Source organism: Caballeronia sp. LZ035 (assembly GCF_031451175.1).
Classification (GTDB): domain Bacteria; phylum Pseudomonadota; class Gammaproteobacteria; order Burkholderiales; family Burkholderiaceae; genus Caballeronia.
On sequence record NZ_JARUXS010000002.1, the window covers coordinates 1,367,955 to 1,481,249 of the forward strand.

The following is a 113,295-nucleotide window of genomic DNA, read 5'->3' on the forward strand; positions in this document are numbered from 1 at the left end:
TGCGGGTCACGAGGCCTGCTTCCTCGCAACGCGAGACCAGTGCGGCCGTGCCGTTCGGCGCCGCTTGCAGCCGCTCCGCCAGTTCGCCGACCGTGGCCCATTGCCGCTCGGGAAAACCGCGCACGTGCAAAAGCAGTTGATATTGAAGTGTCGTGATGCCCGCCGCGTTCGATATTTCCTCGGAGACCCGGAGGAACTTGCGCAACTCGTAGCGGAAAATCGACATCGCTTCCAGATCGTGCTTGTCCGGAAGCGCAGGCTTGGGTGTGCTGTTCGATGCCATCGGCGATCCTTGTCCGTAAGGGATTCGGGGATCATACCCAGCCGGGATCGCATCGTGCAAAGGGTGGTCGAGGATCGGAGCGCGCCCGATCCCCGTGTTTCGCCGCGTCCGCGTTACTGGGACATCGCGCCCGATGCCGGATGAGCCATGCCCATTGCGTCGTGCTTCTTCATCTTGCCGCCCTTGCCCATCGAGTCGTGCGACATGCTGTCCTTCTTCATGCCGTCCTTGGACATCGAGTCCTTCGACATCGAGTCCTTCGACATGGAATCCTTGGACATGGAATCCTTGGACATCGCATCGTTCGTCTGCGCGAACGCGGCGCTCGTGCCGATGGCCATGGCCGCTGCGATCACTACCGTCATCAATCGTTTCATCCTGCTTCTCCTTGGTCAGTCAAACATGGCATCCGGACCATCCGGAACCGGTGAATGGCGCGGGGCTCACGAGCCGCCGAACCAGTTGTATCCCTGATCGACCCAGTAACCGCCCGGGTACGTGTTCGTCACGAATATCTCGACGATATGCTTGGGATTCTTGTAGCCGAGCTTGGTCGGCATGCGCAGCTTCATCGGATAGCCGTACTTCGCGGGCAGACGCTCGCCGTCGTATTCGAAGGTCAGGAGCGTCTGCGGATGCAGCGCTGTCGGCATGTCGATGCTTTCGTAGTAATCGTCGGCGCAGCGGAAGCCGACGTACTTCGCACTCGTGTCCGCGCCCACGCGGCGCAGGAACTCGGAGAACGGCGTTCCGCCCCAGCGTCCGATCGCGCTCCAGCCTTCCACACAGACATGCCGCGTGATCTGCTCCGCGTGCGGCAGTGCATGGAGCTGCGGCAAGGTCCAGACGCGCTGCCCGGTAACGAGCCCACCCACCTTCAGCCGATAGTCGTCGCCATTCACGGCGGGGACATCGTCGATGCCATAGAACGCGTTGAACGGAAACGGACGCGTGAGTTGCGCCTCGGTGTACGTGGGCGCCAGACGCTGCGGATCGAACAGCAATGCCTGCGCGCGATCGTTGAGACGCGAGACCGCTTTAAGGAAGGTGTTCACGGAATCGTTGTCGGTGATCGAGCATCCGGTCAGCAGCGACAGGCCGCCGAGCGTCAGCATGCGCTTGCCGAACAGACGGCGCGACGGCATGTCCAGCTCGCGACGGGCATCCGCCAGCACGGCTGCACGGTCCACCTGGACGATGCGCTTCGGGTCGTTTGTCATGATCGGTTCCCGTCGCTCATTCATGACCGCGCAGCATCGTGAGCAGCGAGCGCGGCACGAGCGCGACCATCGCCACGTGTACGACGACGAACGCCGCCATGACCGCCATCCCGCAGAAATGCACGACGCGCGCGCGGTCATAGCCGCCCATCAGTTCGCGCAGCACCGGCAACTGCACCGACTTCCAGATGGCCAGTCCCGAGAGCACGAGCACGATCAGGTCGGCGATGACGACGAGGTAAGCAAGCTTCTGCACCGCGTTGTAGCGGCGCGGGTCGGCATGCGAAAGCTTGCCGCTCAACGCCGCACCCAGGTCGCGCAACACCGCGCGCGGCGACAGCGGAAAGAACTTCGACACGAAGCGACCGCTCGCGAGATTGAGCGCGAGATAGACGATGCCGTTGAAGACCAGCAGCCACATGGCCGCGAAGTGCCATTGCAACGCGCCGCCCAGCCAGCCGCCGAGCGTGATCGACGGCGGGATGACGATGCGTTCGAACACCGGCGACGCGTCGTAGATGCGCCAGCCCGAGAACATCATGATCAGCGCGGCGAACGCATTCAGCCAATGCGTGATGCGCAGCCAGACCGGGTGAACCGGTGTTCCATGCCGCCGTAATTCGCTTGGTGGCGCGTGCAGGGTGTTCATGCCGGTCCTCCTCCCGTTGGTTCGATGCCGGTTAGTTCGCCGCCCGGGCTGCGCTGGTTACAGCGCGAGGCGAATCAGCCGCTTCAGATCGTCAGTTCGTACGGCACGCGAAAAAAGTTACAGCGCCGTGTGTAACGTCCAGCAAGCCGCCGACGAACTGACAGGAAGAACAAGAACCCGGACATGACGTCCGATGTGGGTTAGTTCGCCGCCCGTGCCTCGCTGGTTACGGCGAAGGTCGAATCAGCCGCTTCAGATCGTGAGTTCGTACGGCACGCGAAAAAAGTTACAGCGCCGTGTGTAACGTCCAGCAAGCCGCTGACGAACTGACAGGAAGGAAAGGGGGAGGAGAACCCGGACATGATTCGGAACAACGCCATTGCGGCGCACCATGCCATCGGCTATTCTGAAACGCTCGATCCAAAACGCGGCGAAGCGCCGCCTGGATACTCGTCCAGCACCTTCCGTTCAACAGGCTCCATGGCGCACGATGCCGAAATCCGTCTGAAAGCATTGCTCACCGGCGGGCTCGAAGGCGACCAGGCCGCTTATCGCGATTTCCTGCAACTGCTCACGCGGCATTTGCGCGGCTATCTGCGCAAGCGCTTGCCGCATCGTCCCGATGACGTGGAAGACCTCGTGCAGGAAATCCTGCTCGCGGTGCACAACGCGCGGCATACCTATCGCCCGGACGAACCGTTGACCGCCTGGCTGCATGCCATCGCGCGCTACAAGCTGATGGATTTCTTCCGCGCCCACGCGCGCCGCGAGGCGCTGAACGTGCCGCTCGACGATCACGAGGAACTGCTCGCCGCCACCGACGACGAACCCGCCCGCGCGCGTCATGACATTGGCAAGCTGCTCGACCATCTGCCGGACAAGCAGCGCCTGCCGATCGTACATATGAAGCTCGAAGGCTTGTCGGTCACGGAGACGGCGCGCATCACGGGGCTGTCGGAATCGGCGGTGAAGGTGGGCGTGCATCGCGGCCTGAAGGCGCTCGCGGCTAAAATCCGGGGACTGCGATGAATACCGACGACCTCATCTCCCTTCTCTCCAATCAAGAGACACGCGTGGATCGCGCGGCTGTCGCGCGCCGCTTCGTGCAGGCGCTGCTGGTCGGCGCGCTGGGCTCGCTGATCCTGTTGAGTCTCGTGTTCGGCCTGCGTCACGACCTCGGCGAAGTGGCCCGCTCCGGCATCTTCTGGGCGAAGCTGGCATTTCCGCTGGCAGTGGGCATCGGCGCGCTGCTCACGCTGATGCGCATCGGCCGTCCGGGCGTGCGTGCCGGTCTGGCCTGGGCGCTCGTCGCGCTGCCCTTCGTCGCCGTGTGGGGCGCCGGCTGGATGGTCTTCGAGCACGCCGCGCCTGCCGCGCGCGCGGCGGTCGTCTTCGGTCACACGTGGCGCACTTGCCCTTTCAATATCCTGCTGCTGTCCGTGCCGACCTTCCCCGCCGCGATGTGGGCCATGCGCTCGCTCGCGCCTACCCGGTTGCGCGTGGCGGGCGCTGTCGCCGGCTTGCTGGCCAGCGCGACGGCAACCGTCGTGTATTGCCTGCATTGCCCGGAGATGAGCCCGGCGTTCTGGAGCGTGTGGTACGCGGCCGGCATGCTGCTGCCGGCCTTGATCGGCGCGTGGCTGGGGCCGCGGCTATTGCGCTGGTAGACGCAACCGCTACGCGAAGACGCGCGCCCAGAGCGCGCGAACGCGGCGCGCGCGGTCTTCGAAGACATAGGAGCCAAGCAGCGTCAGCACGCCCGAAGCGACGCCCGTGATCATGTGCTCGACGAAGGGCAGACGATAGTGGCTCGTGTGCGCATAGATATCGCCGATTGCCGTGAGCAAACCGACGAGCGCGGCATTGCCGAAGCGGTTCTCAAAGAGCCTTGCAGCCGGCGTGAAGGTCAGGAGGATCGCGAGGATTCCGGTGAACAGTCCGGTGCGCAGCGCGTTCGCCCAGTGCGCGCTGCTCGTGATGAACTGCCAGCTGCCCGGCATGCAGGTCATGCAGGCGCTCGTCGGCTGCCAGAACCGTTGCGCGAACAGTTTGACGCGGGCCTTCCAGTCCATTTTCATGTTCAGCGTCCTTGTTCAACCTCCACACGCGCACCAGCGATGTCCCGTTGCGCATGCAGAAAGCCCAGTTCTTTAGCTTCGACGTCAAGACGTTCGAGTTCGTTCAGCACAGCCTGCCCGCGCGCGCCCTTGCCAACCGCCGCGAGCGCACGCGCCCGCGCCACGAAGAACGCCGAGAAGCGCGACGGCTCACGGCAAGCATAGGCTTCAAGCGCGTCGGCGTGATGCAGGGCGGCGTCCCAGCGACGATGATCGATGCACGCGTCGATGGCGTCGCGCCGGAACAGGAAGTGATTGTGACTGACGGCGCCGGCCGCGAGCACGGCCTCGCCTTCGGCAAGCGCCTGATCGAGTATGCCGGTGTCGGCGGTGGTGCGGGCAAGCGTGCCGAGATAACTTGCGCCGAGATAGGCCATGCCGGTTTCCCGGCTGAACGCGAGCGCCGCCTCGATATTCTCCAGCGCCTCATTTCGGTTTCCCGCCACGCGCTGCAACTCGGCGCGCAGCGCGAGCGCCTCGCCTTCGAAACGCTTCGACTTGAGCTCACGCGCGCAGTGCAACGCGGGGTCGACATGCTCCCATGCGCGCGCCCATTCCGCGAGATCGTGCAGGCAGTGCCAGGCCGCGTGATGCGCGACGGCAAGCGCTCGCAGATGCCCCACCTTCTCCGCCGCGACGACGCTGGCCAGCGCGGCATCGAGTCCGCCGCGCGCGTCGCCGGTGAACCAGGCGGTGATGGCGCGCATCGGACGGTTCGCGACTTCGATCCGGCCGAATCCGTGGCGCTCGCACAGTTCGACGCAGCGGCTGAAGGCGTCGTGCGCGCTGATCAGGCGGCCGCGCAGGTATTCGCCGTCGCCGAGCCCGCCCAATGCGGCCGCTTCCTGTTCGGGGTCGGCGGCGGCACGGGCGAGCGCGAGACTCTGGCCGTGTTCACGCACGCAGCCGTCGCTGTCGCCGCGCGGGAAACACAGGTTGCCCCGCAGGAAATGAATGCGCGCGGCCTGCGGCAGCAAGCCTTGCGCATCCGCGACGAGGGCGGCGGCGTCCAGGTCGGCCCAGGCGCCTTCGAGATCGTCGATGACCCGCTTCACGGTGGCGCGTCCGATCAAGGCCTGGCAGCGCTCCGCGTCCGTTGTGGCGTCGGCGAGCGCGGCTTCGAACGAGGACAGCGCCGACGTCATGTCGCCGGCATCATGCAAGACCGAACCGCGCAAACAGGCGAGCGCCACGCGGTCGGCCGGGGCGTGCGCCTGCTGCAAGCCACGTTCGACGAGCCGCAACGCCAGTTCATAGCGGTACGCGGCCGCCTGTGCGCGCGCCGCGTCGCAATACGCGCGCGGCGCCTCGCTGTCCGCCGCGCGATCGAGATGCTCGGCCCGCAGGATCAGGTCATGCTCGCCGTACCACGCTGCCGCCCGGCGATGCCACTCGCGGCGCCGGCTCTTCAGCAGGCCGTCATAGACGGCATCGCGAATCAGCGCGTGATGGAAGAGGTAGCCCGTGCCTTCACGGCGCAGCAGAAGACACGCGGCGAGCGGTTCCAGCGCGGCCGATGCGCCATCGACGAGATGGTCCAGCACGTCGCGCTCGACGAGTTGGCCCAGCACCGACGCCGCCTGCAATGCGGTCCTGTCGGCGGGATCGAGCCGGTCAAGGCGCGCCTGCACGAGACTTCGCACCGTTCCGGGAACGCCGGTGGTGTCGTCATCCTGCGCGTTGCCGAGCAGTTGTTCCAGAAACAGCGGATTGCCCGCCGCCCGCGCCATGCAGCGCTCCGCGACATCCTTCGACGCCGCCGGGAACGAGCGCGCCATCCGCTCGGCTTCGTCCGCGCTGAGCGGCGCGAGATCCATCTGCAACACGCGCGCGCTGAACGCTTCGGGCCAGGATAGTTCGTGTGCGGGTCGCATCGTCATCGCCAGCATGACCGGACACGAGCACACGGCCTCCGACAGCCCAGCGAGATCGCGTCGCGTCGACGCATCCGACCAGTGAACGTCTTCGACGAAGATCAGCCGTGGACGCTCGCGGGCGGCGCGCCGCACGAGCCGGTGCAGTGCACTGGCGCGGCCACGCAGACGCATCGCGCTGTCCATGGCCTCGTAGACCGTGCGTTGCTCCAGCGTCATCGGCACGTCGAGCAGGTCCTTGATGAACGGCGCGTCCTCACCTTCGGTCACGCCGGACGTGCTGGCCTGCGCATCGCTTGCTTCGTCGAGTGCGAGCAAACCGCGCACGATCGATTGCAACGCACCGCGCCCCATGGCGGCGCCGAAGTCGAGCACCAGTCCGCCATGAACGGCGAATCCGGTTTCAGCGGCTTCGCGTTTCCACTCTTCCAGCAAGCGTGTCTTGCCAAGCCCGGCCTCGCCGCTGAGGATGACCGACTGCCCTTGTCCGCTCGCCCGGCACGCCGCGAGCATGTCGCGAAACTGCCGCAGCTCGTCGCTACGGCCGACGAACGGCCGCACGGAATGGCCGGCGTGCCGCAGGCCCGCAAGGCACCACGCCGCGACCGGCTCCACGAAGCCCTTCACGCTCAGCGCCTCGCGCGGAACGCAATCGAAATGCTCGCCCATTGCGCGCCGCACACCTTCCGAGATCAGGATTTCCCCGCGACCGGCCGCACCAGTGAGACGCGCGGCAAGGTTGACGGACTGGCCGGTCACTGTGTATGCGCTGCCCATCCCGCTCGCCACGACTTCGCCACCCGCAATGCCGATGTGCACCGCCAGCGGCGAAGCGGGCTCGCGGTCCAGCGCCGGCATCGCGTCCGCGATGGCAAGCGCCGCGCGCACCGCACGTTCGACATCGTTGCCATGCGAGACGGGCGCGCCAAACACGGCCATGCTCGAATCGCCGATATGTTTGTCGACGTGACCGCCATGCTGCTCGACGATCCGGTCCACCTGCTCGAAATAACGGTCGAGCACCGCGACGACTTCCTCTGCATCCACCGAGCGGCTCATTTCGGTGAAGCCGCACAGGTCTGCGAACAGCACCGTTACCTGACGCCGTTCTCCCGGCTTCGTGCATGAACCGTTTTCGTGGGCGCGCAGTTCAGCCAGCGCATCGAGCAGCTTGCGGCGATGTCCTACGGACAGCACGCCCAGATCCTTGAGATCATCCGCGGTCAGATGGCGCAGCACGTCGGCATCAATGGCATTCTCGCGGAACGCGGATGCGTAACGTTCCATGCCAAGGCTGTGCAGCCATAGCGCGATGTCCATGATCCCTCCCGCCAGGAAGGCATTCGCTTCCTTTCAACATAGCAGGTTCTGACTGGAGCGCCCTATCCGTCTGGCACGCTTGCAGCAGGCATCTTTTTTGCGACCCATGCGAGGCCCTCCCGCATGCGGGTTGATATGAGGATTCGCGCTTGCGCGCAGCTTCGATCCTCAAGGCAACGACGATGGAGACAACCATGGGCCGCGAAAGTCAGCACGCATTCCTGCAAGGCACCGACGTGCACCTGGCAACCGCGAACGAACACATTCGGCGGCACATCGATCTCGTCCAGAAGCTAATCAAGAGCGGGCACAACGCGACGTCCGCCATTCGACTGCTCAACGTGTTTCTCGGCTTGCGGCAGGAGATGATCGACTATCGAAACCTGAGCGCTGCAGTGCTCAAGGAAGCTGAGCGCCGCCGCATCTCGACGGACTCAAATCAGGCAGTGCGATAGCATCTACTGCGCATTGCATGCTGCAACATTATTGACAAATTCCTTTCGGCCAATGCGTTATCTTGATGCTCACCCTTGCATCAGCATGGGTGTGTCTTCTTCGCATTTGAATCGCGGATAAAACGTGCAACGGGTTTTGCACTTCTTGTCCGAATGAATTCATCTTCAATCAGGATATCCAAATGGCTCTTTCGCAGGTTCTGACGGCTTACGATTTACTGGATAGTGCGATTGTCACCGGCGCGGACGCCGTTGCCTTGTTCAACTCTTATGAAACGCTTGGCGTCGTCGCGACCAGCACGGCCGTGGCGGACGACCAGCCCGGCACGCAGCCCAGCTGGACCACGTATTTCGTCAAGGTGCTGATCCCCGGCACGACAGGCAAGACCCTGGGCGGGGCGTCCCGCACGCTGGGCATCAACGGCCGCAGCGGCTGCACGGGCGCGCGTCCGCAGCAGATCGGCATGGTCTCGGACGCGGATGGTCCCATCAGCGGGCTCGCGGCGGCCCTCAAGCTCGCCGACATGAAAGCCAGGGGCGACAACCTTCCGGGCGATGTGATCGTCACCTTCCATATCAGTCCGCAAGGCTACATCGACAATTCGAAAACCCCGCCCATGATGGCGCTGCCGGTGTCGAACGAGACCATGAACCAGTATGAAGTCGATGCCGACATGGACGCCATTCTCTCCGTGGACGCGTCGAAGGCGAATTACCTCAGCAAGCAGCGCGGCTTCGCCCTCTCGCCCACGGCGAAGAGCGGATACCTGCTGAAAATGAGCGCCGATCTCGTCGACATCATGGAATCCACCACGGGCCGCCACGCCTTCACCTTCCCGCTTGCCATCCAGGACATCACGCCGTACGACAACGGCATCAGCCACTTCAACAGCATCATGCAGCCGAGCGTCGCGACGGCCGCGCCGGTGGTCGGCGTCGCCATCACGGCGGAATCGCCGGTTTCCGGCGCGGCGCTCAACGCCAATCACGAAGCGGATCTGGCCGAGGCCGTGCAGTTCTGCATCGCGACCGCGAAGGCGTTCACGTCGGGAACCTGCCAATTCTACGACCCGAACGAATACAACGCGCTGGTGGAGCGCTATGGCTCGCTGAGCGTCTTCCAGACCGAAGGCAACGTGGCCTGAAGCTGCGGGCGGTGATCGTCGCTGACGTCCTTCTCAGGCCGAGAGCTTCTTCATTTCAGCCATGAGATCCGCCTTGCCTTCGAAGCCGATACCCGGCAAGTCCGGCATGGTCACAAAGCCATTCTCTACCTTCACGCCATCCGGAAAGCCACCATAAGGCTGGAACAGATCCGGATAAGATTCATTGCCGCCCAGGCCCAGGCCCGCGGCAATGTTCAGCGACATCTGGTGGCCGCCGTGAGGAATGCAGCGCGTGCGCGACCAGCCATGCTGATGCAGCATGTCCAGCGTGCGCAGATATTCAACGAGTCCATAGCTTAGCGCGCAGTCGAATTGCAGCCAGTCGCGATCCGCGCGCATGCCGCCGTATCGAATCAGGTTGCGTGCATCCTGCATCGAGAACAGGTTTTCTCCCGTTGCCATCGGCTTGTCGTAGTAGTTGCGCAGCGTGGCCTGCAATTCGAAGTCGAGCGGATCGCCGGCTTCCTCGTACCAGAACAGATCGTATTGCGAGAGTGCCTTCGCGTACCGCACGGCCGTGTCGAGGTCGAAGCGGCCGTTTGCATCGACGGCAAGTTTTTGCCCGTCCTGCAGCACGCTCAGGACCGAGTCGATACGCCGCAGATCCTCGTCGAGCGAACCGCCGCCAATCTTCTTCTTCACGACCGTATAGCCCCGGTCGAGATAGCTGCGCATCTCGTCCTTCAGCTTCCCATGATCCTGGCCCGGATAGTAGTAGCCTCCCGCGGCATACACGAACACCTTGCGATCCGGCAGGCCGTTGCCATAGCGCTCCGCGAGCAACTGGAACAAGGGCTTGCCTTCGATCTTCGCAACCGCGTCCCACACTGCCATGTCGATCGTGCCGATAGCCACCGACCGCTCGCCATGACCACCGGGCTTCTCGTTGGTGAACATGGTCGCCCAGATCTTGTGCGGGTCGAGGTTATCGCCCGCGTCGTTCACCAGCGCGGCGGGATCGGCTTCGAGAATGCGCGGAATGAAGCGCTCGCGCATCAGCTTGCCCTGACCATAGCGGCCATTCGAGTTGAAGCCATAGCCCACGACCGGCTTGCCGTCGCGCATCACGTCCGTGATGACCGCGACGAGACTCAGCGTCATCTTGCTGAAGTCGATGTAGGCGTTGCGGATGGGCGAACTGATCGGGACGGTTTTTTCGCGAATCTCTACGACTTTCATATGCGTGCTCCACGGCATTCGACGGGATGCCAGCATACCCCCGAAAACGGCTGTTAAAATTCACTTCTGTTCATTTCATTCTTCACATCGAGTGAATACCGAAACGCAATCCGCGAGTGATTTCGAGTTCTTCATTCTGCTGGCGAAACTGCGCAGCCTGTCGGGCGCGGCGCGCGCACTGGATCTGTCGCCGCCGGCTGCCACGAAGCGGCTCAGCGTCATCGAGCAGCGGCTGGGCGTGCGTCTCGTGAACCGGACCACGCGCAGTGTGAGCCTGACGCCGGAAGGCGAGACTTATCTGCGGCATGCGTTGCAGATCGTCGGGCAGATTCGGGAGATGGAAGAAGAAATTGCCGGAGCGACGCGCGACCCTCAGGGTCTGCTGCGCATCAACGCCACGCTGGGTTTCGGACGGACCGCGATTGCGCCGATCGTGTCCGAGTTCGCGAAGAAATTCCCGAGCGTCGAGGTTCAGTTCGAAGTCACCGACCGGCCTGTGGATCTGATAGAAGGCGCCTTCGACATGGCGATCCGCTTCGGCGAATTACCCGACAGCCGTCTGAGCGCGCGGCGCATCATGAGCAACCGCCGCTTTCTGTGTGCATCGCCGAAGTATCTGGACAAGCATGGAAGACCGGAGCGCGTTGAAGATCTGGCGAGTCATCGCTGCATCATTCACCGGCAAAACGACGATGCGTACGGTGTGTGGCGCTACATCGTGAACGATCACATCGAGGCGATCAAGGTCAAGGGCGCGCTGTCGAGCAATGATGGCGACATCGTGCTGCGCTGGGCGCTGGACGGCCACGGCATTCTGATCCGGTCCGAGTGGGACCTGGCGAAGTACCTTCAGAGCGGCCGGTTGCATCTCGTGCTGCCCAACACCGTTTTGCCTTCCGCCGATCTCTTCGTCTACTACGCGCGGCAGAGAAACCAGACGGCCCGGGCGCGGGCGTTCATCGATTTCCTGGTCAGCCGGTTTCAGGCGCCGTTCACGCCGGTGGATATCGGCGTGGATCAGCGCGAGCGCAAGCGGCGCAGTCCGCGCAGCGCTAAAGCCTGACGCGAACCGGCCGCCTGTGCACTTCTGCTTCTATTGCGATTGACCCGAGTTCACCTTCTTCTGGGCGTTCTGAAGATCCTGCGGATAGTTCGGGTCATTGGCCCGTCCGGGGCTGTAGCCCGCGTCTTCGAGCTTCTTCAGTTCGGCGTTCTTCTTCGCGCGCGCCTGTTTTCTCGCGGCCTTCTTCTCGGCCTTGGTGGCCGGCGCGGCCTGGGTCGCGCCGGTGGCGGCCGAACCATTGTCCTGACCGTAGGAGAGCGGAGCCGCCGATACCCCGACGACACCAATGACGAGTGACGCAACGACGCTTGCCAGGCTGGTTCTCACGTTTGATTCTCCGTTCGTTTGAGGTGAAGAAACCGTCGCGCCCAGTATAAGCGGGGAATGCGTCAATGTGCCCGATACCCCTTACTTCGCGATACGCGCCGGCACGGTGGCGAACAGCAGGTTCAATCCTTCGGTCAAGGTGGGATGAGCGATCGGCGCGTCGCGCAGCATGGTATAGGGCAGCTTGCCGAGCATCGCGATCTGCACGGTTGCGACCACTTCGCCTGCTTCGCTTCCCAACATCATGAAGCCGAGAATCTCGTCCGACTCCGCCGCGATCAGCGCCTTCATGAAGCCACGCGTATCCGAGTTAGTGCGGGCGCGCGGGACGGCTGCCATCGGCAGTTTCGCGATCCGGACCGCAATGCCTTTCTGGGCCGCTTCCGTTTCGTTCAAGCCGATGCGGCCCAACTCTGGCTCGATGAAAAGCGCATATGGAATCTCGCGGCCATGCGTCGTTCTGGCTTCGCCGCGCAGTTGCGCGCTCAGTACGCGATAGTCATCGAACGATGCATGCGTGAACATCGGCGTGCCGGCGACTTCACCGATTGCATACACGTTGGACGCCGTGGTCCGCAGTTGCTCATCCACCTTGATGAAACCACGATGGTCGAGTTCGACGCCCGCGAGTTCCAGACCGATATCCTTCGTGTTCGGAATGCGCCCCGTCGCGGCGAGAATGTGCGTGCCTTCCACGTGCTCGCCATTGGCGAGTTTCACGCGCACTGGATTGCGCGCATCGCCGGAACGCCCGGACACGGATTCGATCTCGACATTCAAGCGAACATCGATACCGTCTTCCTTCAGCGCGGCGGCAATCGCTTCGCTGACATCGGCGTCCTCGCGCATCGCCACGCGCGATTCCTTCTGCAAGACTGTCACGCGCGCGCCGAGCCGCAGGAACGCCTGCGCCATTTCAAGCCCGATATAACCGCCGCCGATCACAATCAGATGCGCCGGAATCTCGTCGATGCGAATGGCTTCGACGTGCGTGAGCGGATCTGCCTCGCGCAGTCCGGGCACGGAGGGAATAGCCGCATGCGTGCCGGTATTGATGAACACATGCTCGCCTTCCAGCACGCGGACGCCGCCATCGTTGAGATCGACGTGAATCCTGCGCGGCCCGACAAACCGGCCTTCACCCAGAAGCAGGTCGAAGCCTGCCTGGATGAAGCTGTTGAGATTGACATCGACGAGCGCGTCCACCACGCCCTTTACGCGGCTGCTGACGCGCTTCATGTCGATACGCGGCTCACCCACGTCGACGCCGAACGCCCCCGCATGCCTCACCGTGTGCGCGACCCGCGCGCTGCGGATCAGCGCCTTGGTCGGAATACAGGCCACGTTGATGCACGATCCGCCGATCATGCCACGCTCGACCACGGCAACGCGCTTTCCCGCCTTGGCCAGTTCCGTCGCGAGCGACTTGCCGCCCTTGCCGCCGCCGAGGAACAGATACTCGACCTGCTCGATGTTCTGCATGGTGAACTCCAGACAAGCATCGTTGATCCGGCGTCTTTCATGGCCGGGCTGAGATCCATGGTAAGGATGCTTGCCCGGCGCGACATGCTTCAGAGGCTCACAATCACTCGCGATCGTCTCAATCGGGCATGGCGGATGGCTTTACATCAGTCGAATGCGTCGAGTCGTCGCTCAGAATTCAAGCCTCGCATTCACCGATACGGTGCGCGGCTCGCCCGGCTGGATATAGTCTGCGTACTGGAATTCCCAATATCGGCGATTGGTCAGATTGTCGATAGCCGCACGCACGCCGACCGTATGGCCCGCGACCCGAGTGGTGTAAGTCGCGCCGAGACTGTAGAGCATATAGCCAGGCACCTTGATGTCGCCGGCGGGACGCAGGCTGGTATTGCCTGTGAACTTGGCGCCCGCGCCGAGCGTGAGACCCGGCACGACGGGCACCGCGTAATTGACATGCGCCGCCGCAACGAAGCCCGGTGCGCCCGCCACGCGATTGCCGTCGAAGTCCGAGCCCTTCTTGTACTTCGTCGCAATCCACATCACATCGCCGCCGATGGTCCAGTCACGACCAATACGCACGTCCGTGCCGGCTTCGATACCCTGGAACACCGACTCGCCATCTTCCACGAAGACGTTATCGCTGTTCGCATACTGTGCGCCCCGCTCGATGCGGAACAGCGCGGCCGTCGCGCTCCAGCGCTCGTTCTGCGTCTTCACGCCGACTTCATATTGCTTGCTGCGCAGCGGGATGAGCACCGCACCCGAATTGGCGTAGGTCGTGCCGACCACGTTGCCCGCCTCGAGCGATTCGACATAGCTCGCATAGAACGTCGTGCCGGGCGTGAGCTTGTACATCAGCGCGACGGACGGCGTCACCACGCCGTTCTTCGAATAGGTCGAGGTCGTGGAACCGTCGAGGCCATAGCCGTGCTGCTCGTAGTTCGTGAAGCGCACGCCGCCGAGCACCGACCAGCGCGACGTCAGCGCAATGGTGTCGCTGGCGAACAGCGCCTTCTGCACGATATCCGCGTTGCGATAGGTATAGAAGCCGGAGCTGTCATAGCGGTTGACGTTCGGCTGATAGAGATTGCCGGTGCCGATCTGATCGTAAAAGGCGTTCGCGGTGTTGTCGCTGGTCTGCTTCTGATAGGACGCGCCGAACACCAGCTGATGCGCGAACGGCCCGGTCTTCACGAGACCTTCCGCCATGACCTGCCACTGATTCAGCTGATGCCCTTCCTTGCCTTCGAAGCGCGTGTCGTTATAGTCGCCCGCCAGATCCGTCAGATAGAAAGTGCTTTCGTTACGATAGCGCGTGCTCTTGCTGAAGCTGTAGCTCGCGGTGACGGTCCAGTCCGGGTTGAGGTTGTAGCGCAGGCCCGCCGTGTAGATCTGCAAGTTGGTGTTCAGATGCTGATCCGGCGTGACCAGCGTGCTGCTGCCGCCGCTCAGCGGCACGGGCAGCGCATTGCCGACGCCCGTGAGTTGCGTCGTTGAAATCGCGGTGGTGATGCCCGACGCATGACGCTCCTGATACAACGCGCCGAAGGTGGCGGTGAGATCGCGGGTGAGGCGCGCATCGGCGGCGAACGAGAAGGAGTCGCGGCGGACGTTGCCGTCGTTATAGGTCTTGCCTTCCTCATGCGTCGCGTTGAAGCGATAGCCGAACATGTTGTCCGGCCCCACGCGGCCGCCGACGTCCAGATGTTCGCTCCACACATTGGTGGACGCATAACCGACGTCCACGCTCATGATCCGCCTGTCGCCGACGGGCGGCTTCTTGGTCACGTAGTTCACCACGCCGCCGGGCGCGCCGAAGCCGTACATGAAGCCCGACAGACCCTTGAGCAACTGCACGCTTTCGAGCTGCTCGTACGGCATCGTGATGCCATAGGCGTTGATCTGCTGACCGTCGATGCGATAGCCGTTCTGCCAGTCGAGCTGCATGCCGCGCACGGTGATGTAGCTCGCCCACGCGTTATACGGGTTGCTGTTGTCGGACACCGAGGCGTCCTGCGCGAAGACGTCGCCGAGTTTCTTGGCCTGGCGATCCGCAAGATCCTCGCCGGTGACGATGGTCGTCGAATACGGCGTGTCCAGCTGCGAGCGGCTGCCGAGCGCGCCGGCGGTGACTTCATCGTGCAGGTGCTGGCCTTGATCGCTGTCGGTCTTGGCCGTCACGGCGATGGCGGGAAGCGTTGCTTCGGCAGGCGCGGACGCCGCGTCCTGCTGCGCCAGCGCCGGCTGCATGCTCGCAAAAAGCAGAAGGACCGCACAAGTCGAAGGCCGCAAGGTCCAACTGCCGCGTTTCGCGGCATCGCGCGCTGCTGAAGTCATCTAATTCCCAGTTCTCGAGTTCATCAAATGCGAACCATTCGCATTTAAGAAGCGCGATTCTGACGAATTAGAAGGCGTTTGTAAACAACTGTGCCAAAGTTTGGCGCACTGACACGCGTGAGCTGCAATGCAAAAGAGCGAAGCCCGCCAGGACTTCGCTCTCCCTTGCTTCCCTGAACAAGCCTCAGTTACATGCCGGCGCCGCCTTCTTGCACGCGTCCGCAAGTTGCGACGGCGGATCCTTCTTGAACACCGTCTTGTACGATTCCAGCACGTTCGACTGCACCACCGGCAACGACTGCACGCCGATCCACGCAGGCGGTGTCTGGCCAATCAGCGCCTTCATCATCGCCATGGCTTCGGCCACGCCCTGATCGTACGGACGCTGCGAGCCGGTCGCCTTGAGCGGCCCGCCCTTCGCAATCTCGATGGCCGATTCCAGCCCGAGATCGACCGTCGTCACGGGCGTATTGATGCCCTGTGCGCGCATCGAGGTCAGCGTGTCGAGCGCGGGTTGATCCCACACCGCGAAGACGCCCTTCACATCCGGATTCGCGGTGAGAAAGTCGCCCGCGATCTGCCCGACCTTCGACGGATCCGTGAACGCCACCTGCTTGATCTTGATGTCCGGCCGGTTCTTCTTCAGCCAGTCGTTCACGGCCTTGGTGCGCTCCGTCGTGCTGAAATAGTCCACGCCGAAGTTCACCAGCCCGACCGTGCCGCCCTTCGGCACGCAGGACGCCAGCACCTTCGCCGCGATCTGGCCGTTGCCTTCGCTGTCGGCGGAAACCATCGCCGCGTATTCCTGCGGATGCTTCAGCCCCTTCGGCACGTTGTCCATGAACACGAGCTTGATGCCCGCCTGCGAGACCTTCTTGTAGGTCGCGGCCGTGGCCGTGCCGTCGACGGGAATCGAAATGATGCCGTCCGGATGACGCTGGATGGTGTTCTCGATGTCGGCGATCTGCTTGTCCACCTGATATTCCGCCGATGCCGTGCCAATCACTTCCACGCCGTATTTCTTGAGCGTGTCCGTGATGCCCGCCACTTGCAGCTGGGACCAGTCGAGGTTCATGGTCTGCATCGAAATGCCGACCTTGAACTTGCCGGCCTTGACCTTCGCGGCCTCGGCGTCTGTCAGCTTCACGGCATCGGACGATGCGGCCTTCTCGCCGTTCGGCCCCTGTCCGACGATGCCCGCAGGCCCGATGGATGCCACCGGCAGTTTCTCGCACGATTGCGCGAAGGCCTGCGCTGCACACAGTGCCAGGGTCGTCGCCGCTGCGACGCTTGCCAGCCTTGCCCCAGATCCACGACGATGTTTCATGACTTCCCTCCGTTGGTCGTCTTGTTACTGCGTCTCCTGCTTCTTATGGGATCGCGCGCGCTGCGCTCATGTGCGTTGATTCACGCTCATTTGCGCGTGAAGGCGACGGCCGCGACGATGATGATGCCCTTGATGACCAGTTGCAGCGACGAGCTCACGCCGAGCAGCACCAGTCCGTTGTTCAGCGTGCCGATGATGAGACTGCCCAGCAGCGTGCCGAGAATGAAGCCGCGTCCGCCGAACAGGCTGCATCCGCCGAGCGTGACCGAGGCGATCACGTCCAGCTCCATGCCTTGCACGACATCCGGCCGCGCGGCATGCGAACGCGCGGACAGCACGAGCGCGGCCAAGCCTGCGAGCGCGCCGGTCAGCACGAAGGCGAGCGTGGTCACGCGTCGGATGTTGATGCCCGAATACAGCGCGGCCGTGGGATTGCCGCCCGCGGCATAGATACGCCGGCCGAACACGCTGTAATGCAGCAACAGCACGCCGCCGATGACCGCGAGCAAGGTCCACAGGATCGGCACCGGGACGCCCATGACCGAGCCTTCGCCGAAGATCGAGATGAAGGTGTCGTTGGTGATGATTTCGGGGCGCGTCGTGGTGACCATCAGCGCGAGGCCGCGTGCCGCCGAGAGCGAGCCGAGCGTCACGAGGAACGACGGAATGTTGAGGCGCGTCGTCACGAGTCCGTTGATCGCGCCGACGATCGCCCCCGTGCCGATGCCGGCAATCGCGCCGATGATCCAGCTGTCGCCGACATGCGACATCGCCAGCGCCGCCGCCATGCCGGACAGCGCGAGCGACGAGCCCACCGAGAGATCGATCTGCCGCGCAATGATGACGAAGGTCATGCCGATCGCGATGATCGACACCAGCGCGGTCTGCCGGCCGATGTTGAGGAAGTTATCGATCGACAGGAACCACGGCGATGCAAAGCTGAACACCACCAGCAGCACGGTGAACGCGATGTACAGCATGTAGGGCCGGTCGCCCTGCACGAGCGTGCGCGCGATGCGCCACGCGCGCGAATGGCGCGATGCGGCCTGTTCTCCGGCGGGCAGCGGCGTGGGCGAGACGGAATCGTTCATGTTGCAGGCTCTTCGTGAGTGCGCAAGGTCTGGATGAGGTGATGCAGTTCTTCGGCGTGTCGAATGGCTCCGCGTTCGACGGTCTGCCGGATCGCGCCTTCCACGACAATCGACACGCGGTCGCAAAGCCGCAGCAATTCGTCGAGATCCGAGGACACCACGATCACGCCGGTGCCCGCGCGCGCCGCATCGTGCACGACGCCGTAGATCTCCTCGCGCGCCCCGACATCCACGCCGACGGTCGGTTCATCGAGCAGCAGCACCTGCGGGCGCGGGTTATTCCACTTCGCGAACACCACCTTCTGCTGATTGCCGCCGGAGAGAAACTTCACGCGCGTCGCGGCATCGGGTGCTTTCACTGAGAGTTGTTTCATCGCGGTCAAGGCCTGCTGCGCAGCGGCCTGCGCGCGCAGCCACCCGCCGCGCGAGAAATGCGGCAGGCGCGGCAAGGTCAGATTGCGTTCGATCGAATGGTCCAGCACGAGTCCCTGCACATGGCGATCTTCCGGCACGAGCGCGATGCCGCGCGCGATGGCATCGGCGGGACGGTGGGCGGCGAGCGGCTGGCCGTCGAGTTCGATGCTGCCGTCCTGAACCGGCAGCAAACCGAAGATGGTTTGCAGGATCTCGGTGCGGCCACTGCCGATCAAGCCCGCCAGACCATGCACCTCGCCTTTGTGGACCGTCAGGTTCACGTCGCGCAGACGGGCGTTGCTGACGTGCGAAAGCGTCAGCACGGGCGGGCTGGTCGACGGTTCGGTGCGGGACGGCGTGTGCGTCGGCGCGGTGCCGGCAGTGGTCTCCTGGCGCGCCTGCATCGCCGCATGACGCGGGCCGACGATGGCTGCGACGAGTTGCTTCATGTCGGTTTCGGCGGTGACGAAATGGCCGGCGTTCGCGCCGTCGCGGAAGATGGTCACGCGCTGCGAAATGCGGAACACCTCGTTCAGCCGGTGCGTCACGTAAATCACGCCGACGCCGCGCGCAGTCACGGTGCGGATGGCGTCGAAGAGAATTTGCTCCTCGCCGCCGGTGAGCGCGGACGTGGGTTCGTCGAGGATCAGCACGCGCACGTCGCCCATCAGCGCCTTGCAGATTTCCGTCATCTGCCGGTACGCGAACGGCAGGGAATCCACGGGAGCGCGGGGATCCAAAGGAATGTGGTGTTCGCGCAGGAAGGCGCTGACCTGCGCCATGAGTTCGCGCTGCCGGACGAGTCCGAAGCGCGTGCGCGGTTCGCGGCCGAGCATGAGATTGGCCCCGACGGAAAGCGATTCGACCAGACTCAAATCCTGATACACCACCGCCACGCCGGCTTCGCGCGACTTGGCCGGGGAATCGAAGGCGACCTTCTGCCCGACGATTTCGATCGAGCCTTCGTCGTAGCTATGGACGCCGCTCAGGATCTTGATGAGCGTGGACTTGCCCGCGCCGTTTTCGCCGAGCAGCGCATGCACTTCGCCTGGCAGCACTTCCAGATTCACGCCGCGCAGCGCCTGGACGCCGCCGAATTTCTTGGTGACGCCAGCGACGCGGATCAAGGGCGCACGGGCCGATGAAGCGGCCGCGACCGCAACCGGCTCACTCATCTGTTGTCTCCTTCGCCGCGCGGGCGAATTCTTATGGTTCGCGTCGTGATGCGCGATGTGGGTTGTGATCTTCGCATCACGCATTTGGTGCGTCAATCACATTTAACCCCTATCAGGACGGGTGTAAACGAGATGATCACAACAAACGCGCGTCGTTTTGTGATGATCCTATCGCTTTTGTGCGGGTCGCGTTCTTCGCTGGACTATTCTTTTGATTGACTTGAACGGAGGCCAGAACATGCAAATCAGCAGCGGAAATCTTTTCAGCGTGCAAACGCAGCGCAGCAGCATGGAAGAACAGGTCGATGCACTTGCGAACGCGCCCGGCGTCACGGTCGAACGGATCGTGTCGATGGGTCATGCCAGCCCGGAAGGTTTCTGGTACGACGACCCACGCGCCGAATGGGTCGTGCTGCTGTCGGGGGCGGCCGTGCTCGAATTCGAAGCCGATGCGAGCCGTCGCCACCTGCGTCCCGGCGATTACGTGCTGATCGAGCCGCATTGCCGGCATCGCGTGGCGTGGACGCATGAGTCGGAGCCCAGCGTCTGGCTTGCCGTCTATCACGAGCGCTGATCCGCTTCCTCAGCATGCTGTCGCGCGGGCTTGCGTCCGAAAGCGACCCTAAAAAGCTTCCAGCAGACCTTTCTTCTCGGGCAGAATTACGTTAAATCTTCGGCGAAGACCGAAAAAATGACTGAGAGAGCCGTCATGTCATTGACGGCGATGTGTTTGCCTTTCGAGGAGGCGCCATGTCTGCAACAACCCAGAGCGCGTCGTTCAGCGTAACCCTGCGCATGGACGGCAATGGCGCGTGGAGCATTGCCATGCCTCACGCGGAACGCCCGGACGACGTCTTCATCACGTTCGTCAAGGATCAGGAAGAAGGCACGTGGCTGGCCGAGCAAATGCGGCCCGGCTTCGACATCGTGCTGGACGTCGCGACCTGATTCGCTTCATCAAGCCAGCGCGCCGGAATCGCCGGAAGCGGACATCTCATACTTCGCGCGCGGACGCAGCAAAAAGGCCTGCGTCCGCTGCTCCATCACATGCGCGACCCATCCGGCCGTGCGGCTCACGATCCAGATGGCCGTTGCCGATCCGTCCGGCAAGCCGAGCGCGCGGGCCAGCGTCACGAGACCCAGCGCCACGCCAGGGTGCGCGTCCAGTTCGCGCCGCATGCGTTCGAGAAAGGCCAGCGTCAGCCCGGTGGCTTCGCGGGCAGCCGGCGGGCAGCCGGTGTGCGCCGCGACTTCGGCGGCCGCCTGAAGCATCAGGTCCGCGCGGGGATCGCCACCGGCATACAGCGGATGATTGAAGCCGAACAGGCTCGCGCCGTACTCACGCACGCGGTCCGCTCGCGACTCCAGCGCCGACAACGGTTCGCATAGCAGCAACGTCTCGACCTTCTCGGTGCCCGTTCCGGTGGAGAAGCCGATGTGCGAACCGATGGCCGCCGCGACGCAACTGAAGATGTCCGCATTCGTCGATGCCGCCACGCGCGCCGAGAAAGTGGCAGGCGCCAGTTCGTTGTCCGCAAGCACGACGAGCGCCGTGCCCAGCGCGCGCAGCGTCCCGGGCGTGACCGCCGCGCCCGCCGCGCGCAGGATCTGTCCGGCGATGCTTTCATCGGCCGCACGCGGACAAAACACGCGCGCAGGCCCGAGGAAGCCGACGCAGCCCGCCATGCTCTGCAACATCAGGCGCGCGGCCTGTACCGCGCCGCCATCGGCGATCTCGCGCGTGCCGCGTCCCTGCATGCCCAACGCGAAGGGCACCATGCCCAGCAGCGCGCCGATATCGCCGCTCGCCACCCCGCCTTCATGCACCGACAGCACGCGCAGCACGTCGGGCGGCGTCTCCATGGGCGCCCACACGGCGAGTCCGCTTTGCCACACGCCGGTCATCAGCAGATGGACGACCGATTCGAACGCGGCTCCTGAACTCGCGAGATCCACAGCCAGACGATTGCGATAGCGCGGCCCGTGCGGCGTAACTTGTGTGATGGCCGAATGCAGCACCGGATCGCCCAGACGCAGCGTGGATTCCGCCACCGCGCCGCTGGGTGCGCGGCCGCGTTTGCGCGCGGCGAGCCGTTCGATATCGCGCCGCAGATACAGCCGCTTGCGTCCGTCTTCGTGGGGCGTCGCGCGCACCAGTCCGCGGCTGACGTAGGCATAGAGCGTCGCGGCCTTGATGTTCAGTCGTGCCAGCGCTTCCTCGCAGCTCAACACGTCGTTCCAGTTTCCGTCACTCATGTTTCTGGATCCCCAACAGCTTCAATCTCTTTATATTGATTTTAAAACTCAATATTGATCGCCATAAAGGCTATCAGTAAAGTGAGCTCCGGAACATGAAAAAGGCCATCGCGAGTCATCCGGCTCGAACGAGAAGCCACCGATATCCGGAGACACCGCATGACCCTGGACACCACGCCGGCTCAGCGCAATCGGGTTGACCTGCGCGAGACGCTGCAGGCCGCGCCGCTCGGTGCTTATCACTTCCGCCTCGCGCTGATGCTGGCGCTGATCCTCTGGTACGACGGCTTCGATCTCTACAACGCGTCGTACATCGTTCATGACGTGACGCCGGCGTGGCATCTGTCGCCGAGCCAGATTGGCCTGCTGCTGTCGTGCGGGCTGGGCGGCTTCGCGATCGGCTCGGCGGTCTCGGGCCTGTTCGGCGACCGCTTCGGACGACGTCGCGTGATCCTGCCGGGCGTGTGGGTATCGAGCGCAATGAGCCTCGCGATCGCCCTCTTCGCTCACGACCTGTCCTCGTTCGTCGCGCTGCGCTTCGTCATGGGCCTCGCGCTCGGACTGCTGATGCCGATGTGCGTGACCTACATCAACGAGATCGCGCCGAAGCGTTCGAACAACGTCTTTACCATCGGCTTCTTTTCGCTCGGCTGGATTGGCGGGGCGACCTGCTCGGGTTTCATCGCCGCCTGGCTGATGCCGCGCTTCGGCTGGCAGAGCATGTACTACACCGGCGCGCTGGCGATGGCGCTCGCGGTCGTGCTGCAATTCGTGCTGCCGGAATCCATCGCGTTCCTCGGCAGCCGCAACCGCATGGACGAGGTGCGCACGCAACTGACGCGCTTCTGGCCCGCACGCGCGGCGGAGTTTCGCGCGGCCGAACTCGTCGTGCCCGCGCCTACGGTGAAAGCCGGCTCGTTCCGCGCGCTGTTCGCTGTGCGCTTTCGCCGCCAGACGCTGTGCTTCTGGGCGATGGGCGCGCTCTCGCTGTTCTCGTCGTATGGACTCTCCGGCTGGCTGCCGACCATCCTGCTCAAGCGCGGCGAGAATCTCTCACATAGCTTCGCGTATGGTTCGCTGCTCGTGTTTGCATCGGCGTTCGGCAGTCTGCTTTCAGGGTTCGTCGCGGATCGCACCGGCAACCGGCGCCTCACCATGTCCATTGCGTGGCTGCTCGGCGCGAGCGCCATCGGCATGCTTGCGCTCCTGGAGAACGCGCAGGTCTTCTGGATCATCGTGATTGCGGGGATGTTCGTGATCGGCACGCAGACGGTGCTCAACAATCTCGTCGCCGTCAGTTATCCCACCGAGATTCGCAGCACCGGCGTGGGCGTGTTCTTCGGCATCGCGCGCTTCGGTGCCATGTGCGGGCCGGCCATCTCCGGCGTGCTTCAGCAGGCAACCGGCGGTCCCGGCGCGATGTTCTCCGTGCTCGCGGCCTCGCTCGTTACGGCGGCCTTGCTGGTCTTTCTCGTCGAGCGGCCGGAACGCCTGCCCGATGCCACCGCCTTCGGACACTGACATGCCCAGGCTCACGCTATCGCTTGCTGTGAATGACTACGACCACGTGCGTGACCTGCTCGACGCGCGCGTGCAGGCTGAAGGGATCGACCTGATTCCGACGGTGTTGCCGGTCGAGGAGATCTTTTATCGCACGACGCATTTCCAGGAGTGGGACGTGTCCGAGATGTCGCTCGGCAAGTACGCCTCGCTGCGCTCGCAGGGCGATGAACGGCTGATCGGGTTGCCGGTGTTTCCGTCGCGCGTGTTTCGGCTCTCCTCGCTGTATGTGCGGCGCGGGGGCGGCATCGAGCGGCCGGGCGATCTGCGTGGGAAGCGCATCGGCGTGCCGGAGTGGGCGCAGACGGCGTCGGTGTATTCGCGCGGCTGGCTGGCGCACGATCAGCATGTGCCGCTCGAGGAAGTGGAATGGGTTCAGGCTGGTGTGAATCAGGCGGGGCGCCGCGAGAAGGTCGAGGTGCGCGTGCCCGAGGGCGTGCGGTATCGGCCGGTGCCGGAGCGGTCGCTGACGGCGATGCTGCTCGCGGGCGATATCGACGCCATTCTGAGCGCACGTCCGCCCGCGCCGCCGCCCGGCCGTGGAGATGACATCGTGCGCATGTTCGAACCGTTCGAGCCGGTGGAGCGCGCGTATTTCAGCGCGACGGGCATCTTTCCGATCATGCATTTGATCGTGCTGCGGCGCGAGGTGTTCGAGCGGCATCGATGGATTGCCGGGAATCTGTTGAAGGCGTTCACGCAGGCGAAGGAGAACAGTCTCCAGCGGCTTGCGGACATCACCTGCTCGCACTTTCCGCTGCCGTGGATGAACGCGCGCGCCGATGAGGCACGCCAGTTGTTCGGCGGCGATCCCTGGCCGTATGGCGTGGAGCCGAATCGCGTCACGCTCGATGCCTTCCTGCGGTATGCGCATGAACAGGGCGTGTGCCATCGACGGCTCGCGCCTGAAGATCTGTTTCCCATCGAGATGTCGGCCGCCGTGCGCGTCTGACTTTTTCTCTACCCGAAGAGTTTGAACATGACGCAGAACACAACTTACATCGCCGCTCCGGTCACGCATGACGCGCTCGATATGCCGCGCCTGCTCGACGACCTCGCCGCCGCCAATCACATCCTCGCACAGCATGAAGTGCTCGATGGCTTTGGTCACGTCAGCGTGCGTGATCCGCGTGACCCGCTGCGGTTTCTGATCGCGCAGTCCATGGCGCCGGAGCTTGTGCAGCCCGATGACATTCTCACCCTCGATTTCGATTGCCAGCCGGTGGACGGCGACACGCGCAAGCGTTATCTGGAGACGTGGATACATGCGGAGATCTATCGCGCAAGGCCCGACGTGCAGGCGGTGGTGCATAGCCATTCGCCTTCGGTGATTCCGTTCGCGGCTTCGTCGGTGCGGCTGCGGCCCATTTATCACATGGCGGGCTTTCTTGCGACGGGATCGCCGGTTTTTGATATTCGGCATTGCTTCGGCTGTACAGACATGCTGGTGCGCAACGGCGCGCAAGGGCGTGCGCTGGCGGAGACGTTGGGGGCGTCGGACGTGGCGTTGATGCGCGGGCATGGCTTCGTGGCGACAGGGCCTTCGTTGCCGGCGGCGGTTTATCGCGCTATCTATACCGAGCTGAATGCAGGGATGCAGCAGAAGGCGATTGCGCTGGGCGGGGAGGTGACTTATCTGGATGAAGGCGAGGGCCGCGCCAGCACCGAGACGAATCTCGGCGTGATGGAACGGCCGTGGACGTTGTGGAAACGGCAAGTGGAAGCGCTGCGGCGAAGCTGAGGCGCGCGCAGACCGCAGACGTCAGAACTTGTGCCGGACGCCCACGACTCCGGCCACCTGCGATTGCGTGCTCGAAGGCGCGCCCGTCAAGAACATCCAAGCATGAAGATTGTCGGAGGTTCTTTGATACAGCGCGCTGACATAAACGTTCGTGCGCTTGGACAGGAAGTATTCGAGTCCGAGGCTGGTTTGCCAATAGTTTCCCGAACCCTCGCCCTGGGTTGCATGGGTATAGGTTTCAGCCACACTGCCGACCAGAAACGGCGTGAAGAAATAGCGGACATTGCCTTCGATATTCTGAAACCTGACCGAGCCGGTCTCTCCACCGCTGCCCGTCGTGCCGGAAAAGAGCGATCCGGCAGACGGCCGTTCGAAGATGGCGCCCGTATAGATCAGGCCGATCGTCGCCGGTCCGAACACATACGCGCCACCTGCACCGAATTGCTGGACGACCTGCGCCGTCGCCAGAGCCGGCGTGACGGACAGGCTGTAGTAGTTATCGGAGGACGTGGCTCCGCTGCCATCGCGCACGAAGGCAGGCTGAGTCAGCCGGATATAGGCGGCCGCCAGCGTGAGCCCGCTCTGCTTGAAACTGGCGGCAAAGCTATAGGAGCGATTCGCCGCGAAACCTGGCGCATTCGAAAAGGCATACATCGCTTCAGCCTGAAAGCCGCCATAGACAGCGCTCTTGTACTTGACCGTATTGTTCTCGCGATAGGTATTGCTGGTGTTGTCGTTGTCGAGCGGATGGCCGCTGTACACCGACGAGTCCGTCGTGATCGCGGCCGTGAGCGGCGACAGCATGTCCTGCATCGGGTTGTACTGCCGCCCGAATGACAGCATGCCGAACGTCTGCGAGGACAGCCCCACAAAAGCCTGGCGACCAAACTCTCGCCCGCCTTGCAGTGCGTTGCCGTTCATGACGCTGAAGCCATTCTCCAGTTGCGCGATGGCGCTGAGACCACCGCCGAGATCTTCGACGACCCGCAAGCCCCAGCGCGACTGCTGCTGGTTGCCGCTGGCGGCCTGCCATGCCGAATGACCGCCCTGATTGTTGACATACAGCACACCGGCATCCGCGACGCCGTACAAGGTCACGCCGCTCTGTGCCTGTGCCTCGACGGATGCGGCGCACAGCAGCGAAAGGATGGCAAGCGACTTCTTTTTCATGACTCGATCTCCATTGAATTGTTATTGGCAGGCGGTTTGAATGAGCGCCTGTTCTGTTTCTTTTTTGCTTCCCGATCGCACCGTGCGCGCGCGACAAGACTCACCTCGACGCATGGCGCCGAAGTGCATGAACACAGGGTGAAGGGAAAGCGGGCTCGCGCCTTGAATCACGCGCGAGCGATGACATCGCCGGCCCCCGATGTCTGGGGCCGGCTGCCGCAGGTCAACGCGGCGTCACGGCCTCATACGCGCTTGTCGGGACTCAGATCGAGTCCATATACGCGGCTGGCCGTTCCGGAAAAGAGCGCTGTGCGTTCGTCGTCGCTGGCGTGTTGCGTGAGGCGCTTGAACGCGTTCCATAACGCCGCATAAGAGACGCCGACCTTCTCGACCGGGTAATTGCTCTCGAACATGCAGCGTTCTGCGCCGAACGCTTCGATGCACGGTTCGATCCACTGTCGCCACAAATCGGCCAGCGCGGTGGAATCGATCGGCCGCTCGGCATGCAGATAGTCGAACGCCGCCGAACGGTTCAGCACGCCATTGAGCTTGCACACCACGTTCGGATAGCGCGCGATGCGCTCCATGCCGCGTCGCCATCTGGCGTAGTTCTCTTCCTTGTTGGCCACGTAAGGGCCATAGCCCAGCGGGCCGCCGCAATGATTGAGGACGATCGTCAGACCAGGGAAATGTTCGGCGGCATCGGCCACGTCATCGAGCTGGGTGAAGAATGCATAACAGTCGAACACGAGATTCATCTCGGCCAGCACGCCCATTCCCTCGCGTACCGCGGCGTCCTTCAATAAGCCCGGACTGGCTGTTCTGCCGCTCCTGATCGCGCTGCTCGCATCCCAGTTGGCCTGGAGCCGGACGCCCTTGAAGAAGCCCTCCGCGACGTTGACATGCGCTTCGAGCACCTCGCGCACCGCGCGCCCGAGCCGCAGGTCCGCATGACCGAACATGCCCGCAGCGACTTGCGTCGGACCGTACTGTCCGCTCGCCGATTGCGCCCGCTGGCCGAGCACGAACTCCGTTTCGCCCACGGGCTTCATGGCTTCGGGGCCACTTGCGCGGTACATCGAGGAACAATCGGCATACACCGTTGCCACGACGTTGTGGCCGGTCGCCAGATCGGCCGCGAACTCGGGCAGCAAGTACGTATAGCCCGGACGATCCCAGAGATGATGATGAGGATCGACGATCGGCAGGTCTGGAAACAGGATCGTTTCGGGCACGGCCTTGTCGAGCCATTCGAGATCGGGGGCCGACAAGGCGCCGAACGTCGACTTCGGCGCACTCGCGTCCTGTTTGATGGGTGCTTCAGTCATTCATTTGTCTCCGGGGTTCGACGAAGTTCGATACAAAGGTTCGATCAGGACGTCAGGCATTCGATGTGCCATTCACGACACGCGCATCCCGCGCGGAAGGCGAGCGTGCGATCCCGATCAGCACGGCAAACGCGGCGGACACCATGAGCGCGCCGATCATGTAGATGCCGTTGTTCAGACTGCCGGTTGCCGTCTTGATCGTGCCGAGCGCGAACGGGCTCGTGACGCCTGCGAGGTCGGAGATGCTGACGATGACGGCAATGCCCGCGACGTTGGCACGCGCCGACAGCACGCCGGTTGCCATGGCCCAGAAGATCGGAATCGACGACGAGATGCATGACTTGGCGATGGCGAACAGCGCGATCGACAGTCCCAGGCTGTGACTGGTCAGTGAGGTGGCACACAACGCCGCTGCACCGACGATCATGCCAAGGCCGAAATGCCAGCGACGTTCCTTGCGGGCATCCGAATGCCGCCCGTAGAGGATCATCGCGCAGGCGGCGCAGATATCCGGGATGGTCGCGTACAGGCCGAGATGCTGGAGATTCTTCACGCCCAGTTCATGAATCATCGTGGGCAGCCAGAAGGCGAGCGTATAGGATCCGCACAACGCGCAGAACAACGCGAAGCTCAGCACATAGACCTTCGCTTCCATGAACGGCGAACGCGTGGCCGGGCCGTGAGTTTCCGCGTGAGCGACGCCGGCCTCCGCAATCTCGCGGGCGATGACGTCCTTTTCGGCGTCGTTCAGCCACCGCGCCTGCGCCGGCTTGTCGACGAGCAGCCAGTAGACCAGCAGACCGAACAGGCACGCGGGCAGCCCTTCGAGCAGGAACATCCATTGCCATGCCTGGAGGCCGAATGCGCCGCCCATGTTCTGCAGGATCCAGCCGGACACCACGCCGCCCGTGAAGCCCGCCGTGACGGTGGCCAGCATGAACATCGAGACGATCCGTGCGCGTCGTGCCGGCGGATACCAGTAGGTCAGATAGAGAATGATGCCCGGGAAGAACCCTGCCTCGAACATGCCGACCAGGAATCGCGCGATGTAGAACTGCATCGGCGTCTTGACGAGCATCGTGCCGGCCGATGCAAGGCCCCAGCAGAACATGATGCGCAGGATCGTCTTGCGCGCTCCGATACGCGGCAACATCAGGTTGCTCGGCAGCGTGAACGCCATATAGCCGACGAAATAGACCGCTGCGCCGAGCCCGTAGATGGCATCGCTGAAATGCAGGTCCTGCTTCATCTGTAACTGCGCATAGCCGATGTTCAGCCGGTCGAGATAATTGAGCACGTACGAGATGAACAGCAACGGCAGGATGCGCAGTGTGACCTTCCGGAACACGGCATCGGATGCCGTGTGCGCCGTGGCGGACGAAGAGTTTGAATACACGATGTCTCCAACTGTTTTTCTGATCGATGTGTGAACCTGAACGCCGGCCTTCCGCCGTGCTCAGGCCGGTTCCCGCACGGCCGCGCAATCCGCCGCCGCAGCGCGGCTCAGCACGGCGGCGTCGCTGATGACCGTGACCATGGAGAAACCCAGTTCAGCCATTTTCCTGGCATAGCCGGGACTGGCGCAGTAGATGCCAGCGGTCTTGCCCGCCCGCTTCGCCGCCCCGATGATCCGGCGGTAAGCGTCCAGCAACAGCGCTTCCTCCCGGTCCTGTCCCGGCTCGAGCCCCAGCGCCAGCGCAAGATCGCTCGGGCCGACGAACAGGCCCGTGATGCCGTCCACGGCTGCGATGTCATCGACGGCATCGAGCGCCTCGCGCGTCTCGATCATCGCCAGCACGTCGATGGCCTGTGCCGGACCCTTCTGATACGGCAGGCCCCCGGTGCGCAGCGCAGCGAGGACCGGACCGAACGAGCGCCTGCCCTTTGGCGGATACCAGCAGGCGTCCGCCAGTGCGCGCGCCTCGTCGGCGCTGTTGATCATCGGCGCGATGATGCCGTCGGCGCTCGCATCGAGCACCTTGCCGATGTAACCGGCCTCGTTGCGCGGCACCCGCACCAGACGCCGTGGCCTGGCGTCCGACAGCGCCTGTAGCGATGCGGCGATCGTCGCATGGTCGAATAGTCCGTGCTGCGCATCGAGCGTCACGCTGTCCCAGCCGCCCCGTGCAAACAGCCTGTTGGCGAACATGTCGGGGATGCTCATCCAGCCGTTGATCTGCAACATTGATCTGTCTCCTCGCGATGTGCGGAACGTCATGCCTGCGCGGCAGGCAGGCTGAACTTCTGCCGCAAGCCTTTCGCTTCCAGCTGCGGCAGCACGCCCTGCGTCAGACGCGTGATGCCGTCCGCGAAGTCCACGAAGCCGATCAGCAGACCGTCCACCCCGCAATCCGACAGCGCTTCGAGTTGTTCGGCGACCCGGTCTGCATCGCCGATGATCGGCGTGCCGCCCGCGCCGATCCCTGCACGCCGACGGCGGGCGTCGAGATCCGGACGGGAAAGCGCCTTGCTGTTGGCGTTTTGCATGTCGATCCACGCGTCGATGGATGCCTTGTCGGCGTGATCGATCGCGAAGTGCTTGACGTAGGCCTCCGCTTCCGCGTTGGTGTCGCGCTGCACGATATTGCCCATCACCCACACCTTGACGTCGCGGCCATACTTCTCGCGTGCGAGCTGTTTGTAGGAGTCGACATGCGCGCGACGTTCGGCCGGGTCGGTGGAAGCCAGTTGCACGAAGCACATGTCGGCGCTGCGCAAGGCGAACTCACGCCCCGTGCCCGAGCTGCCCGCGCTCATGATGGGCGGATGCGGACGTTGCACCGGCTTCGGCCGCGAGCCTCCGCGAACGATCTTGAAGTGCCCGCCCTCGAAGTCGAATTCCTCGTCTTCGCTCCACAGCCGCTTGACGATGTTCAGCCACTCTTCAAGATGGGCGTAGCGCTCCTCGTGTTCCTTGAGCGGGGCGCCGAACATCTCGAGTTCCGGGCGGTTCCAGCCGGCCACCACGTTCAGCCCGAAGCGTCCACCCGAGATGATGTCGATGGTCGCGCACATCTTCGCGGCGGTGACCGGATGAATGGTCGGCGCATGCGAGGTGGCGAACACGGCCGAATGACGCGTGGCCTGAGCGACGCCCGCTGCCCATGTGAAGGGATCGAGCACCACGCCCGACGGATGGTCGAGCTTGCCGAGTTCGTGGCCCTTCCAGCGCGAATAGGCAACGATGGCTTCGAGGCCCGCCGCATCCGCCATTTGCGCGGCGCGAATGATGGTCGGCCATTCCGGACGATGCGCTTCGGGCACGAGCGTGTTGGCCGTGCCCTTGCCATTCAGCCCGAAAATGCCGAGCTTGAGCTTGTTCGGTCCGAAGATCGGATTGGTGCTGCGAACCGCCGCGCTGCCGGTCTCGTCAAGGCTTCTTTCAAGCGTCTGCGTACTCATCATGCAATTCCTCTTCGGTCGATGAAAACACCGCGCGATGGCTGCGGCTGTTCAGTTGCGGCTCAATCCAGGAACGTGACGAAGGCGTCCAGTTCCTCGCGTTCGGTGACGAGCGTGTTGGTGGGTTCGTCGGGATCCGCATGACCCAGCGCCATGCCGCATATCACGAGTTCGCTGTCTTTCAGGCCCAGATGACGGCGCAGCACGTCCGGGTAATTGGCGAGCGCGGCTTGCGCACAGGTATCGAGACCATGCCCGCGCGCCACCACCATGACGTTCTGCAGGAACATCCCGACATCCAGCCATGCGCCGCGTCCGAGCGTTCTGTCGATCGTGAAGATCAGTCCGACCGGCGCGCCGAAGAACTGATAGTTGCGGGCACGTTGACGATGAGCGGCCTCATGGTCGCCTCTTGATACACCCGCGAGCTGATACAGCCCCCATCCCGCTTTCCTGCGGCGGTCCAGGTACGGGTCGTGCCATTCGTCGGCGTAGTAGCGGTACTCCGGCGCGGTCGGCGCATGGGCGACATGCAGCGCGGTCAGTTCGCTCTTCACGGCGTCCAGCGTGCTTCCGCTCAACGCGTACACCCGCCACGGCTGGATGTTGCTGCCGCTCGGCGCACGGCTCGCCACGGCCAGGATGTGCTGCAATTGCTGCTTCGATACCGGGCGCGGCAGGAAGCCGCGAATGCTTCGGCGTGAGGTCACGGCGTCATCGACGGGATTGGCCAGCGTGTCCGGACTCACCGCACCGCTCCTTCGCTGCGCAGCCGTTCGATCTCGTCGGCATCGAAACCGAAGTCGTCGAGCACTTCGTTGGTGTGCTCGCCCAGCAAGGGCGCGCGCGTGGTGTTTTGCAGGCTCGCGCCCAGACGCACCGCGGTGTTCATCGCGCGGTACTTGCCGACCACCGGATGCTCGTGCTCGACGACCAGATCTTCCGCGAGCACTTGCGGATGGTCGAACATGTCTTCGATGCCGCGCACGGCAATCGCAGGCACCTTGCCCAGCATCAGCGCTTCCCATTCCGTCGCGGGCCGCGCCAGCAGCGCCTGTTTGAGTTGCGGCATCAGCACGTCGGCGTGTTCATAGCGCTTCTTCAGCGTGTCGTAGCGCGGGTCATCGGCGAGTTCGGGGAGGCCGAGAATCGCGCAAAGCGCACGCCAGAACGCCGGCGTGCTCGACTGGAAATACAGATAACCTTCCTGCGTCGGGAACGCGCCTGTCACGCGGCCGGCCGACGATTCGCGCGGCACGTCCCGCTCTTCGTTCTCGGCCCAGATGAAACGCCCGACCTGCAAGGCCAGTGAAGAACGCAGCAGCGAAGCCTCCACGTGCTGCCCTTCTCCGGTACGCAAGCGATGCACCAATGCGGACGTGACGCCATACGCAATCAGGCTCGACGCAAAGAAGTCGACGATGGACCCGCGCAGCACCTGCGGCGAACCGCTTGCTTCACCCTGCGACTGGGCAATGCCCGTGAAGCATTGCAGCATCTGGTCGTATCCCGGATGACGACGCAGCGGGCCACGTTCACCATAGCCGGTCAGCGAGCAATAGATGAGGTCGGCGCGCAAGCCGCGCAGGGTCTCGTAGTCGATGGACAGCGATTCGGCCACGCCAGGCCGGAAGTTATGTACGAACACGTCGGCCTTCTTGACCAGCCGGTGCAGCGTTTCGCGGCCCGCCGCCGTCTTGAGATCGATCACGATCGAGCGCTTGTTCCGGTTCGCGCCCAGGAAAGCGCGGTTCTCGCCGTCGAGGGTGGACGGATACTGGCGCATGTTGTCGCCGCTGGGCGGCTCCACCTTGATGATGGTCGCGCCCACGTCGCCGAGCAGCGCGCATCCATAAGGGCCCGCAAGATAGCTGGTCAGATCCAGCACGATGATGTTGTCCAGCGCAGACGGCATGACAGGTCTCCGGTGAGTCAGGTTATCGGCGTTTGCGCTTATGCTTCGCGCGAGGCTTGTTCGATCACTTCGCGCGCCCGGACCACGATGGGATCGTCGATCATCTTTCCGTCGAGCAGAAACGCGCCTTCGCCGAGCGCGGTCTTTTCGGCGGCGGCTTCCACCACGCGGCGCGCCCACACGACCTCGCCGTCAGTGGGCCGGTAGACCGCCTTGATCACCGCGATCTGCTTCGGATGGATGGCCGACTTGCCGCCATAACCGAGACGCTTGCCTCGCAGCGCGCTTTCCCGCAGACCTTGTTCGTCGGCGACATCGACGAACACCGAGTCGCGCGGACGACCGAGTCCGGCGGCACGCGAGACGATCGGCACCCAGGCGCGCGGCACCGCGCATTCGGCTTCGTCGCGCGTCCATTCGATACCGATGTCCGTGGTGAAGTCGCCCATGCCGAAGGAGAGGCGCATGGGCCTCATGAGCCCTGCCCGCGCTATCTCCACCAGGTTGACCACGCCCAGTGCGGTCTCGATCGTGACGCCCAGCTCGATGCTTCCGGGCGCGACCGAAGCGGCCCGTTCCGCCGCGCGGATGGCCTCGTCGATGTGGCGGAGCGCGTCCGCCGTCTCGATCTTCGGCGCAATCAGCCCGCCGATGCCGCTGCTGACGACAGCGGCGAGATCCTCGGCGCCGCAATCGGAGCCGAAGCTTTTCGTCACCACCAGCGGATTGACGCGGACATGGCAACGTCCCGGAAGCAGCCGGATCAGTTCGACCGCGCCTGCGCGTGCCGCGGCTTTTTCCGTGCCGGGTACGGCGTCTTCGAGATCGATGAGCACGGTTTCGATATCGAGCTCGACGGCCTTCTCACGCAGGCGGCGCATGTGGCCTGGAACGAACAAGGGTGCAACGGACATTGGCATGGCTGTTCCTGAAGGATGCGAAGGCTTGTTGACGGGCGGGCTCACTCGATCCGATAAATGCGAGCCGCATTGCGATAGAGGAGGCGGTCCTGTTCATCGGTGCTGAAATCGCGCACGGTGTCGAGATAGCGCGCCCACAGCGTGCGGTAGGAACACGCAAGACGATCGATCGGAAAATTGCTTCCGAAGACACAACGATCCACACCAAAGACGTCGATCATCTCCAGCACGACAGGCCGTATGCTTTCAACGCTCCAGGCGAGATCGAAGATCATGAACGCGGAGAGCTTCATGTTGACGTTGGGCAAGGCCGCGAGCCGGCGGATGCCCTTGCGCCAGATCTCGAGCAAGCGTGCATCGTGGTAATTCACGAGCCCGGCGTGATCGATGACGAACATGGTGTCGGGATGCGCCGCGATCACGCCGCTCAGCGCGGCCAGCTGCACGGGATGAAGTTGCAGGTCGCATGACCAGCCGGTCGCTTCGAGCCGACGCAGAGCCGCGCGCCACGCGGGCAACGCGGAGATGTCCACATGATTCGCCGTGACGGCGCCGCTCAGGATCTGCCGGATGCCGCGCAGGTTGCGGTGAGTGCGGTACCAGTCGATATCCGCATCGAGCGTCGGGCTCAGCAAGTCGGCCTTGGGAACGATGGCGTGGGGGAAGCCCCTTGATTGCGCTGCGTCGTCGGCAATGGCCTGCAGCCACGCGGTTTCCTTGATCGGGTCGGTGGTTGCGCCGAGATGCACGGAACGCGTCACCGGAAGATCGCCGATGTCCTCGTGGAAATGCTGGATCAGATAGTCCCGGCAGATCGCGGAGTAGTCGCCGTACGGCTTCGGTTCGACGCGATCCGTCAGCACCGGGTAATAGAGCCTGGCGAGGTCCCAGAGATGATGATGCGTATCGATGATCCGCGTCACGCCGTCTTTCGTCGCCGGCGAACCTGAATGGTGCATGAAGCTGTCTCCCGCCGGCTTGGATACCGGTCGTTGATCTGGCATGAGTCGATTGTTCGCGATTACATGTATATGGACAATTTGTTAAACCCGATACACTGATAAGCGTGGTCAATCAGTGAGCAGAACATGCCCATCGCAACGAGAAACACGCTGCAACGTATCGACCTCGCCGAACTCGAGACTTTTATCGCCGTCGCTGAACTGGGTAGTTTTCGCGCCGCTGCTGCTCAACTGAATCTTTCCCAGCCCTCCGTTTCAGGCCGCATCCAGCGACTCGAAACCGCGCTGCATACCAAGCTGCTGATTCGCACGACACGTCATGTGGAGCCCACTGCGGACGGTGCGCTACTACTCGCCGAAGCAACGCGGGCGCTGGCTTCGCTGGGCGATCTGGTGGAGTCGTTCCTGCAACGCGCAGGACAGGCGCGCCAGCGCGTGAGCATTGCCGCCACGCCGCTGATTGCCGCGCTCTATATGCCTGCGCTCATTCGCGACTACTGCGCGCGTTATACCGACGTCGAGGTCCAGTTGCTGGACCTGCGTTACCCCGAGATCCTCAATGCGCTGGACTCGGGTGAAGCGGACATGGCCGTGGTGTCGTTCGATCGCGCCGACGACCGCTTCACCGCCTCGCCCATTGCGAGCGATGAAGTGGTGATGGTGGTGCCCGAAACCCATGCGTTGTTCGGCGCGGGACGTATCGGGCTGGAGAAGCTGGTTGGCGAGACCTTGATGTTGATCGACCAGTATCAGCCGATGCTCGAGATGATCAACACGGCCATGGAAGCGCGCCGCCTCAAGCCGCCGCGCACCACGACGGTCAGCGACGTGACGACCCTGACCGGCATGCTCGACGCCGGACTCGGCATCGCCCTGCTCTCGCACAATGTGACCAAGCGGCGGCGCGCGCCCGAGGGGACGGTGGTTCATCTGGACGGTCTGAATCTGCGACGTAACTACAGCCTGGTGGTATCGCGCAGGGCCGAGCACGGGACTGCGGCGCTCAGCTTCGGCGACTATGTTTGCAAGGCGCTGGCGGACAGGTGGCCGTTGCGGCCGGGTGAGTGAACATGTGCGGTATTGCGAATATCGGCAATTAAGTCGCGCGGTGGCGGGAATGACTCGCGGTACGTGCAGACGCTAGCATCGGCTCTTTGCACTTTTCCCTTTGTTTGCACGATGCCCATGCTTCTTCTTGATTCACGATTCCCGCGCTTTTTCACCGCACACATTGCGGCTGTCCTCGCCAGTTCAACGCTCGCCTGCACTGCGCACGCCGCCAGCTTCAGCGTGACCAGTCCCGCGTTCGAAGATGGCGGCACGATCGCCGCGCGCTATGCCGGTCCCGGCGTGTGCGGCGGTGAGAACGTCAGCCTGCCCGTTGCCTGGCATGATCTTCCGCCCGCCACACGCAGCGTCGTCGTCACGCTCACGGACCCGAACGGGCCCAAGGGCATCGGCGTGACGCACTGGATCGCTTATAACCTCGCGCCAGAACCTTCGAAGCTGGACGCGGGCGCACTTGTTTCAGCGCCGGCGTCGGTGGGATTGAACATGACGAAGGCCGCCGCATATCGCGGGCCTTGCCCGCCTGTGGGAGATACGCCGCATCACTATCTGTTGACTGTCACCGCGACGGATCTTGCACCCGGTGAGTTGCCGGCAGGGCTGGACTATGCAGCGCTGCAAGGGCGGCTCAACGGGCATACGCTCACGGGGTCTACGGTTATCGGGCGCTATGGCCGGTGAGACGCTGCCATGAACGGCCACTCGACAATGGCTTGATGTTTGTCGACAATCAAGCTCTCTAACGACGGAGTGGGCACGATGAGTGAAAACATAAGCATCCGTGTCCTGCATCCCGAGGAAGCTTCGTCATACATCGATGCCTTGGCCGACGTGCTCATCGACTGCGTAGAGGGAGGCGCTTCAGTCAGCTTCATGCTGCCGATCTCAAGGGCGACCGCCGTCCGCTTCTGGACGGACGTCGTGCATGGCGTCGCGCGCGGCGAACGGATTCTCCTGGTTGCCGAGGACGCAAGTGGCCGGGTTGTCGGTACGGTGCAATTGATCACCGCGCAGCCGGAAAACCAGCCGCACCGTGCAGACGTGGCGAAAATGCTGGTGCGCCGCGACGCGAGGCGTCGAGGCATCGCCGCGCGATTGATGGAGGCGCTCGATGATTCCGCTCGTCGGGCCGGCAAGTCTGTTCTCGTGCTGGATACCGTAACGGGCGGCGATGCGGAACGGCTTTACCTGCGCACAGGATGGCAATGCGTAGGCGGCGTTCCGAACTACGCGCTGATGCCTGACGGCGGCTTGTGCGGCACGACGTTTTTCCACAAGCAGTTGCGTTGACATGCTGCATGAAGATATCGATATCCCGGGGCCAGCCGGGCCGCTGAGGGGCACGCTATTGTCGCCTGCTGCAAGCAATGTTCCGGTGGTGTTGATCGTGCCGGGATCGGGTCCGACAGACAGGGACGGCAACAATCCATTCGGCGTTCAAGCGGCGACCTACCGGTTGCTTGCGGAAGGACTGTTCGATCAAAGTATCGCGTCGGTTCGAATCGACAAGCGCGGCATGTACGGCAGCGCGTCAGCGATACCGGATGCAGATGACGTCACCCTCGCTGACTATGCGAAAGACATTCAATCGTGGGTAACGACGATCCGAAAGCGGATCGATGCGACGTGCGTATGGGTGCTCGGACATAGCGAAGGGGGATTGGTCGCAATGTCCGCCGCACAGCAATGCGCTGATATGTGCGGTCTGATCCTGGTTGCCACGGCAGGGCGTCCTCTGGGACTCGTGTTGAGGCAACAACTGAGAGCGAACCCCGCAAATGCGGCTCTGCTGGGCAATGCGATGTCGATACTCGAAGCAATGGAGACGGGACAGACCGTAGATGCCAAGCAAATTGATCCGGCGCTCATGCCGCTGTTCAGGCCTCCGGTGCAGCGGTTTCTGATGAGCGAATTGACAGTTGAGCCTGCCGCCCTGCTGGCGAACATTACGAAGCCGGTACTCATCGTGCAGGGCACGCGCGATATCCAGATTGACCCGCAGGACGCGTTTCTTCTAAGGGACGCCAATCTGCGAACCGAACTGATGCTCGTCGCCAATGCCAATCATGTGCTGAAGACCGTCGATACAGACGCTATCGGCGAGAACCTTGCCGCGTATTCGAACCCAAGGCTTCCACTGGCAGAGGGTGTGATAGAGGGCATTTCCGCGTTCATACAGCAGTCGAGGTCGTGTCGACGCTGACCTTACGCGCAACGAATCGGGCCGACTCGCTTGCTCTGAAGGTCAAGGCGTTCGCGACACCCGCCCACGTTGCGCGCTCGCTGCGTTCGTAGGCCAACGGACGCGCCCTGGTGTCTCGACGTTCAACGAATGGACGTATCGAGCGCATAAGGTCCCTTGCGCAACCGCTTCATGATGAAATCGATGCAAGTGCGCAATTTCGGCGACGTGTTCAATTTGGCTGCGGTTACCGCGCAGACATTGGCTTCCTGCCGGTATTCGGGCAGAACCCGCACGAGCTTGCCCGACTTGAGCGCAGGCGCGACATCCCAGCCGGCGAGCAGAATGATTCCGTGCCCCGCGAGGGCCCAGTTGCTGACGATATCGCTGTGATTCGAGCCGATGGGTCCCGTGACCTTGACCGACTCCGGTCCCTGAGGACCTTGAAGCCGCCAGACGCCGAATGTCTGGTGTCGCTCGCGGTAGAGCAGGCAGTCGTGACCGGCGAGTTCGGCAACTGACTTCGGTGCGCCTCGTTTCGCAATGTATTGGGGAGCGGCACACAGCACCCGCGCATTCTCGACAACCAGATGGGTCACCAGGTGGGGTTCAGACACATCCCCCATCCGGATATCGATGTCGAAATCTTCCGCCAGCAGGTCGACCCGACGGTCCATCAATTCGAGCCATATTTCGAGTTCGGGATGCGCCACGTGCAATTCCGCCAGAACCGGAGACAGGTGATTGCGCCCGAGGCGCAAACTCGAACTGATCCGCAGCAGACCCGTTAATCGTCTGTCGGTACGCGAGACGCTGTCGTTCAACCCCTCTACCGCCTCCAGCACCTTGCGCGCCCACGCATACGTCGCTTCGCCAGAATCGCTGATTCGAACGCGCCGCGTGGTTCGGTGAAACAGGGTGACGCCCAGCGCTTTCTCCAGATCCGAAACACGCTTGCTGACATAGGCAGGGGAAATCCCGAGTTCGGTTGCGGCACTCACGAAACTCGAGCGCCGAGCCACGGCGCAAAAGACTTTCAGGTCGATGAGGTCCCAATCATTATTCACGATCTGGAATGATTGAAGTGAACGATGCACGCATTGTAATCGCATCGGTTGACTTTAATCTCTGCCTCACGACGAAGCCGCGCGTCGACACACGCGGTTCTTATAAGAGGAGACAGGCATGGATCGAAGCATGCATCCGACGCGTCAGACGCGACGGGCGGTTGCGAGCGGCTGGATAGGGTCGGCGCTCGAGTACTACGACTTCTTCATCTACGCGACAGCAGCGTCGCTCATCTTCCCTCAAATCTTTTTCCCGAAGGGCAACGCGACTGTCGCCATCGTGGCTTCGCTGGCCACGTATGGTGTGGGTTACGTCGCACGTCCGATTGGCGCATTCTTCCTGGGTCACCTGGGCGACACGCATGGGCGCAAGAAGGTACTCATCATCTGCATGTTCCTGATGGGTTTCTCCACGATGGCCGTGGGCCTGCTGCCGACGTATCAGCAAGTCGGTGTGCTCGCCCCCACGCTGCTCGTCATCATGCGCCTCATCCAGGGCTTCGCGGTTGCCGGCGAGATATCGGGCGCAGCGTCGATGATTCTGGAACATGCTCCATTCGGACGTCGCGGTTATTACGCGAGCTTCACGCTCCAGGGCGTGCAGGCCGGCCAGATTCTCGCTGCCGCAGTCTTCCTGCCGCTCGCCCATTACATGCCCGAGGATGCATTCAACGCCTGGGGTTGGCGCATCCCGTTCCTGCTGAGCTTCGTGGTCATTGTTGCCGGCTATGTCATCCGCCGCAACGTAGAAGAAACGCCGGCTTTCAAAGAGGAAGGGGCAAGGCACGAAGTACCGCGCTCCCCTATCGTCAATGCGTTCAGATATAGCTGGCGCGACATGCTTCGTGTGGTCGGCATTGCGCTGATGAACGTTATCCCCGTCGTGACCACGGTGTTCGGTGCCGCGTATGCGGTGCAACCCGGCTATGGCATCGGCTTCGCCAAGGACATCTACCTCTGGATACCGGTCCTGGGCAACATCGTTGCAGTGCTGGTCATTCCGATAGTCGGCAATCTCTCGGACAAGGTCGGACGCCGGCCCCTCGTCATCGTGGGCGCGCTTGTCTCCGGACTGCTCTCCTTTGGCTATCTGTACGCCATCAGTATCAAGAGCGTCCCGCTCGCCGTCGGCATGTCGTTGCTGATGTGGGGCGTGATTTATCAGGGATACAACGCCATCTTCCCGAGTTTGTATCCGGAACTCTTCCCGACGCGCACGCGAGTGACTGCGGTCGCGATCGCCCAGAACATCGGGACCGCCATTACCGCGCTGCTGCCTGCCTTGTTCGCCGCGATCGCTCCTCCCGGCGCCACCGGAATTCCAATGACCATCGGCGCCATCACACTGGCTATCACGATTGTGGCGGCCGTCGCAGCGTGGAGCGCTCGCGAGACCTATCGCATTCCCTTGAATCAATTGGGTGAGCCGGACGCGAACCCGATGGGAGAACCCGAGTACCAGGAGATGCGCGAGCAGGCTCTTGAGCAATCGCGCGCCTGAGCGCCATCTATTGAGGAGAGGAAGCATGAGCAAGACACGAATCGCCGTCGCCGGTGCGGGCTACATTGGACAGGCACATATCGGCGCCGCCGCTGCGAGCGACACCTCTACGCTGTCGGCCATCGTCGATCCGTCGCCCGCAGCGAAGGTCGTCGCAGAGAGGGAAAACGTGCCGCTGTACGCATCACTGGAGGAACTCTTCGAGAAGGACAAGCCGGATGGCGTGGTGATCGGAACGCCGAATCAGCTTCACGTCGCGCATGCCATGTTATCGCTTGAAGCGGGTGTTCCCATGCTGCTCGAGAAGCCGATTGCGCCGACCGTCGCCGAAGCCGAGGCACTGGTACGGGCGAGCGAGAAAGCCAATGGGCAGATCTTGATTGGTCATCACCGGGCGCACAGCCCGATCATGGCGAAGGCGCGTCAGGTCATCGACTCTGGCGTCCTCGGGCGCCTGGTGGCCGTGACCGGCAGCGCAATGTTCGTCAAGCCGGATCACTACTTCGCGGACGCGCCCTGGCGTCGTGAGATCGGCTCGGGTCCAATTTTGCTGAACATGATTCACGAGGTGCATAACCTGCGCATGCTGTGCGGAGACATCGTCGCGGTGCAAGCCTTCAAGTCGCATAGCACCCGCGATTTCCCGGTGGAAGACACGGTTGCAATCAATCTTCGTTTCGAAAGCGGCGCGCTCGGTACGTTCATGCTCTCCGACACGGCGGCCAGCGCGCGCAGCTGGGAACAAACGTCGCAGGAAAACAAGGCTTACCCCACCTACGACGACGAAGACTGTTACCTCGTCGCGGGCACGAACGGCAGCCTGGCCATTCCGACGATGCGCCTGAAAACCTACGCGCGTCAAGAAGACCGCTCCTGGTGGAAGCCATTTGAGGCAGGCGTTGTCGGCATGGTGCGCGATGACCCCATCAAGCATCAAATGGAGCACTTCGGCGCGGTAGCGCGCCGTGAAGTTGCGCCCCTCGTTTCAGCGCGCGACGGCCTCAAGAACTTGCGCATCACTGAAGCCATTGTGACTGCGGCAAGACAGGGCACCGTCGTCGAATTGCCGCGCGACTGAACTCACCATATTGAACGGAGATGGAAATGAACGTACTCATGCTTCACGGCGTCAATCACAACATGTTCGGCAAACGCGATCCGGCTCAGTACGGAACGATTACGCTCGCTGAAATCGACGACAAGCTCAAGGCGTTAGGCCGCGAATTGAACGTCGAAGTCGACAGTTTCCAGACGAACAGCGAAGGCGAGATGTGTGAGCGGATCCACAAGGCGTTCACCGACGGCGTAGACGCGGTGCTGATCAATGCCGGCGCGTGGACCCACTACAGCTACGGCATTCGCGACGCGCTTGCCATCCTGACGGCTCCTGTCGTCGAAGTCCATATGTCGAACATTCACGCTCGCGAAGCATTCCGACATCACTCGGTCTTCGCAGAAATCGTGAAGGGCCAAATCTGTGGCTTCGGTGTCGATAGCTATCTGCTCGCCTTGCGCGCAGCCGTCTCGGCGGTGAAATAACCTGAAGGCAGGGGCCAACGCGCGTTGTGAGCCTTCAACCACCACGAAGCTTTCGTTGTGGTTGAAGGCTCATGCTTCCCACCCCGAGGCCCGATCGCCGCTTTCAATAAGTATAAAAGCCCCGCCCGGTTTTCCTTCCCAGGTATCCGGCCGCCACCATTTCCTTCAGCAATGGCGCCGAACGATACTTCGAATCGTTGAACTCGCCGTACAGCACGTCCATGATGGCGAGCACCGTATCGAGTCCGATGAGGTCGGCCAGCGCCAGTGGCCCGATCGGATGGTTCGCGCCGAGCTTCATGCCCGCATCGATTTCTTCGGCGCTCGCGACGCCCTCGTGCAACACGAAGATCGCCTCGTTGATCATCGGCACCAGGATGCGATTGACGGCGAACCCCGACGAATTCCTGACATCAATGGCTGTCTTCCCGATGCGCCTCGCGAGCGCCACGGTCGCCTCGAAGGTCGCATCGCTGGTCTGAATGCCGCGAATCACCTCGACCAGTTCCATCACCGGGACCGGGTTGAAGAAGTGCATCCCGATGAAGCGCGCCGGATCGTCGAGCGTCGCGGCCAGCTTCGTAATCGAGACCGATGACGTGTTGGTTGCGATGATCGCGCCGGGTCGCAACACGGCGTCGAGTTGTCTCAGGATGGCCTGCTTGACCCGCACGTTTTCAGTTGCGCCTTCGATCACGAAGTCGCAGTCGGCGAGGCCGCCCGGCTCGACGCAGCGTTCGATGCGCATCAATGCCGCCGACGCCTCGGCCGCAGAAAGCTTGTCCTTCGACACCATCCGCTCCAGGCTCGCCGTCATGCGGTCGATGCCACGTTGCAAGGCTGCTTCGCTGACGTCATTCAGCGTGACGTCCAGACCGGCTAGCGCACACACTTGCGCAATGCCGCTGCCCATCTGCCCCGCGCCGACGATTCCAATTCTTTGCATTTCCATCGTGCCGTCACATGTTTGGATAATTCGGTCCGCCACCGCCTTCCGGCGTGACCCATACGATGTTCTGCGTCGGGTCCTTGATGTCGCAGGTCTTGCAGTGCACGCAGTTCTGCGCGTTGATGACAAGGCGGTCGCCGCCACCGTCATCCTTCACGAACTCGTACACGGCAGCGGGACAGAAGCGCGCTTCCGGGCCTGCGTAATTACGCAGGTTCACGTTCACCGGCACGCTGGCGTCCTTGAGCGTCAAATGCGCCGGCTGGTTCTCCTCGTGATTCGTGTTCGAGATGAACACCGACGAGAGCCGGTCGAAGGTCAGCGTGCCATCGGGCTTCGGATACTCGATCGGCTTGCACTGCGAGGCGGGTCTGAGCATCTCGTGATCCCGGTGTCGATGATGCAGCGTCCACGGTACCTTGCCGCCCAACAGCTTCTGCTCGATCCCCACCATCAGCGTGCCGAGATACAAGCCTTTGCTCATCCACTGCTTGAAGTTGCGTGCGCGATGGAGTTCGCCATGAAGCCACGACGATTTGAACGACTCGGGATAGGCCACAAGCTCGTCGCCCTGACGGCCTTCCTGTATGGCATCGAATGCTGCTTCGGCGGCCAGCATGCCAGTCTTGATCGCCGCATGACTGCCCTTGATGCGCGAGGCGTTCAGGAAGCCCGCGTCGTCGCCGACCAGTGCACCGCCCGGAAACACGAGCCGGGGCAGTGACATCAGGCCGCCTGCCGTGATCGCGCGTGCGCCGTACGAGACGCGCTTGCCGCCTTCCAGGAAGCGGCGGATTTCCGGGTGAGTCTTGTAGCGCTGAAATTCCTCGAACGGCGACAGATACGGATTCGTATAGCCCAGTCCGACGACGAAGCCCACCATCACCTGATGCTTGTCGATGTGATAGAGGAACGAGCCGCCGTACGTCCCGGTGTCGAGCGGCCAACCCGCGGTGTGAATCACGAGTCCGGGCTGGTGCTTCGCGGGATCGATCTCCCACAACTCCTTGATGCCGATGCCGTAAACCTGCGGATCGGCGTCCTTGTCGAGGCCGAACTTCTCGTTCAGTTGCCGGCCGAGGTGTCCGCGTGCGCCCTCGCAAAAGAGCGTGTACTTCGTGTGCAGCTCCATGCCCAACTGAAAGTTATCGGTCGGCGCGCCGTCTTTGCCGACGCCCATGTTGCCCGTGGCGACGCCTTTGACGGAACCGTTGTCGTGATACAGAACTTCGGCGGCGGGAAAGCCCGGGAAGATTTCGACGCCGAGCGCCTCCGCTTGCTGGCCCAGCCAGCGCGTGACGTTGGCGAGGCTGATCACATAATTGCCGTGATTCTTGAAGTTGTCCGGCAACGCCCAGTTCGGGGTCTTGACCGCGCCTTTCTCGGTGAGGAACAGGAACCTGTCTTCCGTCACTTCGACGTTCAGCGGTGCGCCCTTTTCTTTCCAGTCGGGAATCAGCTCGTCGAGCGCGCGCGGATCCATCACCGCACCCGAGAGGATATGCGCGCCGATCTCCGATCCTTTTTCGAGCACGCAGACGCCAATCTCGACGCCTCTCTCCGCAGCCAGTTGCTTGAGCCGGATCGCCGCTGAAAGCCCCGCAGGGCCGCCGCCGACGATCACCACGTCGTACTCCATCGACTCGCGACTCATGTTTTCACTTGCACACGTCATACGATTTTTTTCTGCTGCAGTTCGTCGATGTCCGCCGAAGTCATGTCGAGCCAGCCGCTCAGCACGTCCGCCGTATGTTCGCCGAGCGTCGGCGGAGCGCGCCGGTATTGCACCGGTGACTCGGACATCCGGATCGGGTTGGCGACCAGCGACACCTGTTCCGCCAGCGCATGCGGCATCTCGATGCGCATCTCGCGGGCTTGCACATGCGGATCGGCGAACACTTTGTCGAGGCTGTTGATCGGGCCGCACGGCACACCTGCGGCTTCCATCACGGAAACCCATTCATCGGTCTTGCGACCGACTGTGACACCGTGAATCAGCGCGATCAATTCGTCCCGGTGCTTCACGCGTTGAGGGTTCGTCGCAAAGCGCGCGTCTTCCGCCCATTCCGGCCTGCCCAGCGACTTGCAGAGTCTGGCGAACTGGCCATCGTTGCCGACCGCGATGATCATGTAGCCATCGGCCGTCGAGAAGTCCTGATAGGGCACGATGCTCGGATGCGCGTTGCCCATGCGTCGCGGCACCACGCCGCCCACGAGATAGTTCGCGGCCTGGTTGGCAAGGCAGGCAATCTGCACGTCGAGCAGCGCCAGATCGATATGCTGTCCCTCGCCCGAACGCTCGCGGCGCGCCAGGGCCGCGAGGACCGCCACCGTCGCATAGAGCCCCGTCATGACGTCCGTCAGCGCCACGCCCACCTTCAGCGGCCCCTCGCCCTCGGTGCCGTCCGCGCGCCCCGTCAGGCTCATCAATCCGCCCATGCCCTGAATCAGGAAGTCATAGCCCGCACGCGGCGCGTAGGGACCGGTCTGGCCGAATCCCGTGATCGAGCAATAGATGAGCCGCGGATTCGCTTCCTTGAGGCTCGCATAGTCAAGCCCGTATTGCGCCAGCCCGCCGACCTTGAAGTTCTCGAGCACGACGTCCGCCTTGCTCGCGAGTTCTCTCACGAGACGCTGACCTTCGGGTTCGCCGAGATCGATCGTGACCGAGCGCTTGTTGCGATTGGCACTCAGGAAGTAGGCAGACTCTCCGGTGGCCTGCCCGTCGGCATCGCTCAGCCAGGGTGGGCCCCAGGCGCGCGTATCGTCGCCCGCGCCGGGGCGCTCCACCTTCACGACGTCCGCACCGAGATCCGCAAGCAGTTGGCCCGACCACGGGCCGGCCAGCACGCGCGAGAGGTCCAGCACGCGCAAGCCCGTCAACGCGCCGTGTTGCAAGGTATCGTTCATGGCCGGCACGTCAGAAAGCGGCGATGCCGGTCATCGCGCGCCCGAGAATCAGCGCGTGAATGTCGTGCGTGCCTTCGTACGTGTTGACGACTTCGAGATTGACGAGATGGCGCGCCACGCCGAACTCGTCGCTGATGCCGTTGCCGCCGAGCATGTCGCGCGCGACGCGGGCGATATCGAGCGCCTTGCCGCACGAATTGCGCTTCATGATCGAGGTGATTTCGACCGCTGCGGTGCCTTCGTCCTTCATGTGACCCAGGCGCAGACAGCCTTGCAGACCGAGCGTGATTTCCGTCTGCATGTCGGCGAGCTTCTTCTGGATCAATTGATTGGCCGCCAAAGGCCTGCCGAACTGCTGGCGATCCAGCACGTACTGGCGCGCGCGATGCCAGCAATCCTCGGCCGCGCCCAATGCGCCCCACGCGATGCCGTAACGCGCGCTATTCAGGCACGTGAACGGTCCTTTCAGGCCGCGCACGTCGGGGAACGCGTTTTCCTCGGGGCAGAAGACTTCATCCATCACGATCTCGCCTGTGATCGATGCCCGAAGGCCGACCTTGCCGTGAATCGCGGGCGCCGACAGCCCCTTCCAGCCCTTCTCCAGTACGAAGCCACGGATCGCGCCTTCGTCGTCCTTCGCCCAGACGACGAACACGTCTGCAATCGGGCTATTGGTGATCCACATCTTGCTGCCCGAGAGCTGATAGCCGCCCGGCACCTTTCTCGCGCGCGTCGCCATGTTGCCGGGATCGGAGCCGTGATTCGGCTCGGTCAGCCCGAAGCAGCCGATCCATTCGCCGGCCGCGAGCTTCGGCAGATACTTCTGCCTGGTCGCCTCGTTGCCGAACGCCTCGATCGGCACCATCACGAGCGATGATTGCACGCTCATCATCGAGCGATAGCCCGAATCGACACGCTCCACTTCGCGCGCCACCAGACCGTAGCAAACATAGTTCAGCCCTGCGCCGCCGTAGGCTTCGGAGATCGTTGCACCCAGCAGTCCCAGTTCGCCCATCTCGCGAAAAATCTTCGGGTCGGTGCTTTCGTTGCGGAACGCTTCGAGCACGCGCGGCGCCAGACGCTCCTGGCAATACACCTGCGCAGACTCGCGGACCATGCGCTCGTCATCGGTCAACTGCTGGTCGAGGAGCAGCGGATCGCTCCATTGGAAGGTGGCCGACTTGTGTTGATTACTCATTTCATACTCGCAAGAGGTGGGTCGCGTGCGTAATTTATCGATGACACGTTGCTGTATCAAACGATTTGTTCGCATTGACCTGTGCGAAAATTGCACAGGTCAATCAACACCCCTCGTACACGGTCCTTCCATGCGCCGCAAGATTCCCTCCACTACCGCACTCGCCGCCTTCGAGGCCGCAGCGCGCCATCAAAGCTTCACCAAGGCAGCAGACGAGCTGGCTGTCACGCAGGGCGCAGTCTGCCGGCAGATCGGCGGGCTGGAAGATTTTCTGGGCCTCAAGCTGTTTCGACGCGACCGGCGCGGCGTAGCGCTGACCGAAGCGGGGCTCGCGTATAGCCGCAAGGTCGCTGCGCGCCTCAATGGCGTCGAGCAGGACACGCTCGAAATCATGGCGAAGGGGGGCCACGGCGGCACGCTCGAACTCGCCGTCGTGCCAACATTCGCAACCAAGTGGCTGCTGCCGAGATTGCCGCACTTCATTGCTGCGCACCCGGACATCACCGTCAATCTGACCGCGAACACACGGCCGTTTCTCTTCGGCGACACCGGGTTCGACGCGGCGATTCACGCAGGTGTCGCCGTCTGGCCGGGAACAGAGGGACGCTTCCTGATGAGCGAGACCTTGATCGCCGTATGCAATCCTTCGCTCATCGCGCCGCGCACGAAGCTCGGGCCCGCGGACTGGAAGCGCTATCCGCTTCTGCAGCAGAGCACGCGCCCGTACGCATGGCGCGACTGGTTCGCGTCACGCGGGCTTCAAGTGGAAGGGGCGATGTCGGGACCCAAGCTCGAGCTGTTCTCGATGCTTGCGGAAGCCGCCGTGTATGGCGTGGGCATTGCGCTCATTCCGCGCCTGCTCATCGAAGATGAACTGCGGCGCGGCGTGCTGGTGCCGGTGGTCAAGTACGAGCAGCTGAGCGACCGCACGTATTACTTTCTGTACCCGGAGCGCAAGTCAGAAAACGCGGCACTGACCGTGTTCCGCGACTGGCTGGAAAATCAGGCAGGCCAATATCGTGAATCGGCCGGGTTGAACTGACGTCCGCGAGCGTCGCCGCGACGCTTGCGGACGTCATGCCCGCTCAGACCGCGCCGACGAGTTGAGGGACGGCCGTGAACAGGTCGTCCACGAGGCCGTAGTCGGCCACGCTGAAGATCGGCGCTTCCGCGTCCTTGTTGATCACCACGATCACCTTTGAATCCTTCATGCCTGCAAGGTGCTGAATGGCGCCCGAGATGCCCACTGCGACGTAGAGCTGCGGTGCGACGATCTTGCCGGTCTGGCCAACCTGATAATCGTTCGGCGCGAAGCCCGCATCCACTGCCGCGCGCGAGGCCCCTAGCGCGGCGTTGAGCGTGTCGGCGAGCGGTTCGAGAACCTTCGTGTAGTTCTCGCCGCTGCCGAGGCCACGGCCACCCGAGACGATGATCTTCGCGCTCGTGAGTTCCGGACGGTCCAGCTTCGTGACCTCGCGGCTCACGAATTGCAAGAGCCCGCTGTCCGCTGCTGCATCAAGTGGTTCGATGGCGGCGTTGCCACCCACGGCCGCAACGGCGTCGAACGCGGTCGTGCGAACGGTGATGACCTTGACCGGGTCGGCGGACTGAACCGTGGCGATTGCATTGCCCGCGTAGATCGGGCGCTGGAACGTGTCCGGCGATTCGACCGACGTGATGTCGCTGATCTGCGCAACGTCGAGCTTCGCGGCAATGCGCGGCGCGACGTTCTTGCCCGCTGCCGTCGCGGGCGCCAGGATGTGCGAGTAGTGCTTCGCGATGGTCAGGACCGTGGCCTCGACGTTCTCGGCGAGACCTTGTTCGAGTTGCGGCGCGTCGGCGAGCAGCACCTTCGTGACGCCGGCAATCTTCGCCGCTGCATCGGCGGCGGCCTGCACGTGATGGCCCGCGACGAGCACATGCACGTCGCCGCCAATCTTCAGTGCTGCAGCGACCGTGTTCAGCGTCGCGGGCTTGATTGACTGATTGTCGTGTTCGGCAATAACCAGATTCGTCATCTTACGTTCCCGTCTTTATAGTACTTTCGCTTCGTTCCTGAGCTTCTCGACCAGCGCCGCGACGTCCGGCACCTTGATGCCGGCAGGACGCCTCGGCGGCTCCGCGACCTTCAGCGTCCTCATGCGCGGCGTCACGTCCACGCCGAGATCTTCCGGCTTCAGGGTTTCCAGCGGCTTCTTCTTCGCCTTCATGATGTTCGGCAGCGTCACATAGCGCGGCTCGTTCAGACGCAGATCCGTCGTCACCACGGCGGGCAGAGACAGCGACAGCGTTTCGGTTCCGCCATCGACTTCGCGAGAAACCGTGGCCTTCCCATTTGCGATCACGAGCTTCGAGGCAAAGGTGGCTTGCGGCAGATGCGCCAATGCGGCCAGCATCTGGCCCGTCTGATTCGCATCGTCGTCGATCGCCTGCTTGCCCAGGACGATCAACGCGGGCTGCTCCTTGTCCACGAGCGCCTTGAGCAGCTTTGCGACGGCCAGCGGCTGAAGCTCCGCGTCCGATGCAACATGAATGGCACGATCCGCGCCTATTGCCAGCGCGGTGCGCAAGGTTTCCTGTACTTGCGCGACACCGCACGACACGGCGACGACTTCCGTCGCCACGCCCGCCTCTTTCAGGCGCACGGCTTCCTCGACGGCGATCTCATCGAATGGATTCATCGACATCTTCACGTTCCCGGTATCGACACCGGATCCGTCCGACTTCACGCCGACTTTGACATTCGGATCGACAACCCGTTTTACTGCAACAAGGACTCTCATTTCGGCAAGTTCGTTTGATGGGTAAAGGCCGCGTTCTGCGCGGCCAGTGGGTGAGGTCGTTGACCTTCGACTTTTAGAAGCGGTGACGAATGGCGAGTCGGACGAGCACTTGCTTGTCGGTGGAGGAATCACCCAGATTGCTGATATTGGCGACAGCACTTCGTCCAAGCGAATTCGACCCGGAGGCGAGCTGGTAACCAATCGCTCCGTAAAGCTCGGTACGCTTCGACAGCACGTAGTTCGTCGCCCACGAGAACTGGTTGTAGTGCTGGTTGCCCGCGTCGCTATTACCTGCCTTTCCAACGGCCGTGGCCTTCAGGTAGTTGTAGTCCAGCCCCGACGAAAGGAACGGGGTGAACTTGTACGAGATGGCAAGATCGAAGTTATGAAATTTCGCTTCGCTCTTGAGAAAACTCGCGCCAAGATTTCCATATTCGGTGTTCGAGTACGAGCCTGCCACCGTCCACTTGTCAGTGAGCGCATAGCTGGCGGCGAACATCGCCACCTGGTATGACTGGGCAACCTGATAGCCCGAGTTGAGCGAACCACTCAGACTCGACGCGCCACTCTGGTTATCGGTGAAGAGGCCTCTGCCAGCCGTGGCCGTCGGGGTCTTGAAGAACTCGTAGGCTGCTGCAAGCTTGAGGCCACCCGTGGTATAGCCCGCGCCCAGCGAATAGCCGCTCTGCGACGTGAAATCGCCGGCCACACCGCCGAGGCTGTACAAACCGCCGAACGTGAAACCGTGAAACGACGGGCTCATGTAACGGATCGTGTTGTTCCAGCGGACGGAGTTTGCTGCGTTGTCCAGATCGCCCGGATGCACCGACGTCGGGCCACCCATCAGCGCATAGCCGGATATGAACTCGGGGAAGTAGAAGACCATGTCGTACTGACGGCCCACGGTCACGCTACCGTATTGCGCACTCTTGACGCCAACGAACACCTGGCGACCGAACATGGTTCCACCCTGCGCCGACTGCCCGTTGGGGATGTTGATGCCCGATTCAACGGTGAAGATAGCCTGAAGACCGCCGCCCAGATCTTCCGCGCCCGTGATACCCCAACGACTGCCGTACGGACCCGACAGCGAGTCCATCGACACCTTCTTTCCCCCACTCACGTTATTCTGATAATGCAGGCCTTCATCGAGAATACCGTACAGCGTCACCGAAGACTGGGCATGGGCAAGCAAGGGCATAACACCCAGAACGATCAAAGCTAACTTCTTCATCGTGAGTCTCCGTTTCCTTCTTTTTATTGAATTAGTATTACTACAAGTCAAATTCCATAAGAACCCATGCATGAGGAATGCATGAGTCGAGATCAAATGGATTTACACTTCGGAAGTGTTTCTTTCGACCTTCACCGGCACAGGTTTCAATCCCGGCCGGCAGAAACACGAGGCCCTTGTTGAGTCAGGCCGCGCCCTCGTACTTCTGGCCCATCGCCAATAGCTCCGGGGTGCCGATCATTTCATTGAGCGAGTCGAAATCGAGCATGCGGTTTTGCCAGGGCAACGTAGTGCGCTGTTGATGCAGGCTGCCGTAGTAATCGCGAAGCATGAATGCTGCCGCGCGCGCCGTGCCGCCCGGGAAGATCACGATCCGGAAGCCGATCGAGCTCAGTTCGTCGGCGCTCTTCACGGGCGTCTTTCCGCCCTCCACCATATTCGCGAGCAGCGGAATGCGGTGCGCAAAACGGTCGCATGCCGCCTTCATCTGCTCGGGCGTGCGCAGCGCTTCAATGAAGAGCGCATCGACACCACAATCGAGGTAGGCCTCGGCCCGTTCCAGCGCGTGATCGAAGCCTTCGACGGCCAGTGCGTCCGTGCGGGCGAGGATCAGGGTCTGCTCCGAATGGCGAGCGTCGAGCGCCGCATGCAGCTTGCCGCACATCTCGGCCGCCGGAATCACGCCCTTGCCGTTCAGATGACCGCAGCGCTTCGGGAAGGTCTGATCTTCCAGCTGAATCATCGCGGCGCCGGCGCGCTCGAAGGCGCGTACGGTGCGCTGCGTATTGAGCGCGTTGCCGAAGCCCGTATCCCCATCCACGATGACAGGCGTGTCGACGCGCTCGGTGATGCGCGCCAGCGTGTCGGCCACTTCCGTAGCGGTCGTCAGGCCCACGTCCGAGCGTCCCAGTCGCGTATAGGCAATCGATGCGCCTGACAGATACAGCGCGCCAAACCCCGCCTGCTCGGCAATCAACGCAGTGAACGCGTCATAGATGCCGGGCGCGAGCACCGCGTGATCTCCGCGCAGTTGGTCCTTCAAGTTCTTGTTTGTCATCTGCTTATCCCTGGATGTGTGCCGCAGCCGTCGCACCCGCTACCCAGCCGCCACCCACCGCGCTGAGCAGACCGTTGCCCGACAAATAGCCCCATACTTCATTGCCCGATACGCCGCGTGCGGCACCGCCGGCCGCCAACAAGTTCGGGAACGGCGAGCCATCGCCACGAAGCACGCGACAGTTCGCATCGATATCGAGGCCGCCCTGTGTATGGAACAGCGCGCCCGTTACTTTCACGGCATAGTAAGGGGCTTGAAGCGAGCGCTTGAATGTGCGGCCGAATGAATCGGTAGTGCCGTTGGCCATGCCATCGAGCGTGTTCTGCAGCGCTTCCACGTCGCAACCGATCAGCGCCGCCAGCGCGGGAACATCCTCGGCCATGCGTAGCGCTCCCGCTTTCTCGGCCTCGACGTAATCAGGGAAAGTGCGAGCGAGTGCCAGCACTGGTTCATCGAATACATTCCAGGCGATCGCTCCCGGCTGAGCGAGCACACCTGTCGCGGCCTCGGAATAGCCATTGTTCTCGTTATGAAAACGCTCGCCGCGTGCATTGATCTGCACACCGCCTTCCATCATCACGGCCCAGGTCATCAGGGCGCCCTGAGGCGTGATCCACGAGCCATGCCCCTGATAGCCACCCAGGTCCGCCATGCGCGCATCGAGCGCTGTTCCCCATGCGATCGCCGAGCCATCATTGCCGGTATGACCGCCGAACGTGGCATCGCTCATGGCCGGAAGCAGCTCACGCACCATGGCGACGTTACCGCCGAAACCGTTGCATGCCAGAATCAGGACGTCGCAAGCGACGTAGGCCATCGTGCCGTCTGGCGAGGCATAGCCGACACCCAGCACGCGATCGTTCTCGTCGAGCCAAAGCTCGCGCACGACCGATTCCACCAGCACGTCCGCCCCAGCGGCAGTGGCGGTCCGCTCCAGACACGCCATCAACGCCGCGCCCGTGCGCTCAGGCGTCGTATGCATACGCCGCGCGCGGTGGCCCGGATAGAGAAAGCCGTCGAGAATCTCAAGCTTGACGCCGAGCCGCTCGATAGCATCGATCGCGCCGGTTACGCCGCGCGTATAGGCCTGGACCAGATGAGCGGCCGCTTGTCCGTGGGTCTTCTCCGTCACGTCCTCTGCGAAAAGGCCTTGGGAATCCTCAATGCCCAGTTCGCGCTGAAGGCGTGTCTCGGCCGCCGGGATGAAGCCAGAGGACAGCGCGGTCGAGCCCGAAGGCACGGCATCGCGTTCGAGCAAGAGACAATCGATACCTGCCTCGCGCAGTCGAATGGCCGAAGTCAGGCCGCATGCGCCCGACCCGACGATAACCGCAGGAACGAAAGGCGTGTCTTCCTGCATCCCGGAAGCACGGACAATACGTGCAGGATGTTCAGCGAAATCGAATGTCATCTCAGAGTTCCTTGTGCGCTTTGCCGAACCGGCCTCGCAATTGATTGAGCAAACCGCCGGCAGCCACCATGTCGAGCAGAAATGGCGGAATGGGCTCGCATTCCAGCGTGTGGCCGTCTGCGCGCTGCACCACGGGACTCGTTCCTTCGAGGCTCAGACTCACGGATTCACCATCACGCAGAAGCTCGGCGTCCGCACAGGTGACGAGCAGCAGTCCGAGGTTGAAGGCATTGCGAAAGTACAGCCCGCTGAACGATGGCGCGATGACCGCTCTCACCCCCAGCCGCACGAGCGCACCCGCCGCCTGTTCGCGGGATGAACCGATGCCGAAGTTCGCACCCGCCGCGATGACGTCACCCGGGCGAACTTCCGCGGCGAATTCCGGACGGACCACTTCGAGGCAGTGAGGCGCAATGCCTTCCAGACCCAGTTTCATGTATGCGCCGGGAGCCAGCTGGTCCGTATCGATATCGGCGCCGACCGCCCATACACGCGCGTTGCGCAAGGTATTCATGCCAGCACCTCGCGAGGGTCCGTGATACGACCGCGCAAAGCGGAGGCAGCCACCGTATAGGGAGAAGCCAGATACACCTGCGCACTCGCCGATCCCATGCGCCCCTTGAAATTGCGCGCCGTGGTCGCGATGACGTTCGCATCGTCCGGGATGCTTCCGCCATAGCCGGAGCACGCACCACAAGCCGTGGGCAGCACTTCGGCGCCCGCTTGTCGCAGCACATCCATCACGCCTTCCGCTTCGGCCTGTTGCTGATCCTTCATGCTGGCAGGCGCGACCATCAGGCGTACGCCGGACGCCGCGCGCTGACCGGCCAATACTTTTGCCGCCGCACGCAGATCGTCGAGTTTGGCGCCGGTGCACGCCCCGATGTAGGCCGCCTGCACGGACACATCCTGATAGGCATCGACTGGACGGGTGTTGGCCGGGCTATGAGGCGCCGCCACCTGAGGCGGCAGTTCGGCGGCATTGAAGCGGTGCGTGGTCGCCTCGGCCCCTTCGTCGCTTTGCCACTGATCGACCTCGATCTCATCCACACCGACACCGCGCAGCCACTCGCGCGTGGTTTCGTCCGCTGCGATGAGTCCCACCTGAGAACCCATCTCCGCACTCATGTTCGACAGGGTCATGCGCTCCTGCATCGACAGCGCGCGCACGGCCTCGCCGCAGAACTCGATAGCTTGATACTTGCCGCCGTTCATGCCGAACCGGGCGATCATGTGCAAGGCCATATCCTTGGCCGTCACGCCGTCGGACAAGCGGCCGTCCCACTGCATGCGAATCGTCTCCGGGACGCGCACCCATATCTCTCCGGTGACGACGACCCCGAGCATTTCGGTACTGCCGACGCCAAACATATACGCGCCGAACGCACCGCCGGTAGGCGAATGCGAATCGCCGCCGACGCAGAACATGGAAGGCCGGATGTGCCCCTTCTGCGGAAGGACCACATGGCAGATGCCTTCGCTGTCGTAGACGTTGGGCAGTTGTTGCTCGGTCGCCCATTCGCGTGCGATGCGCACGATGCGACGCGAATCGTCATCCTGCGCAGGCACATAATGATCGAGGACAAGGACGATCTTCGACTTGTCCCATACTTGCGCGCCCAATTCTTCCAGCATGGGTTTCAGGCGACGCGGTCCGGAAGAATCGTGGAACATCGCAAGATCAACCTTGCAATTGACGATTTCTCCCGGCGTGACATGTGAACGGCCGCTGGCCCGGGCAATCAGCTTCTGGGCCAAGTTAGCAGGAAGAGTCATATGAATCGAAAACGTCTCTGATCGGTGGCGCTTCTCTCCGGCGCCTTGGTTGAGGCTGAGCTAGCTTGACATCGACTGGATCGACTGCTTCACGGCGAGATCTCGCCCTCCGAAACGCGCGCGTCGATATCGCCAAACTGGGTCAATTCCATTTGATATTCGTAACGATCCGGCCGGTACAAACCGTGCAGCAACTGCACGGGTCGATCATGACTGTCGTACACCAGCCGCCGGACCGATAACAGCGCCGCGCCAATGGCGACGTCCAGTTCCGCGGCAACCGTTGCATCCGCCTGACTCGCCGAGATCGTCTGGCGCACCCGCCCCCATTCCACGCCGGACTCTTCCAGCAGTTGAAGAACCGGCTTGCGCGCGACATCGGCACGTGTGAAGCCCGCGGCACGCTCGACAGGCAGATAGGTCGTGATGAAGGACACCGGACCGGCACTGCTGCTGCGCGCGCGCACGATCTTTCGCACCTGTTCGCCTTCCGCGATCTGCAGCGCTTGAGCCAGCGCAGGCGACGCCCGGATCACGCTCCACTCCAGCACCTTGATCGAGGTTTTCCGGCTGGCCTGGACGATGTTGTTCAGCAGGCCGCCCAATCTCAAGTTGACGTTGTCGCCCTGCGCGGCCGTCTCTTGCTCGGCACGCGGCGCCGGCCACGTACCACGGCCGGCTTCACGAACGATCAGGTTCTCGTTGACCAATTGCTCCAGCGCACGGCGCACGGTGACACGGCCTACGCTGAACTGTTGTGCCAGATCCTTCTCAGGCGGAACGCCATCGTTGTACAGGCCTTCATCCAGCTTCTGCCGAAGGACCAGGTAGATCTGATGGTATTTCGGAAGAGGCAGGGAACCCATGGCCGGTTTTGCCGCCGCGCCGGGCGACGTACGTGCCTGCGTGTTGCGTTTCACTTGGAATTCCCGGTAAGTCCGCGAACGCGGCAGTCGCATGTGAGACTGCGAACGCTTGCGAAATAGTTTATTGTTCCAACGATAGGACAGCTTTGCTAGACTGTCAAGCAGGGACAACGCAGATCGTCTTTGAACAGGAGGAGACACATGGAGTATCTCGATCGACTCGGCACGTTCGGTGCCGAGCTTCACTACGCGAGCCTTCCTCAAAAGGTACGCGAGCAGCTGGGATGGGTATTGGTTGACACGCTGGGCGCCATCGTCGGCGGCTCGGCGGAACCTGAACTGCGCGCGATGGCGCAACGCACGTCTCACGGCAATGGGGCGACCTTGATCGGCCTCGGTGCACAGGCCAGTCCGATGGAAGCCGCGCTGATCAACGGCACGGCCGGGACCTTCCTCGAAATGGATGAGGGAAACCGTTTCTCGCGGGGTCATCCGTCCATTCACGTGCTTCCGGCCGTGCTCGCACTGAGCGAGACTCAAGGCGCGGACGCGCATCGCTTTCTCGCAGCGCTCGCGGTCGGCTATGAAATTGGCTCGCGCTTCGGCGCTTCCGCGCAGTTGCGCGACGCCATGCATGTACACGGGACATGGGGCACGCTCGGCGCGGCAGCGGGCAGTGCGCGCGTGTTCGGTGCGGATGCCGGCGGCATGCGCGAGAGCGTCAACGTGGCATCGTCCATGACCATCGCCACGTCGAAGAAAACCATGTTGCAAGGCGGTCTGGTTCGCAATGTGTATGCAGGCCTTTCCAACAGCAACGGACTGCTGGCTGCACAACTCGTGCTGTGCGGCTTCCAGGGCGAGGCGGATGGTCCCGCCTCACTGTTCGGCGAGATCGTTTCCGAGCGTTACGATCAGGCCACGCTGCTTCGCGGACTCGGCGAAGAATGGCATCTCATGCAGAACTACTTCAAGCTGCATTCGTGCTGCCGCTATAACCACGCCACGCTGGATGCACTCGATCTTCTTGCAGAGCGCGGCGATCTTCCCGCAGCAGCCGATATTGCGTCGATCGACGTGACCACCTACAAGTACGCGGCCGAACTCACCGATCCTGCGCCGCGCAACACGCTGGGTGCGAAGTTCTCGGTGCCCTTCGCGGTGGCCACGCGCATCGTCAATGGCAGCAGCGGTCTGCCCAGTTTCACGTATGACGCGATACGCAACCCGGACGTGCTCGCGCTCGCGTCCAGGGTGTCGGTCATTCACGATCCTGCCATGACGGCCCGGTTGCCGCACGAACGTCCCGCGCGGGTTGGCGTGGTCGACAGGAACGGTCGGAGGCACGAGGCCGAAGTCAGCTTCAATCGCGGCGACGACATATCGCCCTACACGACGCAGGAACTCTCCGGCAAGTTCCTCGACCTGTGCGAGCGCGTCTGGCCGCGTGCACATGCCGATGCGCTGCTCAACAGCACGCTGACGCTGGGTGATGCGAAAGCAGGCGATACGGCAAGCATCCGCAACTGGCTGGAACTGCTGCGCCGCCCGGCCCCTCAATAACCCACCATGACGAGTCTGGCACTGCACGGCATTGCTCCAACGTTCGATAGAACATTGCGCAGGTTCGCACCGTCAAATGTTCTATTGACAGGATAATAAAGCACTCGCATCATGCCCGTAACGTATTCCTCGTGCGCTCTGTCCGCCTGACAGGCAGGCAATCTGCGTGATCTCTGAAGAACCTATCACTCAAGACTTTCGCATGCAAACTTCTGACAAGACCGCCCGCCAACTGTTCGAAGAGTTCAAGGCGAACCCCACGCGCAAGCGCTTCGGCTTTGGCCGGATGCCCGCTCTGATCAACGTCGATCCGCAGAAGGCCTACACGAGCGTCGGCGAATTCCCGACGGCCTACGAGACCGACCCGAAGCAGATGGAGTACACGAATCAGCTCGCCGCCGCGTTCCGCGCCAAGGGCTTCCCGGTCGTGTGGACGTATGTGGCCTACATGGACTCGGGCGAGGACTGCGGCATCTGGGGCACGCGCAGCAACACGCCGGACTCGCTGCAAAACATCAAGGTGGGTTCGGCGCGTTCCGAGTTCGATCCGCGTCTCGAGATCGACCCGAAGCGGGACATCATCGTCAACAAGCGCATGGCGTCGGCGTTCTTTGAAACGAACCTGTCTTCGGTCTTCACGTTCCACGGCGTGGATACCGTGATCGTCACCGGCGGCTCGACGTCGGGCTGCGTGCGCGCCACCGTGGTAGACAGCCTGCAACGCAGCTTCCGCACCATCGTTGCCGAGGAATGCGTGGCCGACAAACACGAAAGCCCGCACTTCGCGAACCTGTACGACATGGCAGTGAAATATGCCGATGTGTTGTCCGTTCACGAGATTCTCGAATCCGTCGCCAGGATTCCGGCCAAGGAAGCATGATGAAGCGCGATCCGAATTTCTACGACTACCTGCCGTACGATGCGCGGCCCAGGATCGAATGGCCGAACGGTGCCCGGGTGGCCTTCTGGGTTGCGCCGAACGTCGAATTCTACGAACTGAATCCGCCGCGCAATCCGTCGCGCGCCGCATGGTCGAGGCCTGCCCCGGACGTGCAGAACTACGCTTATCGCGACTATGGCAATCGCGTGGGCTTCTGGCGCATGCTCGATGTGATGAAACGCTGCGGCATGCGCGGGTCGGTGTCGCTCAACGTCGCCATGTGCGAGCATCATCCCGAAGTCATCGCGGCTTGCGCGGAGAACGGCTGGGAGTTCTATTCGCACGGCACGTATAACACGCGCTACCTGATGGGCATGGACGAGGCGCAGGAACGCGCGGTCATCCAGGATTCGATCGATACGATCAGGAAGCACACGGGCCAGAAACTCGACGGCTGGCTGGCTCCTGCGTTGACGTACACGGACCGCACGATGGACCTCGTGGCAGAAATGGGTCTGACCTACGTATGCGACCTGTTCCACGACGACCAGCCGGGTCCGGTGAAGACGGCGAATGGCAAGCTTGCCTCCATTCCCTATTCGCTCGAAATGAACGACACCATCGTTTATAACGTGAATCAGGTGTCGCCCCGCCGTTACGGCGACATCATCAAACGCCAGTTCGACCGCCTGTATCGCGAAGGCGAAAAGTCGGGCACGGTGATGTGCATTCCGCTACATCCCTACCTGATCGGCCAGCCGTATCGGCTCGCCGCCTTCGAAGAAGCGCTGCAGTACATCACGAGCCATGACAAGGTGTGGCTCGCTACCGGCCGCGAGATCGCCGAGCACTTCAACACCCACTACTACGACGCCTTCGCAAAGGCAGCGCACGCGGTCGGAGAAGCACGATGAGTCTGGACAAGGAATATCTGGAGTACCCGCTGCGCCGCTACGGCATGGACCACGAGCGTTATGACTGGTCGATGCTTCCGCAGCGTCCCGGCGTCAGCTGGGGTAATGGAAACCGTGTGGCGCTCTGGATCGTCCCGGCTCTCGAATGGTTCCCGCTGAACATGCAGGGCAAGCCGTTCAAGCCGATGGGCGCGATGCAGACCGCGTACCCCGACTTCCGCCACTACACGCTGCGTGACTATGGGAACCGCGTAGGCATCTTCCGCATCATGGAAGCGCTCGGGCAACATGGGCTCAAGGCAAGCGCCGCGATGAATGCGGCCGTGGCTACGCGTTATCCTGCCCTGGTGAAAGCCTGTGTCGATCGCGGCTGGGAGATCATCGCCAACGGCCTCGACATGGATCACATCCATCACGGCGGCATGAGCGAGGACGAGGAGCGTGCATTGATCACGACGTCGCTCGATATTTTGCGCAAGGCTTCGGGTCAGCCGGTTCGCGGCTGGCTGAGTCCCGCCAAATCGGAGTCGTGGCATACCCCGGATCTGCTCAGGGAAGCGGGCGTCGACTACTTGTGCGACTGGGTCAACGACGACATGCCGTATGCCATGAACACGCGCGCCGGCCAGATCCATGCGATGCCGCATCCGATCGACCTCGACGATGCGACCATTCTGGTTCAGAACCACCACACTGAAGACGACTTCCGCGATCAGCTGATCGACCAGTTCGACGTGCTCTACAAGGAGTCGAGCGCGGATGACGGGCGGGTGATGGCGATCTCCCTGCATCCATGGGTGATCGGTCAGCCGTATCGTATTCGTGCCCTCGAAGAAGCGCTGGCTCACATCACGCGTCATCGCGGTGTGTGGTCGGCAACGGGCAGCGACATCCTCGACGCCTGGAAGACCGGACAGCCCGCCTGATGAACCACGCCAGTGAGCAACGGCACTGGCGTTTCCCCCCATTTCCATGACCGAATCCAAAAACAGGGTACGCCGCGTTCTCGTGGTCGTACCGTTCGCCATGAGCCAGGAGAATCTGGCGCTGCGCGAATCGCAATTGCAAGGCCTGCAATTCGGCGACGACATTCGCTTCGAATACCGCGCGGTCAAGTCGGGCCCGGCGAACTACGCGAGTCATCACGACTTCGCGCTGGCCGACGTGGCGAATTTCGAAGCCGGTTGTCGAGCGCAGGAAGAAGGCTACGACGCGGTGTGTATCGACACGATGAGTGATTCGGGTGTCCACGCACTGCGTTCGGTTCTCGACATTCCGGTATTCGGCCCCGGCAAGGCCTCGATGCTTGCCGCGCTGATGCTGGGCGACAAGTTCTCGATCCTCACCATGGCGAGTCACTGGAAGCCCTTGTACAAGAAGGCGCTCGACGAACTCGGCATGCATCACAAGTGCGTGTCGGTGCGTGCAATCGAAGCCGCCACCAACAATCAAAGTCTGCTATCGGGTAAGGAAGACGAGGTGTATCCGCGCCTGCTCGAAGCGGCGATGAAGGCGGTCGAAGAAGATGGTGCCGAATGCCTGATTCTCGGTTCGACCACGATGCATCAGTCGCACGCATGGCTGCAACCGCGTCTGCCGGTGCCGATCATCAATCCGGGTCCGCTCTCGTACAAGATCGTGGCTTCGATGCTCGACCTGAAACTGAAGCACAGTGCGGTGGGTTATCCCCGTCCGCAAAACCCGCGTCTGGAGATGTTGAGCGCGATGCTCGATGCAGGCGCAAAGAGTCTGGCGGGCGGAACCTCATAGCCTCACTGCATTGATTATCCATTGCCTCGACGTTCTTTATCGCGCGCGAGTTTTTGCCGGGATGCCGGTCGCCGCGAGCGTTACCTGACGGATGCAGAGAAGGAGACAAACGATCGATTCATGCTGGCTGATCGCGTGTGAGAAGCGCGTATGGGCTGGAACGTCGATCGTTGGCTGCACCGTGTAGTACAGGTCTATCAAAATTCCAAGGAAGCTTTTATGAGCTATGTTGCAGAATCCCCGTCCGCACAGGGCACGAAACCCGTGAAGTGGATGGCGCTACAAATAACCGTCGTCATTCTTTGTACGGTCATGAACGCGCTCGATGGCATGGACTTGCTGATCGTGTCCTACATCGCTCCTGCCATGGCTTCGGATTGGCATATCAGTCTTGCGCAACTCGGCGTCGTGTTTTCAGCCGGCATGACCGGCATGGTGCTCGGCTGTATCGTCGTGGCGCCCTTTGCTGACTCGTGGGGACGTCGCCCCATCATTCTGCTGGCGCTCGTGTTGATGACCTTGGGCTCGCTGGGTTCGGGGCTGACCCACGATCTCACCATCTTCTCGGCAATGCGTGTCCTGACGGGTCTGGGGCTGGGTACGCTGCTCGCTTCCGTTGGCGCGCTGGTTGCCGAATATGCGCCGCCGGGCCGTCGCAGCCTTGCGGTCGGTCTCTTCCAGGCGGGTTATCCCATCGGCGCCGTGCTGACGGGTATCGCGGCGATTTTCGCCATACCGGCGTTTGGCTGGCAGGCCACGATGCTCGGCGCGGCGGTGATCACGCTGGTCCTGCTGCCCATCGTGTGGATCGCGTTGCCGGAGTCGGTCGCGTTTCTCGAAGCACGTCAACCGAAGGACGCGCTCCAACGCTCCAACGCCCTGCGTGCACGTCTGGGCATGCAGCCGATCAGCGCACTGCCCGCACGCAGTCAGAGCGGGAATCTGCCGAAGCCGCGCGATCTTTTCAGCGCGGAACTGTTCAAGGGAACGATTGCCCTGTGGATGGCGACCTTCCTGAGCTATGGCGTGCTGTACTTCCTGATGAGCTGGATTCCAAAGATTTCCGTGATGGCCGGCCTGAGTCAATCCGATGCGATCTGGGCAGGCGCCCTGACGAACCTCGGCGGTGTCTTCGGCGATGTCATCATTGGCTACCTTGCGATTCGTCGCGACATCGGCAAGCTGATCGCCCTGTTCTTCTTCGTCTGCTCGGGCATGATGATGCTGTTTGTTCAGCACATGCCCCTTGCCGCTACGCTTCTCACTGCGTTCGGCATGGGCTTCACGCTCATGGGCGGCTTCAGCGGCTTCTACTCCCTCGCGGCACTGATTTATCCTGCACGTCTCCGTAGCTCGGGGATCGGCTGGGCAGGGGGTTTTGGCCGCTTCGGCGCTATCCTGGGACCGATGGTCGGCGGCGCGCTGCTTGCAGCCAACACCCCGCTGTCAACGACGTTTGGCTACTTCGCGGTTCCGCTCGTCATCTCCGGCGGCTTCGCTATCCTGGCGACGTACTTCGGTCCGAAGGCTACGGACTGATTGCTGGATCAATCCTTGTAAGGGCGTCAGGGACGATGTTTCAAGGATGGCGGCGCGCAGGCGCCGCCACTCTCCGCCTTCGAGCCGTTTTCCAGTCATCAGACCGCGACTGCGCTCTCATGCCTGGCCACAACCTCCGCCTCATCCTTCAACGCTCTCTTCACCGAAGCCCGCGCTTCAATGCGTCCGATATACGCATTCAAATTGGCCAGATGATCGAGCTTCACGCCTGAGCGTTCATGCCACATCGTCGCCCAGACATAGGCATCGGCGACAGTGAACTGTTCGCCGGTGAGATAAGACCGCCCATCCCCGAGCATCGCATCCAGCTTCGCATAAGCCTTGAGCAGCTTGTTGACATTGAACGCGATCCCTTCCGGCGTCATCAGCTTGCGCATCAGCGGAATGTGTTTCTGCGCGATCTCCGTCGCGACGAAGGTCAAAAGCTGGTCCATGCGCGCGCGTTCGGGCGTACCGTGCTTCGGAATCAGCCCCGACTCCGGATGCTGATCGGCGATATATGACGCAATGATGATCGTCTCCGTAAGCGGCTCGTCCTCACCGTCCAGCACCAGCGCCGGAACATACAACAGCGGATTGATCCCGGCAAAATCCGACCCGTCCGACGTCGTCTTGCCAAACACATCAAAATGCACGAGCTCGGGCGCAAGATTCAATTCGTTGAAAACGGCTTGCACGGCGAGCGAACAGGTAGCACGGGCGATATAGAGCTTCATGGCAGATCTCGAATGAGTAAAGGGAGTTGGGTTAGCAAGCGTGGTTGTCTGCCGTCCCGTTGGAAACAAGTATCGCGAGATTCGAAGCCCGGATAAACGACGTCACAAGCGCCGCACCGTCGCTCGTGCGGAGACAATCACCGTCATCTCCGGCATGATGCAAAAGCTAGAATCACGCGTTTTTTCAGCAAAAGGACCGTGAAATGACCGAGCGCACGGATGCACCGATCAACGAGATAGCCGTCTTCGTCGCGGTCGCGCAGACCGGTAGCTTCACGCGCGCTGCCGAAGAACTGGGCAACAGCAAGTCCAACGTCGGCAAGGCCGTGCAACGACTGGAAGCCAGGCTCGGCACGCGTCTCTTCCAGCGCACGACGCGCGCGGTGCGTCTCACCGAAGACGGCGAGACCTATCTGCAGGCCGCGCGCGATGCCCTCGACGGACTGCGCGAAGCCGAACAACAGCTCGCAGCGCGCCGTTCGGAGCCGGTCGGGCGCGTGAAAATCGACGTGCCCGCGGGCTTCGGCCGCCTGCTTTTGCCGAGCTTCCTCGACCTGCGCGTCAAACATCCAAAAGTGACGCTCGAAGTAGCGCTGACCGATCGCATGTCCGATCCGATCGGCGAGGGATGGGACGTGGTGGTCCGCATCGGCGCTCTGCCGGAAGACAGCGAGCTGACCGTGCGCAAGCTGTGCGACCTGCGGCTCGGTCTGTATGCATCGCCGGACTATCTCGCACGCAAGGGCACGCCCACTGACCTCGATCAATTGAGCGACCACGACGCCGTCATCTTTCGCGGACCCATGGGCCGGTTGCGGCCCTGGACCTTGCGTCATGGCGCATCGACGAAAGAGTTAGCGCCGCCGGCGGTCCTGGTGCTGGCCGACGGACAGGCGCTCGTCGAAGCCACCGTGGAAGGTTTCGGCATCGCGCAGATCTTCGATCGCGTCGCCCTGCCGCATGTCCGCGCGGGCAGGCTCGTGCACGTTCTGCCCGAAGCCGATGTCGACGGCCCGCCCGTTCACGCCATCATTTCGCTGGGTCAGAAGATGGCGGCCAAAACGCGCGCCGTCGTCAACCACCTTGCCGAGACCTTGCAATACAGCGGCGAGTGAATAGCACGACCCTCTCCTCAATCCACCAACGCGGGTTCGCGTGCGGCTTCGGCAGCATGCGCAGGCACCGGCAACTGCGGACGACGTCCACGTCGATCGCGCAACGGCCTGGCGCCGGAGAGCTTGCGCAGGATCACGTAGAACACCGGCGTCAGCATGAGACCGAAGAAGGTCACGCCGAGCATGCCGAAGAAAACGGCGATACCCATCGCGCGACGCATCTCGGACCCCGCGCCAGTCGAGATTACGAGCGGCACGACACCCATGATGAAAGCGATCGACGTCATCAGGATGGGCCGCAGACGCAAGCGCGATGCCTCGATGGCCGCCTGCACGATCGAGCGTCCCTGCATCTCCAGTTCACGCGCGAATTCGACGATCAGGATCGCGTTTTTCGCCGACAATCCAACCAGCACCATCAAGCCGATCTGCGTAAAGATGTTGTTGTCGCCACGCGTGAGCCACACGCCGGCCAGCGCGGAGAGAATGCTCATCGGCACGATCAGCAGAATGGCGAGCGGCAGCGTGACGCTTTCGTACATCGCGGCGAGCACGAGGAACACGAGCAGCACGCTGATCGGGAAGACCCAGAACGCGGCATTGCCGGTCAGGATCTGCTGATAGGTGAGATCGGTCCATTCGAACTTGATGCCGCGCGGAAGCGTCTGGCTCGCGATGCGCTCGACCGCCGCCATCGCCTGCCCTGACGAATAACCCGGCGCCGGACCGCCGTTGATATCCGCAGCAAGAAAGCCGTTGTAGCGCACCACCATCTCCGGACCATAGGTCGGCGTCACCGTCACGAGTGAGGAAAGCGGCACCATCTCGCCGCGTTCGTTGCGCGTCTTCAGTTGCAGGATGCTGTCCGCGTTGGCGCGGAACGGCGCATCGGCCTGCGCGCGCACCTGATAGACGCGGCCGAACTTGTTGAAGTCGTTCACGTAGAGCGAGCCAAGATAGATCTGCATCGTGTCGAAGACATCGGTGACGGACACGCCCAGCTGCTTCGCCTTCTCACGGTCGAGCGCCACGTTCAGCTGCGGCACGTTGATCTGATAGCTCGAAAACGACGGACCCAGTTCCGGCGCCTTCGCCGCCGCCGCGAGAAACGCTTGCGTGGCCCGATTGAGCGCCTCGTAACCCAGCGCACCGCGATCCTGGATCTGCAGCTTGAATCCGCCGATTGTGCCCAGTCCCTGCACCGGCGGCGGCGGGAACGTCGCGATGGCCGCCTCCTTGATCTGACCATACTGCCGGTTCAGGCCGGCGACGATATCCGCGCCCTTCTCGCCCTGGCCGCGTTCCTTCGAAGGCTTCGCGACCGAGAACACCAGACCGCTGCTCGACGAGTTCATCAGCCCCGTTACCGACAAGCCCGGAAACTCCGGCGTGTGCAGAATCCCCGGTTGCTTGCGGGCGATCTCGCCCATCTGATCGACCACCTTCTCGGTCCTGTCAAGCGATGCGCCCGGCGGCAACTGCAGGATGCTGACGAAATAATCCTTGTCCTGCGCCGGCACGAAGCCGCCCGGCACGAGCTTGCCGACCAGGACGGTCGCGCCGAGCAGCACGCCATACACGACCATCATCGCGAACTTGCGCCCGATGATGCCGCCGACACCCTTGCCATAGCTTTCCGAGCCGCGCTGGAACACCTTGTTGAAGAGCCTGAAGAACGGCCCGAGGACGCGGTCCATCGCACGCGTGAGGGCGTCTTTCGGCGCGTGGTGATCCTTCAGCAAAAGCGCGGAAAGCGCCGGCGACAAGGTGAGCGAGTTGAACGCGGAGATCACCGTCGAGATGGCGATGGTCATCGCGAACTGCTTGTAGAATTGCCCCGTGAGACCCGACATGAACGCGAGCGGCACGAACACGGCCACCAGCGTCAGCGCAATGGCGATGATCGGTCCGCTGACCTCGCGCATCGCTTCATACGAGGCTTCGAGCGGCGAGAGTCCTGCCGCGATGTTGCGCTCGACGTTCTCCACCACGACGATCGCGTCATCCACGACGATGCCGATGGCGAGCACCATGCCGAACAGCGACAACGCGTTGATCGTGAAGCCGAACGCGAGCATCAGCGAGAACGTGCCGACGATCGACACCGGCACGGCCAGCAGCGGAATCAGCGACGCGCGCCACGTCTGCAAGAACACGATCACCACCAGCACGACGAGAATGATCGCCTCGAAGAGCGTATGCACCACGGCGTCGATGCTCTCGCGCACGAACTGCGTCGGGTCGTAGACGATTTCCGCTTTCACGCCGTCAGGCATGTCCTTCTGCATCTCGGCGGTGAGCTTGCGAATGTCGTCGGAGATTTGCAGCGAATTCGCGTTGGGCTGCTGGAACAGGATGATCTGCACCGCCTTCTTGCCGTCGATGCCCGCGCGCAGCGCGTATTCCGACGCGCCCAGCTCCACCCGCGCGACATCGCCGAGATGCGTCACCGCGCCATCGGGCGAAGTCTTCAGGATGATGCGGCGGAATTCGTCTTCGGTCTTGAGCCGTCCTTGCGCGTTCACGCTGAGTTGCAGCGGCACGTGGGTCGTCATCGGCGCGCCGCCCACGATACCCGCCGCGACCTGCACGTTCTGCTCGCGAATCGCCTTCACGACATCGGTGGCCGTGAGGTTCTGGCGCGCCACCTTGTTCGGGTCGAGCCATACGCGCATCGAGTAATCGCCCGAGCCCCACAGCACGACTTCACCGACACCGGGCACCTGCGCGAAGCGATCCTTGATGTTGATGAGCGCGTAGTTGCGCAGATAGGTGAGGTCGTAGCGATCGTTCGGCGACACGAGATTCACGCCCATCGTCAAGGTGGGCGATGACTTCACGGTCGTCACGCCGAGCCGCTGCACATCCTGCGGCAGACGCGGCAAGGCTTGCGACACGCGGTTCTGCACGAGCTGCTGCGCCTTGTCCGGATCGGTGCCGAGCTTGAACGTCACGGTCGTCGTCAGGTTGCCGTCGCTGTTCGCTTGCGACTGCATGTACAGCATGCTTTCGACGCCGTTGATCTGCTCCTCGATGGGCGCCGCCACCGTCTCGGCGATCACCTTCGGATTGGCGCCCGGATACTGCGCACGCACCACCACGGAAGGGGGCACGACTTCGGGATACTCGGCCGTCGGCAGCTTCGTGAGCGCGATGAGCCCGGCGAGCAGGATGACCACCGAGAGCACGGCCGCGAAGATCGGCCGGTCGATGAAAAATCGGGAAATGTTCATGAAGTGCCTCTGGATCCCTTTGCCTGTGCGAGTGCTGGTGATGGCCACGAGTATGGCGACGGCCCGAGCGCGGATAAACGCGCGATCGGGCGACGCTCTGGCGCTTCACACGAGACAATCGAGATCTGCTTCAAGCGGCTTGTTTCATGCGCTGAAGCACGGCAACGAGTTCCCCCGGGTCGGGGCGTTGCGTGTAGTCGGGGCTGACTTCGGCGTATGCAATCGTGCCGTCCCGGGCAATCACATAACGCGCGGGCATCGGCAGGGTCCAGCTCGGTTCGCCGTTGATGGCGGGCAGATCGACCTTGAAGCCCTTGTACGCATCGATCAGTTCGTCCTGCAGCCGGAAGCGGATACCGAAGGCATCGGCCGTCTTGCCGCCTTCATCCACGAGGATCGGATAGCTGAGCTTGTTCTGACGTTGCGACTTCAGGCTGTTGTCCGCGCTCTGCATCGAGAGCGACACGAGCGTCGCGCCGAGCGCGCGGATCTCGTCCGCCACTTCTTCGATAGCCTGCAAGTCGAGATTGCAGTACGGACACCAGACGCCGCGATAGAACGTGACGACGAGCGGCCCTTGTTCGAGCATGTCCGTCGACGAAACGCGCTCGCCCTCGGCCGTGGTGAGTGTAAAGGTCGGCGCAGGGTCGCCCACTTTGAGCGATCGTTCGGCCTGGCCGCTTGCCACCAGTTCGGCGGTGGTCCGGTGAAAGATGTCGACGACTTCGCGCGGTGCAACCTTGCTTTCGAAGTGCGATTTGAAGGCATCCAGTTTTGCTTGCAGTGTCATGTTCCGCTCCTGATTGACTCGCCGGTGCTGGCGTGAAGCAATAGTGATTCATTCGCACGATGGCCGGTAGAATGCGTATATGACTTTCACTTATTCGCCCAACAAATGAATGACAAGCTGTCGACGCTGCGACTTTTCGTGCGGGTGGCCCAGACATCGAGCTTCAGCCGGGCCGGACGCGAACTCGGTCTGAGCCAGCCGTCGGTATCGCGGCAGATCGCCGAACTGGAGGCGGACGTCGGCACGACGCTCTTTACTCGAAGCACGCGGGCCGTGAAGCTGACCGACGCCGGCGCCGACTATCTGACGCGCGTCGAAGCGATTCTCGAAGCGCTCGAAGAGGCCGATCACGTGGCGCGCGGCAGTTCGGAGTTGCGCGGGCAGCTGCGCGTGGCGCTGTCGACGAGCTTCGGCATTCGCGAAGTGATTCCGCGCATCGGCCGGTTCATGGCCTTGCATCCGGCGCTGCATGTCGAGCTGCTGATGGCGGACGATCGCCAGGACCTGATTGCCGAAGGTGCGGACGTCGCGATTCGTTTCGGCACGCTGCCGGATTCGAGCGCGCGATCGCGCTTGCTGGGGCGTTCCGCCCGCTTGCTGGTGGCCGCGCCGAGTTATCTGGCAAATGCAGGCCGCCCGCTCGAACCCGCCGATCTGAGCGATCACGCGTTCGTGCTTGGGCCGTCGAGCGTGGCGTCGCTGGGCTGGACGCTCAGGAAGGATGGACGCGAGGTTTCGTTTCGCGGCGAGGGGCGTTTTGCGACTTCCGTGAACGAAGGCGCGACGGCCGCGGCGGTTGCGGGGCTGGGAATACTGACGGTGGGTTATTGGGGATGCCGGAACGAAATCGCCGATGGACGGCTCGTGCAGGTTCTGGAGGACTGGGCGCTCGATCCTGTCGAGGTTCACGCGGTGTTTCCGCCGGGCCGGGGTTCACGGCCTGCCGCACGTGCGCTGGTCGATTACCTCGTGGAGGAAGTGGCGCCGATTTCTGTCGAGAGAGCTTAAGACCCGCGTCGTACGCTTGGCAGAAGACTTGCTATAAAGTCCGCCACATCAGATCCCTCATGGTCCATTCATGCCAAGACCGTCGTTCTCAACTCAGCTTCTCACGCTCTGGACGCTCATCGCCGTGCTCTGCGGCCTGCTGAGTGTCGCGGTATGGCTCATGTTGTCGTCGGCGCTGGGTGAGCGCGTCGTGACCGCGAAGCAGCAGGCGGCGGCCGCCTGCACAGCGGTTGCGTCGCGCTATGACCTGTCGATGCAACGCCCCGGCGAAACCAACGTCGACCTGATGCACGCCGTGCTCGATCTCGTGCTGATCCAGACCGAAGGTATCGAAGGCGGCTTCTGGACCAGTGAACCGCCGTCGACTGCGTCGAATGGCTTCATTGCGTATGCCTTTCCCACCTATGGCGGCAGCGGCGTCAAGCGCGACATTCCCGAAGCCGAGACGCCGCTTATTCTGCGCGCGCTGAAGAGCGCATCGAGTGCCGGACAGTTGCAGTCGGATATCGTATCGAGCGGTAGCGACGCCACGCTCGCCGTCGCCTGTCCGGTGCCGCGTCACGCAGACCTGCTCGCCTGGACGCTCACGCGCGCCCGCCCGCCGCTCGGACCTTATGGCGAGCGCGCCAGCGCCATCCTGGCGGGCGTGCTGGCCGTCATCGTCGTGCTGGCGCTGTTCCTGGCGCTGACGCTCAGGCGATGGAGACGCAACCTCACCCGGCTGGAACATGCGCTCGCACCCGATAGCGGCTTCGAGCAGGGCAAGCGGCTCGAGCGTTTCGGCGAGCGCGATCTTGACCCGATCGTCGATGCGCTCAACCGCTACGGCGAGCGCGCCGAGCGACTCAAGCGCGACGCCACGGCATTGAACCAGCAACTCGCACAGGCCGAGCGCTTCAGCACGCTGGGCAAGATGGCGGCGCAGATCGCGCATGAAATTCGCAACCCGGCGGGCGCGATGCGACTCAAGGCCGAGAACGCGCTGGCCGGCGATGCGGCACGTCGGGAAGCCGCGTTGAAGACGATCATCGAGCAGGTGGGACGCATCGAGTTGCAGGTGACGAGCCTGCTGGCCCTGACGCAATCGGTGACGGTCCACGCCCGTGAGGTCGATCTGCGCGCTTGGCTCGACGATATCGTTCATACGCACGAATCGCACGCTGAAAGCAGGCACGTGACGCTCAGCGCCGAAGTCGCGCCAGACCCGACGCAGCCGGTGTTCGATCCCGCGCAACTGGCGCGCGCGCTCGACAACCTGCTCGTGAACGCGCTCAGGCATACGCCCTCGGGATCGAACGTGATGGTTCGCGCGTACCGGACCGTGGCGGAAGGAAGTGAACGGCTCAGGCTCGAAGTCATCGATAATGGTCCCGGCGTCAGCCCCGCTGAACGAGAGCGGATCTTCGAGCCGTTCGTGACGGGCCGCCCCGACGGATCGGGCCTCGGTCTCGCCGTCGTGCGTGAGATTGCGTCGGCGCATGGCGGCCGCGCCTGGCTTGCGGAAGATTCGAACGTGACACGCTTTGTGATCGACTTGCCATGGCGACCATCCTGATCATCGACGACGACGACGCGTTCCGCGAAGGCCTCGCGGAAACCGTGCAGGACCTGGGCTACGCGGCGTCCGAAGCGCGTTCCGGCGACGACGCGTTCGCGCAATTGCGCCGCAGTCCCGCGCCCGACTGCATCTTTCTCGACTTCCGCTTGCCGGGCGCGGACGGTCTCGTCGTGCTGGAGAAGCTGCGCAACACACCGGGGCTACAGACCGTGCCGGTCGTGATGCTCACCGCGCACGCAACCAGCGACAACACCATCGGCGCGATGCGGCTCGGCGCGTTCGAACACCTGACCAAGCCGGTTGGACGCGACGAGATTGCCGCGCTGCTGAAACGCATTCTGTCGGCGCGGGTCGAGACGCCGGCCGCGAGCGTATTCGCCGACGAGGCGCGCTCCCATGAGCCGCAACTCCTCGGCGTGAGCGAGGCCATGCGTGAGGTGCAGAAGCGCCTCGGCCGCGCGGCCAGTGGCAATTCCACCGTATTGATCACCGGCGAAACGGGGACCGGCAAGGAGATCGCGGCGCGCGTGCTGCACCGTGCGTCGGCGCGGGCGAGCGGTCCGTTCGTCGCGGTGAACTGCGCGGCCATTCCCGACGACCTGCTCGAAAGCGAACTCTTCGGGCACGGCAAGGGCGCGTTCACGGGCGCACAGAGCGATCGGCGAGGACGGGTCGAAGAGGCGCATGGCGGTACCCTCTTTCTCGATGAAATCGGCGACATGCCGCTTTCCATGCAGGCCAAACTCCTGCGCGTGCTTCAGGAGCGGCAAGTCACGCCGCTGGGCACGAGCCGGATCGTGACGGTGGATGTGCGCGTGGTCGCCGCCACGCATCGCGATCTCGCTGCGATGGTCGAGACGGGCGCGTTCCGGCAGGACCTGCTGTTCCGGCTGAACGTGATTCCATTGCACATGCCGCCGCTGCGCGAACGCGTCGCCGATATCCTGCCGCTTGCCGAGCATTTCCTGGCGAGGGCATCGACCGATATCGCGCGCAAGCATCTTTCCGCCGATGCGCAGCGCCTGCTCGCCACGTTTGCGTGGCCGGGCAATGTGCGGGAGCTGGCCAATGCGATCGAACGAGCCAGCGCGCTTGCGCCCGGGCCGGTGCTGACGCGTGATGACTTCGCGTTTCTGATCGCGACGCGAGATGGAGTGGATGACGCAATTCCTGCTGCGCTGCTCGACCTTTCCCTGCCGCAAGCGGTGGCGCAACTGGAGCGCGCGCTGATCGTTCATGCGCTGTCGGCGTCCGGCGGCAATCGCGCCGAGGCGGCGCGGAGGCTCGGCATCAGCCGGCAGTCGCTCTATACGCGGATGGCGGCGCTGGGCATGTCCGAGGCTTCCGCGTGAAGCGTTCAAGCGTCAAGTAACCGGACAGGTGCTGTCGGGTTACTTGACACCTCCACACGGCTCGATCGCGTAACGCATTGAGCCAGCGGCGTTTTCCGAATGGCATGGCCCTTGCAAATGATTCCTCGCTACGCGAAAGGAGTGAATCATGCCATCGACCCTGTATCCCAATTTGCGAATCGCTGTGCTCTCGGCCTTGCTCGCGGCGAGCGCCGGCTGCGCAGCACAACCCGCTGCAACGCCGACTCCGCCGCCCGTCGGGCCGGATGCGCCTCCACCGCCCGTCGCCGGAGCGCCGATGCCGCCACCGCCCCCGCTCGCCGATGCGGCTTCCGTCGCGACCACGCAAGGCACGGTCGCGCGCTTCCTGACGAATCCGGATGGCGATGTCGATGGCTTCATGACCAACGACGGCACTCTCGTGCGCTTTCCTCCGCATATGAGCGCGCAGCTGACATCGGCGGTGCGTCGCGGCGATCTCGTGCAAGTGAGCGGGTGGCGCGAGGAAGGTGGCAGCTTCGCCGCTCAGCGCATCACTGACACGCAGACTGGCCGGCAAGTGATCGACGAACCGCCGATGCGCGGCGCCCCGCCGCTGCCACGCGCCGCGCGCGGAGCGGGACTCTCGCCTTTGAGCGCGCAAGGCCAGGTGGCACACATCACGACCGCGCCGCGCGGCGAACCCGACGGCGTGATCCTCTCCGACGGCACGGTCATCAAGCTCACGCCACCCGTGGCCCAGCAGTTCGCGGCACTGGTGCGGACGGGCGCGACGGTATCGGCGCAAGGGTATGGCACGAAGAATCAATACGGCACGGCGCTACAGGCAACCGCCTTCGGCTCGCCAGGCAAGCTGACTCCGCTCTACGACCGCAACACGCCGATGCCCTGAAGCAACGCAACCACAACATAAAGGACCATGAACATGCATTGGATCGACCCCACGAGCCTTCCGGAAACCCGCGGCAAGGTCACACGCTTTCTATTGAACCCGCACGGTGAAGTCGACGGTCTCGTCGTCGGCTCGCGTCAGGTTCACGTTCCTCCGCATCTGTCGAAGCAACTCGCGCGTCACGTCGCGCTCGGTGACTCCATCCGCGTGCGCGGTGTCAAGCCTCGCAATGCCGACATGATCGCCGCTGTTTCGCTGACCACGCAAAGCGGCGTCGTGATTCTCGACGAAGGCCCGCATCACGACGGCGAGCCGCATCACAAGCCGGACGTCGAACGCAAACCAATGGATGCATCCGGCGAAGTGGTGCTGTCCCTGTTCGGTCCGAAGGGCGAATTGCGCGGGGCGCTGCTGGACGACGGTACGTCCTTGCGCATGCCGCCCCATGCCGCCACGGAACTGGCCTCTTATCTGATGCCGGGCGCGCAGGTCCACGCTTGGGGACATGGCGTGAAGAACCGGCACGGGCGCACGATCGAGGTCGATGAAATCGCCGAACTCGTCGATGCACCGCAAGCGGACTGACCAGACCGCACCTCATTCAAGGAGCATGTGCGATGTTGAGCTGGGTGCATTTCGGCGACCTTCATGCGTCGAACGACGACCGCTATGAAAGCCTCGACCATCTGAAGTCGATGATCCAGCAGGTCAATCGACACCTGGCCGGCCGTGTCGACTTCGCCTTCCTGCCGGGCGACAACGCCAATAACGGAACGCCTGAGCAGTTTCATCGCATCTTCGCCGAAGTGTCGAAGCTGAAGCTGCCGCTCCATGCGATTCCCGGCGATCACGACTACGAGCCCGGCAACCTCGACGCGTTCAACGCTTTCGCCAATGCGTCGTTGCCGATGTCGCGCGTCGTGAACGGCCATCGATGCCTCTTCCTGGATGTCATCTCGGCGGGGCGAGGCGGTCCGGATTTCAGGCTTTCGGGCGCGGACTTTTTGTGGCTCGAAGCGGAACTCGCGTCGTCCGCGCAGGACCTCGAACCGCCTGTTGTGTTCATGCACGCCTATCCGGGCGATATCGCCGACGGGCACGCACTGGCATACGCGTTTGCACGCGCCAACGTCGCGATGGTCGATACCGGCCACACGCACTACAACGAGTTGCTCAACGACGGCTGGGTGGTCTACGCAGCGACCCGTTCCACCGGGCAGATCGAGGAAGACGCGGGTCGCCCGGGGTTTTCGGTGGCGGCGGTCGACGGCGGCGTCGTGAGCTGGAAGTTTCAACCGCTGGATGCCGCGTGGCCGTTCGTCATGATTACGCGTCCGTCCGACTGGCGGCTGCATCGCAGCCGCTCGGTGCCGCGCCCAACCGGCGAGCACTGTGTGCGCGTGCTGGTGTCGGATGACGACGTCGTGTCCGTTACCGGAAGTCTGGAAGGCATTCCCATCGAGTTTGCTCCGCGCGCCGATGAAGCCGGGATCTGGCAAGCGCATCTGCCTGCTGTCACCGCAAGCTACCGGCTGCCTTTGACGGTGACTGCCCGCACGGCTGACGGACGCAGCGGCGAAGATTCCATCGCGCTTCCGGCAGCGGGGCGCACGGATCAACACATCAGGCATCACTCGGCGCTCGGCACCGATGCGCACGCTGTCGAACCCTGGCCGGAACACGGCATTGTCGGCTCGCAGCTCGGGCCCAACAAGAACGGACGCCATTGGTGAGCCATGAATCCCCGCTACGCGCTCGAAGGACTGAATTTCTTCATGGCCGATGTGCAGGCGGGCATCGGACCGTTCCTTGGCGTCTTTCTTCAGGCGCACGGCTGGCTTCCCGAGGCGATCGGCACGGTCATGACGCTGGGCGGCATTGCAGGCATGCTCGCGACTTCTCCGGCGGGTGCACTGGTCGATGCCACGCATCACAAGCGCAGCATTATTGTCATCGCGGGCGTGATGACGACGCTTGCCTCGCTCGTGCTGTGGGTATCGCACAGCTACTGGATGGTGGCGGCGTCGCAGATCTTCACTGCCGTGACGGGCGCCGCGCTCGGTCCTGCGGTGGCCGGCGTGACGCTGGGCATCGTGCGCGAGAAAGGCTTCGACCGGCAGTTCGGTCGTAATCAAGTGGCGAATCATGCGGGCAATGTCGTTGGTGCTGGGCTGTCGGGCTGGCTAGGATGGCGATATGGATTCGGTGCGGTGTTCGGGCTGGCCGGTGTGTTTGCCGTTCTGATGGTCATCGCGACGCTGCTCATTCGCCGCGATGCAATCGATCACGACAGCGCGCGGGGGCTTGGAGGCTCGAAAGCATCGCATCCCGAGGATGAGCATGCGAGCGGCTTTCGCGTCTTGCTGACGTGCCGGCCCTTGCTGCTGCTCGCCGCATCGCTCGCGATGTTCCACCTCGGCAATGCGGCAATGCTGCCGCTGTATGGCCTCGCGGTCGTCGCGGCGCATCAGGGCGATCCGAGCGCCTTCACCGCGCAGACGATCGTCGTCGCGCAACTCGTGATGGTCGTCGCGGCGTGTTTCGCGAACCGCCTCATTCAGCGAATCGGCTACTGGGGCGTGATCCTGATCACGTTCTTCGCGCTGCCGTTGCGCGGGATGGTCGCCGCGATGTTCATCACCGCGTGGGGCGTGTGGCCGGTTCAGGCGCTCGATGGCATCGGCGCGGGTTTGCAGAGCGTCGCGGTGCCCGCGCTCGTGGTGCGACTGCTGCAAGGCACGGGACGGGTGAATGTCGGGCAGGGCGTGGTCATGACGGTGCAAGGCGCGGGCGCGGCGCTGAGTCCTGCGCTGGGCGGCATGCTCGCTCAACACTTCGGCTACGCGAGTGCGTTTCTCGTGCTCGGTGGTGTATCGACGGGATCGCTCGCGCTGTGGCTTCTCTTCGGCACGACGCTGAAAAAAGCGTGCGGTCTTGGCCGCGATGTCACTCAAGACGCTCCTCTGACAACATGAATCCGATTTTTCTCTCATGGGGCATCGCGTTTGCGGCGACTGCCGGTGTGATCCTGCGGCCGTTTCGCTGGCCCGAAGCGATCTGGGCCGTGGCCGGCGCAATCATGCTCGTCATGCTCGGGCTGCTTCCTGCGCAGCTTGCCTGGCAGGCCGTTGGCAAGGGTACGGACGTTTATCTGTTTCTGATCGGCATGATGCTGCTCTCGGAACTCGGTCGTCGTGAAGGCTTGTTCGACTGGGTGGCGGTGCATGCCGTCAATTACGCAAAGGGATCGCCGCGCAAGCTCTTCCTGCTGGTGTATCTCGTGGGCGTGGTGGTGACGACGTTTCTGTCGAACGACGCAGCCGCCGTGGTTCTCACGCCTGCGGTGTTCGCTGCCGCCAAGAAAGCGCATACGAGGCCGCTTCCCTTGTTATACGTATGCGCGTTCATCGCCAATGCGGCGAGCTTTGTCCTGCCGATCTCCAATCCTGCGAATCTCGTGCTCTATGCGAATCACACGCCGGCGCTTGGGTTGTGGGTTGCGCGTTTTGCGTTGCCTTCGGTGCTGTCGATCGTTGCTACGTTCGTTATGCTGCGCTGGACCCAGCGCGCGAATCTGAGTGGTGCATGCGAACGCGATCTACCGGTTGAACCGCTCAGCGCGAACGGCAAACTGACGCTGGCAAGCATGGGTGTGACGGCGATTGCGCTTCTGGTCGTTTCCGCGTTCGATCTGCAACTCGGTCTGCCTACTGCCGTTCTTGGCATTCTCACGGCGATGGTCGTGTTGATCAAGGAACGCCAGTCACCCGTCGAACTTGTCAGCGACATATCGTGGAGCGTGTTGCCGCTCGTCGCAGGGCTTTTCGTACTGGTCGAGGTGCTCGATCATACGGGCGTCGTACGCGAGCTATCAGCGCTTCTTGGAGAGGCAAGCCAGCGGAATCAGCCGATGGCCGCGGCGGTATCGGGGCTTGTCATCGCGTTTGGAAGCAACGCGATCAACAACTTGCCGGCAGGACTCATCGCGAGCGCAACGGCCTTGCAGGCACACAGTCCGGAGCGCGTCATCGATGCTCTGCTGATCGGCGTCGACCTCGGACCGAATCTTTCGATCACCGGCTCGCTCGCGACAATCCTTTGGCTGTCGTCGATTCGACGGGAAGGCGAGGAAGTGAGCTTCATGCAGTTCCTGAAGGTCGGGTTTGTTGTCATGGTTCCGGCGCTTGTTCTGGCGCTTGGATGTCGGCTTTTGTTTGCGCATTGACCTTTTCATTGCCTACGGAGACATGGAACATGAGCAGCGCGTGGATTTATCCCTTCATCATCCTCGGCGGCATTCTTCAGGCTGCAGGCGCTCCGATCAATGGGCAACTCAAAGGCGCGTTGGTCAATCCGTGGCTCGCGTCGAGCGTGTCGTTTCTGCTCGTGACGTTTCTGGCGATTGCACTGTTCTGGATTCAGCCGATGCCATTGCCCACGCTGGATGATCTCCGCAGCATGAAGTGGTGGGCGCCGCTCGGCGGGATCGTGGGGGCGGTGGCGGTGTTCGCCGGGTTGACGCTGGTGCAGAAGGTGGGGGTTGGGACGCTCAACGGGTTGACGATCTGCGCGAACCTCGTGGCGTCGGTGGCGATCGATCATTTTGGGTTGATCGGGGTCGCGGAGCATCCGTTGGGGTGGATGCGGGCCGTGGGGACGGGGTTGATGGTGGTGGGGGTGGGGATGGTTATGCGGTTTTGAGGGGGGTGAGGATGGCGCTTTTGGGAACGGGCGGCGCGCTTGTTTCATCGATTGAGGTGTCGCGCTGCCGAGGCCTCGGACTTGGCTTTTAATCTGCGTGACGCCGCCGCTTGGCGCGTAATAAGGTCGCCTGGTAGTCGAACGCCCATATCGCGGCGATGTTTGAAGAAACAGATTGGGGCGCGTTTGTCCTGTGTCATGGGGCGGCGGGGGTCGGCCATGAAGGGGCATTCGTTCGAACTGTCGCGGAGACATTCCAACGTCAGTTTAACTCAGGAACCTACCGCTCGCATGGCAACGCGATTGATCGAAAAGGCCGTCCAGTTCCGTCACCAGTGCGAACGCGCCCATGTCGCCTTCGCCCGTGAATAGAACGGCTCTACGCATCAGGTTTGCAGAATTAATCATCTAAGCAATAAAGAACTAGATTGGATTGATTTTTTCTAACAACTTGAAAAATATCGAAGTACAACGAATACTTATTCGAACAATTCGCGCCGCGGCGATTGATTGGTCTGGGAGCTAAGCTGTGAACAATCGAGCACCTTTGCTGCCACCCGCTCAGCCGAGCGATCTATACCGCTTTCCTGTCGATCCGACAAATTCAGACGCGGACGGCGAAGATGTTGTCGCCGGCTTCTTCCGGCGACAGATTGAAGATCTGCTCAGTATCGTTTGTCTCACAAAAGATGGCGTTCCGGTCGATGTTGACGCATTTGTTTTCCAAAAGGACCGCTATTCAAACGACGCGCTAGCAATAAGGTTATTTGACCCGCCACGCCTTCGTCCCGATGTTCGATCGACATCTGACACCAATAAGAATCAAGCTCGCTCGACCGGCGGACAGGAACGACCTCAATCATTTTACGATCTCGACGTTTTAAGGCGGACAGAGCCGAGGATAGAGTATTTGGCCAACGCACTAGGTGCCCTCAACACATTGGTCAGGGTCGACGTTCGCGATGGCAAAATCGTCGAATTTTCATTGAACGATGAGTCTCACTGGATCGCGCCAAGTCAGGGAGACCCTAATGAGGTCCTTGGTGCGCTAACTCGCGCTTGCAATGCAAGATGTGAGTTTTGCTATGTTTTCGGTAATCCGTCCAATACCACGATCAAATTGAACCGGCGCGACAATGCTGGAAGCACGGCCGAGGCGTTACGCCGGCTGAGTTACTTCTCAAATGGGAAGATGCTACCGCAGCCAACGTACGATCTCGAAGAAATCATGATCCATCCGGCGTTTCGAGAAATTGCCACGGGAATCCGAAAGTCAACGTCGACACCCATGTCGATAACCACGAATGGATACGCGCTCACTGAAGATTGTGTAGTTTTCTTGAAAAGTTTGGAGCCGATTGAAATATCCCTTTCGCTAAATGCAGTTAGCCCAGATGTGAGGAAACGGTTGATGGCAGGGCGCCATATGAAGGCTTAGAAGCGCTACCAATCCTCGCGAAACATGCCGTCAAGACCGCCGTCACCATCGTGGCATGGCCGTCTGTCTCTTTAGATGAAATCATTCGTACCATCAGATTTGCGGATACTTTTCACGCACGCGCGATAAACGTAATCCTAGGAGGATATACACGGTTCTTTCCGAACCCGCCGTCGTTTTCGGTCTTTGAATATTGGAGGCAGGTAATAGATAGCTTGGTTCCACTGAGAAGGCAACTGCGTACCCCGTTGCTACTTCAGCCCCGTTTGTTCGAGGAACAAGTCACACAGACCGAGTTGGGGGCCGCGAAAATTACTGGCGTCATCCCGAACTCTCCTGCGTGGTTGGCGGGAATTGAAGTCGATGACGTAATTGAGCGCGTCAACGGTCGTCGAGTACTGTCGCGTCCACAATGCGAATCTCTATTAGCGCTCTGCAGAGAATCAGAACCGTGTGAAGTAAGTTTGCAACTGCGCCGAGGTGATGACCGGATTGAAATTTCTATATCGGAATCACACTGTGAGCTTCGCGATGATTACATATATGGATTTCCATACAACGACAGATTTGGGATCTATTTGATCGCGGGTTCTATACCGGCCGCTGCGCTCGATCAGATATTCAAATACATTGAATTTTACCGGGCGAGAAAAATAATATTGATTACTTCCCACGTTGTGGCTCCTTTGCTAGCGAAACTGCTAGAAGATTATAGATTTCGGTTGGAATGCCACGAAGTTTCGATTGATTTAATTATTCCAGAAAATCGTTTCTATGGTGGCAATATCGTGCTTGGCGATCTTTTTGTAGTCGAAGATATTGCCAGTGCAATTCAACGTCATTTAAAAGACGCGAATGAGACCCCGGAGTTGGTCCTCGTTCCATCGGCGAGCTTCAATTACGGCGGGTGGTGGCGAGATATAAAGGGACAGCCGTTTTTGTTCCTGCAAAAGATGTTCAATTTTCCAGTTCACCCGGTTGTCGCAAGCTATTTCGAATAAAGGACGGCATCGTGAAAGTAAATCTGAAGGCATTGTCGGATCCGGAGTTCATGAAAAGTAAAATGCAATTTCTGGTGATAACGCGCTGGCCTACGTTATCTGCCCCCACCGACTATAAAGAGCAACTCCATCACTTAAGGCGCGCGTACGACGCTCTTCGATATATGGAGGGACAGTTCAATCAAGGCACTATCTTGATGGCACATAAAGAAGTAGCAAGACCCGCAATGCATTTTATCGTCGCGGTTGATAACCATACCCAGCTTGACGAATTTATTAAATTGAATCCCGCGCACGACCGGTATGCGGAGCGAGAAGTGATACCTATGGTCGATTTCGAAAGTGGCCATGAGGTGTTCGAAAAAATGATTACAAATATCGAGGCACTTGCGCAAGAAGAGGAGCAGGCCAAGAAAACGCCACGGGGTCATCGACCATTTCCATGGGACAAGCCATAAATAAGATACTGGAGTGAGGTGATGCGTCGTTCGGACCGTATTGCAATTTCCGGCATTGGGGTGGTCGGACCGGGATTTGGAAACGTTGCCGAAATGGATACGTTTTTGAGTCAAGGGCGTACAGCCTGCCGTTCGATAGAAAGATTCTCAACAGAATGTTTTAAGTCGCGATATGCATTTCAAGTGGCTGAAACGGACGTCGCAAGTGATAGTGACATTTTGGATGTGCGACTTCCTCGTCTAGCCATATATGGGAGGCAAGCGCTTGTTGAAGCCCTGCAACGTGCTTGTCTGAACCCAGCGATTGACCTGAGGGAATGCGTGCTTGTCTTCGGGACTGCAGTCGCCGGTTCATGGGAAATGGAGTCCGCATATGGATCGCTCGCGAAGTTCTCGACAGCATCGATCTCAAGAATAGGGGCTGGCGATGCGGTGAGTTTTTCCAATCCAGCAAGGTCAGTGTTTCGTGAAATCTCCAACAGGGAGCCAGTAATTGTCTCGACTGGCTGTACGGCGGGACTTGATGCTCTTGGTTACGCCCTCGAAGTAGTGCGAGACGGCGCGAATTGTGCAATCGTTGTCGCTGCGGAAGCACCCATTACTCCGATGGTTCTCGCGTGCTTTGAACAAATCGGTGCGCTCACGAAGGAAGTGCGTCAACAGCAGTTGGCTTCCCGGCCGTTCAGTCCTGATCGGAGCGGGTTCTGTCTCGGGGAAGGAGCAGCCTGCGTTGTGCTTGAACGACAAGACAGGGTGGCCGCGAGGCGCGTAAAGCCTCTCGCATTTATGCGCGGATTCGCTAGCTGCAGCAGCGCGTACCATATGACTGCCATTCACGAAAGTGGAAAGTCGATTCTTGCCTCTTTGAATGCGGCGATTGCTGATGCGACCGTGGATAGTTCGCAAATTGACCTTATATCACCTCACGCCACGTCCACTCCTCAAAATGATCGTGCTGAGCATTCGGCACTACAGGCCCTTTTTGGATCCAGGCTTTCGCGGCTGCCAGTGTTTGCCGGAAAGGCCTCCTTCGGTCATGCTTTGGGTGCATCAAATCTAATTGAGACGGTGGCGGTAATTCGAATGCTATCAGAAGGAAAGGTATTTCCATATCCAAATCGATACCTTTCCCGCATTGAATTCGATGACATCTTTCTTCCTGATCAAATTTTTAACAAACGTATTCGCTTTGCTATAAAGAACTCTAGTGGTTTTTCCGGAATTCATTCTGCAGCTATTTTTGAGAGTTCGTGATGTATATCGCCGACTTCGAACTCAACCTGCAAAGTGGAACATGTGGTCCTCGTAAGAAGGAGGACCCATTTTCTTTTCTTGCTCGTGAAGCATTCGAAAAGATAAGGCAGCGAGGGACGGTGGAACAAGAAGCTGAGATGGCAATTCTGTTTGCTAACTGCTTTGGAGGTTGGACTTTTGGCGAACCGCAACTCCAAAAACTTGCCGAGCACGGTCCTGGTGGAATAAGTGCCTTCCAAGCAATTGCATGGTTCCCTGCCGCTGCGCAAGGCCAGGTGACGATAGAAAACAATTTGCGGACCGCAGCTCTCACCTTCAGCTCAGAGGGGGTGGCGTTCCTCCACGCGCTACAACTCGCTGAAATTTGGCTCGAACGAGGAAAGTATTTAACAGTCTTCGCGGGGGCATCTGAAAGCTGTGGGAGTCCTTTCCTTCGTGACGCGTTGGGTTTAATCGATCCCCGCGATGCCGCTTTGTGGATGCGCTTATCGAAATCAGGTCGATATAAAGTGACCATCGAGCAAATGTCAGAGTTCAATCTGGAAGACGGCACAGCAGTACACGTTAATTTGCCTGAATTTCAAGGGACCCCGGTAAGGGGAGCGTGCGCGCTTCCAATGATTATGTTGGCCGCTTTGTCTAATCAACCTTCCGCCTACGTTCTTGACATGCGATTCGCAGTTGTTGCAGCGAAAGATGTAATCACAATCTATGCATGACTCATATCGGTGAATATCGTGCCAATACGGATCGATCGAGCTATAGAGATCAACGTTCCTCTGGATTACGCCTTTCAGGTTTCAAACGATTTGCGGCAATGGCCTCTAATTATGTCCGAATATAGAAAGGTTAGCATTTTGCGAACGGAAGGCCGAAAAATTTGGTTCAAGATAAGTCATACATCCGGTCAAGAATGGATTTCTTGGCGGGTCATTGTTCCCGAGGTTCCTTTCGCATACGCTGAACGCTTCGATCCGCTAACTCCGTTTGAGTACATGCATATCCTATGGACGTACCATCGGTCGAGCCTCGGTACGCGAATGAGTTGGAGCATGCAATGTGTCGTAGAGGATGCGGGCAGAGAGGAAGAGATACAAACGTATCTGGAATCTCATACTGCTGAAAATCAGCAGAAAATGAAGGAGTATTTGGAGGAAAGTTGGAAGCTTCCCCGGGAGGTACATTCAGATGACTAACGTAAAGGTTCAGTCAATTTATTTAATTGTTGGCGACTTCGGTGCATCGGTCAGATTCTACAGAACATTACTTGGGCGGAAAGAGACAGTCGTGATGGATTGGGGGCCGCCCGGCCATCAAGGAGCATTTTTTGAAATCGATGGCGGAATAACGTTTATAGTGTCATTCGAAGGGCAACACCCTGCCTTAGCCGGCCGACAGCGCATGTGGTTCGAGCTTGAACGTGACGATCCAGCTGCGATCGAAAATGACTTGCGTAGCGAAGGATTTCAATGCGCACGAGGAGTTCACACCACCGAGGCTGGATCAAGAGCGATTACAGCACTCGACCCGGACGGCAATGAAGTTAGGATTGGAACACGATGGTCGTTGCCGTGACTTACGAGATTCGAAGTATAGGGGCGATATTCATTAGCCTCAGGGATCGACAGTTATCTATTTCAAGATTGAGCCGGAAGAGGGGAAGCGAAATCTTCAGTGAGGTACTAACAGGTCGAAGCGGTAATCAACGGACACGGACGATGGCGCAGAGTTCATAATTTTCTGTCGCCAATCGCGTGGGTTTGTTGGACGTGCCGTTAATATGGTTCGACTGTGACGCTTCCTATTTTATCTAAGGTAGGATGCTCTGCTAAGCGCCTGTTTAACGTGCAGATCATTTCGTTTTGGCAAGCTAGTCCACCCCTGTTCATGTTCAGGTACCAATAAGGATACATCTGGAGTCGGGGAGCACATTTTGCCCGTCGTGCATCGGGAAAGTCCGGATGTGCAGGTGGCCGTCAATATACGAGAGCGGTCATTGGCGTCAACGCAATTTAAATGACGGCAATGGGTCGTCTCCCGCCTCTCACGCAAACCGCGATAGATCTGCTTGCCCGCAATGGGTCACGCGCTGACGACCTACGGACTGACCTCTACCTCCTACAAGCGGACCCAGCCCTCCGAATTGGTCCTGAAATGTCAGCCGCTCGCAAACACCCAATCTTCGAACTGTCGTTCTTTACGCATCGCGCGACGCAAGAAATCACCTGTAGATTGGCCTCCCGCGCCTTTTTCCACCCTGAGAATGCAAGCAGACGGGCATTAGCGACTTTCATGCTCAATGGCACGGCCCATGCAAAACACCAACCGGCGCCATCCCCGCCACTCACTCTACTTTTGCTTGGAGACCCATCATGCCTACGCTGACCATCACCGACCTGCCGCGCACCGACGCTCTGTCTCACGCCACGATGTCTTCGATTCGCGGCGGCATAGCCACGATCACCCTTCCGCCGAACGGCAACCCCGGCCCGCTACCGCCCTCCATTCCGAAGTCCTGGCCGGGCGTTGCTGAACTTCTGAAGGAGTGGAACATTCCGGTGACGTGGCCGGGCCAACCTGCTCCTCAGTCACAGGACCCGCGTCTGCAGTGAACCCAGGCCTCGAACCCGCATCCGCCGCTCTCCGCGACGGATGCGCCATTAAAAACAAAACCTATCTTCCAGAAGATAGCGTCATATAGTTTATTTATTCATCCGACCTGTCTAAACTTCGCGCCAAAGAAGCGAACGCCGGATCGGGGAAAGCAATAAAGCATCAAAGCATGAATAACCGTTCGCTCTTGCCACATACATTCCTGTCCGCCCGCCATACCGCGAAGCCATAACAGTCGATCACGACGCTTCGCTGCATCGGGCGCGTCCCCGCTCCGCCTTGACGTGGGGCTGCTTCCATTACAGAAGCGGCCGGCCACGCACGCATCCTCCCCCCACAGACGACAAAGACGAGAAAGAGCATGTCGAACGACAAAGAGCCGCGCCGTCGCTTCCTGCGGCAGGTGTTGGCCATCGTGCCCGCGGCCACCGTGGTCCCGGGCGCGGCGCTCACGCAGAGCGCCTGCAGCAGCAACGCCACGCCGCCCGCCACGCCCGTCGCGAGCGCCAAGGCCTACGCCCCCACCTACTTCACCGATGCCGAATGGGCCTTCATCCAGGCCGCCATCGATCGCCTGATCCCGGCTGACGATCACGGTCCCGGCGCGCTCGCGGCCAACGTGCACGAGTACATCGACCGGCAGATGGAAACGCCCTATGGCCACGGCAAGCTGTGGTACATGCAGGGCCCGTTCCATCCGGAACAGCCGCCCGAGATGGGCTATCAGATGAACCTCGCGCCGCGCGATCTCTATCGCCACGGCATCAAGTCCTGCGACGACCACTGCATGAAGCAGTACAGCGGCAAGACCTTCGCGCAACTCGACCACAAGACCCAGGAAACGGTCCTCGGCGAGATGGAGCACGCGAAGATCGAATTCGACGTCGTGCCCGCGCGCACCTTCTTCTCCTACCTCCTTGGCAACACCAAGGAAGGCTTCCTGGCCGATCCCATCTACGGCGGCAACAAGGACATGGTGGGCTGGAAGATGGTCGGCTTCCCGGGTGCCCGGGCAGATTTCATGGACTGGATCGATCAGCCGGGCGTGAAGTATCCGTACGGCCCGGTATCGATCGACGGCAGGCGGGGGTAAGCAGGTGGCAATCAAGAAAGACAAGGTCGATTGCGTGATCGTCGGGTTCGGCTGGACCGGCGCAATTCTCGGCCAGGAACTGACCGATGCAGGTCTCAACGTACTCGCACTCGAACGCGGTGCAATGCGCGATACACCAACGGACGCCAACTATCCGAAGGTCATCGACGAACTCAAGTACGCCGTGCGCGGCGAACTGTTCCAGGACCTCTCGGGCGAAACCGTGACCATCCGTCATGGCGTCGACGATCTGGCCACGCCGTATCGTCAGAACGGTTCGTTCCTGCTGGGCAATGGCGTCGGCGGCGCGGGCTTCCACTGGAACGGCATGCACTACCGCATGCTTCCCGAAGAGCTGCAACTGCGCACGCGCTATGAAGAGCGCTACGGCAAGAAGTTCATCCCCGAAGGCATGCAGGTGCAGGACTTCGGCGTGACCTACGACGAGATGGAGCCGTTCTTCGACTTCGCGGAGAAGGTCTTCGGCACGTCCGGCAAGGCAGGCAATCTCAATGGCCAGATCCAGGCCGGCGGCAATGCCCTCGAAGGCAAGCGCACCTCCGAATTCCCCACGCCGCCGCTGAAAAACAGCCTCGGCGCACAGCTGTTCGAAAAGGCCGCGCGCGAAGTGGGCTTCCATCCGTATCCGGCGCCCGCCGCGAATACCTCGCAGCCGTACACGAACCCGTATGGCGTGCGCCTCGGACCGTGCAATTTCTGCGGCTTCTGCGAAGACTTCGGCTGCTACATGTATTCGAAGGCCTCGCCGCAGACCACCATCCTGCCGGTGCTGCTCAAGAAGCCAAACTTCGAATTGCGCACGCGCTCGCACGTCACCAAGGTGCTGCTCGCACCGGACGGCAAGACCGCAACCGGCGTGCAGTACATCGACGCCCAAGGCCGTGAAGTCGAACAACCCGCCGACATGGTCATCATCGCGGCGTTCCAGATGCACAACGTGCGTCTTCTGCTGTTGTCGGGCATCGGCAAGCCGTACGATCCGCGCACCGGCACAGGGACGGTCGGCCGCAACTACGCGTATCAGATGAACGGCGGCATCAACGTGCTGCTGCCCAAGGGCACGCAGCTCAATCCGTTCATCGGCACGGGCGCGGGCGGCGTCGGCATGGACGACCTGAACGGCGATCAGTTCGATCACGGCCCGCTCGGCTTCGTCGGCGGCGCGAGCGTACGGCATATCCGCTACGGCGGCCGTCCGATCAAGCAGACGCCCACCATTCCGGGCACGCCTAACTGGGGCAGCGGCTGGAAAGCGGGCGTCACCGATGCCTATCAGCGCCACATGACCATCGGCATCTCGGGTTCGGTGATGCCGTATCGCGACGCCTATCTCGACCTCGATCCCACCTACCGCGACAAGTACGGCCAGCCGCTGCTGCGCATGACCTTCGACTGGCACGACAACGAATACGCGATGCTGGATCACATCGGCACACGCATGGAAGACGTGGCCAAGGCGATGAATCCGGAGAAGTACTTCCGCGCGATCCGCAAGAAGGGGCAGCACTACGACACGCGCGTCTATCAGTCGACGCACACGACGGGCGGCGCCGTGATGGGTTCGTCGCCGGAAACGAGCGTCGTCAACAAGTACCTGCAAAGCTGGGACGTGCCGAACGTGTTCGTGATGGGCGCCTCCGCGTTCCCGCAGAACATGGGCTACAACCCGACGGGCATCGTGGCCGCGCTCGCGTATCACTCGGCGAAGGCGATCCGCGAGCAATACCTGAAGAACCCTGGCGCTCCGCTGGTTCAAGCTTGAGGAAACAGCGATGACGAAGAAACAACTCACGATGACCGCGCTGTCGTCGGCAATCGTCGCGGGCGCTGCATGGGCCGCGCTCGCGTTCGCGCAGCAACCGGCCTCCGCGCCGCGCGTCGAAACGAAAGTCGCGCAGCCGCAGGCGCAAGCATTGAGCGACGCCGACCGCGCATTGATCGAGAAGGGCCGCTATCTCGCCGCAGCGGCGGACTGCGTGGCCTGTCACACGGCCAAGGGCGGCAAGCCGTTCGCGGGTGGACTCGGCATCGATTCGCCGATCGGCCGCATCTACTCGACCAACATCACGCCCGACAAGCAAGCCGGCATCGGCGACTACTCCTTCGAGGACTTCGACAACGCCGTGCGCCATGGCGTCGCGAAGAACGGTTCATCGCTCTATCCGGCGATGCCCTACGTCTCCTACGCGAAGGTCAAGCCGTCGGACGTGAAGGCGCTCTATGCGTACTTCATGCAAGGCGTGCAGCCGGTGAATCAGGCGAATCGCGCAGAGGACATCGTCTGGCCGCTGTCGATGCGCTGGCCGCTGCGTTTCTGGCGCATGGCCTTCGCGCCGGACGTGGTCGTCGACGATACGCCCGTGCCCGCCGATCCGGTGGCGCGCGGTCGCTATCTCGTCGAAGGTCTCGCGCATTGCAGCGCATGCCATACGCCGCGCGGCGTCGGCTTGCAGGAGAAGGCGCTGACCGACGACGGCCACACCTTCCTGTCGGGCGGCGTGATCGACGGCTATCTCGCGAAGAACCTGCGCGGCGACAAGAAGGATGGTCTCGCGAGCTGGAGCGAAGCGGACATCGTCGCGTTCCTGAAGAGCGGGCGCACCGCGCATACGGCGGCGTTCGGCGGCATGGCTGAAGTGGTCGAAAACAGCACGCAGCATATGAGCGATGCCGATCTCGGCGCGATCGCCGCGTACCTGAAGACGCTCGCGCCCGTGGATGCGTCATCGCAGCCGCTGACCGCCAACGCCGATGCCGCGAACGCATTGCGTGCGGGCACGGATCGCGGCAATGGCGCGCTGACTTTCGTCGACAACTGCGCGGCGTGCCATCGCACGAGCGGCAGCGGTTATGACGCGACGTTCCCGACGCTCGCGCTCTCGACCGTAGTCAACTCCGACGATCCCGCCTCGCTGATTCACATCGTGCTTCAGGGCGGCGCGATGCCGTGGACCAAGGCGGCCCCGACGCATTACGCAATGCCCGGTTTCGCCGAACGTCTCACCGACCGCGATATCGCCGACGTGCTGACTTTCGTGCGCACGAGTTGGGGCAATCACGCACCGGCGGTTTCGGTGGAACAGGTTGCGAAGGAACGCAAGGCAATCCACGCTTCGGCTCAACCGACGCGCGCTGAAAACCAGTAAAGCAACACAGCGCGGGCATGACGGTCACGTCATACCCGCGCCTCTCCCCTCGCCTGCCTCTTCGATCCTCGCGTCATAAGCTCGACGCGCACGCCCTGATATAGATCGAACAATCCATTCGTTTGAACGCTGCTTCGGCTGACTTATGGTCGTGCCAGTGCCGCGCGCCAGTTTCATCGCGCGCGCGGTCGCATGATCCGTCACTGTAGGGAGCTCATACGCATGGCTGAAGCAGACCTTGCCGAGGTCGAACACACCGGCCGCATCGATCTGGCCGCCGCGCATCGCATCGCGGTGATGCAGGACTTGCACGAAGGCATCGCCAATCATTTCTCGCTGTCGCTGCCCGATCCGCGCGGACGCTTTCTGGTCGCGCCCTTCGGACGTCACTGGTCCGAGATCAAGGCGAGCGACTTCCTGACGCTCGACTACGATGCGCAGCGCATCGCGGGCGAAGGCGTCGTTGAGCAATCCGCGCTGTGCATCCATCTGCCGATTCATCAGTCCGATCCCGTCCGGCACGCCGCCGTGCTGCACACCCACATGCCCTACACGACAGCGCTCACGCGTCTGGCCGATCAGCGTCTGCTGCCCATCGGCCAGGCGGAGTTGCTGTTGCTGCGCCATATCGCCTACGACGACGAATACAACGGCCTCGCCTACGACATCGACGAAGGCCGGCGTCTTGCACGCCGGCTGGGCGACAAGAGCATTCTGTTCCTCGCGAATCACGGCGTGATCGTCACCGGTCGCAGCGTCTCGCAAGCCTACGACCGGCTGTATCTGCTCGAACGCGCGGCGCGCTTCCAGGTGCTCGCGTATTCCACCGGCAAGCCATTGAGGTTGCTGTCACAGGAGCAGCAGGACCTCGTGCACCGTCAATACACCGAGCACGCGCGCGAGGGCGCTGCGTGGTCCGGACGTCCCTATCACGTCGAGCATTTCGAGGCCCTCAAGCGGCTCGTCGATCGACACAACCCTGGCTACGAACATTGAGCGACGACAGCATGACATCCAGACACGATCGACCCGCATCATTCAACCGTCGCAAGCTCATGGCGGGTGGGCTTGCCGCCGCAGCGGGCTTCATGATCGGCGGCCCGGCGCGCGCCGCGACGGTGCTGCGCGTGGGCGACATGAACTCCATCGGCTGGAAGGCGTTTCTCGAAGCCTCCGGCGAAGCGAAGAACCTGCCGTATGAAATCGAATGGAGCAAGTTTCCGGCAGGTCAACAGGAACTGCAAGCCTTCAATGCGGACGCGCTCGATGTGGGCCAGACCGGCGACGTCGTGTTTCTCTTCGCCTACGCCGCCGGCTGCCCGGCGCGCGCGGTCAGCGCCATCACCTTCGCGCCGAGCTTCATTCCGTTGCTCGCTCAACGCGATTCAGGCATCAAACGCGTGGCGGACCTGAAGGGCAGGAAGCTCGCGGTGAACGCGGGCGGCGGTCCCGAACTGATGACTTACGGCCTGCTGGAAAAGGCGGGCCTCAAGCGCAGCGACGTGAACATCGTGTTCCTCGATCCCACCGCAGCGAAACCGGCTTTTGCATCCGGCGCCGTCGATGCCTGGCTCACCTGGGCGCCCTACTCGACGCTTGCGATCCAGCAGAACGGCGCCTATCCCATCGCCAATCTGAGCGATGTACCGAACCTCTTCAGCGGCAACAACTTCCTGCTGGTTCACGAGAAGGCGGCGCGCGACAAACGCGATGCGATCCGCGACTTCCTCGCCCGCAGCGAACGCGCGCAACGCTGGGCGCTCGCCAACGTCGATGCAGCCGCTGCCGCGCTCGTCAAGGACACGAAGCTCGATCCCGCCACCGCGCGTTCCCTGCTCGCCGACTTCAAGCCGACGCCCGCGCCGCTCAACGCAGACGTGCGCCGCGCGCTGCAACAGTCGGCCGATGGCTTCTATCGCTACGGCATGATCAAGCAGTCGATCGGCAATATCAGCGCAGCCTTCGACGGCCAACTCGCGACCACCGCCTGAACCTTCACGGAGATTCGTCATGTCTCATCCAACGATCGCCGTCGATGCGCCACGCGAGCCGCTCGCACGGCGCAGGCCGCGGGTTCGCTGGCAGCGCTTCGCGGTCCCTGCCGCACTGCTGCTCGCGTGGGAGCTTGCCGCCACGACCGGCTTCGTCAGCGAGCGGCGTTTCTCGTCGCCTTCGCAGATCGCCGCCACGCTATGGCAACTCGCGGCCAGCGGCGAGCTCGGCATGCATCTGCTCGCGTCGCTGGCGCGTGCGGGCAGTGGCCTGGCCATCGGGCTCTCGCTCGGCGTGGCGCTCGCGCTGCTGGCCGGCCTCTCCCGACGCGGCGAAGACGCCGTCGATGCCCTCCTGCAAATGGCCCGCACCCTGCCGCACCTCGCGCTCGTGCCGCTGTTCATCCTGTGGTTCGGCATCGGCGAGACGCCCAAGGTTGCGCTCGTCGCGCTCGGCTGCATGATTCCCGTGTATCTCAACCTGTTCTCGGGCATTCGCGGCGCCGATGCAAAGATCATCGAAATGGCCGGCACGCTCGGCCTCACGCGCACCGAACAGATTGTGCATATCGTGCTGCCGGGCGCGCTGCCTTCGTTTCTCGTCGGCCTGCGCTATTCGCTCAGTATCGCGTGGCTCTCGCTGGTGGTGGGCGAGCAGATCAATGCGTCGAGCGGCATCGGTTATCTCGCGATCAATGCGCAGAACTTCATGCGCACCGACATCATCATGGCGTGCCTGCTGATCTACGCGCTGCTCGGTCTCTTCACCGACGCCCTCGTGCGCGCCGCCGAACGGCGCTTGCTGGCGTGGCGTCCCGCGGTCATCAAGGACTGAGTCATGGCGACCTACACCCCAACCGAACCGCTGATCCGCGTGCGTCAACTGACGCGGCGCTTCGGCGAGCACACCGTGCTCGACCGCCTCGATCTCGACATCGAAGCCGGCGCCTTTGTTGCCTTGCTCGGACGCTCCGGCTCCGGCAAGTCCACCTTGCTGCGCACGCTTGCCCGTCTCGACAGCGCGCCCGCCGGCACCGTCCAGATACCCGACAAGCGCGCCGTGGTGTTTCAGGAACCGCGTCTGGTGCCATGGAAGACGGTCGAACAGAATCTTGCGCTGGGTCTGCGCAAGCCAGACGCACGCGTCGTGATTGCCGCGGCGCTGAAGGAAGTCGGCGTTGCGCACCGGCTGGATGCGTGGCCGCTGACGCTGTCGGGCGGCGAAGCGCAACGCGTGGCGCTTGCACGAGCGCTGGTCCGCGATCCGAAAGTCTGGCTGCTCGACGAACCGTTCGCCGCGCTCGACGCACTCACCCGCATCCAGATGCAGCGGCTGATTGCGAAGGTATCGAAGGCGCATGACGCGACGGTGCTGCTCGTCACGCATGACGTCGATGAAGCGCTCTTGCTCGCGGACCGCGTGGTGATGCTGGAGCATGGCCGCATTGGCAGCGACATCGAGATCGATCTTCCGCGTCCCCGCAGTCCTACTGATCCCGCCTTCGCCGCGTTGCGCGAACGTCTGCTGGCTGCGCTCGGCGTGGCCGCTGAAACTGTCTGAAGCTCCTTTACTTCATTTGAAACCGTGACCACATCTCATCTCGAACTAAGCGATCTGCGCGCCCTGCTGCCGTGGGTCGCCGAACAGGAAGCCACTCCGCACCGCGACACCGCCGCCTTCAAGGCAACGATGCAGCGCCTGAAAGACGCGCGCCTGGGCGCATTGCGATTGCCGCGCGAACGGGGCGGCGCAGGCATCACGCTCGTGCAGTTGTTCGACTTCATCATCGATCTCGCCGCCGCCGATCCCAACGTCGCGCATGCGTTCCGCAATCCGCTGAACTTCGTCGAAGGTCTGTTGATCGATCGCGCGCGCGTGCCGGTCTATGAGACCTTCATCGAACGGGTCGCGCGCGGCGAGACGTTCGGCGCGTCGGCGACGGAACTGGGCAAGCGCAACGTCGGCAACTTCGACTACGAGACCGCCGTCACGCATGGCCCGGACGGCCTGCGCCTCAACGGCCGGAAGTTCTACAGCACGGGCAATCTGTATGCGGACCATATTCACGTCTATGCCGTCGATGCCCAAGGCAAGCCGGTCAAGGTGGTTGTACCGGCAACGCGCGCAGGCGTCCATATAGCGGATGACTGGGATGGCTTCGGCCAGCAGTTCACGGCGAGCGGAACGACCACGTACACCGACGTACGCGTGACGCCCGACGAGATCATCGACAACGAGAACGTAACGAAGCTTCCCTATGTCGCGACGTTCGCGCAGCTGTATCTCTCGGCGGTCGTGGCGGGTGTGCTGCAACGCGTGGTCAAGGATGCCGCGCTCCTGTTGAAGTCGCGCGAACGCAATTTCTATCACGCAGTCGCGGAAGTGCCGGGCGACGATCCCTTGTTGCTGAGCGTGATCGGACGGCTTGAAAGCGTCGCGCATCTGGCGCGCGTCGGCGTGCTGGAAGCGACGCACTGGCTGGAACGCGGCTTCGCCAGCGCGGCAGCGGGCGATGTCTCGTCGCATGCCTTCGAACAGGCGGCGGCGAGCACGGCGAAGACCAAGGTCGTCATCGACGATCTGGCCATTCGTGCCGCGGGGGAGCTGTTCGAAGTGGGCGGTGCTTCGAGCACGCGCATCGGCAAGCGGCTCGATCGGCACTGGCGCGCATTGCGCACGGTGACCGCGCACAATCCGCTGATCTACAAGGCGCTGGCAATAGGCCGGCAAGCGACGCACGACACGCCGTTGCCCAACCTGTCCTTCTTCTGATCCTTGCAACACAACGCCGGCAGCAAGCCGGCGTTGTCGCAACAACAACATCATCCCGCGCGCACGCGTTCACGCAGCGTCGCGTGTTCGTAGGTCTCCGGACGCAGACCGCGCCGCTTCAGTTCAGGCACGACAAGATCGACGAACTCATCCATGCAGGCCGGCAACGCATGCGTGATGCAGATGAAGCCATCGCCGCCGCCTTCGTTCAGCAGCGTCTGCAACTGATCCGCCACCTCGGCCGCCGTGCCGACCACATGCGGCCCTTGACCCGCCGCGAAGTGCCGCGCAATCTCGCCAAGCGGCGTGTCCGGCGCGAAGTCCTCGGTGATGGTCGCGAGATGCCCGCGTATGCCGCTCGTCCCGCCGATATCCGGAAACGGCGCGTTTGCATCGAAGCGCGAAAGGTCTGTGTTGAGAAAGGCCGAGAGCATCGTCAGGCCCGCTTCCACCGTCACGTTGTCGCGAATCGCCTGTTGCTTCTGCAACGCTTCTTCGCGCGTCTGCCCGACGATCGGCACGATGCCCCACAGGATGCGCACGTCATCGGCATCGCGTCCGGCCTGCGTCGCTTCGCCCTTCACCTTGTCGACGAACTCGCGCATGCCGCGCGCCGAATGCCGCAAGCCGAACACGAGATCCGCGTGACGGCCCGCGAAGGCCGCGCCCGCGCTCGACGATCCCGCCTGCGCGATCAGCGGCCTGCCCTGCGGCGAGCGTGGCACGGTGAAGCGTCCGTGGCTCGAAAAGAACTCGCCGTCGAAGCTGATCTTCGCGACCTTCGAGGGATCCGCGAACACCCCCGATGCACGGTCCGCGAGAATGGCATCCGGCTCCCAGCTATCCCACAAGGTCTGGCACAGACGCAGATACTCGTCGGCACGACGATAACGCGTGTCGTGTTCATCGAGCGCCTGACCGAACTGGCGTGCTTCGGGCTCGCCGGCTGTCGTGACCAGATTCCAGCCGACGCGTCCTTCGGTCAAGTGATCGAGTGTCGCAAACTGGCGCGCGACCCAGTACGGCGGCAGGAACGCGGTGCTCAAGGTCGTGATGAGCCCGACATGCTGCGTCACACGCGCCATGATCGACACCAGCGGCAACGGATCATGACGCGGACACTGCACGGCCCAGCGCAGCGTGTCGTCGCTGTCGCCGCGGTAGGTTTCGTAGATGGAGTAGGAATCGGACAGGAAGATCGTGTCGATGCCGCCGCGTTCCGCCGTGCGCGCGACATGCTCCCAATACGGCGCGCGATCGTAGCGAAAGCCCTGGAACGAGCGCGGCAGCCGCCATTGCCCGACCGTATGCGGCGACGCCGAATGCGAGAGAAAGAATGCCAGCAGCACGGTCCGCCTCCTTGTCAGCGCGTGGACACATTGGGACGCTCGACGCCCAGCACATGCCGCGCGACGATGCCCTTCTGCTTGTCGACGGAATCGTGCAGCGAGAGCGTGCGTGCATTGCGCCAGTGCCGGTCCGCCGCCACGCTGCGGGTGGCCGAGCGTGCGCCGCCGATCTGGAACAGGCGCGAGCCCGCTTCGATCGAACTGCCGCTCGCATGCACCTTGGCCTGATACACGGCGACGAAGACATCGGCGATATCCGCCTCACCGCGCGTGAAGGCGTCCATCTTGCGCGCCGCCTCGGCGATCAGCGCACGGCTCGCCGAAAGCGCGATGCGCACGTCCGCGACATGCGCGTGGAGCGCCGGTTCCTCGGCCGCGCGCGCATAGCCGTTGGTCGGCTTCTGAACCTGATGGATGAAATGCAGCGTATCGTCGAGCGCCGCTTCACCGATGCCCGCGAGAATCGCTGCGAAGCCGAGTTGATAGAACGGCGCGAAGATGGCCGCTGCCGGCACGCTCGCCGGATTGCCGACGATCTGTCGCGCATCGATGATGGTTTCGTCGACAATCAATTTGCCGCTGGTCGTCGAACGCTGACCGATGCCGTCCCACGTATCCAGTACGCGTACCGCTTCATGCCCACGCGGCAGCACCACCAGCACGGACTCGGGCGGACGGTTCGGATCGTCGCTCACCGTCGCACACTGGAACAGCGCGAAGCCGCATCCCACCGAGCCCGTCGCGAAGGCCTTCTCCGCCTTCACGCGCCAGCGGCCATCGGCGAGACGTTCGGCGCTGGACTTGATGTTGATGCGCTTGTTGTCGTAGGTGAAGCGCTCATCCGGTTCGGCGGCCGTGAAGCAGAAAGTCGCGCCGTGCTCGCGCACCGCCTGCGCCACTTCATCGACCAGCGCGGTTTCGCCCAGCAGTTCGAGCGAGAACAGCGCGCCCGTCTGCACGGTGAACAACTGCGCCGTGTTGCTGCAAGCGCGGGCAATCGCAGTGACGGTATCGAAGTAATGCGCGAAGCTCGTTGTGCGGCCGAAGTCCGCGCCGCCGCGTGCGCTCGACAAGCCCGCAGTCAGCAGACCGGCTTCGTGCAGCGTGCGAATCTGCTCGTACGGATAAGACGCGGCTTCGTCCACTTGCGCCGCACGTTGTTTCAGCAGCGGCGTCGCTACGTCGAGCGCGCGTTGCAGGCGCGCGGGAACATCGTCGAAATGTGCGGGGTCGATCTGGTTCATCGCCATGCTCCTCGTCTTGTTAGCGGCCCGACACGATGGTCCGGTTCCACAGGTCCTGCGCGCGTTCATGCGCAGCCCAGAACGTGTCCCAGTTCGGGTGATAGAGCGTCTTCGCCTGCTCGGGCTTGTAGATGAGCTTGGCGGCCAGTTGCGGATCGCCGTCGATGACCGGCGTCAGCAGGCGATTGGTCGGCCCGTAATAGAAGTCCGTGGCATTGCCGAGCTGATACAGCGCGCCGTAGATCTCGTTGAGGAACTGCGCGGCGAGTTCCGGATGCGGCGTGCCCTTCACGATATCCGCCGTCGAGGCAAACGCAATCGATCCTTCTTTCGGACGCACCGCGCGCGCAGGCTTGTAGGCGTCCTGCAACGCATACGCACGGCCATCGGCGATGACGGTCAGCCAGATATCGCCCGACTTGATGAGCTGTTCCGCCTGTTGCGAGGTCTGCCAGAAGGTGCGCGCCTTGACCTTCGCAATCTCGGCGACGGCCTTGTCGAGATTACCTTCGTCGCCGCCATTGAGACGCGAGGTTTCGATCAGCAACGCGCGCCCCGCGCCGTTCGCCAGATCGGGCAGCGCGACGTGTCCCGCGAGCTTCGGGTTCCACAAGTCTTTCCACGAGGTCGGCGCGGGAATGCCCGCCTGCGCGAACTTGTCCGCGTTGTAGACGAAGATCGCCGACACGAAGTCGAAGTCCGGGCCATAGCCTTGCGCGTTCTTCGCTTCGTCGAAGGCGAAGCGCGTGTTCGGCACCTTCGCCGGATCGAACTTCTGCAGCACGCCCGCCTTGATGGCCTGCGCGCGCACGTCGCCGTCGAGCAACACGACGTCATACGGCACGTTGCGGCCGTTGGCGGCAATCAGTTTGGCGACGTGATCGATCGACGCGCCGTCGATGAACTGCACCTTCACGCCGGTCTTGTTGGTGAAGATGTCGCCCGCATACTTGATCTGCGTCTGCGTGGACTTGCCGCCCCACGACGACACGCGCAACACGACGTCTTTCTGGTCGGTGCCTTGCGCCTGCGCGACGTACGTAAACAGAGAGGCGACCAGCGCCAACGCGAGTTTGCCGAATACTTTCAAAATGAGCCTTTCTTTGATAAGCGGATGGAGGGATGAAGCGCACTCAGCGCCGGGAAAACAGGCGTTCGAGATGGAAGAAGCGGTTGAGCACGAGCGCGAGCACCGCCCAGAAGGCGACGATCAGCGTGGACAGCGCGGTGATGGCGTTGTCGAACTCGACTTCCATCGCGTTGAAGAGCTTGACGGGCAGTGTCGGACGGCTCGGGTCGCCCATGAACCATGCGACCACGACATCGTCGAAGGACAGGACGAACGCGAACAACATGCCCGCGATCACGCCCGGCGCGATGAGCGGCGCCGTGATGCGCCAGAACACCTGCCAGGGCGTGGCGCCGAGGTTCTGCGCGGCTTCATCGAGCGCGATGTCGTAGTGCGCGAAGCTGGCGATCACGGCGCGGACCACGAGCGGCAACGTGAAGACGGCCTGCATCAGCACGATGGCAGCCGTGGTCCCGTTCAGGCCGATGTCCTGAAACTGCGCGGCCAGCATGAAGAACTTGAAGCCCGCCACCGCAATGACGATGGTCGGCACGCCGAGCGGCGCGACACACAGCGCATTGACGAGGCCGCGTCCCGCGAAGCGTCCGCGCACGATCGACAGCGCGAGCGGCACGCCGACGGCGGTAGCGAGCGCCGTCGTCGCCGCGCCGAGCCAGACGCTGTAGCGCAGCGCGTCGTACCAGCCGGGCGCGATGCCGCGATACCAGGCGAGCGTCCAGTCGCTCGGCGGAAACGCGAGCGCGCCGCTCTTCGAGAACGATGCACCGACAATGCCGACGAACGGCAGCAGCAGGAACACCGGCACCGCGAAGATGGCGATGCGCAGCAGCCATTTCGGCACGAGGGAAGCGACGGCGTTCATGTGCGTGCTCCGCTCACGCGCAGCGCGAGCCACATCGACGCGAGCGCGGCGAACATCGTGAGCATGGCGGCCGTGGAGCCGACGGGATAGTTGAGCACGCTATGCATCTGTTGATCGATATAGAGCGCCATGAACATCACGCGATGCCCGCCGAGGATTCCCGGCGTTACCAGCGCGCTGATTGCGGCCATGAAGACCATCGACGCACCCGCCGCGAGTCCCGGACGGCACAGCGGCAGCACCACGCGCATGAAGGCTTGCGCGGGCGTTGCGCCGAGATTGATGGCGGCCTCTTCGAGCGCCGGATCGATCTTGCGGATCGCACCGGTCAGCATCAGCACCATGAAGGGAAACTCCACGTGCACCATGCCGATCAGCGCGCCGGTGGTGTTGAAGATCCATTCGAGCGGCGTCTGGATGACGCCGAGCGCGAGCAGCACGCTGTTGAGCATGCCGTGTTCGGTCAGTACCGGAATCCAGCCGAGATTGCGGATCACCGCGCTGATGAGCAAGGGCAGCACGGTGACGAAGAGCATCGGTGTGCGCCAGCGTGAGTGCGTGCGCGCGAGCCAGTAGCTGAACGGAAAGCCGCCCACCGCGCAGATCAGCGCGGTCGATGCGCCGAAGCCCAGCGTATCGAGCAGGATGTGCAGGTAGTACGCGTCCGACAGGAAGCGCACGTAGTTCGCGAGGGTCCAGGCGTCATCGACCCGTCCCATCGAGCCACCGCCATGCAGCGACAGCACCAGCAGATAGCCGAGCGGCGCGACGAAGAACACGCCGAGGAACGCGAGGCCCGGCAAGGCGAGCGCGCCATAGGCCGCCTGCCGCCGCCGTTCGAGGGAAGGCTGCGCAGGCGCACGGGCGAGGTCCGTTGCGACGAGCAGCGTGTCGTCGCTCATGCGGACACCTCGTCGTGCAGCAGGACGCCGTCGCCGCGATCCCAGCCGAGCGCGACATGCTCGCCGGGCACGGGCGCCGCGCGGCCAGTGGTGCGCACAATGAGCGGATCGCCCATGGAGGTACGGACTTCGAGATACCAGCCGTCGCCGGCATAGGTCGCCAGTTCGACGCGGCCCTGCACGCGGTTCGCCGCGCCTTCGCCCAGGGTGATGCGTTCCGGCCTGAGCGCCAGCAGCAGCGGATCGCCGGGCCGGGGCGCGGGGCGGCCTTCGAGATCGACCTCGAAGGTCTCGGAGGACTTCGCGCGCACATGCAGGAGGCCGGCGCTGTCCACGTGCAACGCGGCGACTTCGAGCAGATTGATCTTGCCGATGAAACTCGCGACATGGCGATCCACCGGCCGGTCATAGAGTTCCTGCGGCGAACCGATCTGACCAATGACACCCTGCCGCATCACCACGATGCGATCCGAGAGACTGAGCGCCTCGTTCTGATCGTGCGTGACGAAGATCGTCGTGATGCCGACTTCGCGCTGGATGCGCTTGATCTCGGCCTGCAATTCCTCGCGCAGTTTCTGGTCGAGCGCGCCGAGCGGTTCGTCAAGCAGCAGCACGCGCGGATTGATGATCAGCGCCCGCGCCAGTGCAACACGCTGCTTCTGTCCGCCCGACAGTTGCTCCGGATAGCGATCCGCATAGCCGGACAGGCGCACGAGCGCAAGCGCTTCGGCCACGCGCGTCCTGATCTCCTTGCCCGCCAGCTTGCGGATGCGCAGACCGAACGCGAGATTCTGCGCCACCGTCAGGTGCGGAAACAGCGCGTACTGCTGGAACACCATGCCCGTGTTGCGCCGGTGCGCGGCCACGCGCGTCACGTCCTCGCCGCCGATATGCACCGACCCCGCATCCGGCTGCACGAAGCCCGCGACCATGCGCAGGCAGGTGGTCTTGCCGCAGCCGCTCGGGCCGAGCAGTGTGAGAAATTCGCCGTCGCGCACGGCGAGCGAGACCGTATCAACGACAGGTGCGCCGCCATAGCGTTTGACGACGTTATGCAGCTGGACAGTTGCCATGATGAATCCTTGTCAGCGCGACGCGTTCAAATCGCGCGGTAACGCGCGCCCGGATGGGTGTCACGCAGATGCGGCCCGCGCCCCGCGAACAGCTTCTCGCGCAAGGTGCCCTCCGCGTAGGCCGTGCGATAGCGTCCCCGGTTCTGCAACTCGGGCACCACCAGATCGACGAAGGCATGCAGGCTTTCCGGCATCACGGTGCGGCGCAGATTGAAGCCGTCGACGCCGGTTTCATCAGCCCAGGCGATGAGTTGATCGGCCACCTCGGCGGGACTGCCGACGATGAACGGCCCGCGCCCGCCCGTCTGATCGAAGCGCGTCATGTCGCGCGGGGTGATGGGTCGGCCGGCCCGTTTCGTCAGATTCTCGACCGTCGATTGCAGCGCGTTGCTCTTCACATAGCGGATCGGTTCGTCGAGATCCATGGCCGCGAAGTCGATGCCGGTCCATCCCGACACCAGCGCCAGCTGCCCGAGCGTATCGACGTATTCCGCGTATTCGGCCTGCAGCTCCCGTGCTTCCTGCGACGTCCGCGCCACCACCACCGTTGCACCGAGATAGAGCAGCAGATCGTCGGCGGCGCGGCCGGCTTCGACGGCTTGCGCGCGAATGTCACGCGCCGCCGCCGCGACGATGGCGGGCGTCTGGCCTTCGAGGAATACGCATTCGGCATGCTTGCCCGCGAACGCCTTGCCGCGTCCGGACGCGCCGGCCTGATACAGCACCGGCGTGCGTTGCGGCGAGGGCTCGACGAGATTGAAGCCATCGACGCGGAAATACGGTCCTTCATGTTGCACACGACGAATCCGCGACGGGTCCGTATAAGGCTTGCCCGCACGCTTGTCGCGCACCACGGCGCCTTCCAGCCAGCTTCCTTCCCACAGCTTGTACGCGGCTTCCAGGAAGTCTTCGCCCGCGGCATAGCGTTCGTCGTGTTCGCGCGCCTTGTCGAGTCCCATCCCGCGCGCCGCGCTTTCCAGATAGCCGGTGACGACGTTCCATCCCGCGCGTCCGCCGGTCAGATGATCGAGCGTCGAGAAGCGTCGCGCGAACTGGTACGGATGCTCGTAGGTCAGGTTGGCGGTCACGCCGAAGCCCAGGTGCTTCGTTGCATGTGCCATCGCGGGCACGGTCAGCAGCGGATCGTGCGAGGGCGATTGCGCAGCCGAAAACAGCGTGGCGTCCACGCCGCCGCCGTAGACATCGTAGATGCCGAAGACATCCGCGAGAAACACGCCGTCGAACAGGCCGCGCTCGGCAGTCTGCGCCAGCTCGACCCAGTAGCCGAGCGTGTTGTGTTCGAGCGAGCGGTCGCGCGGATGCCGCCAGAATCCGGCCCACGAATGCGCCGGGGCATTCATGTGAAATGCGTTGAAATGCAGATGTGTGGTCATGTGCGGGCCTACGGTCAGTGGTCAGCGCCGACGAATTCGGAGCCATACAGACTAGGAGAGCGGGGGCCTGCATCCAACCAAGTTTGTCTGCTAAGGAAAGCGCGTCTCGGCTGCATTGGGCATGGCAAGCCCGATGGATAACTTAGCCACGCGACGGTCGGAAGCTTTCGCGGAATGATCCGTTGGTTCAGTTCGCGTGACCGAGCACCATGGCAGGCTTTCAGCCACGGTGACTTCAACCATGTCCAGTCAGGATCACGAACACTTCAACGACCGCGTGTACTGGGTCACGGGCGCTTTCGGCGCGCTCGGCGCAGCCACCGTGCGGCGGCTTGCCCAGGCGGGCGCGCATGTGGTGGCGTCGTCGCGTCATGTCGACGACACGCTGTTTGCCGACTTGCCGCGCGTCGTGCCCTTGTCGGTCGATGTTGCCGACGATGCACGCGTGCGCGATGCATTCAGACAGATCGAAGAGCGCTTCCAGCGTCTGGACGGCCTTGTGCTGAGCACGAATGTCGGCGCGTTCGGCGACTTCCTCGACCTCACCGACGCCGACTGGCAACGCGTCATCGATGCGAAGCTGCTCGGCTCCGTGCGGCCCATACGCGCTGCGCTGCCGCGCTTCATTGCGCAGGGCAAGGGGGCGATCGTCGCGATCTCGGGGCGCGGTGGCATCGCGCCGCCGCCGAATCATTTTCCGGGTTCGAGTGTGAATGCAGCCCTCGACCTGCTCGTGCAGGGACTCGGGCGCAAGTACGGGCCGCATGGCGTGCGCGTCAACGCCGTCGCGCCGGGGCCGATCCAGTCACCGCGTTTCGCGTCGATGGCATCGGGACAGGCCGACGCGGAACCCACGCGTCTCACCGCGCTCGATGGCCCCGGCACGCCGGAAGACGTCGCGGCGGCGGTCGCTTATCTGTTGTCGGATGAAGCGCGCTTCGTCACCGGGACGCGGTTGTATGTGGATGGCGGCGGGCCGCCTTATGCGTGATGCGTGGTTGGGTTAGCGAACGTTCAGCCGCCGAAGCGTGACATCGAGAAAGGATCGAGTTCGGGCGCGGGTTCGCCGTGGATGGCCTTCGCCAGCAGACGCCCGGTGGTCGCGGAGCCCGTCAGTCCAAGGTGCCCGTGACCGCAAGCGAGCCATAGCCGGGCGTGACGCGGCACGGCGCCGAGCACCGGCATCGAGTCCGGCATACAGGGCCGGTGGCCCATCCAGGTGCTCGATCCACCCAGCAGATCGAGCGACGGCAAGCCTTCCTTCGCATGCCGTGCCAGCAACGCCGCGCGATGCGGATTCGCTTCCTTTACCAGTCCGCCGAACTCGACCGTTCCCGCAATGCGCAAGCCGGTGTCCATCGGCGTGATGAACACCTTGCGGTCGGTCAGCACGATGGTGCGCGACAGGCGCGTGCCGCTCTCCGGCACATGGACGTGATAGCCGCGCTGCGACTCCAGCGGCAGACGCAGGCCAAGCGGCGCGAGCAAGTGCGTGGACCAGGCGCCCGCTGCGACGACCACATCACGCGCGAGGAGCGTCGAATTGTCGGCGAGTGTCAGCGCCCAGCCTTGTGACTCGGGACGCATTGCCTTCACTTCCGTGCGCCTGAAACTCGCGCCTGTCTGCACGAGGGCTTGCGCAATCGCAAGCGCATAGCCATGCGGGTTGAGCACCGAGTGATCGTTCTCGACGAACAGGCCCAGCGTGTAGTCCGGTGAAACGTCGGGCTCCATGTCCTGAATGTCGCCGCCCGACAACCGCGTGAGCTTCGCGCCATGTTCGGTCTTGAGCGCCCAGCCGAGCGCGTCCTTGGCCAGTTGCGCATCCGACCGGTAGAGATGCAGTTGCCCCGTTGTCCGCAAGCCGGCGGCATAGCCGACTTCTTCCGCGAGTTGACGGTGATCCGCTTCGGCACTGTCGAAGAATGCACTCAGCGAGCCTGCAATCTCGCGCACGCGGCTTTCACCCGCCGATCGCACGAAGCGCCAAAGCCAGCCCGCCGCATGAGGCAGGTAGGACGGCGGGAGATAGAGCGGGCCGTCCTCGTCACGCAGCATCGCCATGGCGTTCTTCAGCACGCCCGGCATGGCGAGCGGCGCGACCGAATGGTAAGAGAGTGCGCCGGCATTGCCCATCGAACATTGCGACGCGGGCTCGGCGCGATCGATCAGCGTGACGCTGCGGCCCCGCTTGCGCACATGATGCGCGACCGCCAGGCCAACGATGCCTGCGCCGATGACGGCGATGTCGGTGGAAACGGAAGATGAAGGCGTGCTGGGCATCGAAGAGAGAGAGGTGAACGCGGCGATCAAGACTCTAGCATCGCCGCGTCACCCTCACCGCCGCGACTTACTGCATGCCCTTCGTCGCGGCCAGGTCCTGCGCCATCTTCAGATGCTTCTGGATGGTGGGCAGCGCCTTTTGCGCGGCCTTCTTGAGATCGGCGTTCTGGCCTTCCTGCGCCTCCTTCTGGAATGCGGCAACGGCCTTTTCATGCCCTTCCACGCCGACCTTCTGGACATACATCTTGTCGAACTCCTTGCCCTTCAGCGGCTTGAGGGCATCGATTACCGAGGTATCCGAGTTGTCCTTCGGCACCGCGACACCATGCGGCGCGGCCATCTTGAGCTGCAAGGTCAGCTTCGTATGGTCGATCATCATGTGATGCGCGAAGTTCTTCACGTCCTTGTCCTGCGATTGGTTCGTGGCGAGCTTGGCGGTATCGATCTCCGTGGAGCTGGATTGGGTGGCGGCCTGGACAAACGCCTTGTCGACCTCCGGCAGATCGTTTGCCTGCGTGGTGCTGGCGGCCTGCGTTTGTGCCATGGCTGCGAGCGGCGTCATGCCGATCAGCGCGGAAGCACACAAGGTCATCAGGGCGGGGCTGGCTTTCATGAGAGTCTCCTCGATTGAACATTCACATTGGCTCTGATGCAACAGCAATGGGAATGCCACGTCGTCTGCACTGCGCCCGCTTGCCTGCTTGCTTGCCTGCACAAAAAAAGCCCGCTGAAACACCGCGGGCCAATGCCATCTCACCGTCACGTCCCGGAGCGGGGACATCCAGCATCAAGCAACGCGCGGACCTGGCCGCTTCAAAGCAACCGCGACAGGAACGGCAGCAGCACCGGCACGACGAATGCCGTCAGGATCCCGTTCAGCCCCATGCCGAGTCCCGCGAACGCGCCCATCTCCTCGCTGACCTGAAAGGCGCGCGCCGTACCGATCCCATGCGACGCCACGCCCAGTGCGAAACCGCGCGCCTCGACCTCGGTCACGCGCAGCAGGTTGAGCAGACCTCGCGCAATCACCGCGCCGAACACGCCCGTCGTGATGACCAGCACCGCCGTCAACGAAGGCACGCCGCCTATCTCCTTCGCAACCGCCATCGCGATGGGCGTCGTCGCCGACTTGGGCGCGAGCGAGGCGATCGACTGATGCGATGCGCCGAGCAGCTTCGCCACCACCACCGCCGAGACGATCGCCGTCAATGAACCCGCGACGAGACTGACGACAATGGGTATTGCCAGCCGCTTCAGATTCGGCAACTGGCGATAAAGCGGCAGCGCCAGCGCGACGGTCGCGGGTCCGAGCAGGAAGTGCACGAACTGGGCGCCGTCGAAATAGGTGTCGTAGGGCGTCGCGCTCGTCTTCAGCACGACGACGACGATCGCCACGGCAATGAGCACCGGATTGGCAAGCGGATTGAAGCGGCACGCGGCATAGATGCGCTGCGCGATCAGATAGGCGAGCAGCGTGATGGTGAGTCCCAGCAGCGGCGTGGCCGCGAGGTAAACCCAGATTGCGCCGAAACGGGGAACCGGGATCACGCGCGTCCTCCTGTCGGGTCGGAAAGATCGCGCTGACGCCGCAGCATCGCGCGCATGACGAGCGCGGTGACCGTGATAGCCAGCGCAGTGCTGATGGCAACGGAGAGCACGACGGCCAGCATATCGCCACGCAGCGCGCCCGCCGACACCATGATGCCGACGCCCGCCGGCACGAACAGCAGCGACAGATGACGAAGCAATTCGAGCGCAGTGCCTTCGAGCGCAGCGGCTTGCGTGGGACGCAGCGTCATCCAGGCGAGCAACAGCAGCATGCCGACCACGGGGCCGGGAACGGGAAGATGGAAGAGGTAGGCAAGCCCTTCTCCGAGACACTGGAAGACGAGCAAGGTGGCGATGGCGGCAAGCATGATGGGGGCCTCGGGCGTGGGATAGGTCGTGACACCTGTCCCGCGCTCGGCGCATGCACGACATGCACGGCAACACGCACGTGGCGGCCGCACCGGCCGAATGCGGGGCGACCATTCTACTGCCGCGCGGATGTTGCGCACGAAGTCAGTCCGCAGAAACCTCCTGCCCCTGCACCAGCTCGATGAACTGCTTCAGACAGGGATTGCGATTCGCGCGCGACCACACGAGCACCTGCTCGACGAACGGTGCATCGACGAGTTCGCGGAACACGACGCCGGCCAGCCTCGACTTGCTCATCGAACGCGGCACGAGCGCCACGCCCGCTTCCTCGTTGACGAGGCTCAGTACGGTCTGCTGCAACTGCACCTCGAAGCCGACGACAGGCTCGAAGCCACCGGAGCGGCAATGCTGATCGATGACGGCCCTGAACTTGGGCGCCACTTCTTCCATGGCCAGCACAAAGGTTTCTTCCGCGAGCTGCGCGATCCTGATACGCCGCTGTTTCGCCAGCCGATGCCCACGCGGCAGCGCCACGCACAACGGCTCCGAGAAGATGGTCTCGGTCGTGAGGCTTTTGTCGAAGATGCCGGGAAACATGATGGCCGCGTCCAGACTGCCATCGACGACCCGTTGCGACAGATCGTTCGATACGACCTCGCGAAGACTCACATCGACATCGGGACAGGCCACGCTGAAGCGGCGCGCATAACCGGGCACCACGCTATAGGCGGCGCACATCGTGAAGCCCAGCGACAACGCGCCCGCCGTGCCCGCCGCCGCCGCCCGGCAGTTCGTCTGCGCCTGCTCCAGCGCGGCGAGCACGGCCTTCGCATCGATATAGAAGCGCTCACCGGCGGCCGTCAACGTCACGCCGCGCGGCCCCCGTTCGATCAGCCTCACGCCCAGTTCCTTTTCGAGCGCGATCAGCTGCCGGCTGAGCGGCGGCTGCGACAGGTGCAGCCGCGCCGCTGCCCGCCCGAAATGCCGCGTCTCGGCGAGCACCACGAAGTACCGCAAACGCTTGAAGTCGATCATCGATGCAAAAAAGGTGTCGAAAGGGGTCGAAGACGGTATTGGATTGTATCGCTCCTAGGGATTACCCTTGCTTCGTTCTCTCTTTCTCGATAACTGCACCATGCTTTCGACGCTTGGGATCCTGCTTCCCGTCTTCGCGCTCATCCTGGCGGGCTTCGTCTGCCGCAGGCGTGGCGTGCTTGGCCCCACTGCCGCATCCGAACTCAACCGCTTCGTGGTCTGGCTGGCCTTGCCTGCATTGCTGTTCAATACGATGGCGCATGCCACGTGGAAGCAACTCGATCAACCCGCGTTCATCGCGGTCTTCAGCATTGCCGGGGGCGTGACGTTTCTGCTGATCCTCGCCTACCGGATGATCGGCGGCCTGCACCTCGCGGACGCGAGCATCGACGCCATCGCAGGCGCCTATCCGAATACCGGCTACGTGGGCTTTCCGCTGTGCCTGATGGCATTCGGCCCGGAGAGCCTGACGCCGACCACCATCGCCACCATCCTTATTGCGTGCGTGCTGTTCGCCATTGCGATCGTGCTGAGTGAACTGAGCCTGCAAGCCGAGCGGCGGCCGCACAAGCTCGCCAGCAAGGTACTGGTATCGCTGGGCAAGAATCCGTTGATCGTGTCGCCGCTGGCCGGCGTGTTGTTCTCGGCTGCGCATGTCGCGCTGCCCGACAGCGTGGTCGCGTTCCTCAAGCTCCTGAGCGGTGCCGCGAGTCCCTGTGCATTGGTCAGCCTTGGGCTGTTTCTCGCCGAGCGCAGGGCCGCGGTCGCCACGCAACGCAGTGCACTGCTTCTGACAGGCACCAAGCTGCTGCTGCAACCGGCACTTGCATGGTGGCTGGCCGCACGCGTCTTCTCGATGCCGACGCCGATGGTCAACATGACGCTCGTCCTCGCCGCCTTACCCACGGGGACGGGACCGTTCATGCTGGCGGAGTTTTATCGACGGGAAGCGCAGGTGACGTCACGCACGATTCTCTTCACCACGCTCGCCTCGCTCGTCACGCTTTCGATCATCCTCGTGTACGTTCGGTCGGGCGCTTAGTGCGGGCTTACGCGCCGACTTCCACCGGCAAGGCGCGCTTGTGACGTGTCGCAAAGTAGAAACGGCGGATCGTCTTCAGGATTGCTTCCCCGACTTCCTTGCCCTCCAGGAAGTCATCGATGTTTTCATAGGTGATGCCGTAGCTGTCCTCGTCCGGACGCTGCGGCGTGAGCGTTTCGAGATCGGCTGTCGGCACCTTCATGGCGAGTCGAGCCGAAGCGCCCATCGACATCGCCAGCGCCCGCACACGACGCTTGGTGAGACCGGAAAGCGGCAGCACGTCTGCGCCGCCGTCTCCGAACTTGGTGAAGAAGCCCATCAGCGATTCGGCGGCGTGATCCGTGCCGATCACCACGCCGTCACGCGCGCCCGCTATCGCGTATTGGGCAATCATGCGCTGGCGCGCCTTGATGTTGCCGAGCACGAAGTCCTTCTGGAACTCATCGGCGTACTGCGCGCCGGCGTGTTCGAGCGCCGCCAGCATCTCATCCGATGCGTCCTGGATGTTGACTTCGAGCGTTTCGTCGGGCTGCACGAATTCGAGGGCGCGCCGGGCGTCGTCTTCATCGCGCTGCACGCCATACGGCAGCCTTACCGCGACGAAGCGTGCTTCATGACCTTGCGCGCGCAAACGTTCGACGGCAAGTTGCGCAAGCCGCCCCGCCGTCGATGAATCCACCCCGCCGCTGATGCCCAGCACGTAAGTCCGCAATCCGTGCGACATCAGGTAATCGCACAGGAAGCCGATGCGGCGTTCGCGTTCACCGTCCACGTCGAAGCTTGCCGATACGTTCAACTCGCGTATCACCTGCACCTGCCACGCTCGCCCGTCTTCGCTCATGGTTGCTCCCTGATAGCCTCGATTACGGTCGCGCTGCGGAGCGCCGCAGCCTCGCGATATGCCGGCTCAGCTCGGCAAGCGAGAACGGCTTGCGCAGCACTTCCGCGTTCGCCACGCCATCCAGCGCCGCTGTGTCCGAATAGCCGGTCACCATGACAATGGGCAAGCCGGGCCGGATCTTCTGCGCGGCTCGCGCCACCTCCGCGCCGTTCATCGCGGGCATGGCGTAATCGACGACGAGTACGTTCGGGAAGTCCTCGCCGATCATCGCAAGCCCTTCAGTGCCGCTGCGCGCATCGCGTACTTCGAACGCGTCCATCTCCAGACCGGCCACGAGCGATTCACGCACGTTGTCATCGTCGTCGATGATCAGGACCGACGTGCCTTCGGCGTCCGCTGCGTCCGCCGCGCATCCGTCGGATGCGGGCAGCGTCCCGGCCGGCTCTTCGCTTCCCGATCCGGCGACGGGCAGCAGAATCGAAAATGAAGCGCCTCGGCCGAACTCGCTCTCCACCTTGACCGTGCCGCCGCACTGGTGAGCGATGCCCCAGACCTGCGCGAGCCCGAGCCCGGTGCCCTTGCCCACCGGCTTGGTGGTGAAGAACGGATCGAAGATGCGCTGCAGCGCCGCTTCGCTGATTCCCGTGCCGCTATCCGATACCTTGATCTCGACATACTCGCCAGGTGAAAGCTCCGCATCCGGCTCGTCCAGCACGCGCGTCCGCGTGGACAGCGTGATGACGCCGCCGCTCTGCATGGCGTCGCGTGCGTTGTTGACGAGATTGAGGATGGCGAGTTCGATCTGGTTCGAATCCGCAATCACGAAGCGCGACTCTGCTGCGAAGTGAGCTTCGATCGTATGCGACACGCCGAGCGAGTGACGCGCCAGGTCCATGAGGTCACGCATGCGCGCGTCGATGTTCACCGGCTGCAACACCAGTTTCTGGATGCGCGAGAACGCAAGCAGCTGACCGGATAGCTTCGAGCCGCGTTCAGTCACGCGCAGCGCGTTGTTCAGCAGCGGCAGCACGGCGTGATCGCGGTCCAGTTGCCGGCGTGCGAGTTCGAGATTGGCGACCAGCGCCATCAACAGGTTATTGAAGTCATGCGCGATGCCGCCCGTCAACCGCCCGACCGCTTCCATCTTCTGCGCGTGCGCCAAGGCCTCTTCCGCGCGCGTGCGCTCCTGCATTTCCTCCGTGAGCCGGCGATTCGTCTCGCGCAGTTCATGCGTACGGTCCGCAACCTGTCGTTCCAGCTCGGCGTGACTGCGCGCCAGCCGCTCCTCGGCCGCGCTCAGACGTTCGTTCATCGTCGCTGCTGCACGCAGTTCGTCGCGAATCTGAAACTGACGCTCGCGGCCGGCCAGCGCGGCCTCCACAGCGCTCGTCAACGCAAGCGCGCTCGCCGGCCGCTCGATATAGACGAGGTTCGTCATGCGCGCGGGCAGCCGCCCCGCCAGCCGTCGATGATGCACACGCTCGAACCGGCTGCGCTGCGTCAGGATGATGAACGGCACATCGGACCATGATGGCTGCGCGTCGAGCCTGTCGGCCAACGCGGACAGGTTCGCGCCGGACAGCGATTCGTCGGTGAGCAGCACGCCGCCCATATAGGGATCGATAGCCTCGACGAGCGCGTCGAAGCTATCCACCGTCGTGGTGGCGATCGCGCGCTTGTGCAGCAGCATTTCGGCAACCGGCGCGTCGCGGCCGAAGCGGGCGAAGATGACGATATGGCGCGAGAAAGCCTTCATTCCCGGGGAGCGCCGTTCTCGCCGCCGGGCGTGTTTGAATCGCGCTGCCTGCCGAGCCCGGCCACACCGCCCGTGTAGGTGGGCGTGCCGCTCAGCACGCCGTTGAAGCGTGTCAGCGGTTCGCTCAGTTCCAGACCGCGCGCGCTGATCATCAGCTCGCGAATCGTGCTCTCGTGCAGATTGCCGCGATTCTTGAGGACCGAGAGCGCCTTGCGCACGCGTCCTTCGGCTTCGAAGAAACGCAGCAGGATCACGGCGTCGGCGATATAGCTGATGTTGAGCGAGCCCGAATGCATGTTCCCGATCAAACCCGCCTGCGGGTTGATGAGGAAGGTCGCGACGCCCTGCTGGTTCAGGAACGACAGCAACTCATGAAGCTGGAGGATGAGCTGCTGTTCCTGCGGCATCGCGGCGACATAGCCGTTCAGGCTGTCGATGATGATGAGCCGGGCATCGTTGCGCGTCACTTCCCAACGCACGAGACTGGTGAACTCGCCGGGCGAGATCTCGGATGGGTCGATCTGCCTGATGTGCAGCAGACCGGAATCGATGTGCGGTTGCAGTTCGATCCCGATGCCCCTCGAACGCACGAGCAGCGTGCCGATGCGTTCGTCGAATTCGTAGATGACGCAGCGCTCGCCGCGCGCGCACGCTTGCGCCGCGTATTGCAGGGACAGCGTGGTCTTGCCGGTTCCGGCGGGGCCCGTGATCAGCGTGCTCGTGCCGCGCAGCGGGCCGCCGCCCAGCAACGCATCGAGGCCCGGCGAGCCGCTTGGCAGGACTTCTCCGGAGAACTCGGTGTGATGTTCCAGCGCGACCAGACGCGGAAAAATTTGCAGGCCACCCTCGCGGATCGCGAAATCGTGAAAACCTTCCCGAAACGCGCTTCCCCTGAGCTTCTGCACTTGCAAGCGCCGCCGCGCCACACCGAAATCGAGCGTGAGGCGTTCCAGCGTTATTACGCCATGACAAAGGCTGTGCAGATCGACGTCATGCATGCCGCGCGCGCTCATGTCGTCCATCAGCAGGACGGTGGCGGCGTTGTTGTTGAAGAAGTGCTTGAGCGACAGGAGCTGACGCCGGAAGCGCAGCGGATCCTGCGCGAGCAGACGCAGTTCCGACAAGCTGTCGAACACGATGCGCGACGGCTTGACGCGCTCGACGTGCTCCGTGATATGGCGGATCACCTCGCCGAGTTCGATTTCCCACGAATGCAGGAGGCTTTGGTCGCCGTCGATGCCGAGCTTCAGCTCAGCCTCTTCCATCTCGAAGACGGTGATGCCGTCCATCGACCAGCCGTGCGCGGCTGCGACTTCGTCCAGTTCCGAAGACGTCTCCGAGAGCGTGATGAAGAGCACGGTCTCCCCGGCTGCCACGCCGTCCCGCAGGAACTGAAGACCCAGCGTCGTCTTCCCCGAGCCTGGCCGGCCTTCGATCAGATAGAGCCTGCTGGCAGGCCAGCCGCCGTTCAGGATGTCGTCGAGCGTGCTGAGGCCGGTAGAAATGCGGGGAGGTTTCGGGTCTGTCATGGATTCGAAGCGATAGCTTTGACGATCGATATTGTGTGGTGCGCCCTGAGTTGAATCCTCGGGTTATCAGGCGCGATGATCAAAGTGTAGCGTGTACTTCTTTCCATGTGCACGTTCGATCGCATTGGTCTGCGGAGTGTGCCGGGCGCAGGGCTTCGCTTGACCCGTGGGCACAGCCATTGCTCGACTGACCACGCAACCGAGGCATTGATCATCCCAGGCTCGGTTCATCTTCGTTGACCTGCGGCACGCCGCATCAAGCCAGCGCACATTCGTTGCGCTGAGACTCGGAAAGCACGACTGCAAGTGACGCCACGGCGCTCCTCCCGGTCAATTTTCTCGAGCATCCATTTTTCATCTTTGACATTTGCGCAGTCCGCGCAAGGACTTCGCTCGTCCCTACGATAAGGAGCTTTCGCCATGTTCGTGCACAACAAGCGCTTGCAATATACGGTTCGCGTCGCTTCCCCGAATCCGGGGCTGGCCAATCTGCTGCTCGAGCAGTTCGGCGGGCCGCAAGGCGAACTCGCCGCCGCTTGCCGCTATTTCACCCAGGCCGTGGCCGAAGACGATCCGGGCCGCAAGGATCTGCTCTTCGATATCGCCACCGAAGAACTCAGTCACCTCGAAATTATCGGCTCGATCGTCGCCATGCTGAACAAGGGCGCCAAGGGTCAACTGGCCGAGGGCGTTCAGTCCGAGGCAGAGATGTATCGCTCGCTGACGGGTGCGGGCAATGACTCGCATATCACGTCGATTCTGTATGGCGGCGGTGCGCCGTTGACGAACTCGGCAGGCGTGCCCTGGACCTCGGCATATATCGACACGATCGGTGAACCAACCGCCGACCTGCGCTCCAACATT

107 protein-coding genes (2 of these 107 running past the window's edge) are annotated in these 113,295 nt (G+C 62.5%); 53 read left to right on the top strand and 54 right to left on the bottom strand.

The window, feature by feature from the left end; genetic code table 11:
• The 4 genes from QCE88_RS21865 to QCE88_RS21880 all read right to left on the bottom strand — a co-directional run.
• On the bottom strand, window positions 1-283 hold the 5' portion of the coding sequence (locus tag QCE88_RS21865; RefSeq protein ID WP_309906032.1) for a MarR family winged helix-turn-helix transcriptional regulator. 143 nt of this gene lie to the left of the window's left edge; only the first 283 of its 426 coding nucleotides appear in the window; it begins with the start codon at window positions 281-283; the stop codon falls past the left edge of the window.
• Window positions 284-396: 113 nt separating this feature from the next.
• On the bottom strand, window positions 397-660 hold the full coding sequence (locus tag QCE88_RS21870) for a pentapeptide MXKDX repeat protein (protein WP_309906033.1): 264 nt from the start codon (window positions 658-660) through the stop codon (window positions 397-399).
• 66 nt (window positions 661-726) lie between these two features.
• Entirely contained in the window at window positions 727-1,503 is a 777-nt protein-coding gene (locus QCE88_RS21875) for a molybdopterin-dependent oxidoreductase (protein ID WP_309906035.1), read from the bottom strand.
• 16 nt (window positions 1,504-1,519) lie between these two features.
• Window positions 1,520-2,152: a cytochrome b/b6 domain-containing protein gene (locus QCE88_RS21880; RefSeq protein WP_309906037.1), complete on the bottom strand. Its 633-nt coding sequence runs from the start codon at window positions 2,150-2,152 to the stop codon at window positions 1,520-1,522.
• 480 nt (window positions 2,153-2,632) lie between these two features.
• Here QCE88_RS21880 and QCE88_RS21885 point away from each other — a divergent pair, with 480 nt between their 5' ends.
• Complete coding sequence (locus QCE88_RS21885; RefSeq protein WP_309906558.1) at window positions 2,633-3,181, top strand: sigma-70 family RNA polymerase sigma factor; 549 nt, start codon at window positions 2,633-2,635, stop codon at window positions 3,179-3,181.
• The gene (locus QCE88_RS21890) at window positions 3,178-3,819 is read left to right on the top strand and encodes a DUF1109 domain-containing protein (protein WP_309906038.1); all 642 of its coding nucleotides are present in this window, start codon (window positions 3,178-3,180) and stop codon (window positions 3,817-3,819) included. The genes QCE88_RS21885 and QCE88_RS21890 overlap by 4 nt, the downstream gene beginning before the upstream one ends.
• 9 nt (window positions 3,820-3,828) lie before the next feature.
• Here the strand turns inward: QCE88_RS21890 and QCE88_RS21895 are convergent, their stop codons facing one another.
• The gene (locus tag QCE88_RS21895; RefSeq protein WP_309906040.1) at window positions 3,829-4,230 is read right to left on the bottom strand and encodes a hypothetical protein; all 402 of its coding nucleotides are present in this window, start codon (window positions 4,228-4,230) and stop codon (window positions 3,829-3,831) included.
• A gap of 2 nt (window positions 4,231-4,232) precedes the next feature.
• Window positions 4,233-7,463, bottom strand: coding sequence for an adenylate/guanylate cyclase domain-containing protein (locus tag QCE88_RS21900; protein WP_309906042.1), 3,231 nt, complete (start codon window positions 7,461-7,463; stop codon window positions 4,233-4,235).
• A gap of 149 nt (window positions 7,464-7,612) precedes the next feature.
• Here QCE88_RS21900 and QCE88_RS21905 point away from each other — a divergent pair, with 149 nt between their 5' ends.
• Complete coding sequence (locus QCE88_RS21905; RefSeq protein ID WP_309906044.1) at window positions 7,613-7,918, top strand: hypothetical protein; 306 nt, start codon at window positions 7,613-7,615, stop codon at window positions 7,916-7,918.
• Window positions 7,919-8,100: 182 nt separating this feature from the next.
• Window positions 8,101-9,063, top strand: coding sequence for a DUF1177 domain-containing protein (locus QCE88_RS21910; RefSeq protein WP_309906046.1), 963 nt, complete (start codon window positions 8,101-8,103; stop codon window positions 9,061-9,063).
• 33 nt (window positions 9,064-9,096) lie between these two features.
• Here the strand turns inward: QCE88_RS21910 and QCE88_RS21915 are convergent, their stop codons facing one another.
• On the bottom strand, window positions 9,097-10,263 hold the full coding sequence (locus QCE88_RS21915) for a mandelate racemase/muconate lactonizing enzyme family protein (protein WP_309906048.1): 1,167 nt from the start codon (window positions 10,261-10,263) through the stop codon (window positions 9,097-9,099).
• 91 nt (window positions 10,264-10,354) lie between these two features.
• Here QCE88_RS21915 and QCE88_RS21920 point away from each other — a divergent pair, with 91 nt between their 5' ends.
• Window positions 10,355-11,326, top strand: coding sequence for a LysR family transcriptional regulator (locus QCE88_RS21920; protein WP_309906050.1), 972 nt, complete (start codon window positions 10,355-10,357; stop codon window positions 11,324-11,326).
• Window positions 11,327-11,356: 30 nt separating this feature from the next.
• On the opposite strand, the gene QCE88_RS21925 is transcribed toward QCE88_RS21920, so the two are convergent.
• The 6 genes from QCE88_RS21925 to QCE88_RS21950 all read right to left on the bottom strand — a co-directional run bounded on the left by QCE88_RS21925 (window position 11,357) and on the right by QCE88_RS21950 (window position 19,479).
• Entirely contained in the window at window positions 11,357-11,653 is a 297-nt protein-coding gene (locus QCE88_RS21925) for a DUF4148 domain-containing protein (RefSeq protein ID WP_309906052.1), read from the bottom strand.
• A gap of 81 nt (window positions 11,654-11,734) precedes the next feature.
• Window positions 11,735-13,135: an FAD-dependent oxidoreductase gene (locus tag QCE88_RS21930; RefSeq protein WP_309906054.1), complete on the bottom strand. Its 1,401-nt coding sequence runs from the start codon at window positions 13,133-13,135 to the stop codon at window positions 11,735-11,737.
• Window positions 13,136-13,306: 171 nt separating this feature from the next.
• Window positions 13,307-15,385, bottom strand: a complete 2,079-nt coding sequence (locus QCE88_RS21935) for a TonB-dependent receptor (protein ID WP_309906056.1) — start codon at window positions 15,383-15,385, stop codon at window positions 13,307-13,309.
• Between the two features lie 271 nt (window positions 15,386-15,656).
• Window positions 15,657-16,799 (bottom strand): substrate-binding domain-containing protein, encoded by a 1,143-nt coding sequence (locus tag QCE88_RS21940; protein WP_309906058.1) that lies wholly within the window; start codon window positions 16,797-16,799, stop codon window positions 15,657-15,659.
• Between the two features lie 86 nt (window positions 16,800-16,885).
• Window positions 16,886-17,890, bottom strand: a complete 1,005-nt coding sequence (locus tag QCE88_RS21945) for an ABC transporter permease (protein WP_309906060.1) — start codon at window positions 17,888-17,890, stop codon at window positions 16,886-16,888.
• Window positions 17,887-19,479: a sugar ABC transporter ATP-binding protein gene (locus QCE88_RS21950; RefSeq protein WP_309906063.1), complete on the bottom strand. Its 1,593-nt coding sequence runs from the start codon at window positions 19,477-19,479 to the stop codon at window positions 17,887-17,889. The genes QCE88_RS21945 and QCE88_RS21950 overlap by 4 nt, the downstream gene beginning before the upstream one ends.
• 238 nt (window positions 19,480-19,717) lie before the next feature.
• On the opposite strand from QCE88_RS21950, the gene QCE88_RS21955 reads away from it, so the two are divergent.
• Window positions 19,718-20,053: a cupin domain-containing protein gene (locus QCE88_RS21955; RefSeq protein WP_309906065.1), complete on the top strand. Its 336-nt coding sequence runs from the start codon at window positions 19,718-19,720 to the stop codon at window positions 20,051-20,053.
• A 176-nt stretch (window positions 20,054-20,229) separates the two neighbouring features.
• Window positions 20,230-20,427: a hypothetical protein gene (locus QCE88_RS21960; RefSeq protein ID WP_309906067.1), complete on the top strand. Its 198-nt coding sequence runs from the start codon at window positions 20,230-20,232 to the stop codon at window positions 20,425-20,427.
• 9 nt (window positions 20,428-20,436) lie between these two features.
• Here QCE88_RS21960 and QCE88_RS21965 read toward each other — a convergent pair whose 3' ends face one another.
• The gene (locus tag QCE88_RS21965) at window positions 20,437-21,735 is read right to left on the bottom strand and encodes a citrate synthase (RefSeq protein WP_309906069.1); all 1,299 of its coding nucleotides are present in this window, start codon (window positions 21,733-21,735) and stop codon (window positions 20,437-20,439) included.
• Window positions 21,736-21,894: 159 nt separating this feature from the next.
• On the opposite strand from QCE88_RS21965, the gene QCE88_RS21970 reads away from it, so the two are divergent.
• From QCE88_RS21970 to QCE88_RS21980, 3 genes are read left to right on the top strand one after another with little or no spacing between them, the layout of a single operon-like run.
• Window positions 21,895-23,256, top strand: a complete 1,362-nt coding sequence (locus tag QCE88_RS21970) for an MFS transporter (protein ID WP_309906071.1) — start codon at window positions 21,895-21,897, stop codon at window positions 23,254-23,256.
• A gap of 1 nt (window position 23,257) precedes the next feature.
• Window positions 23,258-24,247: a 4,5-dihydroxyphthalate decarboxylase gene (locus tag QCE88_RS21975; RefSeq protein WP_309906073.1), complete on the top strand. Its 990-nt coding sequence runs from the start codon at window positions 23,258-23,260 to the stop codon at window positions 24,245-24,247.
• 27 nt (window positions 24,248-24,274) lie between these two features.
• Window positions 24,275-25,036, top strand: coding sequence for a class II aldolase/adducin family protein (locus QCE88_RS21980; RefSeq protein WP_309906075.1), 762 nt, complete (start codon window positions 24,275-24,277; stop codon window positions 25,034-25,036).
• Between the two features lie 21 nt (window positions 25,037-25,057).
• Here the strand turns inward: QCE88_RS21980 and QCE88_RS21985 are convergent, their stop codons facing one another.
• The 9 genes from QCE88_RS21985 to QCE88_RS22025 all read right to left on the bottom strand — a co-directional run bounded on the left by QCE88_RS21985 (window position 25,058) and on the right by QCE88_RS22025 (window position 34,730).
• Window positions 25,058-26,206: a porin gene (locus tag QCE88_RS21985; protein ID WP_309906077.1), complete on the bottom strand. Its 1,149-nt coding sequence runs from the start codon at window positions 26,204-26,206 to the stop codon at window positions 25,058-25,060.
• A gap of 242 nt (window positions 26,207-26,448) precedes the next feature.
• Entirely contained in the window at window positions 26,449-27,534 is a 1,086-nt protein-coding gene (locus tag QCE88_RS21990; RefSeq protein ID WP_309906079.1) for an amidohydrolase family protein, read from the bottom strand.
• A 52-nt stretch (window positions 27,535-27,586) separates the two neighbouring features.
• A complete protein-coding gene (locus QCE88_RS21995) occupies window positions 27,587-28,930 on the bottom strand; it encodes an MFS transporter (RefSeq protein ID WP_309906081.1) in 1,344 nt (447 codons plus the stop codon).
• Window positions 28,931-28,990: 60 nt separating this feature from the next.
• A complete protein-coding gene (locus tag QCE88_RS22000; protein ID WP_309906083.1) occupies window positions 28,991-29,719 on the bottom strand; it encodes an aldolase/citrate lyase family protein in 729 nt (242 codons plus the stop codon).
• A gap of 29 nt (window positions 29,720-29,748) precedes the next feature.
• On the bottom strand, window positions 29,749-30,939 hold the full coding sequence (locus QCE88_RS22005; RefSeq protein ID WP_309906085.1) for an LLM class flavin-dependent oxidoreductase: 1,191 nt from the start codon (window positions 30,937-30,939) through the stop codon (window positions 29,749-29,751).
• Window positions 30,940-30,998: 59 nt separating this feature from the next.
• On the bottom strand, window positions 30,999-31,685 hold the full coding sequence (locus QCE88_RS22010; RefSeq protein WP_309906087.1) for a nitroreductase: 687 nt from the start codon (window positions 31,683-31,685) through the stop codon (window positions 30,999-31,001).
• Complete coding sequence (locus tag QCE88_RS22015; protein WP_309906089.1) at window positions 31,682-32,851, bottom strand: CoA transferase; 1,170 nt, start codon at window positions 32,849-32,851, stop codon at window positions 31,682-31,684. The genes QCE88_RS22010 and QCE88_RS22015 overlap by 4 nt, the downstream gene beginning before the upstream one ends.
• A gap of 38 nt (window positions 32,852-32,889) precedes the next feature.
• Window positions 32,890-33,771, bottom strand: coding sequence for a CoA ester lyase (locus QCE88_RS22020; protein WP_309906091.1), 882 nt, complete (start codon window positions 33,769-33,771; stop codon window positions 32,890-32,892).
• 41 nt (window positions 33,772-33,812) lie between these two features.
• A complete protein-coding gene (locus QCE88_RS22025) occupies window positions 33,813-34,730 on the bottom strand; it encodes an amidohydrolase family protein (RefSeq protein WP_309906093.1) in 918 nt (305 codons plus the stop codon).
• Window positions 34,731-34,859: 129 nt separating this feature from the next.
• On the opposite strand from QCE88_RS22025, the gene QCE88_RS22030 reads away from it, so the two are divergent.
• From QCE88_RS22030 to QCE88_RS22045, 4 genes are all read left to right on the top strand, one after another.
• Window positions 34,860-35,801: a LysR family transcriptional regulator gene (locus QCE88_RS22030; RefSeq protein WP_309906096.1), complete on the top strand. Its 942-nt coding sequence runs from the start codon at window positions 34,860-34,862 to the stop codon at window positions 35,799-35,801.
• A 222-nt stretch (window positions 35,802-36,023) separates the two neighbouring features.
• Complete coding sequence (locus QCE88_RS22035; protein ID WP_309906097.1) at window positions 36,024-36,482, top strand: YbhB/YbcL family Raf kinase inhibitor-like protein; 459 nt, start codon at window positions 36,024-36,026, stop codon at window positions 36,480-36,482.
• A gap of 78 nt (window positions 36,483-36,560) precedes the next feature.
• Entirely contained in the window at window positions 36,561-37,091 is a 531-nt protein-coding gene (locus QCE88_RS22040; RefSeq protein ID WP_309906560.1) for a GNAT family N-acetyltransferase, read from the top strand.
• 1 nt (window position 37,092) lies between these two features.
• Window positions 37,093-38,004: an alpha/beta fold hydrolase gene (locus QCE88_RS22045; protein ID WP_309906099.1), complete on the top strand. Its 912-nt coding sequence runs from the start codon at window positions 37,093-37,095 to the stop codon at window positions 38,002-38,004.
• Between the two features lie 122 nt (window positions 38,005-38,126).
• On the opposite strand, the gene QCE88_RS22050 is transcribed toward QCE88_RS22045, so the two are convergent.
• On the bottom strand, window positions 38,127-39,080 hold the full coding sequence (locus QCE88_RS22050; protein WP_309906101.1) for a LysR substrate-binding domain-containing protein: 954 nt from the start codon (window positions 39,078-39,080) through the stop codon (window positions 38,127-38,129).
• 88 nt (window positions 39,081-39,168) lie between these two features.
• Between QCE88_RS22050 and QCE88_RS22055 the strand changes: the two genes are divergently transcribed.
• Genes QCE88_RS22055 through aroQ form a run of 3 tightly spaced genes read left to right on the top strand, consistent with a single transcriptional unit; the run spans window position 39,169 to window position 42,090 of the window.
• Entirely contained in the window at window positions 39,169-40,551 is a 1,383-nt protein-coding gene (locus tag QCE88_RS22055) for an MFS transporter (RefSeq protein WP_309906103.1), read from the top strand.
• Window positions 40,552-40,576: 25 nt separating this feature from the next.
• On the top strand, window positions 40,577-41,629 hold the full coding sequence (locus QCE88_RS22060; protein WP_309906562.1) for a Gfo/Idh/MocA family oxidoreductase: 1,053 nt from the start codon (window positions 40,577-40,579) through the stop codon (window positions 41,627-41,629).
• 26 nt (window positions 41,630-41,655) lie between these two features.
• Window positions 41,656-42,090 (top strand): type II 3-dehydroquinate dehydratase, encoded by a 435-nt coding sequence (aroQ, locus tag QCE88_RS22065; protein WP_309906104.1) that lies wholly within the window; start codon window positions 41,656-41,658, stop codon window positions 42,088-42,090.
• Between the two features lie 103 nt (window positions 42,091-42,193).
• Here aroQ and QCE88_RS22070 read toward each other — a convergent pair whose 3' ends face one another.
• The 4 genes from QCE88_RS22070 to QCE88_RS22085 are packed head-to-tail and all read right to left on the bottom strand — an operon-like array spanning window position 42,194 to window position 47,147.
• Window positions 42,194-43,042 (bottom strand): 3-hydroxybutyryl-CoA dehydrogenase, encoded by an 849-nt coding sequence (locus QCE88_RS22070; protein WP_309906105.1) that lies wholly within the window; start codon window positions 43,040-43,042, stop codon window positions 42,194-42,196.
• A 7-nt stretch (window positions 43,043-43,049) separates the two neighbouring features.
• Window positions 43,050-44,693 (bottom strand): electron transfer flavoprotein-ubiquinone oxidoreductase, encoded by a 1,644-nt coding sequence (locus tag QCE88_RS22075; protein ID WP_309906106.1) that lies wholly within the window; start codon window positions 44,691-44,693, stop codon window positions 43,050-43,052.
• A gap of 17 nt (window positions 44,694-44,710) precedes the next feature.
• Entirely contained in the window at window positions 44,711-45,949 is a 1,239-nt protein-coding gene (locus tag QCE88_RS22080; protein ID WP_309906107.1) for a CaiB/BaiF CoA-transferase family protein, read from the bottom strand.
• 10 nt (window positions 45,950-45,959) lie between these two features.
• Window positions 45,960-47,147, bottom strand: coding sequence for an acyl-CoA dehydrogenase (locus QCE88_RS22085; protein WP_309906108.1), 1,188 nt, complete (start codon window positions 47,145-47,147; stop codon window positions 45,960-45,962).
• A gap of 130 nt (window positions 47,148-47,277) precedes the next feature.
• Between QCE88_RS22085 and QCE88_RS22090 the strand changes: the two genes are divergently transcribed.
• Entirely contained in the window at window positions 47,278-48,189 is a 912-nt protein-coding gene (locus tag QCE88_RS22090; RefSeq protein ID WP_309906109.1) for a LysR family transcriptional regulator, read from the top strand.
• Window positions 48,190-48,232: 43 nt separating this feature from the next.
• On the opposite strand, the gene QCE88_RS22095 is transcribed toward QCE88_RS22090, so the two are convergent.
• The 8 genes from QCE88_RS22095 to QCE88_RS22130 all read right to left on the bottom strand — a co-directional run bounded on the left by QCE88_RS22095 (window position 48,233) and on the right by QCE88_RS22130 (window position 56,274).
• Complete coding sequence (locus QCE88_RS22095; protein ID WP_309906111.1) at window positions 48,233-49,165, bottom strand: FAD-binding protein; 933 nt, start codon at window positions 49,163-49,165, stop codon at window positions 48,233-48,235.
• Window positions 49,166-49,180: 15 nt separating this feature from the next.
• On the bottom strand, window positions 49,181-49,930 hold the full coding sequence (locus tag QCE88_RS22100) for an electron transfer flavoprotein subunit beta/FixA family protein (protein ID WP_309906113.1): 750 nt from the start codon (window positions 49,928-49,930) through the stop codon (window positions 49,181-49,183).
• A 73-nt stretch (window positions 49,931-50,003) separates the two neighbouring features.
• On the bottom strand, window positions 50,004-51,164 hold the full coding sequence (locus tag QCE88_RS22105) for a porin (RefSeq protein ID WP_309906114.1): 1,161 nt from the start codon (window positions 51,162-51,164) through the stop codon (window positions 50,004-50,006).
• 184 nt (window positions 51,165-51,348) lie between these two features.
• Entirely contained in the window at window positions 51,349-52,221 is an 873-nt protein-coding gene (locus tag QCE88_RS22110) for an oxaloacetate decarboxylase (RefSeq protein WP_309906116.1), read from the bottom strand.
• Window positions 52,222-52,225: 4 nt separating this feature from the next.
• Entirely contained in the window at window positions 52,226-53,632 is a 1,407-nt protein-coding gene (locus tag QCE88_RS22115; protein ID WP_409018182.1) for an FAD-dependent oxidoreductase, read from the bottom strand.
• Window position 53,633: 1 nt separating this feature from the next.
• Complete coding sequence (locus tag QCE88_RS22120; RefSeq protein WP_309906118.1) at window positions 53,634-54,146, bottom strand: 3-isopropylmalate dehydratase; 513 nt, start codon at window positions 54,144-54,146, stop codon at window positions 53,634-53,636.
• Window positions 54,143-55,408 (bottom strand): 3-isopropylmalate dehydratase large subunit, encoded by a 1,266-nt coding sequence (locus QCE88_RS22125; protein WP_309906120.1) that lies wholly within the window; start codon window positions 55,406-55,408, stop codon window positions 54,143-54,145. The genes QCE88_RS22120 and QCE88_RS22125 overlap by 4 nt, the downstream gene beginning before the upstream one ends.
• Window positions 55,409-55,497: 89 nt before the next feature.
• Entirely contained in the window at window positions 55,498-56,274 is a 777-nt protein-coding gene (locus tag QCE88_RS22130; protein WP_309906567.1) for a GntR family transcriptional regulator, read from the bottom strand.
• Window positions 56,275-56,475: 201 nt separating this feature from the next.
• Between QCE88_RS22130 and QCE88_RS22135 the strand changes: the two genes are divergently transcribed.
• From QCE88_RS22135 to QCE88_RS22160, 6 genes are all read left to right on the top strand, one after another.
• Window positions 56,476-57,837 (top strand): MmgE/PrpD family protein, encoded by a 1,362-nt coding sequence (locus tag QCE88_RS22135; protein ID WP_309906122.1) that lies wholly within the window; start codon window positions 56,476-56,478, stop codon window positions 57,835-57,837.
• A gap of 202 nt (window positions 57,838-58,039) precedes the next feature.
• The gene (locus QCE88_RS22140) at window positions 58,040-58,717 is read left to right on the top strand and encodes an isochorismatase family protein (protein WP_309906124.1); all 678 of its coding nucleotides are present in this window, start codon (window positions 58,040-58,042) and stop codon (window positions 58,715-58,717) included.
• Window positions 58,714-59,631, top strand: a complete 918-nt coding sequence (locus QCE88_RS22145) for a polysaccharide deacetylase family protein (RefSeq protein WP_309906126.1) — start codon at window positions 58,714-58,716, stop codon at window positions 59,629-59,631. The genes QCE88_RS22140 and QCE88_RS22145 overlap by 4 nt, the downstream gene beginning before the upstream one ends.
• Window positions 59,628-60,557, top strand: a complete 930-nt coding sequence (locus QCE88_RS22150) for a polysaccharide deacetylase family protein (RefSeq protein WP_309906128.1) — start codon at window positions 59,628-59,630, stop codon at window positions 60,555-60,557. Before QCE88_RS22145 ends, QCE88_RS22150 begins: the two co-directional genes overlap by 4 nt.
• A 46-nt stretch (window positions 60,558-60,603) precedes the next feature.
• Window positions 60,604-61,401, top strand: a complete 798-nt coding sequence (locus QCE88_RS22155) for an aspartate/glutamate racemase family protein (RefSeq protein ID WP_309906130.1) — start codon at window positions 60,604-60,606, stop codon at window positions 61,399-61,401.
• A 150-nt stretch (window positions 61,402-61,551) separates the two neighbouring features.
• On the top strand, window positions 61,552-62,940 hold the full coding sequence (locus tag QCE88_RS22160) for an MFS transporter (RefSeq protein WP_309906131.1): 1,389 nt from the start codon (window positions 61,552-61,554) through the stop codon (window positions 62,938-62,940).
• 98 nt (window positions 62,941-63,038) lie between these two features.
• On the opposite strand, the gene QCE88_RS22165 is transcribed toward QCE88_RS22160, so the two are convergent.
• On the bottom strand, window positions 63,039-63,746 hold the full coding sequence (locus tag QCE88_RS22165) for a glutathione S-transferase C-terminal domain-containing protein (protein WP_309906133.1): 708 nt from the start codon (window positions 63,744-63,746) through the stop codon (window positions 63,039-63,041).
• Window positions 63,747-63,880: 134 nt separating this feature from the next.
• On the opposite strand from QCE88_RS22165, the gene QCE88_RS22170 reads away from it, so the two are divergent.
• Entirely contained in the window at window positions 63,881-64,792 is a 912-nt protein-coding gene (locus tag QCE88_RS22170; RefSeq protein ID WP_309906135.1) for a LysR family transcriptional regulator, read from the top strand.
• A 17-nt stretch (window positions 64,793-64,809) separates the two neighbouring features.
• Here the strand turns inward: QCE88_RS22170 and QCE88_RS22175 are convergent, their stop codons facing one another.
• Window positions 64,810-68,025: a multidrug efflux RND transporter permease subunit gene (locus tag QCE88_RS22175; protein ID WP_309906137.1), complete on the bottom strand. Its 3,216-nt coding sequence runs from the start codon at window positions 68,023-68,025 to the stop codon at window positions 64,810-64,812.
• A gap of 130 nt (window positions 68,026-68,155) precedes the next feature.
• Complete coding sequence (locus QCE88_RS22180) at window positions 68,156-68,815, bottom strand: peroxiredoxin-like family protein (RefSeq protein ID WP_309906139.1); 660 nt, start codon at window positions 68,813-68,815, stop codon at window positions 68,156-68,158.
• Between the two features lie 105 nt (window positions 68,816-68,920).
• Between QCE88_RS22180 and QCE88_RS22185 the strand changes: the two genes are divergently transcribed.
• The 25 genes from QCE88_RS22185 to QCE88_RS22300 all read left to right on the top strand — a co-directional run bounded on the left by QCE88_RS22185 (window position 68,921) and on the right by QCE88_RS22300 (window position 94,114).
• Window positions 68,921-69,823: a LysR substrate-binding domain-containing protein gene (locus QCE88_RS22185; protein WP_309906140.1), complete on the top strand. Its 903-nt coding sequence runs from the start codon at window positions 68,921-68,923 to the stop codon at window positions 69,821-69,823.
• Window positions 69,824-69,893: 70 nt separating this feature from the next.
• Window positions 69,894-71,378 carry a HAMP domain-containing sensor histidine kinase gene (locus tag QCE88_RS22190; protein WP_309906142.1) on the top strand — a complete coding sequence of 495 codons (1,485 nt, stop codon included), beginning with the start codon at window positions 69,894-69,896 and terminating at the stop codon, window positions 71,376-71,378.
• The gene (locus tag QCE88_RS22195) at window positions 71,363-72,733 is read left to right on the top strand and encodes a sigma-54 dependent transcriptional regulator (protein WP_309906144.1); all 1,371 of its coding nucleotides are present in this window, start codon (window positions 71,363-71,365) and stop codon (window positions 72,731-72,733) included. The genes QCE88_RS22190 and QCE88_RS22195 overlap by 16 nt, the downstream gene beginning before the upstream one ends.
• Window positions 72,734-72,881: 148 nt before the next feature.
• Window positions 72,882-73,625: a hypothetical protein gene (locus tag QCE88_RS22200; protein WP_309906146.1), complete on the top strand. Its 744-nt coding sequence runs from the start codon at window positions 72,882-72,884 to the stop codon at window positions 73,623-73,625.
• Between the two features lie 33 nt (window positions 73,626-73,658).
• Window positions 73,659-74,210: a hypothetical protein gene (locus QCE88_RS22205; RefSeq protein WP_309906148.1), complete on the top strand. Its 552-nt coding sequence runs from the start codon at window positions 73,659-73,661 to the stop codon at window positions 74,208-74,210.
• A 32-nt stretch (window positions 74,211-74,242) separates the two neighbouring features.
• Window positions 74,243-75,358 carry a metallophosphoesterase gene (locus QCE88_RS22210; RefSeq protein ID WP_309906150.1) on the top strand — a complete coding sequence of 372 codons (1,116 nt, stop codon included), beginning with the start codon at window positions 74,243-74,245 and terminating at the stop codon, window positions 75,356-75,358.
• 3 nt (window positions 75,359-75,361) lie between these two features.
• Window positions 75,362-76,600 (top strand): MFS transporter, encoded by a 1,239-nt coding sequence (locus QCE88_RS22215; protein WP_309906152.1) that lies wholly within the window; start codon window positions 75,362-75,364, stop codon window positions 76,598-76,600.
• Window positions 76,597-77,850, top strand: a complete 1,254-nt coding sequence (locus tag QCE88_RS22220; protein WP_309906154.1) for an arsenic transporter — start codon at window positions 76,597-76,599, stop codon at window positions 77,848-77,850. Before QCE88_RS22215 ends, QCE88_RS22220 begins: the two co-directional genes overlap by 4 nt.
• Window positions 77,851-77,879: 29 nt before the next feature.
• Window positions 77,880-78,326 carry a DMT family transporter gene (locus QCE88_RS22225; protein ID WP_309906156.1) on the top strand — a complete coding sequence of 149 codons (447 nt, stop codon included), beginning with the start codon at window positions 77,880-77,882 and terminating at the stop codon, window positions 78,324-78,326.
• A gap of 529 nt (window positions 78,327-78,855) precedes the next feature.
• Window positions 78,856-79,764 carry a radical SAM protein gene (locus tag QCE88_RS22230; protein WP_309906158.1) on the top strand — a complete coding sequence of 303 codons (909 nt, stop codon included), beginning with the start codon at window positions 78,856-78,858 and terminating at the stop codon, window positions 79,762-79,764.
• A gap of 215 nt (window positions 79,765-79,979) precedes the next feature.
• Window positions 79,980-80,765 carry a PDZ domain-containing protein gene (locus QCE88_RS22235; protein WP_309906159.1) on the top strand — a complete coding sequence of 262 codons (786 nt, stop codon included), beginning with the start codon at window positions 79,980-79,982 and terminating at the stop codon, window positions 80,763-80,765.
• A gap of 11 nt (window positions 80,766-80,776) precedes the next feature.
• Window positions 80,777-81,223: a hypothetical protein gene (locus QCE88_RS22240; RefSeq protein WP_309906162.1), complete on the top strand. Its 447-nt coding sequence runs from the start codon at window positions 80,777-80,779 to the stop codon at window positions 81,221-81,223.
• Between the two features lie 21 nt (window positions 81,224-81,244).
• Complete coding sequence (locus QCE88_RS22245) at window positions 81,245-82,477, top strand: beta-ketoacyl-[acyl-carrier-protein] synthase family protein (protein ID WP_309906163.1); 1,233 nt, start codon at window positions 81,245-81,247, stop codon at window positions 82,475-82,477.
• Complete coding sequence (locus QCE88_RS22250) at window positions 82,477-83,196, top strand: hypothetical protein (protein WP_309906165.1); 720 nt, start codon at window positions 82,477-82,479, stop codon at window positions 83,194-83,196. Before QCE88_RS22245 ends, QCE88_RS22250 begins: the two co-directional genes overlap by 1 nt.
• A gap of 18 nt (window positions 83,197-83,214) precedes the next feature.
• Window positions 83,215-83,673 carry an SRPBCC family protein gene (locus QCE88_RS42085; RefSeq protein ID WP_409018197.1) on the top strand — a complete coding sequence of 153 codons (459 nt, stop codon included), beginning with the start codon at window positions 83,215-83,217 and terminating at the stop codon, window positions 83,671-83,673.
• Window positions 83,666-84,052, top strand: a complete 387-nt coding sequence (locus tag QCE88_RS22255; protein WP_309906167.1) for a VOC family protein — start codon at window positions 83,666-83,668, stop codon at window positions 84,050-84,052. Before QCE88_RS42085 ends, QCE88_RS22255 begins: the two co-directional genes overlap by 8 nt.
• A gap of 797 nt (window positions 84,053-84,849) precedes the next feature.
• Window positions 84,850-85,089 carry a hypothetical protein gene (locus QCE88_RS22260; RefSeq protein WP_309906169.1) on the top strand — a complete coding sequence of 80 codons (240 nt, stop codon included), beginning with the start codon at window positions 84,850-84,852 and terminating at the stop codon, window positions 85,087-85,089.
• A 362-nt stretch (window positions 85,090-85,451) separates the two neighbouring features.
• Entirely contained in the window at window positions 85,452-86,183 is a 732-nt protein-coding gene (locus QCE88_RS22265; protein ID WP_309906171.1) for a gluconate 2-dehydrogenase subunit 3 family protein, read from the top strand.
• Window positions 86,184-86,187: 4 nt separating this feature from the next.
• On the top strand, window positions 86,188-87,966 hold the full coding sequence (locus QCE88_RS22270) for a GMC family oxidoreductase (RefSeq protein WP_309906172.1): 1,779 nt from the start codon (window positions 86,188-86,190) through the stop codon (window positions 87,964-87,966).
• 10 nt (window positions 87,967-87,976) lie between these two features.
• Window positions 87,977-89,350: a cytochrome c gene (locus tag QCE88_RS22275; protein WP_309906174.1), complete on the top strand. Its 1,374-nt coding sequence runs from the start codon at window positions 87,977-87,979 to the stop codon at window positions 89,348-89,350.
• A gap of 222 nt (window positions 89,351-89,572) precedes the next feature.
• On the top strand, window positions 89,573-90,346 hold the full coding sequence (locus QCE88_RS22280) for a class II aldolase/adducin family protein (protein ID WP_309906176.1): 774 nt from the start codon (window positions 89,573-89,575) through the stop codon (window positions 90,344-90,346).
• Between the two features lie 11 nt (window positions 90,347-90,357).
• Entirely contained in the window at window positions 90,358-91,341 is a 984-nt protein-coding gene (locus QCE88_RS22285; RefSeq protein WP_309906178.1) for an aliphatic sulfonate ABC transporter substrate-binding protein, read from the top strand.
• 19 nt (window positions 91,342-91,360) lie between these two features.
• Entirely contained in the window at window positions 91,361-92,176 is an 816-nt protein-coding gene (locus QCE88_RS22290) for an ABC transporter permease subunit (RefSeq protein ID WP_309906180.1), read from the top strand.
• A gap of 3 nt (window positions 92,177-92,179) precedes the next feature.
• The gene (locus QCE88_RS22295) at window positions 92,180-92,902 is read left to right on the top strand and encodes an ABC transporter ATP-binding protein (protein WP_309906182.1); all 723 of its coding nucleotides are present in this window, start codon (window positions 92,180-92,182) and stop codon (window positions 92,900-92,902) included.
• Between the two features lie 24 nt (window positions 92,903-92,926).
• Entirely contained in the window at window positions 92,927-94,114 is a 1,188-nt protein-coding gene (locus QCE88_RS22300; RefSeq protein ID WP_309906184.1) for an acyl-CoA dehydrogenase, read from the top strand.
• 50 nt (window positions 94,115-94,164) lie between these two features.
• Here QCE88_RS22300 and QCE88_RS22305 read toward each other — a convergent pair whose 3' ends face one another.
• The 7 genes from QCE88_RS22305 to QCE88_RS22335 are packed head-to-tail and all read right to left on the bottom strand — an operon-like array spanning window position 94,165 to window position 102,028.
• Window positions 94,165-95,463, bottom strand: a complete 1,299-nt coding sequence (locus QCE88_RS22305) for an NtaA/DmoA family FMN-dependent monooxygenase (protein ID WP_309906186.1) — start codon at window positions 95,461-95,463, stop codon at window positions 94,165-94,167.
• Window positions 95,464-95,477: 14 nt separating this feature from the next.
• Complete coding sequence (locus QCE88_RS22310; protein WP_309906188.1) at window positions 95,478-96,707, bottom strand: acyl-CoA dehydrogenase family protein; 1,230 nt, start codon at window positions 96,705-96,707, stop codon at window positions 95,478-95,480.
• A gap of 19 nt (window positions 96,708-96,726) precedes the next feature.
• Window positions 96,727-97,797 (bottom strand): ABC transporter substrate-binding protein, encoded by a 1,071-nt coding sequence (locus QCE88_RS22315; RefSeq protein WP_309906190.1) that lies wholly within the window; start codon window positions 97,795-97,797, stop codon window positions 96,727-96,729.
• 43 nt (window positions 97,798-97,840) lie between these two features.
• Window positions 97,841-98,659, bottom strand: coding sequence for an ABC transporter permease (locus tag QCE88_RS22320; protein WP_309906192.1), 819 nt, complete (start codon window positions 98,657-98,659; stop codon window positions 97,841-97,843).
• A complete protein-coding gene (locus QCE88_RS22325) occupies window positions 98,656-99,561 on the bottom strand; it encodes an ABC transporter permease (protein ID WP_309906194.1) in 906 nt (301 codons plus the stop codon). The genes QCE88_RS22320 and QCE88_RS22325 overlap by 4 nt, the downstream gene beginning before the upstream one ends.
• The gene (locus QCE88_RS22330; protein ID WP_309906196.1) at window positions 99,558-100,634 is read right to left on the bottom strand and encodes an ABC transporter ATP-binding protein; all 1,077 of its coding nucleotides are present in this window, start codon (window positions 100,632-100,634) and stop codon (window positions 99,558-99,560) included. The genes QCE88_RS22325 and QCE88_RS22330 overlap by 4 nt, the downstream gene beginning before the upstream one ends.
• Window positions 100,635-100,660: 26 nt before the next feature.
• Window positions 100,661-102,028 carry an LLM class flavin-dependent oxidoreductase gene (locus QCE88_RS22335; protein WP_309906198.1) on the bottom strand — a complete coding sequence of 456 codons (1,368 nt, stop codon included), beginning with the start codon at window positions 102,026-102,028 and terminating at the stop codon, window positions 100,661-100,663.
• 241 nt (window positions 102,029-102,269) lie between these two features.
• Here QCE88_RS22335 and QCE88_RS22340 point away from each other — a divergent pair, with 241 nt between their 5' ends.
• On the top strand, window positions 102,270-103,019 hold the full coding sequence (locus tag QCE88_RS22340) for an SDR family oxidoreductase (protein WP_309906200.1): 750 nt from the start codon (window positions 102,270-102,272) through the stop codon (window positions 103,017-103,019).
• A gap of 23 nt (window positions 103,020-103,042) precedes the next feature.
• On the opposite strand, the gene QCE88_RS22345 is transcribed toward QCE88_RS22340, so the two are convergent.
• From QCE88_RS22345 to QCE88_RS22365, 5 genes are all read right to left on the bottom strand, one after another.
• On the bottom strand, window positions 103,043-104,341 hold the full coding sequence (locus QCE88_RS22345) for an FAD-dependent oxidoreductase (protein ID WP_309906202.1): 1,299 nt from the start codon (window positions 104,339-104,341) through the stop codon (window positions 103,043-103,045).
• A gap of 37 nt (window positions 104,342-104,378) precedes the next feature.
• Window positions 104,379-104,903 carry a DUF4142 domain-containing protein gene (locus tag QCE88_RS22350; RefSeq protein ID WP_309906569.1) on the bottom strand — a complete coding sequence of 175 codons (525 nt, stop codon included), beginning with the start codon at window positions 104,901-104,903 and terminating at the stop codon, window positions 104,379-104,381.
• A 221-nt stretch (window positions 104,904-105,124) separates the two neighbouring features.
• Window positions 105,125-105,859, bottom strand: a complete 735-nt coding sequence (locus QCE88_RS22355) for an LrgB family protein (RefSeq protein WP_309906204.1) — start codon at window positions 105,857-105,859, stop codon at window positions 105,125-105,127.
• Window positions 105,856-106,227, bottom strand: a complete 372-nt coding sequence (locus tag QCE88_RS22360; protein WP_309906206.1) for a CidA/LrgA family protein — start codon at window positions 106,225-106,227, stop codon at window positions 105,856-105,858. The genes QCE88_RS22355 and QCE88_RS22360 overlap by 4 nt, the downstream gene beginning before the upstream one ends.
• Before the next feature lie 145 nt (window positions 106,228-106,372).
• Window positions 106,373-107,263 (bottom strand): LysR family transcriptional regulator, encoded by an 891-nt coding sequence (locus QCE88_RS22365; protein WP_309906208.1) that lies wholly within the window; start codon window positions 107,261-107,263, stop codon window positions 106,373-106,375.
• Between the two features lie 100 nt (window positions 107,264-107,363).
• On the opposite strand from QCE88_RS22365, the gene QCE88_RS22370 reads away from it, so the two are divergent.
• Window positions 107,364-108,305 carry an AEC family transporter gene (locus QCE88_RS22370; RefSeq protein WP_309906210.1) on the top strand — a complete coding sequence of 314 codons (942 nt, stop codon included), beginning with the start codon at window positions 107,364-107,366 and terminating at the stop codon, window positions 108,303-108,305.
• 7 nt (window positions 108,306-108,312) lie between these two features.
• Here QCE88_RS22370 and nadE read toward each other — a convergent pair whose 3' ends face one another.
• The 3 genes from nadE to QCE88_RS22385 are packed head-to-tail and all read right to left on the bottom strand — an operon-like array spanning window position 108,313 to window position 112,431.
• Window positions 108,313-109,146 carry an ammonia-dependent NAD(+) synthetase gene (nadE, locus tag QCE88_RS22375; RefSeq protein WP_309906212.1) on the bottom strand — a complete coding sequence of 278 codons (834 nt, stop codon included), beginning with the start codon at window positions 109,144-109,146 and terminating at the stop codon, window positions 108,313-108,315.
• Window positions 109,147-109,168: 22 nt separating this feature from the next.
• On the bottom strand, window positions 109,169-110,902 hold the full coding sequence (locus QCE88_RS22380) for an ATP-binding protein (protein WP_309906214.1): 1,734 nt from the start codon (window positions 110,900-110,902) through the stop codon (window positions 109,169-109,171).
• The gene (locus QCE88_RS22385) at window positions 110,899-112,431 is read right to left on the bottom strand and encodes an ATPase domain-containing protein (protein WP_309906216.1); all 1,533 of its coding nucleotides are present in this window, start codon (window positions 112,429-112,431) and stop codon (window positions 110,899-110,901) included. Before QCE88_RS22385 ends, QCE88_RS22380 begins: the two co-directional genes overlap by 4 nt.
• 420 nt (window positions 112,432-112,851) lie before the next feature.
• Here QCE88_RS22385 and QCE88_RS22390 point away from each other — a divergent pair, with 420 nt between their 5' ends.
• On the top strand, window positions 112,852-113,295 hold the 5' portion of the coding sequence (locus QCE88_RS22390; RefSeq protein WP_309906219.1) for a manganese catalase family protein. The gene runs 432 nt beyond the window's last position; the window shows 444 of its 876 coding nt (coding positions 1-444); its start codon is at window positions 112,852-112,854; its stop codon lies beyond the right edge, outside the window.

What these genes read in the sequence shown, in the direction of transcription:
- QCE88_RS22155 (WP_309906130.1), top strand. Translation starts at nt 60,604, where the DNA reads ATGACCGAATCCAAAAACAGGGTACGCCGCGTTCTCGTGGTCGTACCG.
- QCE88_RS22140 (WP_309906124.1), top strand. Translation starts at nt 58,040, where the DNA reads ATGCAAACTTCTGACAAGACCGCCCGCCAACTGTTCGAAGAGTTCAAG.
- QCE88_RS21880 (WP_309906037.1), bottom strand. Translation starts at nt 2,152, where the DNA reads ATGAACACCCTGCACGCGCCACCAAGCGAATTACGGCGGCATGGAACA.
- QCE88_RS21940 (WP_309906058.1), bottom strand. Translation starts at nt 16,799, where the DNA reads ATGAAACATCGTCGTGGATCTGGGGCAAGGCTGGCAAGCGTCGCAGCG.
- QCE88_RS22205 (WP_309906148.1), top strand. Translation starts at nt 73,659, where the DNA reads ATGCATTGGATCGACCCCACGAGCCTTCCGGAAACCCGCGGCAAGGTC.
- QCE88_RS21960 (WP_309906067.1), top strand. Translation starts at nt 20,230, where the DNA reads ATGTCTGCAACAACCCAGAGCGCGTCGTTCAGCGTAACCCTGCGCATG.
- QCE88_RS22220 (WP_309906154.1), top strand. Translation starts at nt 76,597, where the DNA reads ATGAATCCGATTTTTCTCTCATGGGGCATCGCGTTTGCGGCGACTGCC.
- QCE88_RS21910 (WP_309906046.1), top strand. Translation starts at nt 8,101, where the DNA reads ATGGCTCTTTCGCAGGTTCTGACGGCTTACGATTTACTGGATAGTGCG.
- QCE88_RS22020 (WP_309906091.1), bottom strand. Translation starts at nt 33,771, where the DNA reads ATGCCAATGTCCGTTGCACCCTTGTTCGTTCCAGGCCACATGCGCCGC.
- QCE88_RS22225 (WP_309906156.1), top strand. Translation starts at nt 77,880, where the DNA reads ATGAGCAGCGCGTGGATTTATCCCTTCATCATCCTCGGCGGCATTCTT.
- QCE88_RS22350 (WP_309906569.1), bottom strand. Translation starts at nt 104,903, where the DNA reads ATGACCTTGTGTGCTTCCGCGCTGATCGGCATGACGCCGCTCGCAGCC.
- QCE88_RS22265 (WP_309906171.1), top strand. Translation starts at nt 85,452, where the DNA reads ATGTCGAACGACAAAGAGCCGCGCCGTCGCTTCCTGCGGCAGGTGTTG.
- QCE88_RS22385 (WP_309906216.1), bottom strand. Translation starts at nt 112,431, where the DNA reads ATGACAGACCCGAAACCTCCCCGCATTTCTACCGGCCTCAGCACGCTC.
- QCE88_RS21895 (WP_309906040.1), bottom strand. Translation starts at nt 4,230, where the DNA reads ATGAAAATGGACTGGAAGGCCCGCGTCAAACTGTTCGCGCAACGGTTC.
- QCE88_RS22030 (WP_309906096.1), top strand. Translation starts at nt 34,860, where the DNA reads ATGCCCATCGCAACGAGAAACACGCTGCAACGTATCGACCTCGCCGAA.
- QCE88_RS22180 (WP_309906139.1), bottom strand. Translation starts at nt 68,815, where the DNA reads ATGACACTGCAAGCAAAACTGGATGCCTTCAAATCGCACTTCGAAAGC.
- QCE88_RS21885 (WP_309906558.1), top strand. Translation starts at nt 2,633, where the DNA reads ATGGCGCACGATGCCGAAATCCGTCTGAAAGCATTGCTCACCGGCGGG.
- QCE88_RS22325 (WP_309906194.1), bottom strand. Translation starts at nt 99,561, where the DNA reads ATGAGCGACGACACGCTGCTCGTCGCAACGGACCTCGCCCGTGCGCCT.
- QCE88_RS21945 (WP_309906060.1), bottom strand. Translation starts at nt 17,890, where the DNA reads ATGAACGATTCCGTCTCGCCCACGCCGCTGCCCGCCGGAGAACAGGCC.
- QCE88_RS22210 (WP_309906150.1), top strand. Translation starts at nt 74,243, where the DNA reads ATGTTGAGCTGGGTGCATTTCGGCGACCTTCATGCGTCGAACGACGAC.
- QCE88_RS21870 (WP_309906033.1), bottom strand. Translation starts at nt 660, where the DNA reads ATGAAACGATTGATGACGGTAGTGATCGCAGCGGCCATGGCCATCGGC.
- QCE88_RS22160 (WP_309906131.1), top strand. Translation starts at nt 61,552, where the DNA reads ATGGGCTGGAACGTCGATCGTTGGCTGCACCGTGTAGTACAGGTCTAT.
- QCE88_RS22015 (WP_309906089.1), bottom strand. Translation starts at nt 32,851, where the DNA reads ATGCCGTCTGCGCTGGACAACATCATCGTGCTGGATCTGACCAGCTAT.
- QCE88_RS22215 (WP_309906152.1), top strand. Translation starts at nt 75,362, where the DNA reads ATGAATCCCCGCTACGCGCTCGAAGGACTGAATTTCTTCATGGCCGAT.
- QCE88_RS21915 (WP_309906048.1), bottom strand. Translation starts at nt 10,263, where the DNA reads ATGAAAGTCGTAGAGATTCGCGAAAAAACCGTCCCGATCAGTTCGCCC.
- QCE88_RS22380 (WP_309906214.1), bottom strand. Translation starts at nt 110,902, where the DNA reads ATGAAGGCTTTCTCGCGCCATATCGTCATCTTCGCCCGCTTCGGCCGC.
- QCE88_RS21955 (WP_309906065.1), top strand. Translation starts at nt 19,718, where the DNA reads ATGCAAATCAGCAGCGGAAATCTTTTCAGCGTGCAAACGCAGCGCAGC.
- QCE88_RS22145 (WP_309906126.1), top strand. Translation starts at nt 58,714, where the DNA reads ATGATGAAGCGCGATCCGAATTTCTACGACTACCTGCCGTACGATGCG.
- QCE88_RS22085 (WP_309906108.1), bottom strand. Translation starts at nt 47,147, where the DNA reads ATGAGTAATCAACACAAGTCGGCCACCTTCCAATGGAGCGATCCGCTG.
- QCE88_RS22115 (WP_409018182.1), bottom strand. Translation starts at nt 53,632, where the DNA reads ATGACATTCGATTTCGCTGAACATCCTGCACGTATTGTCCGTGCTTCC.
- QCE88_RS22005 (WP_309906085.1), bottom strand. Translation starts at nt 30,939, where the DNA reads ATGATGAGTACGCAGACGCTTGAAAGAAGCCTTGACGAGACCGGCAGC.
- QCE88_RS22255 (WP_309906167.1), top strand. Translation starts at nt 83,666, where the DNA reads ATGACTAACGTAAAGGTTCAGTCAATTTATTTAATTGTTGGCGACTTC.
- QCE88_RS22080 (WP_309906107.1), bottom strand. Translation starts at nt 45,949, where the DNA reads ATGAACGATACCTTGCAACACGGCGCGTTGACGGGCTTGCGCGTGCTG.
- QCE88_RS22170 (WP_309906135.1), top strand. Translation starts at nt 63,881, where the DNA reads ATGACCGAGCGCACGGATGCACCGATCAACGAGATAGCCGTCTTCGTC.
- QCE88_RS21990 (WP_309906079.1), bottom strand. Translation starts at nt 27,534, where the DNA reads ATGACTGAAGCACCCATCAAACAGGACGCGAGTGCGCCGAAGTCGACG.
- QCE88_RS22025 (WP_309906093.1), bottom strand. Translation starts at nt 34,730, where the DNA reads ATGCACCATTCAGGTTCGCCGGCGACGAAAGACGGCGTGACGCGGATC.
- QCE88_RS22105 (WP_309906114.1), bottom strand. Translation starts at nt 51,164, where the DNA reads ATGAAGAAGTTAGCTTTGATCGTTCTGGGTGTTATGCCCTTGCTTGCC.
- QCE88_RS22125 (WP_309906120.1), bottom strand. Translation starts at nt 55,408, where the DNA reads ATGACTCTTCCTGCTAACTTGGCCCAGAAGCTGATTGCCCGGGCCAGC.
- QCE88_RS22135 (WP_309906122.1), top strand. Translation starts at nt 56,476, where the DNA reads ATGGAGTATCTCGATCGACTCGGCACGTTCGGTGCCGAGCTTCACTAC.
- QCE88_RS21900 (WP_309906042.1), bottom strand. Translation starts at nt 7,463, where the DNA reads ATGGACATCGCGCTATGGCTGCACAGCCTTGGCATGGAACGTTACGCA.
- QCE88_RS22090 (WP_309906109.1), top strand. Translation starts at nt 47,278, where the DNA reads ATGCGCCGCAAGATTCCCTCCACTACCGCACTCGCCGCCTTCGAGGCC.
- QCE88_RS22365 (WP_309906208.1), bottom strand. Translation starts at nt 107,263, where the DNA reads ATGATCGACTTCAAGCGTTTGCGGTACTTCGTGGTGCTCGCCGAGACG.
- QCE88_RS22095 (WP_309906111.1), bottom strand. Translation starts at nt 49,165, where the DNA reads ATGACGAATCTGGTTATTGCCGAACACGACAATCAGTCAATCAAGCCC.
- QCE88_RS22055 (WP_309906103.1), top strand. Translation starts at nt 39,169, where the DNA reads ATGGATCGAAGCATGCATCCGACGCGTCAGACGCGACGGGCGGTTGCG.
- QCE88_RS22130 (WP_309906567.1), bottom strand. Translation starts at nt 56,274, where the DNA reads ATGGGTTCCCTGCCTCTTCCGAAATACCATCAGATCTACCTGGTCCTT.
- QCE88_RS22285 (WP_309906178.1), top strand. Translation starts at nt 90,358, where the DNA reads ATGACATCCAGACACGATCGACCCGCATCATTCAACCGTCGCAAGCTC.
- QCE88_RS22310 (WP_309906188.1), bottom strand. Translation starts at nt 96,707, where the DNA reads ATGAACCAGATCGACCCCGCACATTTCGACGATGTTCCCGCGCGCCTG.
- QCE88_RS22190 (WP_309906142.1), top strand. Translation starts at nt 69,894, where the DNA reads ATGCCAAGACCGTCGTTCTCAACTCAGCTTCTCACGCTCTGGACGCTC.
- QCE88_RS22260 (WP_309906169.1), top strand. Translation starts at nt 84,850, where the DNA reads ATGCCTACGCTGACCATCACCGACCTGCCGCGCACCGACGCTCTGTCT.
- QCE88_RS22040 (WP_309906560.1), top strand. Translation starts at nt 36,561, where the DNA reads ATGAGTGAAAACATAAGCATCCGTGTCCTGCATCCCGAGGAAGCTTCG.
- QCE88_RS21980 (WP_309906075.1), top strand. Translation starts at nt 24,275, where the DNA reads ATGACGCAGAACACAACTTACATCGCCGCTCCGGTCACGCATGACGCG.
- QCE88_RS22120 (WP_309906118.1), bottom strand. Translation starts at nt 54,146, where the DNA reads ATGAATACCTTGCGCAACGCGCGTGTATGGGCGGTCGGCGCCGATATC.
- QCE88_RS22000 (WP_309906083.1), bottom strand. Translation starts at nt 29,719, where the DNA reads ATGTTGCAGATCAACGGCTGGATGAGCATCCCCGACATGTTCGCCAAC.
- QCE88_RS22320 (WP_309906192.1), bottom strand. Translation starts at nt 98,659, where the DNA reads ATGAACGCCGTCGCTTCCCTCGTGCCGAAATGGCTGCTGCGCATCGCC.
- QCE88_RS22275 (WP_309906174.1), top strand. Translation starts at nt 87,977, where the DNA reads ATGACGAAGAAACAACTCACGATGACCGCGCTGTCGTCGGCAATCGTC.
- QCE88_RS22045 (WP_309906099.1), top strand. Translation starts at nt 37,093, where the DNA reads ATGCTGCATGAAGATATCGATATCCCGGGGCCAGCCGGGCCGCTGAGG.
- nadE (WP_309906212.1), bottom strand. Translation starts at nt 109,146, where the DNA reads ATGAGCGAAGACGGGCGAGCGTGGCAGGTGCAGGTGATACGCGAGTTG.
- QCE88_RS21930 (WP_309906054.1), bottom strand. Translation starts at nt 13,135, where the DNA reads ATGCAGAACATCGAGCAGGTCGAGTATCTGTTCCTCGGCGGCGGCAAG.
- QCE88_RS21950 (WP_309906063.1), bottom strand. Translation starts at nt 19,479, where the DNA reads ATGAGTGAGCCGGTTGCGGTCGCGGCCGCTTCATCGGCCCGTGCGCCC.
- QCE88_RS22070 (WP_309906105.1), bottom strand. Translation starts at nt 43,042, where the DNA reads ATGGAAATGCAAAGAATTGGAATCGTCGGCGCGGGGCAGATGGGCAGC.
- QCE88_RS22335 (WP_309906198.1), bottom strand. Translation starts at nt 102,028, where the DNA reads ATGACCACACATCTGCATTTCAACGCATTTCACATGAATGCCCCGGCG.
- QCE88_RS22280 (WP_309906176.1), top strand. Translation starts at nt 89,573, where the DNA reads ATGGCTGAAGCAGACCTTGCCGAGGTCGAACACACCGGCCGCATCGAT.
- QCE88_RS22200 (WP_309906146.1), top strand. Translation starts at nt 72,882, where the DNA reads ATGCCATCGACCCTGTATCCCAATTTGCGAATCGCTGTGCTCTCGGCC.
- QCE88_RS22195 (WP_309906144.1), top strand. Translation starts at nt 71,363, where the DNA reads ATGGCGACCATCCTGATCATCGACGACGACGACGCGTTCCGCGAAGGC.
- QCE88_RS21965 (WP_309906069.1), bottom strand. Translation starts at nt 21,735, where the DNA reads ATGAGTGACGGAAACTGGAACGACGTGTTGAGCTGCGAGGAAGCGCTG.
- QCE88_RS22245 (WP_309906163.1), top strand. Translation starts at nt 81,245, where the DNA reads ATGCGTCGTTCGGACCGTATTGCAATTTCCGGCATTGGGGTGGTCGGA.
- QCE88_RS21975 (WP_309906073.1), top strand. Translation starts at nt 23,258, where the DNA reads ATGCCCAGGCTCACGCTATCGCTTGCTGTGAATGACTACGACCACGTG.
- QCE88_RS21935 (WP_309906056.1), bottom strand. Translation starts at nt 15,385, where the DNA reads ATGCAGCCGGCGCTGGCGCAGCAGGACGCGGCGTCCGCGCCTGCCGAA.
- QCE88_RS22330 (WP_309906196.1), bottom strand. Translation starts at nt 100,634, where the DNA reads ATGGCAACTGTCCAGCTGCATAACGTCGTCAAACGCTATGGCGGCGCA.
- QCE88_RS22295 (WP_309906182.1), top strand. Translation starts at nt 92,180, where the DNA reads ATGGCGACCTACACCCCAACCGAACCGCTGATCCGCGTGCGTCAACTG.
- QCE88_RS22340 (WP_309906200.1), top strand. Translation starts at nt 102,270, where the DNA reads ATGTCCAGTCAGGATCACGAACACTTCAACGACCGCGTGTACTGGGTC.
- QCE88_RS22290 (WP_309906180.1), top strand. Translation starts at nt 91,361, where the DNA reads ATGTCTCATCCAACGATCGCCGTCGATGCGCCACGCGAGCCGCTCGCA.
- QCE88_RS21875 (WP_309906035.1), bottom strand. Translation starts at nt 1,503, where the DNA reads ATGACAAACGACCCGAAGCGCATCGTCCAGGTGGACCGTGCAGCCGTG.
- QCE88_RS22370 (WP_309906210.1), top strand. Translation starts at nt 107,364, where the DNA reads ATGCTTTCGACGCTTGGGATCCTGCTTCCCGTCTTCGCGCTCATCCTG.
- QCE88_RS22110 (WP_309906116.1), bottom strand. Translation starts at nt 52,221, where the DNA reads ATGACAAACAAGAACTTGAAGGACCAACTGCGCGGAGATCACGCGGTG.
- QCE88_RS22075 (WP_309906106.1), bottom strand. Translation starts at nt 44,693, where the DNA reads ATGAGTCGCGAGTCGATGGAGTACGACGTGGTGATCGTCGGCGGCGGC.
- QCE88_RS22150 (WP_309906128.1), top strand. Translation starts at nt 59,628, where the DNA reads ATGAGTCTGGACAAGGAATATCTGGAGTACCCGCTGCGCCGCTACGGC.
- QCE88_RS22185 (WP_309906140.1), top strand. Translation starts at nt 68,921, where the DNA reads ATGAATGACAAGCTGTCGACGCTGCGACTTTTCGTGCGGGTGGCCCAG.
- QCE88_RS22250 (WP_309906165.1), top strand. Translation starts at nt 82,477, where the DNA reads ATGTATATCGCCGACTTCGAACTCAACCTGCAAAGTGGAACATGTGGT.
- QCE88_RS22360 (WP_309906206.1), bottom strand. Translation starts at nt 106,227, where the DNA reads ATGCTTGCCGCCATCGCCACCTTGCTCGTCTTCCAGTGTCTCGGAGAA.
- QCE88_RS22100 (WP_309906113.1), bottom strand. Translation starts at nt 49,930, where the DNA reads ATGAGAGTCCTTGTTGCAGTAAAACGGGTTGTCGATCCGAATGTCAAA.
- QCE88_RS22175 (WP_309906137.1), bottom strand. Translation starts at nt 68,025, where the DNA reads ATGAACATTTCCCGATTTTTCATCGACCGGCCGATCTTCGCGGCCGTG.
- QCE88_RS22060 (WP_309906562.1), top strand. Translation starts at nt 40,577, where the DNA reads ATGAGCAAGACACGAATCGCCGTCGCCGGTGCGGGCTACATTGGACAG.
- aroQ (WP_309906104.1), top strand. Translation starts at nt 41,656, where the DNA reads ATGAACGTACTCATGCTTCACGGCGTCAATCACAACATGTTCGGCAAA.
- QCE88_RS21970 (WP_309906071.1), top strand. Translation starts at nt 21,895, where the DNA reads ATGACCCTGGACACCACGCCGGCTCAGCGCAATCGGGTTGACCTGCGC.
- QCE88_RS21890 (WP_309906038.1), top strand. Translation starts at nt 3,178, where the DNA reads ATGAATACCGACGACCTCATCTCCCTTCTCTCCAATCAAGAGACACGC.
- QCE88_RS21985 (WP_309906077.1), bottom strand. Translation starts at nt 26,206, where the DNA reads ATGAAAAAGAAGTCGCTTGCCATCCTTTCGCTGCTGTGCGCCGCATCC.